Origin of the sequence: Perspicuibacillus lycopersici, assembly GCF_025660475.1 — a bacterium.
In the GTDB taxonomy this organism is placed as follows: domain Bacteria; phylum Bacillota; class Bacilli; order Bacillales; family Caldibacillaceae; genus Perspicuibacillus; species Perspicuibacillus lycopersici.
In genome coordinates this window covers 115,343-230,685 of the sequence record NZ_JAOUSF010000001.1, presented here as the reverse complement: position 1 = coordinate 230,685, position 115,343 = coordinate 115,343, and the positions used below count along the sequence as shown (strand labels likewise).

The following is a 115,343-nucleotide window of genomic DNA, read 5'->3' as shown; positions in this document are numbered from 1 at the left end:
ACGAACGACTTGCTATTGAAACAAGTCACCCACAATGGCTTGTCAATCGATGGGTGAAGCAGTTTGGGTTTGAACGGACGAAAGCGATGTGTATAGAAAACTTAGAAGCTCCACAGCAAACAGCCCGTATTAATGAGTGGCTAACTTCAAAGGATGAAGTAATGGCGATGCTAGCAGCGGAAGGATTTGCAGTAGAGGCTAGTGATTCAATACCGAATGCAATAAAGAGTGTAAAAGGCAATCTCGTTAAATCCAACGTATTTAAAAAAGGCTTTATTACTATCCAAGATGAAAGCTCTATGCTAGTAGGCTTTGCATTAGCACCAAAGGAAGGCGAAAAAATTCTTGATGCCTGTGCTGCTCCTGGTGGAAAAACGACACATATTGGCGAAAAAATGAAAAATACAGGCGAAATTATCGCACTTGATTTACATGAACATAAAATCAAGTTAATTCGTGAAAATGCGACGCGGCTGAAGCTAACGAATATTAAAGCCGAAAAAATGGATAGTAAACTGGTAGATACCCATTTTCCGAAAGAAAGCTTTGATAAAATTTTAGTAGATGCACCTTGTTCTGGACTTGGAGTAGTGAAACGAAAGCCTGATATTAAATATTCCAAGCGTGAAGCTGATATTGAACGATTAGCAAATATTCAATTAGAATTACTCTCCCATGCAGCAGATCTTGTAAAAAAAGGTGGAATATTAGTTTATAGTACTTGTACAGTAGACCGTCATGAGAATGCAGGTGTTGCCAAAAAATTTCTTGATAGCCATCCAGAATTTTTCGCAGATGATACACTTGTTGAGCGAATGCCTGTGTCCATTCGATCATTTGTCTCTGGAAATCAAGTCGAAATATTGCCACAAGATTTAAAAAGTGATGGATTTTTTATTGCATGCTTTCGGAAGAAAGTGTAATTTAAACATAAGACAACCTTTTATAGGTAAACAATAGAATGAAAGATTCTCTACAAACAAGAAAGTTTAAGCAACATGTCCAACAACACGTATGTAGGTGAACTGTTGAGAGGTGACAAATATATGAAATCAGTATTTCGAACAGACTGTGGGAGAATAAGAACCCATAACGAGGATTTTGTTAGTATTTTTTCCAACCAATCAGGTGAATTACTTGCAATGGTTGCAGATGGCATGGGAGGTCATTTAGCTGGTGATGTAGCTAGCCGAATGACTTCTGAGCTATTGCAAAAAAGATGGGAAGAAGCTAATCAAATTGACACGCCAGAGAAGGCAGAACAATGGTTTTTGAAACATGTAGTCGAAATAAATGATGAAGTACTCCAATATGCGAATGAGCATGAGGAATGTCGTGGAATGGGTACGACGATTGTAGCCGCTATTTGTAATGACAAATTTGCGACAGTTGCAAATGTAGGAGATAGTCGTTGCTATGTAATGAATGAGAATGGGTTTTATCAACTGACAGATGATCATTCATTAGTAAATGAGCTAGTGAAAAGTGGACAACTATCAAAAGAAGATGCGGAACATCATCCGCGAAAAAATGTTCTTTCCCGTGCATTGGGAACGGAGCCACAAGTGGAAGTAGATATAAAAACGATAACCTTTGAAGATGGGGACTTATTGTTATTATGCTCAGACGGTTTATCCAATCGAGTGACAGATACCGAGATGTCGGGAATTTTATTAACAGACGATTCGCTTGAAGAAAAAGCAACACATTTAATTGCCTTAGCAAATGATAATGGGGGAGAAGATAATATTTCATTAGCAATCGTTCATAACATCCTCGCAGAGAAAGCAGGTGACTAAATTGTTGATTGGTAAGAGAATTAATGATCGCTATAAGCTGATTGAAAAAATTGGTGGCGGTGGGATGGCTGACGTGTATTTAGCAAGGGACGTCATCCTTGAAAGATATGTAGCAGTGAAAATTCTACGATTAGATTTCGCAAATGATGAAGATTTTATTCGAAGATTTCACCGCGAAGCACAATCAGCAACTAGTCTTGTACATCCTAACATTGTAAATATTTATGATGTTGGCGAGGAAGATCCTGATATTTATTATATTGTAATGGAATATGTCAATGGAGAAACATTAAAGCAATTTATTCAAAATCATTCTCCGCTTGGAATAGATAAAGCAATCGACATTATGAAGCAACTTACTTCAGCCATTCAACATGCACATCAAAATAATATAATCCATCGAGACATAAAACCACAGAATGTTTTAATCGATAAAAAAGGGAATGTGAAAATTACAGATTTTGGAATTGCGATGGCGCTTACTTCGACGACGATAACACATACCAATACGATGCTAGGTTCTGTCCATTATATTTCCCCGGAACAGGCTCGTGGTGGAATTGCAACGAAAAAGTCTGATATTTATTCCTTGGGGATTGTGTTGTTTGAAATGCTTACTGGTCGCTTGCCTTTTTCCGGAGAATCTGCAGTATCAATAGCCTTAAAGCATTTACAGGATGAAACACCTTCTCCAAAAAAATGGAATCCATTGATTCCGCAAAGTGTAGAAAATATTATTTTGAAGGCAACTGCTAAAGATCCATTTTATCGTTATCAAGACGTGGGAGAACTAGAGGAAGATTTACGGACTTGTTTAGATGAAAACCGTATTAACGAACCTCGTTTTGAAATACCAGTTGATGAGGAAGCTACTAAGGCTATCCCAATCATTTCTGATGAGCGTGGGTTTAATCAATTACAGGATACGGTAATAAGAGATTCACAGCCTAATAAAATACAAGAGGGTTTGCCAAAGGAAGAGGAACCAAAGAAGAAAAAACGGAAAAAATGGCCAATTGTGCTTCTTTCCTTATCTGCACTTATTATCATACTCGGAATATTAACATTAACGGTGTTTCCTAGCCTTTTCGGTCCAGATGATATAAAAGTGCCGGATGTTACGAATTTAACACTTGACGAAGCAATTGATGAATTAGAAAGTGCTGGTTTTACTATTGGTAAGACTACAGAAATGGCCAGTGAGGAAATTGAAAAAGATCATATTATTCGAACGGATCCGAAAGCAGGGCGTTTAGCTGTTGAGGGAAGTGAGATTAATCTGTATGTCAGTACTGGGTTAGAAACAGAAGAATTACCTGACTTTAAGGATCGTGCCTATGAGGATGTACTAGCCATTTTACAATCACAATCCCGTCCATTTAAGGATATTAAAGTGGAAGAGGTATATGATGAAAGTGAAGCAGGTACGATTATCGAACAGGATCCTGAACCAGGGACAGCTGTAATTCCAGAGGAAACAGTCATTACCTTTACGGTAAGTAAAGGAAAAGAAACCTTTGCTTTAGCTAATTTAACAGAATATCCGCAAAATGCTTTAAAGGATTATGCATCTTCCAATGGAATAACGATTAATATTTCGGGTGAAGAATATCATGAAACAATTCCGAAAGGCTATGTAATTAGTCAAGATGTTGAGGCTGGTACACAAATTACAAAAGGTACAACAGTAAATGTCGTAATCTCGAAAGGGAAAGAGGAATTACCTCCGAAAAATGTAACAGTTGATATTGCGATTACGTATACAGGGAATTCGGAAGAAAATCAAGTTCAAAACGTGCAAATTTTTATCGAGGACATGAACCGGGAGATAACAGATCCATATGAAGTGTTTACTATCACGGAAGATACACGAAGACTTATTGATTTAGTGATAGCTCCAGGTACAAAAGGTAGATATAAAGTAGTAATTGATAATGAGGTTGTCCAAGATTATCAAGTAGATTACCCAGAATAAACGTACGAAAAAAATGCCACCAAAATGGGGCATTTTTTTCATATCGGTATGTTGAAATTTATTGTAGTGGAATAAGATTAAAACCAGATAGTAAGCATTTGTACAAAGAAACGATAATACGCATGTAATGTATTCTGTTAGCCACCAAAAAGTCAATAGTAGCAGCAAAATTTCGGTATTTTTTAAGATATACATGAAAAATGTTTGCTAATTGTTTACAATATAGTATGACGGTAAGCTGACATAGGAAATGATAGTAATATAAATTTTCCATGAAATCATGTGATAAATATAATTAGGAGTGATGCTATGCCTCAAGGCAAAATAATAAAAGCTTTAAGTGGTTTTTACTACGTAAAAAGTGATCAAAAAATTATCCAATGCCGCGGAAGAGGAGTTTTTCGAAAAAAAAATATTACCCCACTTGTTGGTGATAATGTAGAATTTTCAGCAGAAAACGACTTAGAAGGATATATTCTTGATATAAAAGAGCGGGAAAACGAACTCGTTCGACCGCCAATTGCCAATGTAAATCAAGTCATTTTAGTATTTTCAGCAAAAGATCCCGATTTTAACACAATATTGCTCGATCGCTTTCTAGTAATCATTGAATCAAAATATATTGAACCAATCATTATTATTACAAAGAAAGACTTATTAGACGAGGAAGAACTAGAAAAAATAGAAAAATTTGCCGAGGATTACCGAACAATTGGCTATCAGGTGATAATTACTTCTTCCGAAACATCCGATGGAATTAAGGCTATTTATCCATATTTAAACGATAAAATTTCTGTCTTTGCTGGTCAATCAGGAGTAGGTAAATCGACGCTATTAAATGCATTACGACCAGATCTTGATTTGGAAACAAATGCGATTTCTAAACACCTCGGTCGAGGAAAGCATACAACCCGCCATGTGGAATTACTAGATGTAGGCGAAGGGTTAGTAGCAGATACACCAGGATTTAGCTCGATGGATTTTACTGAGATTGAAATAGAGGAATTACCATTTTATTTTCCAGAAATGAAGGAAAGAATGAACGATTGTAAATTCCGTGGCTGTCTTCATGTGAAAGAACCGAAATGTGCGGTAAAACAGGCAGTGGAAACAGGAGAAGTAAAAACATATAGATATGAACATTATTTAACATTTTTAGAGGAAATTCGTGAAAGAAAGCCGAGGTATGACAAATGATTAAAATAGCACCTTCCATTTTATCAGCAGATTTTTCAAAATTAGCACAGGAAGTAAAAGATGTCGAAAAGGGTGGGGCAGATTATATTCATATTGATGTAATGGATGGCCATTTTGTTCCTAATATTACAATTGGTCCATTAATAGTAGAAGCGATTCGTCCGGTAACATCATTAACTTTCGATGTTCATTTAATGATTGATAATCCTGGCCAATATATTTCGAATTTCGCAAAAGCTGGTGCAGATATTATTTCTGTCCATGCGGAGGCATGTCCACATCTTCACCGGACGATTCACCAAATTAAGGAGCAAGGAATTAATGCTGGTGTCGTTATAAACCCCGCAACACCTGTAGCAATGATCTCGGAAATATTAAGTGAAGTAGATCTTGTACTTTTAATGACCGTAAATCCGGGTTTTGGAGGACAAAAGTTCATCCCCAATGTGCTGAAAAAAATTCAGCAAATTAAACAATTGAAGGATGAATTTGCATATACATACGATATAGAAGTAGATGGTGGCGTTAATGAAGAGACCGCTAGTCTGTGTATCGAAGCTGGCGCAAATGTATTAGTTGCAGGCTCGGCGATATTTAACGAAAAGGACCGTGCGAGCGCGATTGCTCAAATTCGCGGGAATGTGAATAAGTAAAGATGATTGTGTATATTGTTGGTGGAGGTCCTCCAGAATTTATTCCAGATTTGAAAACAGATAAAGCTAATCCCGATATTTTTTGGATTGGGGTCGATCGAGGAAATCGGTACTTACTGGATAAGGGTATCACGCCTGCTGTTGCAATAGGTGATTTTGATTCAGTAACAAAGGAAGAACTAGAAGTTTATCAGTCTAGTCTACCAAATGTATTGAAATATCAAACGGAAAAAGATGAAACAGATATGGAATTAGCATTGCAAGTGGCTAGTCAGCAAAACCCATCCCTCATCCGAATTTTTGGTGCAACTGGCGGAAGGCTAGATCATATGCTTGCCAATCTATTTTTACTTATGAAACCAATTGCTGCGATAAAAAATGCAAGCATCGAGATTATTGATAGACAAAATATTTTAGAAGTAAAACGTCCTGGCCAATATTTATTAGAGCAATTACCGGATAAACAATATATTTCCTTTATTCCATTCACTCAGACGGTCGAAAATTTATCATTGGTAGGTTTTAAATATCCACTAAAAGATAGGAATATTTTTATTGGTTCGACACTATGTATAAGTAATGAACTTATTCAGCGTCATGGTACTTATTCATTTTCTAAAGGCATATTATTAGTAGTAAGGAGCAATGATTAAAATTGCGGAGCAAAATTTTTTTGAGGTAAATGTACGTAATGTGGATACAACGAATATAATATGTTGATTGTCTTAGAGAATTATTTATGCCAGTTAGAGCCGAGGAGGGAATGGTAAGTGAAATTTTATACGATTAAATTGCCTAAATTTATTGGTGGGTTTGTCCGAGCGTTATTAGGAGCATTTAAGAAAAATTAGAAGGATGAAATTTGAGGATAATTATTCCACTTTCATAACAAAATTTGTGTATAATAGGATCCCTTTGTCTACAATAATGAGACAGGGGATTTCTTCTTTAGAAGGTAATAAAAAAGGACATCTAGTTAGATGCCCTTACAAAATTATACGCGTTCTACCTTACCAGATCTTAAAGCGCGTGCTGAAACATACACACGTTTTGGTTTTCCGTTAATTAAGATACGAACTTTTTGTAGGTTAGCTCCCCAAGTACGACGATTTGAGTTCATCGCATGAGAACGAGCATTCCCGTAAGTAGTTTTCTTGCCAGTGATTACGCATTTACGTGCCATTATGTTGTCCCTCCTTATTACCAATATGCTAAACATACAATGTCTATTTTAAAAGATACTAAAATAATGTACCATAGTAAATTAATAATTGCAATAGCAAGGGAATAAATAGAAATGTAAATAGGAGTTTTAAACAAAGAACAGGAAAATAGCATTATTTGGGACAAGTTTCCATAAAAAAGGGAAACGATGGAAAATTCCGTAATTAAAATAAATAATAGAAAAGTACTTGACATATTGTCTAATGTTTAGCTTTATAATATAGACAGACATTAGGACTTTTAAAATTATCTTTATTATAGTAAAATATGTTTAGTTTGTCTGAAAACCGTAAAGGGGGAACAAAGACATGTCCATCGAATTAAAAACAAAGTACGGACATATTGAAATTTCTAATGATACAATTGCTCAAGTTTGTGGTGGAGCAGCAGTAGATAGTTATGGTATTGTAGGTATGGCGTCTAAAAATCAAATTAAAGATGGTATATCTGAAATATTACGAAAAGAAAATTATGCTAAAGGTGTAATTGTCCGCCAAGCAGAAGATCGTATACATATCGATATGTATATTATTGTTAGCTACGGAACAAAAATTTCCGAAGTTGCTCATAATGTACAAACAAAAGTGAAATATGTATTAGAACAATCGATTGGAATTAAAGCAGATTCTGTTAATATTTTTGTGCAAGGTGTTCGGGTAACGAACTCATAAGTAAGGAGGAAAAATTGTGTCAATTACAGAAATAGATGGAAAACGTTTTGCTGAAATGATTTTCCACGGTGCAAATCATTTATCAGCAAATGCCAAATATGTGGATTCATTAAACGTTTTTCCGGTACCTGATGGTGATACTGGGACAAATATGAATTTGTCTATCACTTCAGGTGCAAAAGAGGTTAGAAATAATGTTGGACCTCATATTGGGAAAGTAGGACAAGCATTGTCAAAAGGCTTGTTAATGGGAGCTAGAGGGAACTCTGGAGTTATTTTATCTCAATTATTCCGTGGATTTTCCAAACATATTGAACCAAAAGTAACATTGGATGCAGAGGGCTTTGCTGCTGCACTTCAAGCTGGTGTAGAAACTGCATATAAAGCGGTAATGAAACCAGTAGAAGGAACGATTTTAACGGTAGCAAAAGATGCGGCAAAAAAAGCTGTAGAAGTCGCAAAAACAACTAATGATATTACTACCTTAATGGAAGAAGTGTTAAAAGAGGCGAAAGCTTCCTTAAATCGTACGCCAGACCTATTACCAGTATTAAAAGAAGTAGGGGTAGTAGATAGTGGTGGTCAAGGTTTAGTGTTCGTTTATGAAGGATTTTTAGCACAATTACAAGGTGTTGCATTAGAAACAATGGAAACAAAAAATGTGTCATTAGACCATTTAGTGCAACAAGAGCATCATAAAAGTGTACAAAGCTTCTTACATACAGAAGATATTGTATTCGGTTATTGTACAGAATTCATGGTTCGCCTACAAGATGAGAAGTTAAAGAACAACCCGTTCTCTGAAGAAAAATTCAGACAGGATTTAGACAAGTTTGGTGATTCGTTATTAGTTATTGCGGATGATGAAGTTGTTAAAGTTCATATTCATTCCGAGCAACCAGGAAATGTTTTAACATACGGTCAAAAATATGGTGAACTAGTTAATTTGAAAATAGAAAATATGCGTCAACAGCATACAACAATTTTAGAAACAGATAAAACGGTATCCCCAATTCCAAGTGTAGCTACAAAAGAACCATCTGAATATGGATTTGTAACAGTATCAATGGGTAGTGGTATTGGAGAATTATTCAGAAGCATTGGTGCCCAAGTAGTTATTGAGGGTGGCCAAACGATGAATCCAAGTACGGAAGATATTGTGAAAGCAGTAGAACAAGTTAATGCGAAAAAAGTGTTCGTCTTACCAAATAATAAAAATATTATTTTGGCAGCCGAGCAAGCACGCGATGTGATGGATCAAGAAGTAATCGTAATTCCTTCGAAAACCGTCCCACAAGGGCTAGCGGCTTTACTTGCGTTTAATCCAAGTGCAGACACTGCACAAAATGAAAAAACAATGGTTGCAGCAATGAGCAATATTAAAACAGGACAAATTACCTATGCGGTTAGAGATACAAACATTGAAGGTTTATCCATTAAAAAGGATGACTTTATGGGTATTAAAGATGGTGATATTGTCGTAGCGGAAAAAGAAATGCTTGCAGCAGCTAAATCACTTTTAACTCAAATGCTTGATGAAGATAGTGAAATTTTGACTATTCTTAAAGGGGAAGATGCGACCGAGGCACAAGTAAACGATCTTACAGCATTTGTTGAAGAACAATACCCTGATGTAGAAGTCGAAATTCATGATGGTAATCAACCGTTATATCATTTTATTTTTTCTGTAGAGTAAATAACAATAAATAAAATTTGGTTGTTTTCTAAAGTGTCCCAATCATTTGGGACACGATTTTTTTTGTAAAGATTTATCACCATAATCGACCAATAGAAATAATACTTAGTATTAGATAAGTACTTTTACAAGTGGTAAAAAGAAAGGTACGATTATGATAAACACTGTTTCAAAATCTATTTTTTCATAATATAATATATAAGGTTAATCATCATTTTCAGCGTCATAAAATATAGATAACAGCCTTACATTATTTTTTTGGAAATCGCAAATAGGAGGGATTTCAATGAAATTCCGTAGTGTATTTGATATTATTGGTCCAGTGATGATTGGACCATCTAGTTCGCATACGGCAGGAGCAGCACGTATCGGACGAGTCGCACGAAATGTGTTTGGACGTCAGCCAAAGTGGGCTCATGTTCATTTGTATGGTTCTTTTGCTGAGACTTATCGTGGTCATGGAACAGATGTTGCAATCGTTGGTGGATTATTGGATTATGATACATTTGATGAACGAATCATACAAGCAATGGAAATTGCTGCAGAACAAGGACTTGAAGTGAAATTTTTTGAAGAAAAAGAAGTACCAGAGCATCCGAATACTGCGCGGTTAGTTATCGGAGACGATGAAGGAGAGCTTGAATTAGTTGGACTTTCTATCGGTGGTGGGAAAATTGAAATAGATGAAATTAATGGATTTAAATTAAAGCTAACGGGAGAAAACCCGGCGATTATTGTAGTAAATAATGATCGATTTGGCTGTATTGCTTCAGTAGCAAATGTATTAGCAACATATGAGATTAATATTGGCCATATGGAGGTTTCTAGAAAAGAAAAAGGTAAGCTTGCATTAATGGTATTGGAAACCGATGAAACGGTAGACCAAGAAGTAATGGATGCTATATCTAAATTGCCAAATATTTTACAGGTTGCTAGAATTGTAGAATAGTTTGCTCCAACCAGGTGGAATTTATGAAGAAAAAAGGAGGACAGCTATGTTATTTCGTACTGTTCGTGAATTGATAGATCTCGCGGAATCACAAGGAAAAAAGATTAGCGAAATTATGATAGAGCAAGAAATGTTAGTGACCAAAAAGAGTCGTGAAGAAATCATTGGTCAAATGGAAAAAAATCTCCAAGTAATGGAAAGTGCTGTGGAAAAAGGTTTAAATGGTGTTACCTCTCACTCAGGATTAACAGGTGGCGACGCCGTTCTTTTGCAAAAATATATTGAAAAGGGTAATTTCTTATCCGGAGAATTTTTATTAGATGCAGTTAGTAAGGCTGTCGCCACAAATGAAGTCAATGCGGCAATGGGAATGATTTGTGCCACACCTACTGCAGGAAGTGCTGGAGTTGTTCCGGGTACACTATTTGCAGTAAAAAATAAATTGAACCCAACTAGAGAACAAATGATTAATTTTCTCTTTACATCAGGCGCATTTGGTTTTGTAGTAGCAAATAATGCGTTTATCTCTGGTGCCGCAGGTGGTTGCCAGGCAGAGGTAGGATCTGCTGCAGGGATGGCTGCTGCTGCAATTGTGGAAATGGCAGGCGGAACTCCTAGCCAATGTGCAGATGCAATGGCGATTACATTAAAAAATATGCTTGGTTTAGTATGTGATCCAGTTGCAGGTTTAGTGGAAGTTCCATGTGTAAAAAGGAATGCAATGGGTGCAGCTAATGCGATGGTTGCAGCGGATATGGCATTAGCAGGTATTGTAAGTAAAATTCCATGTGATGAAGTAATTGATGCGATGTATCGCGTCGGGCGTGCAATGCCACAAAGTTTAAGAGAAACAGCACAGGGAGGTTTAGCGGCGACGCCTACCGGTAAGCGTTTAGCGCAGGAAATATTCGGCACACCGCAAAAGAAATAGTGAGTGAAGAGATAAAACAACCTGTAACTGCTATTAAAGGAATCGGGGAAGAAACCGCTGCATTATTAGCTGAATTAAATATTTTCACCATTGAAGACTTACTTACTTATTTACCCTATCGATATAATGACAATCGGCTACGGGATTTGTCAGAGGTAGAGCACGATGAACGAGTGACGGTAGAAGGTGTAATTTCTAGTGAACCTTCTGTAGCCTTTTTTGGAAGGAAGAAATCTCGAATTACCGTTCGTGTCATGGTCGATAAATATTTAGTTTCAGCAGTAATATTCAACCAAGCTTATTTAAAGAATAAAATTACCCTCAATCAGCCAGTTACCATTACAGGAAAGTGGAATCGTCATCGCCAGCAAATAACGGTTAGCCAAATGCAATTTGGTAATCTCGTGGATAATGTCCAGAAAGCTCAGTTCGAACCGGTTTATTCTGTAAAAGGAGAACTGACTGTAAAAGGGTTGCGGAGATTTATTTATTTAGCATTTAATCAATACGGTCATCTGTTAGATGAAACGCTTCCTGATGACATAAGGAGAAAATATCGACTATATTCCAAGATGACCGCACTTGGTGCTCTTCATTTTCCAAAGGATGCCCAACAGTTAAAGCAAGCAAGAAGACGAATGGTATATGAAGAATTTTTATTATTCCAGCTAAAGATGCAGGCCTTAAGAAAATTCGAAAGGGAGCATTCCCAAGGTATTTCGATTCGATACGATAATGAGCAATTAAAAAGCTTTATCGCCTCCTTGCCATTTCCTTTAACAAATGCACAAAAACGGGTGTTAAGCGAAATTTTACATGATTTGAAATCCCCATTTCGAATGAATCGACTCCTTCAAGGAGATGTTGGTTCTGGAAAAACCGTTGTTGCAGCCATTGCTTTATATGCAGCGGTAACTTCAGGTTATCAAGGGGCACTTATGGTTCCAACGGAAATTCTCGCTGAGCAGCATACGGAAAGCTTAAAGAAAATGCTACAACCATTTGGAGTAAGAGTTGAGCTTTTGACTGGCTCAACGAAGAAAAAACAACGAAACATTATACTAGAAGGGCTAGCATCAGGAGAAATCCGTATAGTCATTGGAACACACGCACTAATACAAGATGATGTAAATTTCCATCAACTAGGTCTAGTAATTACTGATGAACAGCATCGTTTTGGCGTGGAGCAACGCAGGGTGTTAAGAGAAAAAGGAGAGAATCCAGATACATTATTTATGACTGCTACCCCGATTCCGAGAACGCTTGCAATAACCGTATTTGGAGAAATGGATGTTTCTATCATTGATGAAATGCCTGCTGGTAGAAAGAGCATTGAAACCTACTGGGCAAAGCCTGAAATGCTTGAACGTATTCTCCAAATGGTGGAAAAAGAATTACAAAAGGGTAGACAAGCATACATTATTTGCCCGTTAATTGAAGAGTCAGAAAAATTAGATGTTCAAAATGCGATTGATGTACACGCATCACTCGTGCATTATTTTCATAATCGATATTCGGTTGGCTTAATGCATGGTCGACTACCTTCCGAAGAAAAAGATCACGTGATGAAGCAATTTAGTGAAAATCAAATTCAAGTGCTCGTCTCTACCACAGTTGTAGAGGTAGGGGTAAATGTACCAAATGCAACAATGATGGTTATTTATGATGCCGAACGCTTTGGTTTATCTCAGCTCCACCAATTAAGAGGACGTGTTGGTCGAGGGGACCATCAGTCTTACTGTATTCTTTTAGCAGATCCGAAATCAGATGTCGGGAAAGAGCGTATGAAGATCATGACAGAGACGACGGATGGTTTCGTGTTAAGTGAAAAAGATTTGGAGCTTCGTGGACCTGGTGACTTCTTTGGGAAGAAACAAAGTGGCTTACCAGAATTTAAAGTAGCAGATATGGTGCATGACTATCGAGCACTGGAAACGGCTAGAGGTGATGCAGAGCGGCTTATCAATTCTGAAAAATTTTGGGAGGATGACCTTTATTTACCGTTAAGGGAAACAATAGAGGCATCAGGTATTTTAGATGGAGAAAAACTTGACTAACGTATTACTTGTTTAATATTTTAATATTCCGAATGCAAATAAATCCTTGCATTCTTTTTTTTGGTTATTTATACTACTATTAGTACCTAGTCATAAAAAATGATATTCTTTACATATATTAATACAAAATGAGTGGAGTAAGACAAATGAAACTTCATAAAAAGGATCGGCAGAAAATACTAAAAGAAACAATAAAAGAAAATCCGTTTATTACTGATGAAGAATTAGCGGAAAAATTCTCTGTAAGTATTCAAACGATACGTTTAGACCGGTTAGAGCTTTCAATACCAGAATTGCGAGAGCGCATTAAAAATGTCGCACAAAAGAATTTTTCTGAAGAGGTTCGTTCCTTACCAATTGAGGAAGTAATCGGAGAAATCATTGATATCTCCTTAGATGAACAAGCTATTTCTTTATTAGAAATAAAACCGGATCATGTGTTCAAGCGGAATAATATTGCAAGGGGGCATCATCTGTTTGCTCAAGCAAACTCTCTTGCTGTTGCACTGATGAACGATGAATTAGCATTAACGGCAAAAGCAAACATAAAGTTTGTCCGACAAGTATTGCTAGGAGAAAGAGTAATAGCAAAAGCAAAGGTAACTGGAATCGACCATGATAAGGGACGGACGATTGTTGAAGTGCAAAGCTTTGTAAATCAAGAAATCGTGTTTAAAGGTGAATTTTCTATGTACCGATCAAGAAAAAATGGATAAAGGTGGACAACATAAGATGAAAGTAGCAATTGACGCAATGGGCGGAGATAATGCACCAGAAGCAATTGTAAAAGGTGCAATGAAAGCAACGGAACAATTCCCAGATATTGAAATTACACTTATCGGGAATGAGGAAAAAATTAAACCTTATTTAACAAAGCATGACAATATATCGATCATTCATACAGAAGAAGTAATATTAGGAGAAGATGAACCTGTCCGGGCAGTAAGAAGAAAGAAAACGGCCTCTATGGTATTGATGGCAAAGGAGGTAGAAGAAGGACGTGCCCAAGCATGTATTTCTGCTGGAAATACAGGAGCACTTATGGCTGCCGGTTTATTTGTTGTTGGACGGATACCTGGAATTGATCGACCTGCGCTTGCTCCAACATTACCAACCATTGATGGAAAAGGCTTTTTACTATTAGATGTTGGTGCAAATGCAGATGCCAAACCAGAACATCTTCTCCAAAATGCCTATATGGGTTCTATTTATAGTGAAAAAGTAAGAGGGATAAAAAATCCACGGGTTGGCCTATTAAATATCGGTACAGAGGATAAAAAAGGAAATGAACTAACCCGTCAGGCATTTCTTTTACTCAAAGAAGCGAATCTTAATTTTGTTGGAAATGTAGAAGCACGTGACTTGCTATCTGGCGTTTGTGATGTAGCGGTTACCGATGGTTTCACTGGAAATATGGTATTAAAGACGATTGAAGGCACAGCATTATCGATGTTTAAAATGCTAAAAGCATCATTAATGAGTAGTGTTAAATCGAAATTAGCAGCTGCTGTATTGAAACCGGATTTGAAAGGTTTACAGAAGAAACTGGATTATTCAGAGTATGGTGGTGCCTGCTTACTTGGGTTAAAAGCACCGGTTGTTAAAGCACATGGTTCATCAGATGAACAAGCTGTTTTCCATGCGATTCGGCAAGCGAGAGAAATGGTAATGAATCACGTACCTGAGAAAATGGAAGAAGCAATTTTGAAAAATAACTAACGAATAAAGTTGAAATGGCAAATATGCTTATGTACAGTTTATGGACTATTTTATTTATGCCAATCTAGTTTTTTATTTTTAAACATATTTTAAGAACATAGCGAAAGTTAAATCCAGTACTTTTTATCCAATGAATTCGAAAGGGGTTTTGTGTGTGGGGAAAATTGCATTTGTTTTTCCGGGACAAGGTTCACAAATTGTCGGTATGGGACAAGAGCTAGCCGCTAGATTTGCTAAGGTAAAGGATATCTATAATCGTGCCGATCAAGCATTAGGAGAATCCTTATCCACCACTATTTTTGAAGGACCACAAGATATATTAACTCGAACAGCTAATGCACAGCCAAGCTTGTTAACTACAAGTATTGCGATTTTGGAGCTAGTGAAGGAACAAAATATTCAAGCGGATTATGTAGCTGGTCATAGCTTGGGAGAGTATACAGCATTAGTGGCGGCAGGAGCATTGTCCTTTGAGGATGCCGTTCAAATTGTGAGAAAGCGTGGGGAATTTATGGAAGCTGCTGTTCCTAATGGAAATGGAACAATGGCTGCAATTCTCGGCTTGGATCGCGATAGATTGCAACAAATTACAGATGAAATTACTAGCAATGGAGATTCTGTTCAATTAGCGAATATTAACTGTCCAGGTCAAATTGTTATTTCAGGTACAGTAACAGGTGTTCAAAAAGCATGTGAAAAAGCAAAGGAATCTGGAGCTAAGCGTGCGATTGGTTTAGAGGTAAGCGGACCATTCCATTCACGTTTAATGGAGCCTGCTTCCGATAATTTAGCAGAATTGCTTAATACGTATACGATAAATGAAGCAAACATTCCGGTTATTTCAAATGTTACCGCAGAACCAATAGTAGATAGTACTACGATTAAAAAACTCCTTATTGAGCAATTATATTCTCCTGTATTATGGGAAGATTGTGTACGTAAAATGATTGCCCTTGGAGTGGATACTTTTATTGAAATTGGTGCAGGGAAGGTATTAACTGGACTCGTGCGAAAAGTAGATAGAAATGTTACATGTCTACCAATTTTTGATGAGACTAGTTTGGTAACAGCACTAGAGCAATTAAAAGGGGTGAAGAAATGAATTTGCAAGGAAAAACAGCTCTTGTAACAGGAGCATCTAGAGGAATTGGTAGGGAAATAGCATTAGAGCTCGCAAGACTAGGAGCAAATGTTGTTGTCAACTATGCTGGAAATGAATCAATGGCAGCTGCAGTAGCGGAAGAAATAAAAGCACTTGGTGGGGAATGTTTTATCCATCGCGCAAATGTAGCAGATAGTGAGCAAGTTCAGCAAATGGTAAAAGAAACAATCGATCGTTTCGGCCAATTGCATATTTTAGTGAATAACGCTGGTATCACCCGAGATAATTTATTAATGCGCATGAAGGATTCCGAATGGGACGATGTTATGAACACCAATTTAAAAGGGGTATTTTTAACAACAAAAGCAGTTACTCGGCAAATGATGAAGCAACGGGACGGAAGAATCATTAATATTTCCTCTATTGTTGGTTTTAGTGGAAATGCAGGACAAGTTAACTATTCTGCGACAAAAGCAGGAATTATTGGGTTAACGAAATCCACTGCAAAAGAGCTTGCATCTCGTAATATTACGGTAAACGCTGTTGCGCCAGGATTTATTACAACAGATATGACGGATCAATTGTCCGAAGAAGTAAAACAAGAATTATATAAACAAATTCCACTTGGAAGACTTGGAGAGCCTAAGGATATTGCAAAAACCGTTGCCTTTTTAGCTTCTGATAATAGTAGCTATATAACTGGACAAACGATTCATGTTAACGGTGGAATGTATATGTAATACTTGCAGCCATGTGGATTATTCCTCTATGGAGTTACATTATATTTTGCCCTATTACATTTCGATTCGGATTAGTAAATTTTTACCAAGCGGGACTTTATTATTCCATAAGAATCGAATATAATACTTGAGGGGAGGTGATTATGTGAGCGAAGTATTAGAACGCGTAACAAAAATTATCGTTGACCGTTTAGGTGTAGATGAATCAAAGGTTACACTTGAAGCAACGTTTAAAGATGATTTAGGCGCCGATTCCCTAGATGTTGTTGAATTAGTAATGGAATTGGAAGACGAATTTGGATTACAATTTTCCGATGAAGATTCCGAGAAAATTCTAACAGTAGGAAACGCTGTAGATTACATAAATAGTAAACTGTAATCATTATAAGAATCGTAAGGAATCTTGTAGAAAATAATCATTTCTTATATGAATGATGTATTTCAATTTACAAGTAAAATTAAAAAAGATGATTTTTTACACTTCACTTGCAAAAGTGAGGTGTTTTCTTATGTATTCATTCGTTAATAATTAATGGTATAATAAAATGGCTGTTTTTAAACGGATAGTTGTTATTTAATAAGGTCTGTAATATAGCATTCTGTAGCTTATTAAAGAATAGCAAAAATCTATCCGAACAGATAATAAAATACACTTTGATATTCTTGCATTTATAAGCTAAACTGATTTGTATAAAACATGAGGTGTGTGTACGAAATGACTAAATATAATCGCTATAAAGAATCAAAAATGAAAGATAGAAGATATGAGCAATTCCAAGAACGAATCGGAGTAAAATTTTCTAATGAAGCACTTTTAAAACAAGCTTTTACACATTCATCCTATGTGAATGAGCATCGTAAAAAACGTCAGGAAGACAATGAACGTTTGGAATTTTTAGGGGATGCAGTATTAGAATTAACGGTTTCGAAATTTTTATATACAAATTTTCCGCTGATGGCAGAGGGAGAGTTAACGAAACTACGTGCAGCAATTGTATGTGAGCCTTCGTTAGTATCGTTCGCTCAATCTTTAGATTTTGGAGAGTTAATGCGTCTTGGTAAGGGAGAAGAAATAACTGGGGGTAGAAAGCGTCCGGCACTTTTAGCAGATGCGTTTGAAGCATTTATTGGTGCATTGTTTTTAGATCAAGGCATTGATACCGTTGTTTCGTTTTTAGAGAAAGTTGTATTCCCGAAAATTAAAGAAGGTGCTTTTTCTCATGTGATGGATTTTAAAAGTCAATTGCAGGAATTTATTCAGCATGATGGCTTAGGTGCAGTAGAATATGAAATTATCGAAGAAAGAGGGCCCGCACATAATCGGGAATTCTATTCTCAAGTAAAAATAAATGGTGTAGCTTATGGAACAGGACTCGGTAAATCAAAAAAAGAAGCAGAGCAAAAAGCTGCGCAAATTGCATTAAATACACTTTACAATAAAGAGAGTAATAATAAGTAATGGATTGGGGGAACGGGAATGTTTCTCAAACGGATAGATATCGTAGGCTTTAAATCATTTGCCGAGCGAATGACCATTGATTTTGTCCAAGGAGTAACAGCTGTTGTTGGACCAAATGGTAGTGGGAAAAGTAATATTATAGATGCGATTCGCTGGGTACTCGGCGAGCAATCTGCGAAGTCATTAAGAGGCGGCAAGATGGAAGATATCATCTTTGCTGGGAGTGATTCAAGAAAAGCCCTTAATTTTGCTGAGGTAGCGCTAACGCTAGATAATGAGGATCATTTTTTGCCGATTGATTACAATGAAGTATGTATCACACGGCGTGTATATCGATCAGGTGAAAGTGAATTTTTTATCAATAAGCAAACCTGTCGATTAAAGGATATTGTAGAACTATTAATGGATTCTGGTTTAGGCAGAGAGGCTTTTTCTATTATCAGTCAGGGGAAAGTCGAAGAAATCCTTAATAGTAAGGCGGAAGAACGTAGAACAATTTTTGAGGAAGCTGCTGGTGTCCTAAAATATAAAACAAGGAAAAAGAAGGCAGAAGGTAAATTAGAAGAGACAGAAGACAATTTAAATCGTGTTCGAGATATTTTACATGAATTAGAAGGCCAAATTGAGCCGTTAAAGCAACAAGCATCCATTGCAAAGGATTATATGCAGAAGAAAGAGGACTTAGAGCAATTTGAAGTCTCCTTACTTGTGTATGAAATCGAGCAATTACATGAAAAATGGGAGAAATTGAAAGCGGAGTTAGCTGCTCATAAAGATAAAGAAATTGAGCTGTCCAGTACTCTCCAATCAAAAGAAGCACAAATTCATGATATGAGAGATAAAATTGCTGCTTTGGATGATTCCATTGATCAGCTGCAGCATGTCCTACTCGTTACAAGTGAAGAATTGGAAAAGCTAGAGGGAAAAAAGGAATTATTAAAAGAGCGCAAAAAAAATGCCGCACAAAATCGTTTCCAGCTTGAAAAAGCGATTGAAGATGGGAAACAAAAGGTTTTTGTTTTAGAAAAAGAAATAGCTACGCTTACAAGTGATAAAATTGCTCTCGAAGAAAGTATTCAAAAGGAACGGACAAGCTTAAAGGAAAAGCAATCACAACTGGAATACTTTGCTGAAGATATTGAAGAAAAAATTGAATCATTGAAAAGTGATTACATTGAATTATTAAATGATCAAGCGGCAATAAAAAATGAAGAACAACATGTGAATAATCAATTAGAACAATTTTCGAATAAAAGAGAAAGACTTGTTGGCGAGAATGAAAAATACATTCATGAACGTGCAACTATTATAGATAATAAGAAAAAAATTGCGGAACAGTTAAAACAACAGCAAGAAAAAATTGATGAAAAAATTCATCAATATCGTGCACAACAACGAAACCTAGAGAATACACAAACTCAATTTGAAAAAATAGAGAAATCGTATTATCAAGCCCTCCAATTTATCCAACAAGCAAAATCCAGGAAAGATATTCTGGAAGAAATGGAAGATGATTATTCTGGATTTTACCAAGGTGTTAAAGAGGTATTAAAAGCGAAGGATCAATTAAAAGGTATTGAAGGTGCAGTTGCAGAATTAATTAATGTGGAGAAACGGTACGAAATAGCAATCGAAATAGCACTTGCTGCTAGTATGCAGCATGTGGTTGTCGAAAAGGAAGAGCACGCGAGAGCAGCGATTCAATATTTAAAGACAAAGCATTATGGACGTGCTACTTTCTTACCGTTATCCGTTATTAAACCGAAGGAAATTCCTAGTGCAACGAAACAGTTCCTTTCTGGACACTCGGCTTATGTTGGCATTGCAGCAGAATTGCTTTCCTTTGATAAAAAGTACAGCAATATTATGTATAATTTATTAGGAAATGTCATTATTACGAAGGATCTTCATGGTGCAAACGAATTAGCGAAGCAGCTACAATATCGTTTCCGAATTGTCACATTAGATGGTGATGTAGTAAATCCTGGAGGTTCCATGACTGGTGGTGCCGTAAAACAAAAATCTAGTTCCTTATTAAGTCGAAAGACGGAATTAGAAGCATTAAAAACAAAACTTGTGGAGATGGAAGAGAAATGCGCTAGCTTAGAGCATGAAGTGAAAACGAAAAAACAAGACATTAAAATGCTCGAGGAAAGACTACAACAGCTACGCGAGGAAGGGGATATTTTCCGTCAAGAGGAACAAGTATTAAAGGATCAACTAAAAGAAATTGAGTGGAATGAAAAGAACATTAATGATAAGTTAGCAATTTATGACGCAGAAGAAAAAGATTTCATACAAGAAGAACAAGCCTTACTAAATAAAAGAAATCGCAATGCAGCAAGAATACTTGAAATTCAATCGCAAATCCAGCAAATTGATCAAGAAATTAAAGAGCTATCCGAGAAACGGAATAGTGACCAAACATTGAAAGCAACATTAGTCGATGAAAGCAATGAACTTAAAATTGCCATTGCCAAAAAAGAAGAACAGCTACGGCATATTTCCAGCCAATTAGAAGAAGTGACAGCGAGATATGAAGATGTAACGAATCAGCTAGCAGATAATGAACAAGGGTTACAATTATTAGTCGTTGAAATGGATTCTAGTCATTCTGGAAAAGAATTGCTGGAGGAAGAAGCAAAACAAAAGCTAATAGATAAAAATAATACGATTCAATTAATTTCTGATCGCAGAAAACAGCGCTTAGAATTCCAGCAAAAGCTAGAAGATATTGAAAACGAAGGTAAAGAATTGAAGAGGCAGCATAAAGGCTTAACAGAGCTGTTAGTAGATGAAGAAGTTAAATTAAATCGTCTAGATGTTGACTTGGAAAATCGTTTAAATGTGTTACGAGAAGAGTATTTTCTTACGTATGAAGGGGCAAAGGAACAATATCCGTTAACACTTCCTTATGAAGAAGCACGAAAAAAGGTGAAGTTAATTAAGCTAGCAATCGATGAACTTGGAACTGTTAATATTGGAGCAATTGATGAGTATGAACGGGTATCAGAGCGCTACGAATTTTTATCCGTCCAAAAGGATGATTTGCAAAATGCGAAGGATACGTTATTCCAGGTTATCGAAGAAATGGATGAAGAAATGGTCAAACGCTTTGATGAAACCTTTACTTCGATTCGTGATCAGTTTGATTCTGTATTCCGTTCCTTATTTGGTGGAGGCCGTGCCGAGCTAAAATTAACGAATCCTGACGATTTATTAAATACTGGAGTGGAAATTATTGCTCAGCCACCAGGGAAAAAGCTACAAAACTTAGCGCTTCTTTCCGGTGGTGAGCGTGCACTTACTGCGATTGCTTTACTATTCTCGATATTACGCGTTCGACCAGTACCGTTTTGTGTATTGGATGAGGTTGAAGCAGCACTTGATGAAGCAAATGTTTATCGATTCAGTCAATATTTGAAGCAGTTCAGTCAGGAAACACAATTTATTGTAATTACACACCGAAAAGGAACAATGGAAGAAGCGGACGTATTATACGGGGTAACAATGCAGGAATCCGGAGTTTCGAAGCTTGTATCTGTACGGCTGGAAGAAACATTGGAAATGGTATAGGATTTCGAGCAATTATTTGGAAAAATGAAGGAAGTGATTAGGTAATGGGTTTTTTCGATAAGTTAAAAGAAAAATTGACAAAGCAAACGGATACGGTAACAGAAAAATTTAAAGATGGCTTAACGAAGACGAGACAAAGCTTTGCAGGAAAAGTTAATGATCTTGTCGCACGCTATCGAAAAGTGGATGAAGATTTCTTTGAAGAATTAGAAGAGATATTAATTCAAGCAGATGTTGGCTTTGATACCGTATTAGAGCTTGTGGATGAATTGAAAATGGAAGTGAAAAAGCGTAAAATCCAAGATTCATCAGAAGTAAAAGAAGTGATTATGGAAAAATTAGTGGATATTTATGAAGGTGAATCGGATGATCTTTCACAATTGAATGTCCAGGAAAATGATCTAACGGTTATTCTTTTTGTAGGGGTTAATGGTGTAGGAAAAACGACGACGATTGGCAAGCTTGCGTATAAGTTTAAGCAGGAAGGAAAAAAGGTAATGCTTGCTGCAGGAGATACATTCCGCGCAGGTGCGATTGAACAATTAGAAGTATGGGGCGATCGTGCAGGTGTTGAAGTCATTAAGCAAAGTGAGGGATCAGATCCTGCTGCCGTTATGTTTGATGCACTTCAAGCAGCTCGTTCCCGAAATGTGGATGTACTTTTATGTGACACAGCCGGACGCTTACAAAATAAAGTGAATTTAATGAAAGAATTAGAGAAAGTAAAAAGAGTAATTGAACGGGAAGTTCCTGGAGCACCGCATGAAGTTTTGCTTGTATTAGACGCAACAACAGGTCAAAATGCAATGATACAAGCAAAGCAGTTTAAAGAGGCAACGGATGTCACAGGTATTGTTTTAACTAAATTAGACGGAACAGCAAAAGGTGGTATCGTTATTGCCATCCGGAAGGAACTGAATATTCCTGTAAAATTTGTCGGACTCGGTGAAAAAATGGACGATTTACAAGAATTCAACCTTGAACAATACGTCTACGGTCTTTTTGCCGGACTAAATGAAGAAGCCGAGGGATAATGAATTTTTACGTTTCCAATGTTTGTTTGATTATTAACTATATTAACAATTTTTTAGCTGTTTTTTTAAAGGTTTATTCAAATTAATTAATTGAAGTAAGCAATACTATTAAGTCTGCGGATTATTGCTAAACACCAATATACGATATGAAAACAGCCTATTTTTGAAGGCAGGGATTTGTACGAAAAGTACGTCCCTTTTTTTATAGCTATTATGTTCAGAAATTTAACTATATAATTATTTTTAATAAAAAAAGAAAAATATGAAGTAATTTTTGATTTTATTTCGTCTATATTTATAAAATCAAAAGAAACGATACGTGTGATTGAGGGGGGATCGTGTGAGGAAGAAAGGTTTATTATTATTAGTACTAATAATCCTTTTTCTATTTTTTCCAATGAACGTAAATGCAAAATCTAGTAATTTATCGATTATGTTTATTGCTGGCTATTCAGCTATAGGTGCAAAGGGGATTCCAGACGCAATAGAGACCCAGCAAACAAAAAATCAGGATGTGTCCATGTCAGGGGTTTATGAAAAGGATGGTTATTTTGTGAGTTTCTGACATAACCAAATCACACTGTACCGGAGTAATCGCTTTTTCAATCGGGATTTTCGATTCCTTACCCTAATGAATATTTGTTACAAGGGAAAATAATGAACTATTGCAGGAAATAGTCACTATTACGAATGGAAAAGTATTGAATAATGAAAAAGAAGCATTTCGTGAAATGAATACTAGTGCTGTTACAAGAACAGATTTAAGCCATTGGGTACTTTTACTTGCGTTTTTCCTGTTATTTCTTGAATTCGTTATCCGGAGACTAGGCTTAGCGTATATACTATCTAAGATAACATCACTCTTTAATAGAAATAGAAAAATAAAAACGAAAGCAATAAATCAAACGACAAATGAGCTATTGAAAAAACAGAAACAAAAGTATAATATAACCAAGGAGCAAACAGGGAAATTTGTTATTGAAAATCCATCGGAGCAACAGGAAAATCAATTGAAATATCTTAAATATCTTATCTGGATAAGCAACAAGAAGGGAAGTGCATTAGATCCGAATTATCGTAAGCGAAAGGATTCAAAACAAGGGGAGAAGAATAGGGAGCAATCAACTGATGGACAACAAGAGAGGGAACTAAATCGTGAAGAAGAAATGAATCGATTGCTAAATGCCAAAAATAGAAGAAGATAGCTAGATTCACTTCACTAAGGAGTAGAAATAAATGATAAATCAACCAATATTAACTATAGTTGTTCCTTGTTATAACGAGGAAGAAGTATTTCAGGCTACCTATAAGCAGCTGCGAGAAGTAATGCTTCATTTAATAACAGAATGTCATATTCACCCGGAAAGTAAAATATTATTCGTAGATGATGGCAGTAAGGACTCCACTTGGCAACTGATTGAAACAGTTTACAAGCAGGATGATTTGATCAATGGTCTTAAATTATCACGGAATTTTGGTCATCAGCGAGCCTTGTTAGCAGGATTAGAAAAGGCAAATACTTATTCAGATTGCATCATTTCCATTGATGCGGACCTACAGGATGATATTGATGTTATTAAGGAGTTTGTACTGAAATATTTAGAAGGCTACGATATTGTTTATGGTGTAAGAGAAAGTAGAAAAACGGATAGTTTTTTTAAGCGGACAACTGCCATTGGATTTTATCGGATAATGGAAAAATTAGGCTTGCCATTAATATATAATCATGCGGATTACCGATTACTAAGTAAACGTGCAGTAGAAACACTTCTTCAATTTAAAGAAGTAAATTTATTTCTCAGAGGAATTGTCCCGTTAGTTGGCTTTAAATCTACTAAAGTATTTTATGATCGCAAGGAAAGACTTGCCGGAGAGTCAAAATATCCATTTAAAAAAATGATTTCCTTTGCATTTGACGGATTAACTTCTTTTAGTGTAAAACCAATCCGTTTTATTACAATTTTAGGCTTTTTATCAGCAGTTGTTAGTGTGATAGCAGGGATTTATGTATTTATCGAAAAATTATTATCACATCCTGTTAGCGGATGGGCATCAATTATGATTTCGTTATGGTTTATTGGTGGATTATTACTGATGAGTATTGGGCTGATAGGAGAATATATCGGAAAAATCTATGAAGAAGTTAAACAGCGGCCAAGATACATTATTGATCAATCACTATTGCATGAAATACATACACAACAGGATTTAGAGCAAAAGCAAAAGGTGTTAAATTAATGGTAAATCATTCATTTTTTAAATTTTTATTAGTAGGAGTATTAAATACGATTATTGGTCTTTCGTTTATGTATATTTCCTTAAATATATTCCATTTACACTATTGGATTTCTACTTTTATTGGAAATAGTATCGGAGCCGTCGTTAGTTACTTTTTAAATAAAATATTTACCTTTCAAAGCAAAAGTCCGTTTGGATCAAGTGTCATCCGATTTGTACTCGTAATCATTTGCTGTTATGTAGTAGCTTATCAATTAGGACTGAGCGTAACAGAAGGCTTGCTTGATGTAACCGGGATTTTACCAGCACAGTACATTGACGAGGTTGCTATATTAATCGGTAGTGGGTTATATACAATCATGAATTATTTTGGACAAAGATATTTTGTATTCCGAACAAACAACTAAAGGAGTTATCCATGATTAAAGCGAAACAAAACAAAAAATTACTATTTAGTATTGCAATCATTATTATTGGTATTTGGGTTGCCCCATATTTTCTATTTGGCGAAAATGCACATATGAGGGTGCATGATAATTTAGATTCAAATATCGGTTGGTATAAAGTATTGAAAGATAGTGGAGAACTATTTGCTCCAGGAGATGCATCGATAGATCAAATATTAAATGGAGAATTATCAAGGGACGCATTTTATTCCCAATTTTACGCAGATGTATTTTTGTTTATGCTATTTCCACCGATGATTGCCTATGGGGTAAGTCAATTGATCACGAGGGCACTCGCGTTTTTAGGGATGTACTTATTATTGAAAAAGTATGTAATTAAAGATGAACAGGCGTCTGTTATCCAAATTGGTGTTGCGCTTATTTTTTCCTTAACACCGTTTTGGCCATCTGGTATGCTTAGTTATTTAGGGATGCCATTAGCACTTTACGCGTTTTTAAATATTCGCAATGGCGAACGCTTATGGAAAAATTATTTAATATTAACCGTACTGCCGTTCTTGTCTAGCTTTGTTTTAGGATTTTTCTATTTTTTGACAATCATCGGTATATATTGGCTAATAGAAGTAATCCGGAAAAAGAAACTAAATTTACGATTCTTTTTTTCTATTCTCTATATGATCTTTCTGTATTTACTAATCGATTATCGGCTTGTGCTTTCTATGCTTATGCCGCACGAACCAACAAATCGGGATGTTTTCTATCAATCGAAAAATAGTTTACTAGATACAATCCAGCTTATTTTTAAAAACTATATTATCGGTCACAATCAAGACCGTTCCGTTCATGATTTGCTTATTTTACCGATTGTTTTGGTATGCTTCGTTGTTTTGCTCGTAACAAAGCAATGGAAACAAAATAAATTATTTATTTGGCTAAATATTTGGCTGTTTGTATTATCGGTTTGGTATGCTTTTTGGTTTTATGAGGGCTGGCAACCATTAAAAGAAAAAGTAAATATTTTAACAACCTTTAATTTTTCTCGTTTTCACTACTTTAGTTCACCGCTTATTTATATAATCTTTGGCATGGCATTGTATCTTATTTGGAAATTAGGAAAATGGGGTAGAGCACTTTCTGTTCTGTTAATAATCGCCCAATTTATTGTATTAATTCCGTATAATGAGCAGGTTGCCTACAAAAACCAACCAACCTATAAGGAGTTTTATGCAGTTGAACAATTTCAGGAAATTAAAGATTACATCGGTAAACCACAGGAAGATTATCGGGTAGTAAGTATTGGAATTCACCCTGTCATATCCCAATATAATGGCTTCTATACTTTAGATACTTATGCAAATATTTATCCACTTACCTATAAAGAGGATTTTCGCAAAATTATTGCACCGGAATTAGCGAAAAATAAAACATTAGCGGATTATTATGATGAGTGGGGCGGTAGAGTATATATATTTGTCGATGAATTAGGGAAAAAGTATATGTATTCCAAAGATGCAGATGTGACGATTGAGAATTTAAACTTAAACACGGATCAGTTGAAAAAAATGGGTGGGGAGTATATATTTTCTGCTGTTCCAATCGAAAATGCACTAGAGAATCAGTTAACCTTAGAAAAAGTATTTGAAAATGATAGCTCCAATTGGAAAATTTATTTGTATAAAGTGGAATGAAGGGAAATTCGCTAGTCCAGTCTGTTTAACCGCTTGACATCGTTTCACAATCTGTGTAACATAGGCGATGTAAAGGTTTTTTACTTAACATTGGAGGGAATGCAATGCTTGAAAAAACAACGAGAATGAATTATTTATTTGATTTTTATCAAGTTTTGCTCACTCCAAAACAACAAAGCTATATGTCTCTTTACTACTTGGATGATTTATCATTAGGAGAAATCGCTGAGGAGTATGAAGTGAGCCGACAGGCAGTATATGATAATATTAAACGTACGGAAATTATGTTAGAAGAGTATGAGAAAAAGCTTCATCTCTTTGAAAAATTCCAACAACGGAATCGTTTATTGGATGAATTGTCTGCTTTACTTCATGCAAAACTCGATAAAAATCAGGCGGAGCATATTTATCACATTTTAGAAGCGTTGAAAGAATTAGATTAGGAGGCGGCAATATGGCATTTGAGGGTTTAGCCGACCGACTGCAGAGCACAATGCAAAAGATTCGGGGCAAAGGGAAAGTAACTGAATCAGATGTAAAAGAAATGATGCGAGAGGTCCGACTCGCATTACTCTATGCAGACGTTAACTTAAAGGTTGTTAAAAGTTTCATTAAAAAAGTAAGTGAACGGGCTGTCGGACAAGAAGTCATGAAAAGCCTTACTCCCGGACAACAAGTAATTAAAGTAGTTAAAGAAGAGTTAACTGAATTAATGGGTGGCGAGCAAAGTAAAATTGCCGTTGCTTCGAAACCGCCAACCGTTATTATGATGGTTGGACTTCAAGGTGCAGGGAAAACGACGACGACAGGGAAGCTTGCCAACCTGTTAAGGAAAAAGTATAATCGGAAACCACTACTTGTTGCTGCCGATATTTACCGTCCTGCGGCAATTAATCAGTTACAAACATTAGGGAAACAAATCGATATGCCTGTCTTTTCCCTAGGGGATAAAGTCAGTCCAGTGGAAATCGCGACTAAAGCGATTGAACAAGCAAAAGCGGATCACCATGATTATGTTTTAATTGATACTGCAGGTCGTCTGCACATTGATGAAAACTTAATGGATGAACTAAAGAGCGTTAAAGAGAATGTAAAACCTGATGAAATCTTCTTAGTTGTCGATGCAATGACAGGTCAAGATGCAGTAAATGTAGCCGATAGCTTTAATGAACAGCTTGGAATAACAGGTGTTGTTCTTACGAAGTTAGATGGTGATACAAGAGGAGGAGCAGCTCTCTCCATTCGTGCGGTTACCAATCAACCAATTAAATTTATTGGTTTAGGAGAAAAGATGGATGCGCTAGAAACTTTCCATCCCGAAAGAATGGCGTCGAGAATTCTCGGAATGGGCGACGTTCTAACCTTAATCGAAAAGGCTCAAGCAAATGTAGATGAAGAAAAAGCACGCGAGCTTGAGAAGAAGATGCGAACAAGTTCGATTACATTGGATGACTTTCTTGAACAATTGTCCCAGGTGAAAAATATGGGGCCACTTGATGAATTGTTAAAAATGATGCCCGGCGCTAATAAAATGAAGGGCTTAAATAATTTGCAAATCGATGATAAACAAATTGCACATGTTGAAGCAATCATTAAGTCCATGACTAAAAAAGAAAAAGAAGATCCTGATATCATTAACGCTAGCAGAAGACGCCGTATCGCAAAAGGAAGCGGTCGCCCTGTTCAAGAAGTAAACCGGCTATTAAAGCAGTTTGAAGAAATGAAAAAAATGATGAAACAAATGACAAACATGCAGAAAAAAGGCAAGAAAAAAGGTGGCTTTAAATTACCGTTTATGTAAAGTAAATATTATAGGTGAGATTTTTTAATTATTTTTAGGATGTTTCTAAAATTTATTTTTGGTAGGTATTAAATTTTCTTTAATGATGCAAAGTGGAGTGTATACACTCTGTGGACAAATATTAAATTGACTTAGAAAAAGAGCTCCCTTTATAAACATTATTAAAGAAAAACGAAATAAAACAAAGAAATTTTTACCTGTTAAGAAAAAATACTTTACAAACTAATTATTTCTTGCTATCATACTATCTTGTGTGAAACTATTCGGAGGTGCAATAAATTATGGCAGTTAAAATTCGTTTAAAACGTATGGGAGCTAAAAAGTCTCCTTTCTATCGTATCGTAGTAGCAGATTCTCGTTCACCACGTGATGGACGTCAAATCGAAACAATTGGAACATACAATCCATTAACACAACCAGCAAGTGTAAAAATTGATGAAGAGCTTGCTTTAAAATGGTTGAAAAATGGAGCAAAACCTTCTGACACAGTTCGGAACTTGTTCTCTACTCAAGGTATTTTAGAAAAATTCCATAACGAGAAATACAGCAAATAAGGGAATTTATGATACAGCTTATTGAGGCGATTGTGAAACCCCTTGTAGATCATCCAGACGACGTTAACATCAAAGTTGTCGAAGATGATGCCCGTATCACTTATAAGCTAACATTGAACAAAAGTGATATTGGTAAAATCATTGGAAAACAAGGCCGAGTGGCAAAATCGATTCGAACGATTGTTTACGCACATGCGCAATCAACAGAGAATCGGAAGGTTTATTTAGATATTACAGAATAAGGAGGGGGAATCCCTCCTTTTTTCTTACATATATTATGATTTTTCCCCTACTTATTTTCCTCATGAAATGACAATGGCGTCTTTTTATTTTACAAAAGCAAGTTAGCAAACCTATATTTCCAGGAGCTTTATTTCATCGCGTATGGATAAAAAGGAGTTGGGCTAATGAGACTAATAACCAATATTACAGTAAAACAAATATTAACCGAAAATAGTAAAGAAGAGTTATCAAACTCGTTTACGAAAAGAAAATTACAGCTTCAAAAAGAAATGGACCAGCTACGGTTCGAGGTAAAACGGTTAGAGAAAACGAAGAAATACCAAATAACACATTTACAACAATACTTTGAAAAAGAGTTAGATGATCGAGCAGAAAAAATAAAATTACTTGATTTCCAGTTAGAGCAACTAGAGTTATTACCTATTGGAGCTGAACTGAAAGAAAGAGAAGTACAAGGAATGATAGATGTAAAAGTAGGGGATAACTGGAATGAATTAATGTTAGGAAAAACAATCGTTGTAAAAGATGGAATTATTGAAGATATACATTAGAGGTGAAAAAATTGAAGAGATATTTTAACGTAGGAAAAATTGTTAATACCCATGGAATAAAAGGAGAAGTTCGGGTAATCTCTTCGACTGATTTTCCAGATGAACGATACAAAAAAGGATCCGAGCTTACCTTGTTTTTTTTGAATGGAAAGCAACCTATTACGCTTAAGGTGAATAATTGGAGAAAACATAAAAATTTCGATCTGTTAACATTTGATGGATATGAATCGTTAAATGATGTAGAAGCTTTTAAAGGTGGGCTTTTGAAAGTATCGGAAGATCAGTTAGAAGAGCTGGATTCGGACGAATTTTATTTTCATGAAATAATTGGCTGCACCGTTAAAAATATGGACGGAGAGACGATAGGGGTTATTAAAGAGATTTTAACTCCAGGTGCCAATGATGTATGGGTAGTTAAAGGGACAGATAGAAAAGAATATTATATTCCTTATATAGATGAAATTGTAAAAGAAATTAATGTGAAAGATAAAATAGTATGGATTGAGCCAATGGAAGGACTGTTTTAATTAATGCAAATCGATATTTTGACACTATTCCCAAATATGTTTCATGGAATTTTTAATGAATCGATACTAAAGAAAGCGCAGGAACATGGTTCGGTTCAGTATAATGTAATAAATTTCCGTGAGTATTCTGGGAATAAACATCAAATGGTGGATGACTATCCGTATGGTGGCGGTGCTGGGATGGTATTAAAGCCAGAACCGATATTTAATGCCGTAGAGGATTTACAACAAAAATCCGGGGTAAAGCCGAAAGTCGTTTTATTATGTCCACAAGGGGAGTGCTACACACAGCAAAAGGCGGAACAATTAGCGAAAGAGGAGCATTTACTTTTCATTTGTGGTCATTATGAAGGATATGATGAACGAATACGAGAGCATTTGGTGACAGAAGAGATATCGATTGGAGATTTTGTTTTAACAGGTGGAGAATTGGCTGCAATGGTTGTAATTGATAGTGTTGTCCGCTTGTTACCTGGTGTTCTTGGCAATGAGGATTCCCATATAAAAGATTCGTTTTCCACAGGCTTACTTGAGCATCCACATTATACACGTCCCGCCGATTTTCGAGGTTGGAAAGTTCCGGAAGTATTATTATCCGGCAATCATAAAAAGATAGAAGAATGGCGGAAAAAAGAGTCATTAAAGCGGACGTTTGAACGGAGACCGGATTTACTAGAAACGTATCCATTCACAGAAGCTGAAAAGCAATGGCTAAATGAAATAAAAAAACAATAAAAAGATTAATATACTCTTGAAAAGGTACTAACAAATATGGTACTATATTTCTTGTGGCTTTGGTACATCCATTGCCGTTATAACGATGTTCCGCTGCAAAATCAGCATGGTAAATTGCCAAGCTGTTGAAATGTTTGCAAGAGCACCTGTTGGAAGGAGTTGAATCGAATGCATATAATCGATGAAATTACTAAAGAACAACTACGTACAGATCTTCCTGCATTCCGTCCTGGTGATACAGTTCGCGTGCACGTGAAAGTTGTTGAAGGTAACCGTGAGCGTATCCAATTATTTGAAGGCGTAGTTATTAAACGTCGCGGTGGCGGAATCAGTGAAACTTTCACTGTTCGTAAAATTTCTTACGGTGTTGGTGTAGAAAGAACATTCCCTGTTCATTCTCCAAAAATCGCTAAGTTAGAAGTTGTCCGTCGTGGTAAAGTACGTCGTGCAAAACTTTATTATTTACGTAATTTACGTGGTAAAGCAGCACGTATTAAAGAAATTCGATAATTTACTTAAAAAAAGAGCTTGTATTTCAAGCTCTTTTTTTCACTTTCCAAGCAGAATTTGAGTAGATTATTCCGTTCTGTATATAGTAAATATAGTATTGTTTGATTACAATGATAAACATACATAAATTATTTTAGAATATTAATCGATTCTATTGCTGGATTATTTGATTTTCATAATGATAATTTTGTAAAATAAATTAAATGGACTTGTTATCAATACAGTGTTCAAACAAAAAAATGATTAAATTTATGATGTAACTACAGAGAGAAATCTATTTTCTATAATGGAATAATTTGGGTAATGAATCATGAAGGAAAATATCGATTCGAAGCAAGATGGAGGGCTATTGATGGCAGAAAAAAAGAGTGAACTATGGGAGTGGGCGAAAATATTAGTAATTGCAGCTGTTTTAGCAGCTATTATTCGCTATTTCTTTTTTACACCAATTATTGTCGATGGTGAATCGATGATGCCGACATTAGAAAACAGGGATCGGATGATTGTTAACAAAATATCCTATGTAATCGGTGATCCAAAGCGTTTTGATATTATCGTTTTTCATGCTCCTGAAGAAAAAGATTATATTAAACGTGTCATCGGTTTACCAGGTGAACATATTGAATATAAAAACGATATTTTATATGTTAATGGAAAGGCATATGATGAGCCGTATCTAGATGAATATAAAAAGGGATTAGTAGGAGGTACTTTAACAGAGCCCTTCTCTGTTGATGTTCCAGACGGATATTTATTTGTAATGGGTGATAATCGTAGATACAGTAAAGATAGCCGTCATATCGGTCCCGTTCCAATGAATGATGTTTTAGGAAAGACAAGTCTTATTTATTGGCCATTAAATGAAATGCAATTCATAAAATAAACTTCCGATAAAGAGGAAGTTTTATTGTTGTAAAGGCTGATTTCATAATGATAGTTGAAACTTCTAATAAATTGATTCTCTTGGTTACTGACAAAAAGCAAAAATCGATACGAAGTAGCCTTGTAATATGATGTTAAAGCAGGTGAGAAAATGACAATTCAGTGGTTTCCAGGTCATATGGCGAAAGCTAGAAGACAAGTAACTGAAAAACTAAAATTTGTAGATATAATATTTGAATTAGTTGATGCAAGAATTCCATCTTCTTCAAGAAATCCGATGATTGATGAAATCATTCAACATAAACCAAGGATCGTACTATTGAATAAGGAGGATATGGCAGATCCAATAAGAACAAAGGAATGGATTCGCTATTTTCAAAGTATCAATATTCATACCATCCCGATTAATTCAAAATCAGGTGATGGCCTTGCCAAAATTTCCAAGCTGGCAAAGGAAATTTTGGCAGAAAAATTTGATAAAATGCGTGCAAAAGGTGTAAAACCACGAGCCATTCGAGCGATGGTTGTTGGAATCCCGAACTCAGGAAAATCAACACTAATAAATCGTTTAGCGAAGAAAAATATCGCAAAAACAGGTAATACTCCCGGAGTGACAAAGGCACAGCAATGGATTAAAGTTGGTAAAGAAATTGAATTACTAGATACACCTGGAATTCTTTGGCCGAAATTTGAAGATCAAGAGGTTGGGTATAAATTAGCACTAACTGGAGCAATTAAAGATACTATATTAAATTTACAAGATATTGCTGTATTTGCTTTACGTTTTCTTGAAAAGGAATATCCAGAGAGGCTGAAAGAGCAATATGGATTTGAGCAAATTCCCGAAGAAATCGTTGAAATCTTTGATGTGATTGGTGCGAAAAGAGGTTGTTTAATGGGAGGTGGAATAATAGATTACGATAAAACCGCCGAAGCTATTATTCGTGATATTCGTGGCGAAAAGTTAGGGAAGCTCACTTTTGAAAGACCACAAGTAGCTGAAAGTGAGTAAGTAAGGAGTAATTCGTTAGATGAACTATACAATTAAAGAAGTGGAAAATAGACTAGAACAGATTACAAATATGGACGACCCTTTTTTACTTGCTTGCATGGACGATGAACGCAAAGGGGTACAAAGCTTAATCTCTAGATGGAAAAAAAGGCAAGCGCAACAAAATTTGGAGCATATTCGTTTAGAAAAAATGAAACAGTATGAGAAAGAAGCGAGGCAGCAAGGCTTTCAGCTTATTGCTGGTATTGATGAAGTTGGAAGAGGTCCGCTAGCAGGTCCTGTTGTAGCTGCCGCGGTGATACTACCAGAGGATATTGATCTACCTGGAGTCAATGATTCAAAAAAACTTTCCGCCAGTAAGCGAGAATTATTGTACGAGCAAATTTTAGAAAAAGCAATCGCAGTTGGTATTGGTGTAGTCGATTCGAATGATATTGATCATTTGAATATTTACCAAGCAACAAAAAAAGCAATGCATCATGCAGTCAATGATCTATCGGTTTTTCCTGAATATCTGTTATTAGATGCGATGAAAATTGATGCACCACTTCCGCAGCTGAGTTTAATAAAAGGGGATGCATTGTCTATTTCGATTGCAAGTGCCTCTATTGTCGCAAAAGTATATCGGGATCGAATAATGGCCGAATACGGTATTCAATATCCGGCCTATCATTTGGAAAAAAATATGGGCTACGGCACAAAGGAACACTTACAAGCATTGGAGCAATATGGTCCAACGCCGATTCATCGGAAGAGCTTTTCTCCAATTAAAGAGATGGTCGAAATGAAAATAAAATAACGCTGTATTCTAAAGAATTTTTGTTATTTCATGAGATAGGTTTATTTAATGAAGCGACGAGCAAACTGAATGCATTTAGAGTCCAATAAAAGCGGAAGTTGCTAGTCCTAATGAGTGGAAGCTGAACACGTTGGAAAACGAAGTGTGTTCAGTCTGTCCTCTTGTTACAAAAAGTAACAAACTAAACAAAAACAGTGTAGAATAAATAAGAAGTTTAATACTATCACGCATCCCCTGAATTATTTTTTGGGGATTATTTTTTATCATGGGAGAATGAAATAAAATGAATATTTACTCCGTCCACCAATCGAAACAATCCGTTACCCAATTTGATAAACCACTAGACTACAAAACTGGACAAATTATCCGAGGCAAGCTCCAAAGCATTGATATGTTTGGAAATGCCGTTGTTCAATTAGGAAAGTATAAACGAATTGCAAAGATTGAAGCATCTTTAGACGTTGCGAAACAGTATTGGTTTCAAGTACAAAAACAAGACGGCAAACTACTATTAAAGGTACTAGAAAATGTCCATTCGGAGGAAACCTTATTAAAATACTTTGGATTAGCGACTTCGAAGACGAATAAAGAACTGATTAGGCAACTACAACAGTGGAATCTGCCATTGGATAAAGAAGTGGTTACGAAAGTAGAAAAATGGGTAAATAATAACAATACTGTGCAAACGGAGAAATTATTTCAAGCAATACGCTATATCATTCAAAATGAATTACCGCTAACTAATGATGTGTTTAAAGGCATATTTTCCGTATGGAACGGGGAAAAATTTACACAGTTATTAGAACGCTTGTCTCAGCAAGTAAATAGCGAGCAAATGAAAAATTACGAGCAATTAAAATTAGTATTACAGTCTTTCTTTGGAAACACAGAATCCGTTTCATTGGATGGCTATCAGTGGGCAGACTGGAGTAACGGGAAAGAAGTATATAAGAACTTTATACAAATCCTGCAAATGTTAGGATTAAACGAAAAAAGAATAGGTGACAAAGGAAATACTGACATTCAATCATTGAAGCAATTATTACAGGAGCTATTAAATGGACAATCGGAATTATCCGAAGGAGTAAAACAAGCAGCTGAACAAGTATATTATCGGATTTTAGGAAATCAACTGTTAATGAATGATCAACCACCATATTTTCAATGGACAGTCCAATTACCGTTACCAATGGAAAATGCTCCAATGGATATTACCCTTCAATGGTTTGGTAAAAAAAATACGAACGGAAAGCTTGATGCGGATTTTTGTCAAATAACATTTGATTTACAAATGCCAACACTTGGAAAAACATGGGTTATGATGAATGTACAAAATAAAATTATTAGTTTACATATACAAAGTGATTTCCATTCGTTAGAACATATCGGGAAACCAATGATTAATGTATTGAAAGAAAAGCTAGAGGAAAACCATTATCATTTAAGTACGGTGAAATTTGATAGATTAACAAAATCTACGAAACAGCAAAATAAAAGGGAAGACCTTGTCTCATTTTACCAAAGAGGAAGTATGGACGTGAAAATATGAATAAAGAAAATCGAAAAGCGGCAATAGCTTTAGCGTACAATGAAGCGATAAATCATGCTCCAGTCGTGAAAGCAACAGGAAAAGGAACGATAGCTGAAAATATTCTCCAACGTGCCAAAGAAAATAATATACCGATTTATGAAGATGCTGCTTTAGCAGAATTATTAAGTAAAATGAATGTGAAAGAGACAATACCGGAGGAGTTATTTCTTGCGGTAGCAGAGGTATTTGCATTTATTTATAAAATAGATAGACAAAGTAAGAATGAATAGAGCCAGTATATTCCGTGATTTTGTATAAGTTTACTTAATTTGAAATTAAATGTAATGGCTTTCAATAGAAATACATTTGTGAAATTTTTGCATTTTAGTAGACAAATATATCTACTATTTTATACAATGAATACGCAATCAAATTTTTTAACAGTACGTTAGGAGGATGGAAGATGAATATCCATGAGTACCAAGGGAAAGAACTCCTAAGAAAATATGGTGTTTCTGTTCCAAACGGAAAAGTTGCTTTTACTGTAGATGAAGCAGTAGAAGCTGCACAACAATTAGGTACCGATGTCGTAGTGGTTAAAGCACAAATTCATGCAGGTGGACGCGGAAAAGCTGGTGGGGTAAAAGTAGCAAAAAGCTTAGATGACGTACGTACATATGCAAATGAATTGTTAGGGAAAACATTAGTAACACATCAAACAGGTCCAGAAGGTAAGGAAGTAAAGCGTTTACTTATCGAAGCTGGATGCGATATAAAAAAAGAATACTATGTAGGTTTAGTAGTAGATCGTGCTACTTCTCATGTTGTTTTAATGGCATCTGAAGAAGGAGGTACAGAAATAGAAGAAGTTGCAGCAAAAACACCGGAAAAGATATTTAAAGAATATATTGATCCAGTGGTTGGATTAACACCATTTCAAGCAAGAAGAATTGCTTTTAATATTAATATTCCGAGTGAATTAGTAAACCAAGCTGTGAAATTTATGACAGGTTTATATACTGTGTTTATTGAAAAAGATTGTTCCATTGCAGAAATTAACCCATTAGTCGTTACCGGTGACGGTAAAGTAATGGCGTTAGATGCAAAATTAAACTTTGACAGTAATGCATTGTATCGCCATAAAGATATTGTAGAATACCGAGACTTAGAGGAAGAGGATGCTAAAGAAATTGAAGCATCTAAATATGACTTAAGCTATGTAGCATTAGATGGAAATATTGGATGTATGGTGAATGGTGCAGGACTTGCGATGTCTACAATGGATATTATCAAATTTTACGGTGGCGAACCGGCAAACTTTTTAGATGTTGGCGGCGGTGCTACTGCAGAGAAGGTAACAGAAGCATTTAAAATTATTTTATCCGATCCAAATGTAAAAGGGATATTTGTCAACATATTTGGCGGTATTATGAAATGTGATGTTATTGCAACTGGTGTTGTGGAAGCAGCAAAGCAAGTCGGATTAACGGTTCCGTTAGTGGTTCGTTTGGAAGGAACGAATGTTGAGTTAGGGAAGAAGATATTAAGAGAATCAGGCATTGATATTGTTGCAGCTGAATCAATGGCTGATGGTGCACAAAAAATTGTGGAATTAGTAAATTAATAGGTTTCATCCTTTCGTATTAGATTCTATTCTACTTATTAAGCATATTTTATTGAAGCGAGAAAGTGGGGGACAGAAGTGAGTGTATTTGTTAATAAAGATACAAAGGTAATCGTGCAAGGAATCACTGGAAAAACAGCGCTTTTTCATACAAAGCAAATGATTGAATACGGCACGAAAATTGTCGGTGGTACTTCTCCTGGTAAAGGTGGTACTGAAGTGGAAGGAGTGCCTGTATTTAATACTGTTTCAGAAGCAGTGAAGGCAACTGGTGCAACTGCTTCTGTTATCTATGTACCAGCTCCATTTGCAGCAGATGCAATATTAGAAGCAGTGGATGCAGAATTAGATCTTGCTATTTGTATAACAGAACATATCCCTGTATTGGATATGGTGAAAGTAAAACGTTATATGGAAGGCAAAAAAACTCGTTTAGTAGGTCCGAATTGTCCGGGAGTTATTACAGCAGATGAATGTAAAATTGGTATAATGCCAGGCTATATTCATAAAAAAGGTCATGTAGGGGTAGTTAGTCGTTCTGGTACGTTAACATATGAAGCGGTTCATCAATTAACACAAGCGGGTATTGGCCAATCCACTGCGGTTGGTATTGGTGGAGACCCTGTAAATGGAACGAATTTCATTGATGTATTAACAGCATTTAATGAAGATCCAGACACTTATGCTGTTATCATGATTGGAGAAATTGGTGGTACTGCAGAAGAGGAAGCTGCTGTTTGGGTGAAGGAAAATATGACCAAACCAGTCGTAGGCTTTATTGGCGGAAGAACAGCACCTCCAGGAAAACGAATGGGTCATGCTGGTGCCATTATTTCTGGTGGTAAAGGAACTGCAGATGAAAAAATTCGCGTCATGAATGAATGTGGCATTAAAGTAGCAAACACACCTTCTGTTATTGGTGACACCTTAGTAGAAGTATTAAAAGAAAAAGGTCTTTATGACGTGTGTAAAAACCTATAAAATAGTGGGTTAAGCACCTTTGTTGATAATAGCCCCGATCCAATGAGGGGCTATTTTTTCAAAAGGAAATTTTAAATGTGATACAAAAGGAGGTATGCTTTTGAACAATGAATCGGTCCGGGAGAGATTAATTCATCTCCTACATTGTCAAGGAATTGGTTGGAAAACTTTATATAAAATGATGAAGAAGGATCCTACATTGCTTTCTGTTTATTCTTATTCACTACAGGAGCTACAGCACTATTTTCAAATTCCCTCGAACAAGATTCATTCTTTTTTTCAAGATCTTCACTATTTAAATCCCGCGACAATATTAGCAGCATATAAGAAGCAAAATATCGAGATTGTTACTATTATTGATGATACCTATCCATTATTATTAAAAAATACTTTTCAGCCTCCATGGGTTTTATATTGTAAAGGTAATCGTTCACTATTAGCAGAAAAGGAAAAATTAGCTGTCGTCGGCACAAGGAACCCTACACCATATGGAATAAAAGTTACAAGAGAAATAGTTGCAGAGTTAGCAAAAAAACAAATTGTCATTGTTAGTGGACTTGCGAAGGGGATTGATTTTGAGGCACATGTTCAAGCGATGCAATCGCAAGGAAAAACAATTGCGGTTTTAGGGGGAGGTTTTTTTCATATTTATCCGAAAGAACATGAGCCACTAGCTCGGAAGTTGGAACAAAACCATTTAATTATTTCGGAATATCCACCACATATTTACCCACAAAGACATCATTTTCCGGAAAGAAATCGAATTATTAGTGGGTTAAGTTTCGGAACATTGGTTATTGAAGCAAAGCATCGGAGTGGTTCTTTAATTACTGCTGATTTTGCTTTAAATGAAGGAAGAGAGGTATTTGCAATACCAGGTCCAATAACAAGTAGTACATCGAATGGGACAAATGAGCTAATAAAGGCAGGAGCAAAATTAGTTACCTGTGGAGAAGATATAATAACAGAAATTCCCAGTTACTTATAAAAAGGAAGGATATGTTTTAATTAGGAAAAGTCAGATAATAATTAAAATATGAAAACAAAGCAGGATTTTTATTTGAATTTAGAGAATTACTCTAAATAAAGTGCATAAATAAGGATTGCTTATTGACAAATAGTTATAAAACCTTTAATAATTAGTGGGAGATTTACTTTAAAAGGAAATTATTGTCTATTATTTTCAAAAATTGGTAAAAACGAATATTACAAATGAAAATAAATATACATAAGCAATTATTTGTACATTATAAATAGAGACCTCTAAGGAGGATAATACATGTCAGATTATTTAGTGATTGTTGAATCACCTGCAAAAGCAAAAACAATTGAAAGATATTTAGGAAAAAAATATAAAGTAAAAGCATCGATGGGACATGTTCGGGATTTACCGAAAAGTCAAACTGGAGTAGATGTTGACAATAATTTTGAACCGAAATATATAACGATTCGCGGGAAAGGTCCTGTAATTAAGGATTTGAAAACTGCTGCCAAAAAAGCAAAAAAAGTTTATTTAGCGGCTGACCCTGATCGCGAAGGGGAAGCAATTGCATGGCATTTGGCCCATATATTAGATGTCGATATTAGCTCCGATTGTCGAGTCGTATTTAATGAAATCACAAAGGACGCGATTAAAGAATCATTTAAGCATCCAAGACCAATTAATATGGATTTGGTAGATGCCCAACAAGCAAGACGAATTTTAGATCGACTTGTAGGGTATAAAATTAGTCCAATATTATGGAAAAAGATTAAAAAAGGCTTGAGTGCTGGTCGCGTACAATCGGTAGCAGTAAAACTAATCATTGATAGAGAAAATGAGATAAAGAATTTTGAACCGGAAGAATACTGGAGTATTACAGGCAAATTTCAAATTAATAAAGAACAATTTTCCGCCCAATTTTATGGTAAGAATAAAGAGAAAATCGAGTTAAAATCGGAGCAGGATGTACAAAACGTTCTTAACCAATTAAAGAAAAAGCCTTTTACCGTTCAATCTGTTCAAAAAAGGGAACGGAAAAGAAATCCTGCGCCTGCGTTCATTACTTCCTCACTCCAACAAGAAGCAGCTAGAAAATTGAATTTCCGTGCCCGGAAAACAATGATGCTAGCGCAACAGCTTTATGAAGGTGTAGAACTTGGGAAAGAGGGAACCGTTGGTTTAATTACTTACATGCGTACGGATTCTATACGTATTTCTGATTTAGCCCAAAGTGAAGCAAAATCGTTTATCGAGCAAGAATTTGGTCAAGAGTTTACGAATAAAGCGGATAGAAAAGAGAAAAAACAAGCAAATATTCAAGATGCCCATGAGGCCATTCGTCCGACAAGTGTATTACGGACACCGAATTCGGTAAAAGATTTTCTTTCACGTGATCAATTTCGTCTTTATAAATTGATTTGGGAACGATTTATTGCGAGTCAAATGGCATCTGCTGTTATGGATACAATGACTGTAGACTTAGTCAATAACGATATTTTATTTAGAGCAAATGGATCAAAAATAAAATTTCCTGGCTTTATGAAAGTGTATGTAGAGAGCACGGATGATGAAAAGGAAGAAAAAAATAACCTTTTACCTGATTTACATGAAGGGGACGAAGTAACGAGCACCGATATTGATCCGAAACAGCATTTTACCCAGCCGCCACCACGTTATACAGAGGCAAGACTAGTGAGGGTTCTAGAAGAGTTAGGCATTGGGAGACCGTCAACATACGCCCCAACCTTAGACACTATTCAGAAAAGGGGATATGTGGCATTAGATAATAAACGCTTTGTTCCAACAGAATTAGGAGAAATCGTCATTGAATTGATATCCGAGTTTTTCCCTGAAATAACAAATGTTGAATTTACTGCGATAATGGAAAAAGGGCTGGATGAAGTCGAAGATGGCAAAGTTAACTGGGTAAAAATTATCGATGATTTTTATAAAGATTTCCGTGTCCGTTTAGAAATTGCAGAAAAGGAAATGGAAGAAGTTGAAATCGAGGATGAATATGCAGGAGTGGATTGTGAAAACTGTGGTCATCCAATGGTAATTAAAATGGGGCGTTATGGAAAATTCATGGCTTGTAGTAATTTTCCTGATTGCCGAAACACGAAACCGATTGTTAAAGAAATCGGAGTAACTTGTCCGCATTGTAAGGAAGGGCAAGTAGTAGAGAGAAGGAGTAAAAAACGGAGAATTTTTTATGGGTGTAGTCGCTATCCAGAATGTGAGTTCTTATCTTGGGATAAACCGGTAGCAAGGCCATGTCCGAAATGTGATGGATTATTAGTTGAGAAAAAATTGAAAAAAGGAATACAAATTCAATGCACCAATTGTGATTATAAAGAACAACAACAAGAGTGAGTTAGCTGCTCACTCTTCTTCTTGTCCCTCGTTTTATGTTTAACGAAGTAAATAAAAATTTATTGTAAAAATGATTAATAATTATCAAAAAAACTTTTCGAAATCTTTATTTTATTGTAGAATGTTTAATGGCTTATTTTTCGTAACAAATGAATATAATAGGAATGGCTAATAAATTTTAGGATTCCTAATCAATTCAGAACTTTGTGAAAAAAAATAAAATTCTATTGCTTTTTCAAGTGTTGTATGATACTATTTAGTAGCCATTGTGAGGTGAGTAGGATGGCGAATTTGAATATTTTGTTACAGAATTTCATTGAATATTTACAACTAGAGAAAAATTGTTCACAATATACAATTGTCAATTATGAGCATGATATTTGTGAATTTTTTATGTTCATGAATGAACAAAGTATTGATAGTTTAAACAATGTATCCTATCAGGATGCTCGTTTATATTTAACAAAACTCTATGAAAAACGATACGCTAAAAAATCGGTAGCTAGAAAAATATCGAGTTTACGGTCCTTTTTCAAGTTTTTGTTGCGTGAAACTCATGTTCAATCTAATCCTTTTAGCCAAGTATCCCTACCGAAATTAGAAAAGCGACTTCCAGAGTTTTTCTATGAAGAGGAAATGGAAATACTATTCCAATCAATTGACACTTCAACTCCTGCTGGTCTACGAGATCTTGCAATTCTTGAATTGATGTATGCAACAGGAATACGTGTAAGTGAATGTTCTGGGATAGAGCTCACTGACTTGGACGAGTATAATTCTGTCTTATTAGTTAGAGGTAAAGGAAATAAAGAACGGTATGTTCCGTTCGGTCATTTTGCTATGCAATCATTGCAAAATTACATAAATAATGGTCGAAATCAATTGATGAAAAATCAAAAACATACCTATCTTTTTGTTAATCAAAAGGGGACACCTCTAACAGCTAGAGGTATTCGATATATTTTTAATAAGTTAATCGAAAAAGCTGGTAATAGCCAGCATATTCATCCACATATGATTAGACATTCTTTTGCTACTCATTTATTAAATAATGGGGCAGACTTAAGAGCGGTACAAGAACTACTAGGGCATTCCCAATTATCTTCTACACAAGTATATACACATGTTACAAAAGAACAATTACAAAAAGTTTATCTGGCACATCATCCACGTGCCTAAATAAAAGGAGGATTTTTGTGGAACAATTTCATGCAACAACCATATTTGCTATTCACCATAATGGCAAGGGAGCAATGTCGGGCGATGGGCAAGTAACGCTAGGAAATGCGGTTGTAATGAAACATACTGCAAGAAAAGTAAGGAGACTTTTTAACGGGAAAGTACTTGCTGGATTTGCAGGATCTGTTGCCGATGCCTTTACTTTATTTGAATTGTTTGAAGCAAGACTGGAAGAATATAATGGCAATCTTCAAAGAGCATCTGTAGAATTAGCAAAGCTTTGGCGCAGTGATAAAGTATTACGAAAGCTTGAAGCCATGTTAATTGTTATGAACGAAACAGATCTATTATTAGTATCTGGTACAGGTGAAGTAATTGAACCGGATGATGGTATTTTAGCAATTGGTTCCGGTGGAAATTACGCACTGTCTGCTGGAAGAGCATTAAAACAATATGCGGGTGAACATTTATCTGCAAAGGATATTGCAAAAGCATCACTTGAAATTGCCGCTAATATTTGTGTATATACAAACGAGAATATCGTTGTAGAAGAAATATAGGTGTGAAAATTCTTCATCACTTTTCAAAGGGAGTGTTCATATGGAGCAAAAACAATTAGGGGCGGAATTAACGCCACGTCAAATTGTGGAAAAGCTTGACCAGTTTATTGTTGGTCAAACGGAAGCAAAGCGAGCTGTAGCGATTGCACTTAGAAATCGATATCGGAGAAGTTTATTATCCGATAAACTGCGCGATGAAGTAATTCCGAAAAATATCCTGATGATCGGACCAACTGGTGTTGGTAAAACAGAAATTGCACGTCGTATTGCAAAGCTTGTTCATGCTCCTTTCGTAAAAGTGGAAGCTACTAAATTTACTGAAGTGGGTTATGTCGGTCGTGATGTAGAATCCATGATCCGTGACTTGGTAGAAACTAGTGTGCGAATTGTAAAACAAGAAAAAATGGTAAGCGTGAAAGAAAAGGCATTACATAATGCTAACCGCCGACTTGTTGATTTATTAGTTCCTTCTGCTCAAAAATCTACACAATTTAAAAATCCATTTGAAATGCTGTTTGGTGGGGGAAATCAAGAAGAACAATCACCAAAAAGCGAAGCGGAAGATGTAAATCGTGCGGAAAAACGTCGCGTCATACGTGAGAAGCTTGCAAATGGTGAATTAGAGAATGAAATTGTGACAATTGAAGTGGAAGAACAAACCCCATCTATGTTTGATATGCTTCAAGGCTCAGGTATCGAACAGATGGGAATGAATATGCAAGATGCGCTTGGTAGCTTTTTACCGAAAAAACGAAAGAAACGAAAGCTTCCAGTGAAGGATGCTCGCAAAATTTTAACAAATGAAGAAGCATCTAAACTTATTGATATGGATGAAGTTACAGAACAAGCCATTTTCCGTGCCGAACAAACAGGGATTATCTTCATTGATGAAATTGACAAAATTGCTAGTAAAAGCTCAGGTGGATCTTCCGCGGATGTTTCTCGAGAAGGTGTTCAACGAGATATTTTACCAGTAGTAGAAGGTTCCACTGTAGTGACAAAATACGGTTCTGTAAATACTGATCATATTTTATTCATTGCAGCAGGGGCATTCCATATGGCAAAACCATCGGATTTAATTCCAGAATTGCAAGGACGTTTTCCTATTCGTGTAGAATTGAAGAAGTTATCTGTTGAGGACTTTATGAGTATTCTAATTGAACCAGACAATGCGATCTTAAAACAATATATTGCATTGTTAGAAACGGAAGGTATAAAAATAGAATTTTCAGACGATGCTATTCGTAGAATTGCAGAAGTTGCACATGAAGTAAATCAAAATACAGATAATATAGGGGCAAGGAGATTACATACAATTATGGAGAAACTATTGGAAGACTTATCGTTCGAGGCTCCTGAAATTACAATGGAAAAAATAACGATAACTCCACAATATGTTGAAGAAAAATTAGGTGTAATTTCGAAAAATAAAGATTTAAGTCAATTTATTTTATAAGACTGCCCATCTTTAAACTTTTGCAATGAACATAGAAACAATAAAGATAAAAACAAACAAAAAATCAAACAATGAATGAACTAGGAGGAAGTACTAATGGATTTACTTACAAGAACAAGAAAAATTAACGCTATGCTTCAAAATGCAGGGGGAAAACCTGTAAACTTTAAAGAAATGTCTGAAACATTATGTGATGTAATTGATGCGAATGTTTTCGTAGTGAGCAGAAGAGGTAAATTACTTGGATTTTCCATTACTCAACAAATTGAAAACGATCGTATGATTAAAATGCTTGAAGATCGTCAATTCCCTGAAGAATATACAAATAGCTTATTTAACGTAAAAGAAACTACTGCAAATCTTGATGTAGAAAGTGAATATACTGCCTTCCCTGTGGAAAATAGAGACTTATTCAAAACAGGACTTACTACTATTGTTCCAATCGTAGGTGGTGGTGAAAGACTAGGTACATTAATTTTATCTCGCCTAGATCAAGCATTTAATGATGATGATTTAGTATTAGCTGAATATGGTGCAACAGTTGTTGGTATGGAAATTTTACGTGAAAAATCAGAACAAATTGAAGAAGAAGCTCGTAGTAAAGCAGTTGTTCAAATGGCAATTAGTTCTCTATCTTACAGTGAATTAGAAGCAATTGAACACATTTTTGAAGAACTAAACGGAAAAGAAGGCTTACTTGTTGCTTCTAAAATTGCTGACCGTGTAGGAATTACTCGTTCTGTAATTGTAAATGCATTAAGAAAATTAGAAAGTGCTGGTGTCATTGAATCTCGCTCACTAGGAATGAAAGGAACATTCATTAAAATCCTTAACGATAAATTCTTAGTAGAACTTGAAAAAGTGAAAAACTAATAAAGCGAAAAATACAAGGTGGATTTTTCTACCTTATATAGACTGTAGACAATCTCAAAAATATTTGAGCTGCCTACAGTCTTTTTTATTGGCTCTTTTCTAAATATTGTTGTTTTTTCATGATATTGGTTTATTAATTGAAACGCTGAGCGGAGTGAAAGCGCGAAAAATTCCAAAATGAATGCCTAAAGTGTATTCAGTCTGCGGTCTTTTTATAAATAGTAAAACAGCCTGTTTATATTAGCCTGTTTTGCTATTAAATTTTTTGCAGATAGATTTGGGTGAAAAAAGGTGTAATTTATCAAATTTTAGCGCCGATACGAAAAATGGGTAAAAAGAACTAATGACTTAGAAGGAATTTCTTTGGATAATGTCGAATGTTATATTATTATGTATTTTTATATCGAAAACATGTTTTTTTATAGTAAAAAAGTTGCATAAAGACAATTGATAGGTTATGTCAGTCATAGGAAAAATCTAATGTATTCCTATTTTTTCATAGACAATACAACCTTTGAGCATTATCATTAGATTAGCATGCAAATTTTGTCGGTTATTTGGATAATTTGCAGGTTCCATTCTAAGGGGGGACAAATATGGCTTTATTTTCGAATACGATTTCCTTATTGGAAAGGTCATTAGATTATTCATCATTAAAACAACAAGTAATTTCGCAAAATATCGCGAATGCAGATACTCCAAACTATAAAGCAAAAGACGTTAACTTCAAATCTGTACTTAATAGTGAAATGGAAAAAACGTTACCAACATATATGACCAATAGTAAACATATACCATTTCAAACAAGCTCAGAATCATTTACAATTACTAAGAAAAATGTCCAATACAACAACAATGGTAATAGTGTGGATATTGATCAAGAAATGTCGGATTTGGCAGATAATCAAATCTACTATAATGCTTTAATTGAAAGACTCAATGGAAAGTTTCAGACGTTACAAACAGTAATAAAGGGAGGTAGTCAATAATGTTCTCAAATTTAAATATTACGGCATCTGCTTTAACTGCGCAGCGTTTGAGAATGGATGTAATTTCTTCCAATATGGCGAACGTCGATACGACAAGAGGAGAATATGTGGATGGCCAATGGATTCCTTACACGAGAAAATCTGTTGTTCTACAATCTAAAGAAAATAGCTTTTCTTCCTTTCTTAACAAGGCAATGGATAGTAATACATTAAATGCAGGAGGAGTCCAAGTATCGAAAATTGTCGAGGACGAAACTCCGTTTGAGATGGTGTATAATCCAGAGCATCCTGATGCAAACGAAGACGGTTATGTTCAAATGCCAAATGTTGATCCATTAAGGGAAATGGTCGATTTAATGAGTGCCACTCGTTCCTATGAAGCGAATGTTACAGTATTTAATGCTTCTAAAGGGATGTTAATGAAGGCTTTAGAAATCGGCAAATAATGAATCATACCATTTATTAGCTTAAGATATATTGATTTCGTATTTCATTTGGTATTCTCAAGCTATATTTAAATTTGGAAATATTAAGGAGAACAATATGGCAATCAATCCAATTACTTTTAATAACGCAATAGCTTCTACTAATAAAATACAAACAGTTGGAAGTAATTCTATTACACCGTCTGAAGCACAGCAAAATTTCTCGAGTTTTTTAAAAAATGCGATTGAGGATGTCAATAAAGCACAAGTAAACTCCGATGTTATGACGGAGAAACTGGCAAAAGGTGAAAATGTTGAATTACATGATGTAATGATCGCTAGCCAGAAAGCTAGTATTACGTTACAAGCTACATTAGAAGTACGTAATAAAGTTGTAGAAGCTTATCAAGAAGTAATGAGAATGCAAGTATAGTTCAATCACAATTTTTATAGTTAAATAGTTACAAAGTATACAGCCAAATCATGTGTTTCATTTTAATTAATACTGTTCGGAGCGATAGAAATGAAAGTTCAGCAATTATTACAGAAAATAAATACATCTTGGAGAGAGAAAAATAGGCGCCAAAAGGGATTATTAATTGGCTCCATACTTTTTTTTATCGTTTTCCTTATAGTGTTAGTATTTTTAACAACAAGATCGACGATGGTTCCTCTTTATAGTAATCTAACACCTTCAGAAACAGGAAGTATAAAGGAAGCGTTAGACACTCGTGGGGTTAAATCAGAAATAGTCGACGGAGGAACAACGATAAAAGTTCCAAAAGAGATGGTCGATACATTATTAGTCGAGCTTGCAGCAGAAGGTATTCCAGAATCGGGAAGTATTGATTATTCATTTTTTAGCCAAAATGCTGGATTAGGTACTACCGATAATGAATTTAATGTCATGAAATTGGATGCTATGCAAACAGAGCTTAGCAATTTAATAAAGAGTATTGATGGTATTCAAGATGCAAATGTGATGATTAACCTTCCAGAAAAGGGGATATTTGTACAAGACTCTACGGAGGAAGCTACTGCATCAATTGTATTGACTACCGAACCAGCTTATCAATTCAATGAAGGACAAATTAAGTCTTTATATACGTTAGTTTCAAAATCAATTCCAAATCTCCCTACTGATAATATCGTCATCATGAATCAAAATTTTGAGTACTTTGATTTAGAAAATGGTGAAAATTTTTCCAGTGGGTCTCAATTTGAAAGTCAATATGCGATAAAGAAAGAAGTAGAGAAGGATCTCCAGCGTCAAGTACAAAATATGCTTGGAACATTAATGGGACAAGATAAAGTACTAGTTTCCGTAACAGCAGATATTGATTTTACTCAAGAAACAAGAGAAGAAAATTTAGTGGAACCAGTAGATGAAGAAAATATGGAAGGTCTTACGATTAGTGCGCAAAGGCTGACAGAATCCTATACCGGGACAGATGCAGCAGGAGGAGTTCCAGAGGCAGAGGATGGAAATGATTCACTTGGAACATCCTATGTCGAAGGAACTGATGGAAATGGCAATTATAATAAAACGGAAGAAACAATTAATAACGAAGTAAATCGCATTCGTAAGGAAATTGTCGAAAGTCCATATAAAATTCGCGATATCGGAATACAAGTTGTTGCTGAACCACCAGATCCAGAAAACCCTAATTCAGTTTCACCGGAAATTGAAGAAGGCATCCAACAAATATTAAATACGATTATTCGTACGTCTATTGATAAGGATGAAAATGCCGAAGCTTTAACTGATGAGGAAATAAATAATAAAATTGCAGTTACCTTCCAGCCATTACTTGGAAAAGTACAAACAACAAATCCATCAACAATTATGGAAAATGGAATACCGCTTTGGGTGTATTTTGTAGGTGGAGGACTAGTAGTACTTATTTTCATTCTTCTTGCATTACTATTTAAGCGGAAGAAAAATAATCGTGAATTGGAAGAAATCGTAGTAGATGAAAAAATTGAAGAGGTTTCAGTGCCTGATTTAAATGATGAACAGGAGACAGAAGAATCTATTCGTAAGAAGCAAGTTGAGAGAATGGCGAAAGAACAGCCAGAAGAATTTGCAAAATTAATTCGCACATGGTTATCACAAGAATAGGAGGCTACGTATGTCTTTAGTAAAAAAAGAATTAACAGGTAAACAAAAAGCAGCTATCCTCCTAATTTCTCTTGGTCCAGATGCATCTGCCTCCGTATATAAGCATCTAAGTGAGGAAGAAATTGAAAGATTGACATTGGCAATTACTACCATTAAAAATGTTGACTCTGTCCAGAAAGATGAAGTATTACAGGAGTTTCATAACCTTGCAATGGCAAAAGATTACATTTCACAAGGTGGTATAAATTATGCCAAGATGATTTTGGATAAAGCTTTAGGGCCAAATGAAGCAGCAAATATTTTTAATCGCTTGACGTCATCACTTCAAGTAAGGCCATTTGACTTTGCTAGAAAAGCGGATCCAAATCAAATATTAAACTTTATTCAAAACGAACATCCGCAAACTATTGCATTAATACTATCATACTTAGATGCAGCACAAGCAGCACAGATTTTATCGAATTTACCACAAGAAATGCAAGCAGATGTTGCCAGGAGAATTGCACAAATGGATAGTACAGCTCCAGAAATCATTTCAGAGGTTGAGCAAATATTAGAGCAGAAGCTTTCATCAACTTTTGTTCATGATTACACACAAACTGGCGGTGTAGAATCGATTGTAGAAGTATTGAATGGCGTTGATCGCTCAACTGAGCGTTCCATCCTCGAATCATTAGCTATTCAAGATCCTGAACTGGCAGAGGAAATCAAAAAACGGATGTTTGTCTTCGAAGATATTGTTACATTGGATAATCGAGCAATTCAAATTGTGATTCGTGATTGTGATAATGAGGATCTCATTTTAGCAATGAAGGCAGCAAGTGAAGAAGTGAAAAATATTATTTTAAATAATATGTCTTCCCGAATGAGAGAAACGATTAAAGAAGAAATGGAAGTTATGGGACCTGTACGTCTTCGAGATGTAGAAGAAGCCCAAACGAAAATTGTTTCTATTATTCGTCGTTTAGAAGATGCCGGAGAAATTGTTATTGCTCGAGGCGGAGGAGATGACCTCATTGTCTAAAGTAATAAAACGAGATTTCACTGGAGAAGCTGCAGAGAAAATATTAATTAATATTTATCAGCCGATAAAAAAGGAAAAAGAGGATAATCTAGATACTGTTGTTTATGACCAGCATTTAATACAGGCTGAGGAAGAAGCGAAAGCAATTATCGATAAAGCTGTACAAGAAAGTGAAGCAATTCGGAACAATATAAAGAATGAGTTAGATAGTTTAGAAGAGCAAAAAAAGCTTTGGTATGAGCAAGCTACAAAGGAAGGCTATCATGAGGGCTTCCAAAAGGGGAAGGAAAAAGGATATCTCGAAACTAGTGAGAAAATACAATTTGCGAACCAAATTGTTCAAAAAGCAAAACAAGAATACAATGTATATTTAGAGAAATCGGAACAAACGATATTATCGATTGCCTTAAAAGTAGCTGAAAAAGTGGTGAATCAGACAATTGCAGAGAACAAGGAGGCATTTTTGCCAATAGTTAAAAAAGCCATTAAAGAAGCAATTGAATATAAAGAGATTCAAATCTTTATTCATCCAAATTTTTATACATTACTTGTTAATCAACAGGAAGAATTATTTGCACCGTACTTTCAGGACAAACAGATTTATATCTATCCAGATGAGGAGCTAACGGAAACTAGCTGTATTATTGAATCTGGTGGAGGAAGAATCGATGCTAGTGTTGATAGCCAATTTCAAGAGCTAAAAACGAAATTATTCGAACTTATTTTAGGTGATCATACATGAAGGCTATTGATTTGCTAAAGGAAATAAAAGAGATAGACACATATAAGCGCCTTGGACGTGTGAAACAAGTAGTTGGTATTTTAATAGAATCATTGGGGCCAGCAAGTTCGATTGGAGATATTTGTTATATTTATCCGAAAAAAAATGCAAATAAAAATCCAATTATCGGGGAAGTTGTAGGCTTTCGTGAAGATATTATCATTATTATGCCATATACAACTGTTAATGATATTGCGCCAGGATGGTTAGTAGAGAGCACACGTAATTCCTTACAAATCAAAGTTGGATCTGCTCTTATTGGGAAAGTACTTGATTCTCTTGGAAGACCATTGGATGGTTCCGCCTTACCCAATCATTTAGGGACATGGTCGACCGAAAATGAACCACCCAATCCATTGAATCGTCCACCTATTTCTGAGCCACTTGAAGTAGGTGTTCGTTCTATTGATAGTTTACTAACAATAGGTAAAGGTCAGCGTATTGGGATTTTTGCTGGTAGTGGTGTCGGTAAAAGTACTTTGCTCGGAATGATTGCAAGAAACACAGAGGCAGATTTAAATGTTATTGCACTTATTGGTGAGCGTGGCCGAGAAGTTCGAGAATTTATTGAACGGGATTTAGGGGAGGAAGGTTTGGCTCGCTCCATCGTAGTGGTAGCAACTAGTGATCAACCCGCATTAATGAGAATAAAAGGTGCCTATACAGCAACAGCTATTGCAGAATATTTCCGTAATAAGGGTCTAAATTGCTTATTGATGATGGACTCTGTAACACGGTTTGCAATGGCCCAACGGGAGGTTGGGTTGGCTGTTGGAGAGCCTCCTGCAACAAAAGGATACACACCGTCCGTTTTCTCGATGCTACCAAAGCTGCTAGAAAGAACCGGGACAAATGAGCTAGGCTCGATCACAGCCATTTATACGGTATTGGTTGACGGTGATGATTTCAATGAGCCGATAGCTGATACGGTACGGGGAATATTAGATGGTCATATCGTATTGGATCGTCAGCTTGCAAATAAAGGTCAATATCCAGCCATTAATATACTAAAAAGTATAAGCAGGGTAATGAATGCTTTAACAAACGATCAGCATCAACAAGCTGCAGAGCATTTAAGGGAATTATTAAATACGTATTTACAATCAGAGGATTTAATAAATATTGGTGCATATAAACGCGGATCATCAAAGGAAATTGATAACGCAATCCAATTTTATCCAAAAATTATTTCCTTTTTAAAACAAAGGACAAATGAAAAAATCACAATGGAAAATAGTGTACAATCACTATTACAACTAATCGCAGGTGAGTAATCTTGAAGTTCACATATAAATTCGACAAAATTTTAGCTTTACGAGAACGCGAAAAAGAAGAAGCTGTTTTTACTTATGAAGCAGCTGTTCGTAAATTCGAAGAAGTAGGGGAAAAGCTCTACCAGTTATTAAAAAAGAAAGAAGAACTAGAGCTGGATCAACAAAATAAAATAGTAGCTGGATTATCGATTCAAGAGCTGAGAATTCAACAAAATTATTTAATCAACCTGCAGAAAGAAATCCATTATTATCAACAAATGGTTAGTCGCGCGAGACAAAACATGTTATATGAGGAACAACGACTACAAGAAAGAAATATTGAAGTGAAGAAGCTGGAGAAGCTGAAGATAAAAGATTATGAAAAATATCTTCAATTGGAAAACCAAGAAGAAGGTAAAGTGATGGATGAATTGGCAATGCAATCAGTGGCAAGGAGGAACTAGATGTCACGATGGACAACGAAGCGAAAGAGACGGTTGAAAATAAACTAGGTATTTTTCAGTGGATATTATTTGCTGGAATTATCCCGCTTATGATAGGAATCACACTTTTCTTATTGGTCTTGGAAATTTCTGGTTACAATGTCGTCGAACATGCTAAAAAGCTACCAATTGTCGCAAGCTTCTATTCTAAGGAAGAAGAAAAATCACCTGAAGCAAAGTTAGAAAAAGAGCTAAAAGAAACGAAGGCAAAATTGGAAGATTCAAAGGCGAATGAAAAAAAGAAGACAGCGGAATTAGAGGCAAAGGACAAAGAACTTCAAGCAGCCTTGCAGGATAATAAAAAATTAACAGAGGAACTACAGCAAATAAAAGACTCCAACGCGATAAATGATGCATTATTGAAAACATATGAAATGATGACACCAGATAGAGCAGCAGAAATTTTAATAGAAATTGATCAAGAAACTGCAGTAAAAATTTTAAGCAATTTAAAAGAAGCAACGCTTGTTGAAATATTAGAGAATATGCCGGTAAATAAGGCGGCAGTATTTACTGCAAAATTAGCAAAATAGCACTTGAAAGGAGGTGAAAAAGTGAATATATCGTCCCTATTAAATTTTTCAACAGTAGGAAATGTCAATCAACCTTCTGTAGAATATGAAAAAGAAGTAGATGAGAAATTCAAACAATTATTTTTGTTTCTTTCTAATAATGGTGAAAATACGTTAGCAACTGGATCCTCTTCATCGATACAACAAAATCAGCTGTTTCCACCAAATGAAAGTAAGAAAGAAAGTAATTTCAAACAAATAGCTGCTACTAATGAATCGGAAAATGAAATTGGTGATTCAGAGCAAGCAACGCTCTCCCGTACAGTGACTAGTGAAGAGCTACTAACAATCTTTAATAAGATTAAAACTAAAATGAAAGAAAAGTTGTCCAGCATTGAAGGGGCTCCACTATTAGACGGTAATCTTAAAAATCCGAATCAGCTTGAAGACACTATTAATGACGTAACAGAGCTAGCATTTGAAAATAGTGCTTTAGAGATGCAAGAATCTATTCCATTGGTGTCCAATATTCCTTATGATTCGCTTAGTAAAGAAAAACAACCGTTTATTGCCAATCCATTAGCGACAATGAATAATAGTGATTCCTTCATGCAAATGGACGTAGAGGCATTGGAGCAAGTTCCTAAATCGGAACTATTAACGAACAAAACGAATATCGGACAATTAGCATCCGCAGGAAAACAAGACAGAAATATAATCCAACTAGAAAGTGATGATTTACTTATTTCAGAGGTCGATCAATTGATTGCAATTCTTGAACAACTGCAAGCTGCTAGTAAACATATTTCATCGACAAACCCGACTCAACTTGTTAATGAAAGTACACATAATGTGCAACTTTTATTTAATCAACTGCAAGACATTGTAAATGAACTCAATCAGCTGTTAAAAATCCCATCAGGGAGTAATATTACAACCATTCCTACCTTAAGTAATATACGTAATGGTAAATGGAGTACGGATATTCTGAAGGATAATGACCAATTGTCAGGTGCAATCAATACACTTAAAGTGCTTCGTTCCAATTTGCAAATGACATCTAACTTACATACAACATTTGTGAATTTGACAGAGTCAGAGGGGATAGCAAAGCCGTTATTTCCTTTTCAATTTCAAAAGATAATGCTACCGATTCGAGCGGCTAATGAACAATTAAGCCAGCTGACGGAGAAGCAAAGTAATGTAGTTTCACCGATAAAAGAACAAATAAGTGGAGTTATTGCAGAATCGATGGATGATCCAGTACAAATGGATACTGCAAATATAGAGAACCAAGAAAATGTCATACTAAATCCAATAAATAATCTAGATACTTTGAAGCTATTGGATGATTCCGGAAAGCCTTTGACATTTGAACGATTCGTTAAAGATTTTGAAGCAGTACTAGCAAAAGGTAACTTTACCAATACAGGTAATGTCCAGAAGCTAACAATTAATTTAAATCCGGAAAATTTAGGACAACTGAAAATCGAATTAGTACAACAACAAAATGAAATCGTTGCGAAAATTATTACTTCCTCACATCATGCAAAGGAATTAATGGAATCGCAAGTTCAAGCTTTAAAACAAGCATTTGTTAATCAAAATATTAATGTTGTCCGAATTGATTTAGAGAATCCTACTACATCGAATGACAACCGAAATCAACAACATCAACAGGATGAACAACAATATCGGGATGCACAGGAAGAAGATAATCAGCAACAAGAACAAGATCCGCTTGCAATATCTTTTCAAGAAGCATTAGTAAACTATGAAATTTAGGTGATAACTTTGACTAACACCATTGATTCTAATTTATTTATATCGTCTTTGCAAAATAAGTCGAAAACCGAATCGTCCAATACATTAGGACAGGATGCATTTTTAAAATTGTTAATTACTCAATTGCAATATCAGGACCCATTGAACCCGATGGAAGATACCCAATTTATTTCTCAAATGGCTACCTTTACCTCATTAGAACAAATGATGGGAATAAAGGATTCGCTTGATTCGGTTGTATCATTACAAAAAGAAAATCAGCTTGTAGCATATAATCAGTTTGTCGGAAAAGAAGTAACATGGCATCAAATGGAAAATAGTGGTGATGAAGATATTCTTGTTAAAGAAGGAACAGGGAAGATTGTTTCCATTAAATTTGGCGAATCAGGACCATTGTTTTATTTAGAAGATGGAACAGAATTAAAGCCAGAAAATATTTCTTTCCTCAATGAAGAAACAAATGATTCATCAATCGTTCAAGCTAGCAATTTAATAGGCAAAAGTGTGAGTTGGGAAAATACGGAAGGAATAATGGAAACGGCTATCGTGACATCTGTTATTCAAAAAAATGGTCAAATTACGTATCAATTAAACGATTCGAACAATACAAAATTAACAGCAGAGCAAATTGTCCGTGTGGAATCTATAGAAGCATAAGGTTGTATTTCAAAGAAGTACTTGTAAATAGAAAAAAATATGAAAAGGCTAATTTTATAAAGGAATGGTTTTGTGAATATTCATAAATCATATATTCCTCCGATTGGAATTCAAAAAACAAATAGGGCTATGAATCGGCAGGATAAAAACGTAGAAACAGCCTCTTTTGCTACTCATTTACAGGATGCATTAACAGATTCTTGTTTAACGATTAGCAAGCACGCCAAATCACGATTAGATGACCGAAATATTGAAATTAGTTCGACTGAATGGAAGGAAATCAGTGAAAGGGTTTCCGAGGCTAAAAAGATGGGTGTCAATGAATCACTTGTTTTAGTCAATGATGCGGCATTAATCGTTAGTGCAAAAAACCAAACCGTTATAACTGCAATGAATCGGAAAGAGGCAGCATCACAAATATTTACTAATATTAATGGCACCATTATTATGGATTAATTAGCTGGACCTTACAGGGGAGCTATTGACTGCTGACTGACAGATGCAGTCCTAAACGAAAGGAAGGAAAACGATGTTAAGATCAATGTATTCAGGAATTAGTGGGATGAAGAATTTCCAAACAAAACTAGATGTAATTGGTAATAATATTGCGAACGTAAATACGGCAGGTTTCAAAAAAAGCCGTGTGACTTTTCAAGATGCAATGAATCAAACAATCTCGAACGCTGTTGCTTCAGAAGGTGATTTAGGCGGATTAAATGCAAAGCAAGTAGGATTAGGAGCAAATATTGCAGCGATTGATATCATTAATTCGGAATCAAGTGTACAAACTACAGGTAGAGCACTTGACTTAGCTATTAATGGAGATGGCTACTTTATTTTAAAAAATGGCGATCAAACCTTCTATTCAAGAGCTGGTAATTTATATATTGATGGAAATGGTAGTCTAGTAAATGCTGAGGGTTATAAAGTCCAAGCATTTGATACAGAAGGAAATTTAGCGGATATTAATATTAATGTGAATTCTGTAATGCCATATGTCCCTACAAAAAACATAACCATACCTGGGAATTTATCTAGTGTTGCCGGAACAAACTTTGTTTATTCCCAACAATTTGAGGTTGTGAATGAGGAAGGAACGACAGACCAAATCAATATGTATTTCAAAAAATCTAGCGATGATACATGGGATGTATATACGAATAATCCGGAAACTGCAGACCAAGATCCTATTATGTCGTTAACATTTGATGAAAAAGGAAATGTTGCAAGCTATCAAAATAGTACAATAACAACAACACAAAATGAGGATGGAGAAAATGTTTTCGAAATCACATTAAATGCTGCTGACCCAATTGAAGAAGGGGAAACGCCTGAATTTGACCAAGATATTATTGTAGATGGACAAGTTGTGAATTTCCATTTAAATCTTAACAATTTAAAAAGTACTGTTGGTACAACTGATGCTTATGTAGTTACAGATGGTAACTTAGAAGGTCGTTTAGACAGTTTTTATATTGGCTCACATGGGGAAGTTAATGAAGTATATTCTAATGGACAAGTTTTACAAGTTGGTACACTTGGTATAGCAACCTTTAGTAATTCAGCAGGTTTATCTAGTGCTGGAGGTACTCTTTTCCAAGAAACGGTAAACTCAGGAGCTGCAAATGTTAATGTTGCAGGTGTTGGTCGTGGAATTATTGCAACTGAACAGCTAGAAATGTCCAATGTAGATTTATCAGAGGAATTTACTGATATGATTATTGCACAAAGAGGTTTCCAAGCAAACACGAAGATTATCACCACTTCGGATGAAATTCTACAAGAATTAGTAAACTTAAAAAGGTAATATTAACTAGTTTACTATTTTCTATTAATATAAGATATTAGAGATAGTAGTATGAAAATCTTTGGGGAGAGTTTGTTTGCCCCAAAGATTTTCAATCCATAGATCTTCTATACACTTGTTTTACACATTTGCATGTATAAGGGGGAACAAGGCGTTTATTGGCCTTGGAACAAATTGATTAAATTAACGAAATTAAATGGAAAAACATTTTATATTAACGCCATTTATATTGAATCAGTAGAATCTTTTCCAGATACAACGATAATTTTAACCAATGGGAAAAAGTATGTAGTAAAGGAAGAGGAAAAAGCTGTAATTGAGTTAACAAAATCGTTTTATAGAGATGTACAAATCATTAGTAATCCTGGCCTAAAGGAGGATGATTTAAATGAATAAACGTATTCAAATTATGATTATTTCTACACTTGTCCTCCTTTTAATCGGTGCTGGTGTTTATATTTATATACTTAATGCGAAAACACAGGAAGAAAAAGAACCGACACTTGATGAATTACTAGAAGCATCGGTTGATATTCCAGAAATTACAACAAATCTATTAACAGATGATTTTATTCGGATTAGTTTTAAATTACAATCTGATAGTGAAGATGCAAAAGTAGAAGTAGAAAAACGTATGTTTCAAATAAATAATATGATTATTAAGCAGTTATCTGGAATGAAAGCGGAAGATTTATCTGGCACTGATGGAAAGCTTAAATTAGAAGAAGAACTGAAGAATCAATTTAATTCGATTTTAAAGGATGGGAAAATTTTGCAAGTATATATAACTTCTATTATCATTCAATAATCAATAATTGATCTTTAGCAAATTGATGCTGATAGCACTAGGATTCGTTATGAACTTTATAAAATACTAGTCATTCTTTTTAGTAGTTCATAGGTTCTCCATCCTATTAGAAAAACATATATGAAAAAATGGAGGTTGGAGGTGACTGATCATGCCATCTGGAGAAATATTATCACAGAGTGAAATAGATGCTCTATTATCTGCGCTTTCAACTGGAGAAGTAAGTGCGGAGGAAATAAAAAAAGAAGAAGCACAACAAAAAGTAAAAATTTACGATTTTAAGCGTGCACTCCGTTTCTCAAAAGAACAAATTCGTAGTTTAACGAGAATTCATGAAAATTTTGCTCGATTATTAACCACCTATTTTTCTGGAAAACTGCGAACGTATGTACAAATAAGTGTAGCAAGTGCCGATCAAATCCCTTACGAGGAATTCATACGATCGATACCTAAAATGACGATATTGTATTTATATGAGGTTGAGCCATTAACCGGGCGAATGATTATTGAAATTAATCCAAATATTGGTTATGCAATGCTTGATCGTGTATTAGGTGGCAGGGGTGCAAGTGTAAATAAAATTGATCATTTAACTGATATTGAGTCAAAAATAATGATGAATTTATTCGAAAACGCGTTCCAACATTTAAAGGAAGCTTGGGGTGCGGTAACAGAAGTTGAACCGAGTATGATTAGTTTTGAAGTTAATCCACACTTTTTACAGATGGTATCTCCGAATGAAACAGTTGTGGTAATTTCATTAAATATTACGATCGGTGAAACGAGTGGGATGATAAATATTTGTATTCCCCATATGCTATTAGAACCAATCATGCCAAAACTTGCTGTCAGTTATTGGATGCAGACGGAAATTAAAGAGCGAGAACCAGAAAAAGTGGTTGCTCTAGAGGATAATGTAAAGCATACAGGACTCCCGATAGTTGCAGAATTGGGTCATTCAGTAATTACCGTTGAAGAATTTTTAAATTTATCAGTTGGTGATTGTATCGAGCTAGATAATCGAATGGATCAACCAATGATATTAAAAATTGCGGAAAGCCCAAAATTTATTGTTCAGCCAGGTAAATTAAATAATAAGATGGCTGTACAAATTCTTGACAGAATTAAGGAGGGAGATAGTGATGAGTAAAGGAATGCTTTCTCAAGAAGAAATCGATGCGTTATTAAATGGAGCAAGCTTAAGTGATTTAGAAGATAATTCACAAATTGCAAATTCTCCCACACAAGGAACAGAAGTTTTATCGACAATTGAACAGGATACATTAGGCGAAATCGGGAATATTTCTTTTGGCAATTCAGCAACAGCTCTGTCTGGACTATTAAATCAGCCGGTTAAAATTACGACACCGAATGTATCGGTAATTAGTAGAAGTCAATTGGATAAAGAGTTTACAAAGCCATATGTAGCGGTAATCGTTAATTATACAACTGGTTTTATTGGTTCTAATATTTTTATCATTAATCAAGCGGATGCTAGTGTAATTGCTGATTTAATGCTAGGTGGGGATGGATTAAATCCTAGTCCGGATTTTACCGAATTACAATTAAGTGCTGTTCAAGAGGCAATGAACCAAATGATGGGCTCTGCTGCAACAAGCATGTCTACTATCTTTAATGAGCGAGTAGAAATCTCTCCGCCAAATATTGATTTTATCAATTTACCTGAGGGAGAAGGAGAAGACATTATCCCTTCGGAGGAACAATTAGTTAAAGTATCTTTCCGTTTAATTGTCGGGGAATTAATTAATTCTACGCTTATGCAAATCTTACCGTTTTCTTTTGCAAAAAGCTTAGTTAGTGCTTTAACAGATCAAGCGGAAAAAGAGTCAATGCAAAGCAATTCGGCTTCTGCTTACGCAAATGCGATGCAAAGTCAAAATGGACAAAGCTTCCATTCTGGAGATAGTTTTATACAGGAACAAAATCAATTCCCTCCTACAAATGGGCGGACAAATAGCCCAAATGTTGCGGATATAGCTATGAATAATACTGTGGACATGAAAACAAAAAATGTACAGCCGGTATTATTTAACAGTTTCTCGCAGAATAGCTCCAATAAGGAAGAACCGAGAAATTTACAAATGCTCTTTGATATTCCATTACAAGTAACAGTTGAATTAGGGAGAACAAAGAAATTAGTGAAAGATATTCTTGAGTTATCACCGGGCTCTATCATTGAATTAGATAAATTGGCTGGGGAACCAGTAGATATACTGGTTAATAATCGGTTAATTGCTAAAGGTGAAGTAGTTGTAATTGAGGAAAATTTTGGTGTTCGGGTGACAGATATTGTAAGTCAAACGGAGCGTATTAATAAGATTCGATAATAATGGAGGGGAAATTATGTCAAATAGAATTTTAGTTGTAGATGATGCTGCTTTTATGAGAATGATGATTAAAGATATATTAGTGAAAAATGGTTTTCAAGTGATCGGAGAAGCAACCGATGGTAGACAAGCAGTAGAAAGATATTTAGAGCTAAGTCCAGATTTAGTGACGATGGATATTACGATGCCGGATATGGATGGAATTGATGCACTAAGAGCAATTCGTAAAATTGATCCACAAGCGAAAATTATTATGTGCTCTGCTATGGGACAACAAGCAATGGTTATCGATGCTATTCAAGCAGGAGCAAAAGATTTCATCGTAAAACCATTCCAAGCAGACAGGGTTATTGAAGCAATTCATAAAACTTTAGGATATAAATAATACATCCTTACGTTACTCCTTCGTAAAACATAAATTGAAAGAAGGTAGCAGCTAAAATTATGCAGCAAAAAAAATTATATTTAATTCTGCCGATACTAATTTTGATTTTTTGCTATTTTACACCTGTAGACGATTATGCATTGGCAGATGATATGAATGATAGTGTTGCAGACTATTTTGATTCAATGGGTGACGCTGAAAAACCGGATCAAACCGATAAAAATTCGCAATCATCTGCTGATGAAGCTTCTGATACTAATAGTTCGGTAGGTATTACAGCATGGGATGTAATTAAAACTATTTTTGCCTTATTATTTGTTGTCGCATTATTATATATTGTACTGAAATGGCTACAAAAGAAAAATGACCGTTATCCATCCTCTCAAGTATTAAAAAATTTAGGAGGAACCAATTTAGGTCCAAATCGTTCTGTTCAGCTAGTTAAAGTAGGCGATTCTATTTTAGTTATAGGTGTAGGGGAAGATGTACAATTACTAAAGGAAATTAGCGATGATGAAGAAGTGAAAAATATAATCGAGCAATATAATGAAAAAATGGATCATATGTTGCAGCCAAAGGATATTGTGTCAAAAGTATTGGAGAGAAGAAAGAAAACCGATAAACAAGAGTCAGAGTCCGCCCCATTGCAGCAGCAATTTAAGCAGCAATTGGATATGGCAGTAAAACAGAGAAGAGAAGTATTTAATCATGAGCTGGAGAAAGGATTTACAGAGGAATGAATGATTTTATTTCGTACTTTAGCACAAGTGATCCGGACACAGTCTCAACATCTGTTAAACTACTACTTCTCTTAACAGTATTATCTATTGCACCAAGTATTTTAATTTTGCTTACATCTTTTACTAGAATTGTTGTTGTTTTATCATTTGTTCGATCCGGACTTGCGACACAGCAAATTCCACCGAACCAGGTCATTATTGGACTTGCCTTATTTATGACATTTTTTGTTATGGCACCAACCTTTCAGCAAGTAAATGATACAGCACTGCAGCCATTATTTAATAATGAAATTGAATTAGAAGAAGCATATGATAATGCAACTATTCCTTTTAAACAATTTATGAGTAAACATACAAGACAAAAGGATTTGGCGCTATTTTTAGAATACTCAAAAGCAGAAACTCCTGAGTCCGTTGAAGATATCCCAATGACGGTTCTTGTACCAGCATTTGTCATTAGTGAGTTAAAAACATCATTTCAGATTGGCTTTATGATCTTTATTCCATTTCTTGTAATTGATATGGTAATTGCAAGTGTGTTAATGTCGATGGGGATGATGATGCTTCCTCCGGTAATGATTTCATTACCATTTAAAATTTTATTATTTGTTTTAGTGGATGGCTGGTATTTAGTAGTCAAGTCATTACTTCAAAGTTTTTAGGACAGGTGATTATGAATGAACTCTGAATCGGTAGTGCAGCTTGCAGAGCAAGGAATCTATGCGATATTAATCATAAGTGGTCCATTACTACTAATTGCATTAATAGTCGGTTTAATAGTTAGTATTTTTCAAGCTACTACACAAATTCAAGAACAAACATTGGCTTTTATCCCAAAAATCGTGGCAGTTTTAATCGGGATTATTGTTTTTGGACCATGGATGATTAGTCATATGATCCAATATGCTAATAATATATTTTCTAATTTAACGAGATTTGTAGGTTGATGGAATGGATTTCATAACCCAATTTCCAACATTATTATTAATTTTTATGCGAGTAGTATCCTTTTTTGTAGTCGTCCCGATTTTTTCCCATCGATCGGTTCCGGCAATGTTCAAGATTGGTCTTGCTTTTTTCCTATCCTTAACAATACTCTACACTATTGATGTGGAGCCATTAGAAATTGACAGTACGTATTTTTTATTACTTTTTAAAGAAATAATTACCGGTCTTGCGATTGGTTTGATTGCTTATATAATTTTATCTGCAATTCAAATGGCGGGTGGCTTTATCGATTTTCAAATGGGATTTTCGATGGCAAATATTATTGATCCTCAAACGGGGGCACAATCCCCAATTATGGGGCAATATTTATATTTATTTTCGCTTTTATTTTTATTATCTGTTAATGGTCATCATCTCATTATTGATGGAATATTTCATAGTTATCAATTTATACCAATGGACAAGCAACTACTGGCATTTGGCCATGAGAATACAATGGAGATGATTCTCAAGTCTTTTGGGGCGATGTTTGCTATTGCCTTTCAGATGTCGATTCCTGTCGTAGGGAGTCTATTTTTAATTGATGTGGCACTTGGAATTGTCGCTCGAACAGTACCGCAAATGAATATTTTTGTAGTTGGCTTCCCAGTGAAAATTTTAGTAAGTTTTCTGATGCTAGTCATAGTAATCGGACCAATGATTTTTGCGGTAAAAAATTTATTTGAGCTTTTACTATATTCCATGAGGGATTTAATGACAGTGCTTGGGCAATCTTAATAATTTTATTTCCATTCATGTGCATTAGGAGGGGAAAGCAATGCAATTTCACTATTCATTAGATTTACAGTTTTTTGCTGGTGAAAAAACAGAGAAAGCTACCCCGAAAAAACGGCAGGACGTTAGGAAAAAAGGTCAAACGGCAAAAAGTCAGGATTTAATAACTGCCTTTATTTTGTTGGCTGTTTTCTTTGTCCTTTTGTTTACTGGACCTAAAATGTTGGACCAATTTTTCACGATATTTCATCAAACCTTTGAAGTATACATGCATCAGGACGTTACGGTAAATTCGATTTCTCAAATTGCCTTGGAATTATTTCAAGAACTACTTATGCTTCTAGCACCAGTTATGATAGCTGCACTTGTTGGTGCAGTTCTTGCAAATTATTTACAGGTAGGTTTTATGTTTACTCCTGAGTCGCTAAAGGTAAAGCTCGAAAAATTAGATCCAATCAAAGGTGCAAAGCGAATATTTTCTATTCGGGCAATTGTCGAGCTATTAAAATCATTGTTAAAGGTTTCCATTATAGGGGGCATTGTTTTTGCCATCCTATGGTTTAATATGAATGACTTACTTGGATTAATGAATATCGCAATAGGGAGCAGTTTTGCATTAATTGCTTCCATTACGGTGAAGCTTGGCTTATTTGCTTCTGGGGGATTATTATTTTTATCCCTTTTTGATTATCTTTATCAAAAATATGATTTTGAGAAAAGTATTCGAATGTCCAAGCAGGATATTAAGGAAGAAAATAAGAGTATGGAAGGGGATCCGTTAATTCGTTCGAGAATTAGACAGCGTCAGCGGGAAATGGCAATGAGAAGAATGATGCAAGAGGTGCCAAATGCAGATGTTGTTATTACAAACCCTACCCATTATGCAATTGCCTTAAAATATGATGAGAACAAAATGGATGCACCATACGTACTAGCTAAAGGCGTAGATTTTATCGCACAAAAGATAAAATTAATAGCTAAAGAACATGATGTCATAATGGTAGAAAATCGGCCATTAGCAAGAGGTCTTTATGATCAAGCGGAAATTGGCGATGCGATCCCAGAAGAATTTTTTAAAGCAGTCGCCGAAATATTAGCATATGTGTACAGGGTGCAGAAGAAAATTTAATTTTTTCTACTTCATCGGGTATTGTTTATTATACTTTTATTCTATTGAATCGAGAAATATAGGGATAGATGTATTTCTCGTAAAAGCACGTTAGGAGAGAATGGATTATGTCAGCAAGAGATTTATCGGTAATTTTTGGCGTAGTGTTAATTATTGTTATGCTAATTATTCCCTTACCATCCTGGATGTTAAGTATTTTTATCATTACGAATATTACACTTGCGTTGTTAGTGTTATTGACGACAATGAATATGCGTGAACCATTGGAGTTCTCCATTTTCCCATCTCTCTTACTGTTATTAACTTTATTTCGGCTAGGTTTGAATGTTTCCACAACACGTTCCATATTATCTGAAGGCGATGCTGGAGGTGTTGTGGAAACATTTGGAACATTCGTTGTTGGCGGTGAAGTAATCGTTGGGCTAGTTGTATTCTTTATTCTTGTTATCATTCAATTCGTTGTTATAACAAAGGGTGCGGAACGTGTAGCTGAGGTTGCAGCCCGTTTTACATTAGATGCGATGCCAGGGAAGCAAATGAGCATCGATGCAGATTTAAATGCAGGGATGATTTCCGAACAAGAGGCACGTACACGAAGACAAAAAGTAAGCCGTGAAGCAGACTTTTATGGAGCAATGGATGGAGCTAGTAAGTTTGTTAAAGGTGATGCTATTGCTGGTATTATCATTGTATTTATTAACTTGATATTTGGAATCGTTATTGGAATGGTTCAGCAAGGCATGCCGTTTGCAGAGGCAGCAAGTCATTATTCTTTATTAACAGTAGGGGATGGAATTGTCAGTCAGCTACCGGCATTACTAATTTCAACAGCAACTGCGATAATTGTTACAAGGGCAGCATCGGAAGGAAATATGGGCCATGATGTTACTTCACAATTATTTGCTTTTCCAAAAATGTTGTATGTAACGGGGGGAACAATTTTTCTACTTGGTTTATTTACACCTATCAACGATATATTAACGATTCCAATTGCTGGGTTACTAATATTTGGTGGGTACACGTTATCCAATCAGAAAAAGCTCGAGGAAACTATCTCGCCAGATGTAGAAGAAGAAATAGCGAGTGATGAATTACGGAAGCCGGAAAATGTTGTGAACTTATTAAATATCGATCCGATTGAATTTGAATTTGGTTATGGATTAATACCGTTAGCAGATTCTAGTCAAGGAGGAGACTTATTAGATCGCGTTGTTATGATTCGAAGGCAGCTGGCGCTAGAGCTTGGACTCGTTATTCCGGTTGTCCGGATTCGAGACAATATTCAGCTTGCTCCAAATGAATACCGAATGAAAATAAAAGGTCATGAGGTGGGAAAAGGAGAAATACTGTTGGATCATTATTTAGCCATGAGTCCTGGAGTGGATGATCCTTCTATTACCGGGATTGATACAGTAGAACCAGCATTTGGAATTCCTGCGATTTGGATTACGGAGGATCAAAAAACAAATGCGGAAATTTCCGGTTATACAGTAGTTGATCCGCCTTCGGTTGTAAGTACTCATTTAACAGAGGTATTAAAAAATTCAGCACATGAACTACTTGGTCGTCAGGAAACGAAACAATTAATCGACCATTTAAAAGAAACCTATCCTATATTGGTAGAAGAAGTAACACCAAATCCATTATCTACAGGGGATATTCAAAAGGTATTGGCAAAACTATTAAAGGAAAGAGTTTCGATACGGAATTTGCCAGTTATATTTGAGACATTAGCAGATTTTTGTAAAATGACGACAGATCCTGATATATTAACGGAATATGTTCGACAAAGCCTTGCGAAACAAATTACCAATCAATATAAACAAGACGACGATACATTAAAAGTATTGACGTTATCTGGAAGAGTAGAAAAATTAGTTGCAGATCATATTCAACAGACTGAGCATGGAAATTACTTAGCATTAGATCCTAATCAATCGCAAGCAATTTTAGAAAGCATCGCTAAGCAAATGGAACATATGACGATGCTAAACCAAACAGCAATTATTCTTTGTTCTCCAGCGATTCGGATGTATGTTCGTGAATTAACCGAGCGATATTTCCCGCAAGTTCCAATTCTGTCTTATAATGAATTAGATGCAAATATGGAAGTACAAAGTGTTGGGGTGGTGAATGTTGAATGAAGGTAAAAAAATATGTTGCGCCGACAATGCCTGAAGCGATGAAAAAGATTCGCGCAGAACTGGGTAGAGATGCCGTAATATTAAATTCGAAAATTGTATACAAAGGTGGATTTTTCGGTCTCTTTCGAAAAAAAAATATCGAAGTAATTGCTGCAGTTGATCAAACGGTTCAATTACACGAAAAGAAACCATTAGATTTTCGTGATTATCCAATGATTGATAAAGAAATGCGAGAAAAAGAAACAATTATAAAGGAAACTCCAACACCTGAGGCTGCAATCGAACAAAAAGTAGAGAAAAAGATAGAAAACGAGAAACCTAATGATGAAATACGGCTACTTCAAGAAATTCAAGAACTGAAAAAAATGATAACGTCTATTTCAAAAAATGAACATGCGAAACCAACCATGCATGCAATACCGAAACCGTATACTGCTATTTATGAACGTTTGATTCATCAGGAAATTTCACAAGAAATATTAGATGGCTTAGTTGAAGCGATTTTGGAAAACTATTATGGAAATAAGGGGAATGTATCTGATGAGGAAGCGGAAAACTTTGTCTATCAGCACTTATATCGGTTATTAAGTGTATATCCACTTGGCGGAATTACTTTACAAAAGAAATTCATCAATGTTATCGGGCCAACAGGGGTCGGTAAAACGACGACACTTGCAAAAATGGCGGCACATAGTGCAATTAATTTGCATAAAAGAATAGCTTTCATTACAACCGATACATTTCGAATCGGTGCAGTAGAGCAACTAAAAACATATGCGAAAATATTAAATGCTCCAGTAGAGGTTTGTTATAATAAAACCGATTTTAGACGGGCAGTTCATTTATTTTCTCACTATGATTTAGTATTTATTGATACTGCAGGCCGGAATTTCTTAAATGAACAATATGTGAAGGAGTTACAAAATACGATTGATTATGAAGATAATATGGAAACATATTTGGTCTTTTCGTTAACTGGGAAAGAAACGGACATGGATGATATTTATTCACAATTTTCTTCCATACCAATTGATAAATTTATTTTCACTAAGCTTGACGAAACCTCTTATTTTGGCTCCATATTAAATTTATCGCTTAAATATAATAAAGGCATTGCCTATATTACGAATGGACAAGACGTACCTGATGATATTGTGGAAGCATCACCAAAATGGATTATTGAAAAAATTATTGGGGTAGAAGTCAATGAATGATCAAGCAGAAAAATTACGTTATCGCATTAAGAGACAATTAAATGGTAAAAATGCCAAAACAATTGCTTTTATAAGTGGTAAAGGGGGAGTTGGAAAATCCAATGTTTCCTTAAACTTTTCGATTGCTTTGGCACAGCAGGGAAAAAGAGTATTGATCTTTGATTTAGATATAGGGATGGGAAATATTGATTTACTAGCTGGTATTACCCCTAACAAAACAATTGCCCATTATTTTATGGAGGATTGCCCTTTAGATCGTATTATTGAAGAAGGGCCAGAAGGTATTCATTTTATTGCTGGTGGCTCGGGTTTAGATCAGTTTGTTAAATTAGATAAAAGTAGAATTGAATACTTAATAAAAGAATTGCACTGGCTTTTATACGAATATGATTATTTAGTTTTTGATATTGGTGCTGGTATGGATGAAGGACTTGTTCAGTTTCTTGCATTTGTCGAGCATATTTTCGTTGTCGTTACACCAGAGCCAACATCGATAATGGATGCTTATTCCGCAATTAAATATCTATATTTACAATCCCCGAATATAAACATACACTTAATGGGGAATCGAATGAAAAATGATCGTGAGAACATGGAAACATTTGAACGATTACTTCAGGCAATGGATCATTTTTTACAGAAGGATGCAGAAGTAATTGGGTTTATTCCAGAAGATTCACAGGTTGTCCATGCAGTAAAAATGCAAATACCGTTTATTATTTTCAAACCAAACGCTCAGGCATCAAAAAAAATGAAATGGCTAGCATATCAATTTTTACTGAATTATGAAGATGATGAAAGAGCAAAAAAAGAACCGAATCAATTTATCGATAAATTACGTTCTATATTAATTGGAAGATAGAACTCTTTATTAATTGCGGGGTGGAAGAAGTGGGAATGGACCATTATTTAGAAGTTTTTATTGCAGAAAGTAGAGAACATATCCAAACATGTAATGAAAATCTTCTTCAATTAGAGATGAACCCTGAAAATATGGAAATAGTTAACGAAATATTTCGCTCTGCACATACATTAAAAGGTATGTCAGCTACAATGGGTTTCGATGATATGACTAAATTAACACATCAAATGGAGAATGTACTGGACGGAATTAAAAATAAAAAATATCCGTTCTCCTCAAATTTATTAGATATTATTTTTGATGCGATTGATTTAATAGAGAAGATGGTAGATTCGATTGCTACTGGAAACGATGGTAAAATAGATGTTTCTGCAATTGTTGAGAAATTACGGGGAGTCGAAAATCAAGGTAGTATTACTGGTAGTAATAACGAAATTGCCGCAACACGAACAATGGCAATAGAAAATGAAACATTACTTGGAAACTTTAATGAATTTGAATTAAATATGATCGAGGAATCGATAAATCAAGGCTTTCAAGTGTATAGCATTACTGTTCAGTTAAGTGATGAATGTATGCTTAAATATGCAAGAAGCTATATGGTATTTCAAGAGGTTCAACAATTGGGTGAAATCATTAAAAGTGATCCATCGGTAACAGAATTGGAAAAGGAACAATTTGATAATCAATTTATTATCACTTGTGTGTCACTTGAATCCGCAGAACTACTTGAACAGAAAATTATGGACGTTTCAGAAGTAATGAATGTAACGATTATTCCTATTAATCTTGGGGACCTGAAAGGAAATACCAATAATAATGCAGCACAAGAGCAGCTAACTATCGATGAAGAAGAACCCATATTTAAAAATCCGGAAGCAAGTAAAGCTATTGCAAAGATCCCAATGAATAAAACGATTCGTGTTAACTTGGAAAAGCTAGATGTGTTAATGAATTTATTTGAAGAGCTGATTATTGACAGAGGTAGACTAGAGCAAATTTCACAAGAATTAAATCAACCGGTATTAAGTGAAACCGTTGAAAAAATAACCCGTGTTTCCAGTGATTTGCAATCGATAATATTAAATATTCGAATGGTAGCAATTGAAACCGTGTTTCAAAGATTTCCAAAAATGGTCCGTCAACTATCTCGTGAGCTACATAAAAAAATTCATTTAGAACTACTTGGAGAGGATACTGAGTTAGATCGGACGGTTATCGATGAGATAGGGGATCCGTTAGTACATTTAATAAGAAACTCTATCGACCATGGAATTGAATTACCGGAAGAACGCATAAAAAATGGCAAGCCAGAAATGGGAACAATACAATTAAAAGCTTATCATCGCGGTAATCATGTCATTATTGAGATAAGTGACGATGGCAGTGGAATAAATAGTGAAAAAGTTTTAGCAAAAGCAATAGCAAAAGGTATTATAGATTCACAACAAAGTAAGCAATTAACCGAACGGGAAATTTACGATTTAATATTTACGCCTGGTTTTTCAACTGCTGACACTGTTTCTGATATTTCCGGAAGAGGTGTAGGATTGGATGTCGTGAAAAATACAATCCAATCATTAGGTGGATCAATAACTGTACAATCGAAAGAAATGGTGGGCACTCAATTCCTAATTGAACTTCCACTCACGTTAACAATTATTTCTGTGTTACTTGTAGATGTGAATCAAGAAACCTATTCGATCCCGTTATCTAATATTGTGGAAAATATTATGTTAGATAAGCGCGCTATCGAATATGTGCAAACACAACCTGTATTTCGATTCCGAAATCGCGTCCTACCACTTATCTATTTACAGGAAGTTTTTCAAGTTTCCGATGCTCCTAATCAGGACAGCGAACTATCTATAGTCATTATTCAAAAAGGTGAAAAACTTGCAGGACTTGTCGTATCTTCCTTTATAGGTCAAAAGGAAGTCGTTATTAAGTCTCTAGGAAATTACTTATCCAATGTTTATGGTATTTCCGGTGCCACTATTTTAGGAGATGGACAAGTATCGTTAATTATTGACTGTAATGTTTTATTAGATTAATTGATTTGTAGGAAATGGAGGTTCACAGATGACTGTTCAAGCACTAGACCAGGAGCGAAAAATAATTACGTTTGTACTAGATCAAAAATTATATGCTTTGGATGTAAAATATGTTAAGTCCATTGAAAGAATGCTGCCAATGACACGAGTCCCTCATGTTCCAGCTTATATTAAAGGTGTGATTAATTTACGTGGGGTCATTATTCCAATTGCGGATTTACGCACACAGCTACATTTAGATGAAATTTCATATTCTGAGACTACGCGGGTAATTATTATATCGACAAACGACAAAGAAGTTGGCTTTATTGTTGATGAAGCAATGGATATTATCGATATTGCACCACAAGATATTGAAAGCAATACATCTACCTACAATACAGAACAGCATAATTTCTTTGAAGGTGTAATTAAAAAAAATGATCAGCTAATGGTTTTGCTTGATATTGAAAAACTATTAACTTATTAAATAGAAAGGTACTAACTATGGATCCAATTCAATCAATCAGTAGTTTACAGATGGATGTTTTAAAAGAAGCGAGTAATATCGGTGCAGGAAATGCGGCTACGGCATTATCTAAGCTTTTAAATAAAAAAATTGAAATGAATGTTCCTGTCGTACGAATCCTTTCGTTTGCAGAAATTATGGAGCTTATTGGTGGATCAGAGCAAATGGTTGCTTCTGTATTTTTGCAAATTGAAGGTGATTTTACAGGGTATATGTTTTATATCCTTCCAGTAGATGAAGCAGATTCCTTTGTTCGGCAATTAACTGGAATGTCCAATTTTTCCCTTAAAAATGAAAATGTGCCGGAAATAGTTCTATCTGCATTTCAAGAAATGGGCAATATTTTAACAGGCTCTTATTTAGCAGCAGTATCTGATTTTACACAGCTACAATTAAAACCATCTGTTCCTGCTGTTGGAATTGATATGTTCGGCGCAATAATCAGCTATGGATTGTTAGAAATTTCCCAAATAAGTGATTTTGCTATTGTAATTGATACTGAGGTTAGTGATTCAAACGCAGCACGGGATGGAGATTTAATTAAAGGGCATTTCTTCTTACTTCCTGATCCAGATTCCTTTACAAAGGTATTTGAATCACTAGGTGTTTACGAATGATGAATGAAGATGGAATTGTTATTAAAGTAGGTATAGCAGATATGAATATTGTACATGCGCCAAATACTATTCGTACATCTGGACTAGGATCATGTGTAGGAGTAATCCTTTATGATTTAGGACAGCAAGTTGCTGGATTGGCACATATTATGCTCCCAGATTCCACTTTATCTAGGGGGAAAAATGTGAATGCTGCAAAATTTGCCGATACTGCTGTGGAAGCATTAGTAAAAGTTTTACAAGAAAATGGGGCACGGACTACGTATTTGAAAGCAAAAATCGCTGGTGGAGCGCAAATGTTTCAATTCGCTACCCAAAATGACATGATGAAAATTGGGGAGAGGAATAGTATTGCGGTGAAAAGGGAACTAGCAAGATTGCAGATTCCATTAGTAGCAGAGGACATTGGTGGGTCGAACGGTCGGACCATTGAATTTAACCCGAAAACGGGTAGATTATTCATTAAGACTGTCAACAAGGGAAGCGATGAAATTTAACGATTCCTTTTACCATAAATTGATTTTCGGTTTCTAATACATTCTATGGCAAAGGAGGGGGAACCCTATGCCTTATATAACTAGTGATGAAAAAACAAGACGAAAAAATGATTTGACAAAAGCAGAAGAACTCTCCCTTTTTGAACAATGGAAAAACGAACGCAACGATGATGCAGCAAATATGTTAGTAGAAAAATATATGTCACTCGTTCATATCATAACCGAAAAAATATATAAAACATTACCTAATTCAATTGCAAAAGAAGAGCTAAAAAGCTTAGCCTTAGTGGGGCTTTATGAATCAATTGACAAGTTTGATCCTAGTCGCGATTTGAAGTTCGAAACATATGCATCCTTCCGAATTCGTGGGGCAATATTAGATGGTCTACGTAAAGAGGATTGGATGCCAAGGAAAACAAGAGAGAAAGCAAAGAAACTAGAAGGAACCATTTCCCGTTTGGAACAAAAATATTTGCGTAATGTTACCCCTGCTGAAATTGCTGCAGAAATGGGTATTAGTGAGGAAGAAGTGTATGCACTTTTAGACGAAACCTTTTATTCAAATATCCTTTCGATGGATGAAACATTGGATCAAGGAGAAAGTGATTCACAATCTTTTGTTATTAAAGACGAAAAAATTAGAAATCCAGAAGAGGAATTGATTCATTCCGAAAAAATTCAAGAACTAGCAGAAGTCATAAGCAATTTATCGAAAAATGAACAATTAGTATTAAGCTTATTTTACAAAGAAGAATTGACATTTACCGAAATTGGTCAAATAATGGAACGCTCCACCTCAAGAATTTCCCAAATCCATTCCAAAGCGTTAGCAACATTAAGAAGCTTATTAAAAGAATGAGGAAATAGAAATCATTCTCTTTACCAAGGAGCAGACCGAATTCCCGTAAGTTTGCTACTCTCATCAGCCTACACTCGACAAGTAGGGTAGTATCAGCCATTAAATATGTATAAAAATTGAAGAATTCATGAATAGGAAAATGATTTCTTTACAAAGAAGGAAGAGTATTATGCTATTTCTTGTAATCATTAATATACTGTTAACCGTAATTGCACTACTTGCAATTATTACGTTATTCATGAGACAAAACCGTCTAATGAAAATGGAGAAAAAATATAAAAGAATAACAAAAGCGTTAGAGGATTCTATCGAAGCATTTTTGTTTCAAATGAAAGAAGAAAATGAACAGTTCATTGCTAATTTCCAAAAAATGCAGCATGAACCACATGATGCAATGGAACTAAACAAAGAATTTAAAAGTCTAGCCACTTCAGAAGCACCAGAATTGAAGGACAATGAGGTAAAATTAAAAGATCTAAAGGATATTTTAGACGACCATTATCCTCAAGAGGAATCCTCACCATATAAAGGAGAGCAAACAGAGAGTAATATGACTTTGGAAAACCCTTTTCCGTATGAAAAAGCACTTAATCATTATCAACCGGAATTTGAAGTGGCAAAAAATAATGCAACAACACTGGAGTATCCTGCTATCGAAAAAAATACACAGGAGATAACCAATCCTATTGTTAATGACGATAATAGCTTTAATAAACATGATAAAGATGTAAATCAAATAAAAAATATGTTAATGGACGGATTAACAATTGAAGAAATTGCAAAAGCTGTAAATAAAGGAAAGACAGAAATCGAGCTATTGATTAGATTTACTCCCGCTCTTTCGACACTCGCGAAAAACAGTATGAATCAAAATCATTAGGTTAATACAAAGAAAAGAAATATTTAAAATATTATTTTCTCTAAATCTAATCTTGATTGTCGTAAATTATTATGCTATATTATTTGATGGTGTTAATACACACGCTTATGGATTTGAGTAGTGGTGCTGTAAAAGAAATAAGCAATTATACTTATAACTTTAACAGTCCTATTTAAAGATGAAGTGAGCGGAGGATAAATAAAACCATAACAGGAGGAAACAAAAAATGACAGTACTTTCTATGAAGCAATTGCTTGAAGCTGGTGTACACTTTGGACACCAAACACGCCGTTGGAATCCTAAAATGAAAAAATATATTTTCCAAGAAAGAAACGGCATTTACATTATTGACCTACAAAAAACAGTGAAAAAAGTTGAGGAAGCTTACAACTTTATGAAAGAAATCGCTGCAGAAGGCGGTAATGTTTTATTTGTTGGTACGAAAAAACAAGCACAAGAATCTGTGAAATCAGAAGCAGAACGTGTTGGTATGTACTATGTAAACCATCGTTGGTTAGGTGGAACATTAACAAACTTTGAAACAATTCAAAAACGTATTCAACGCTTGAAAGCTATTGAAAAAATGGCTGAAGACGGTACATTTGAAGTACTTCCTAAAAAAGAAGTAGTTGGATTGAAAAAAGAACAAGAACGTTTAGAAAAATTCCTAGGCGGAATTAAAGATATGAAGGGTCTTCCAGATTGCTTATTTGTAATCGATCCTCGTAAAGAACGTATCGCAGTTCAAGAAGCACGTAAATTAAATATTCCTATCGTAGGTATTGTAGATACAAACTGTGATCCGGATGAAATTGATTACGTAATTCCAGCAAATGATGATGCAATTCGTGCTGTTAAACTATTAACTGGTAAAATGGCTGATGCAATCTTAGAAGCAAAACAAGGTGAAGAAGTAGAAGTTGCTGCAACATCTGCTGAATAAGGGATTTTAACAATAAAGGTGATAAGAGGAAACCCTTATCACCTTTTTTTAAGAAAAGCAAACCACCCGTTGTATCTTATGTAAAGCACAAGCACACATTCGGGAAACAATAGAGTAATTTAGTACATAAAGTGCAAAATATAAAAAATTGAAGGAGGAAACAATCATGGCTATTACAGCGCAAATGGTTAAAGAATTACGTGAAAAAACTGGTGCAGGAATGATGGACTGCAAAAAAGCATTAACAGAAACTGACGGTGATATGGATAAAGCAATTGATTACCTTCGTGAAAAAGGTATTGCAAAGGCTGCGAAAAAAGCGGATCGTATTGCTGCAGAAGGTATTACTTACATTTTAACTGAAGGTAATGATGCAGTTATCCTTGAAGTTAACTCTGAAACTGACTTCGTAGCGAAAAACGAAGGATTTACAACACTAGTTTCTGAATTAGCTAAACATTTACTTAAAAACAAACCAGCAACAGTAGAAGAAGCTACAGAACAAACAATGGATAATGGTGTGAAAGTATCTGAGCATATTAACTCTGCTATCGCAAAAATTGGTGAAAAACTTACACTTCGTCGTTTTACTGTTGTAACAAAAGGTGATAACGATGCATTTGGTGCTTACAAGCATTTAGGTGGACGTATCTCTGTATTAACACTTCTTGAAGGGACAACTGATGAAAGTGTTGCGAAAGATGTTGCAATGCATATTGCTGCATTAAATCCTAAATATGTATCTCGTGACCAAGTTTCACAAGATGAAGTAGAACGTGAAAAAGAAGTATTAAAACAACAAGCATTAAACGAAGGTAAACCAGAAGCAATCGTAGAAAAAATGGTAGTTGGCCGTCTTGGCAAATTCTACGAAGAAATTTGCCTACTAGATCAAAGCTTTGTAAAAAATCCAGATCAAAAAGTAGGTCAATTTGTAAAATCTCATAATGCAACAGTAAAAAGCTTCGTACGTTATGAAGTTGGTGAAGGCTTAGAAAAACGCCAAGAAAACTTTGCTGAAGAAGTTATGAGCCAAGTGAAAAAATAATCTAATTACGTTTGAAGGTTGACTTGTCAAATGTATGATGTCCAATTAGTAAATTCTTGACATCATACATTAGTGTCAACCTTTTTTACAAAGGCTATATTGAGTGGATGTATTTTATTGATGAGCGTATGCAGCGTGCATTGACACGATTTGCTATTTACGAATAAAAATTTATACGTAATAAGACGATATTGCCGACAAAAATAACAAATGAATTCTAATTATTATTATTGCAATAGTCCTAATGGGGGTACATATGACTAATCCTAAATATAAACGCATTGTTTTAAAATTAAGTGGTGAAGCTCTAGCTGGTGAGCATGGATTTGGAATAAATCCGTCAGTCATTAAATCAATCGCGGAACAAGTAAAGGAAGTTGCTGAACTAGATGTAGAAGTAGCTGTAGTTGTTGGCGGTGGAAATATCTGGCGTGGAAAAATTGGTAGTGAAATGGGAATGGATCGTGCAACTGCTGATTATATGGGGATGCTAGCTACTGTAATGAACTCATTAGCACTTCAAGATAGCTTAGAACAGCTTGGCATTGAAACGCGAGTACAAACCTCTATTGAAATGCGCCAAGTAGCAGAACCGTATATTCGTCGTCGTGCTATCCGTCATCTTGAAAAGAAACGTGTCGTTATTTTTGCAGCAGGTACAGGAAATCCATACTTCTCTACAGATACAACAGCTGCATTAAGAGCTGCTGAAATTGAAGCAGAAGTTATTTTAATGGCGAAAAATAATGTTGATGGGGTATATACCGCAGATCCAATGAAGGATAAAAATGCGAAAAAATATACAGAACTATCTTATTTGGATGTTATTAAAAATGGCTTACAAGTAATGGATTCTACCGCTTCTTCATTATGTATGGACAATGATATTCCTCTTATAGTATTCTCGATTATGGAAGAAGGAAATATTAAAAAAGTTGTACTCGGTGATAATATCGGTACGATCGTAAGGGGGAAATAAGAATGTCAAAACAAGTATTAACAAATGCGAAAGATAGAATGTCTAAAGCAATCTCTGCTTATACTCGAGAACTAGCTTCTATTCGTGCAGGTCGGGCAAATGCATCGCTATTAGATAGAATTGTTGTTGATTATTATGGTGCGCCAACACCAGTCAACCAATTAGCTTCCATCTCTGTTCCGGAAGCACGGATGCTAGTTATTCAACCGTATGATAAAACAATTTTAGGCGACATCGAAAAAGCAATTATGAAGTCTGACCTTGGTATTAATCCAACTAGTGATGGCTCTATCATTCGTATGGTGATTCCTGCGCTAACAGAAGAACGTCGTCGTGAGCTAGCAAAATTAGTGAAAAAAGAAGCAGAAGAAGCAAAAATTGCAATTCGAAATGTTCGTCGTGATGCAAATGATGAATTGAAGAAGCTTGAAAAAAATGGCGAAATTACGGAAGATGAATTGCGTAGACTTTCTGATGACGTACAAAAAGTAACGGATGACAGTATTTCGAAGGTAGAACAATTGACTAAGGATAAAGAAAAAGAAATTCTAGAAGTATAATCTATTTATTTGTCTATACTAAGAAATAATAAATTATTTGATAAGACCCCTCGAAAATAGGGGTCATTTCTTTTATATTTAGTAAACGATCTATGGGAATTCATACTCCATTTTATTTTGTATATGAAATAATTTTTAATCTACCTTGAAAATAGCAAGCGAAATGATAAAAATTTTGGTATGATAAGTAAAGTCAGGAAAATTGCTTTCCTTTTTTTGGCTAGCTCTAATATTACATTATAAGTTTGTATAATAATAAACTGTTAGGAAAAACAAAATAGACTAGCATTCCGCTTATTATATGTGATTGGTGAATACTGGAGGATGGACCATGTTTTATAATAGATTTTTTCGAAAGAACAAAAAAAATACAGAGAATACGAAACAACGAATAAATAATGTGAAAAAGCATCAAGTGCCTGCACATGTTGCAATCATTATGGATGGGAATGGCCGCTGGGCAAAAAAAAGATCACTACCTCGTGTTGCTGGACATCATGAAGGAATGAAGGTTGTTAGAAAAATTACTGTATTAGCAAATGAAATTGGTTTAAAAACGTTAACATTATATGCTTTTTCAACGGAGAATTGGAAACGACCGAAATCTGAAGTTGATTTTATTATGAAATTACCAGAAGAATTCTTAAATATTTATCTTCCTGAATTAAAGGAAAAAAACGTTCGTGTGCAGATGATTGGGGATAAAACTAATATCCCAAAACATACATTGCAAGCAGTTGAAAAGGCTATGAATGATACTAAGGATAACGACGGACTTATTTTAAATTTTGCGCTTAATTATGGTAGCCGCGCTGAAATCATCTCTGCGGTGAAAAATGTCGTAAAAGATGTGAAAGATGGTATAATAAGTGAAAATGACATTAATGATGAATTGTTTTCTCAATATTTAATGACAAAGCACTTAACAGAACCAGATTTATTGATTCGAACAAGTGGTGAAATACGATTAAGTAACTTTATGCTATGGCAATTGGCCTATACTGAATTTTGGTTTACAAAAGAATTATGGCCAGATTTTAACGAAGAACATTTCCTCCAAGCAATCGAACAATATCAAAACCGTTCGCGTCGTTATGGTGGAATATAAAGGTGAGGTTTTGAATGATACAAAGAATCATCACAGCAGTTATCGCAGCTTTGATTTTTTTACCATTAGTAATTATTGGCGGTATTCCATTTATAGTATTAATTTATTTAATGGCATCTGTCGCACTTTATGAAGTATTACGGATGAAACAAATAAAGATTTTATCCATACCAGGAATTCTTTCTGTAATGTTATTATGGATTTTCTTATTACCTACAGAATATATAAACGTTTTTGGACATATAGATGATGGAAAGACAGAGATTATCCTTTTCGGTGTGTTAATTTTTCTTTCCTACTCTGTTCTATCGAAAAATCGTTTCTCCTTTGAATCAGTAGGCTTTTGTATGTTAGCTGTTCTATACCTCGGCATTGGTTTTTACTATTTGATGGCGACAAGAGCAGAAAGTATCCTTTTTGTGTTTTTTGCCTTAATTTTAATTTGGGCAACAGATTCAGGTGCATATTTTATCGGAAAATCCTTTGGTAAGCGGAAATTATGGCCAGAAATTAGTCCAAATAAAACAGTAGAGGGGTCTGTAGGTGGAATTATTTGTGCTATTGTTGTTGCACTTTTATTCTTCTATTTAACCGATTTGAATAACAGTTTTTCTTTAGTAAAACTACTGGTCATGTCTGTTTTATTATCTGTATTTGGACAACTTGGAGATCTTGTAGAATCGGCTTTAAAGAGATTTTACAATGTGAAGGACTCTGGGACATTATTACCTGGTCATGGCGGGATTTTGGACAGGGTAGATAGTTGGCTGTTTGTAATGCCATTATTTATTTTTCTACATAATTTATAAACGGGTGTGTGAGGGTATTGAAAGGAATTAGTTTATTGGGTGCTACAGGCTCTATCGGGAAACAAACATTAGATATTTTACGAATTCACCCAAAAAAATTTAAGCTTATTGCCATATCGGTTGGTAAAAATATCGAGCTAGCGAGAAAAATCATTGCACAATTTCAACCGAAACTTGTATCTGTACAAGAAAAGCAGGATTATGAAATATTATTGAAGGAATTTCCTAGCTCTATTAAATTCACCTATGGGTTAGAAGGGATAATAGAAGTTGCAACCCATCCACAAGCAGAAGTATTGGTTAACGCAATTTTAGGTAGTGTTGGACTTTTACCAACTTTACAAGCGATCGATGCAGGAAAAACAATAGCTTTAGCGAATAAAGAGACATTAGTAACGGCAGGACATCTTGTAATGGAAAAAGCAAAAAGTAAAAATGTACCAATTTTACCGGTGGATAGTGAACATTCTGCCATTTTCCAAAGTTTAAATGGGGAGAATCCGAAGAATATTGAAAGACTAATTATAACTGCTTCAGGTGGGAGCTTTCGAGATAAAACACGTGATCAGTTAGAATCGGTTACAGTGCAGGATGCATTAAATCATCCGAACTGGTCGATGGGAGCAAAAATTACGATTGATTCTGCCACGATGATGAACAAAGGATTAGAAGTAATTGAAGCCCATTGGCTGTTTAATATTCCTTATGAAAAAATAGATGTAGTATTACATCGAGAAAGCACCATTCACTCGCTTGTTGAATTTCATGATAGTAGTATTATTGCACAATTAGGAACACCGGATATGAGACTTCCTATTCAATATGCTCTATCTTACCCAGAACGGCTACCTTTACCTGCTGAACGGTTAAATTTGGCAAAAATTGGCTCTCTACATTTCCAGGAAATGGACATGGATCGTTTTCGCTGTTTACGTTTTGCCTATGAAGCTGGGAAAATTGGCGGCACGATGCCTGTAGTATTAAATGCAGCAAATGAAGTTGCTGTAGCTGCATTTTTAGCTGGTAAAATACCGTTTTTAGCAATAGAAGATTGGATTGAACAAGCATTAGAAAATCATTCGAGTATTGAGAATCCGTCGCTAGAAACGATTCTAGCGGTAGATATGGAAACACGGACGATTGCACAGCAATTTCATAAATTGTAAAGCATCTTTTGTTCATACATAAATGATCATCATTGGTCAAAACTTAATCACAAAGGTGGTATGTTAAGTGAGTACTCTTACAACCGTTTTAGCTTTTATCATATTATTTGGCGCACTCGTTTTTTTCCATGAGTTAGGACATTTTATATTTGCCAAAAGGGCTGGAATCCTTTGTCGGGAATTTGCCATTGGTTTTGGACCAAAAATCTTTTCTTATAAGAGAAACGAAACATTATACACGATCCGGTTGTTACCAATTGGTGGATATGTTCGAATGGCAGGCGAAGATCCTGAACTGATTGATTTACGTCCTGGCCTTCGAGTAGGGTTAGTTTTTGATGAGCAGGAGAATGTAAAAAAAATTATATTAAATCGAAAAGAAAAATATCCTGATGCTCGTGTCATTGAAGTTGAAAAAGCAGACATTGAACATCAATTAATCATTAGTGGATATGAAGAAGATGATGAGTACTCATTAAAAACGTATCATATCAATCGGAATGCTGTGATAGTAGAAAATGGTGTAGAAATTCATATTGCTCCATATGATCGTCAATTTTCTTCGAAATCATTAGGTGCCCGAAGTTTAACAATGTTTGCAGGTCCGTTTTTCAACTTTATTTTGGCGTTTTTAATCTTTATTATTATTGGTCTTTTTCAAGGAGTTCCTTCTACTGAACCAATATTGGGGGAAATTACCGACGATGGTTCAGCAAATGAAGCAGGGTTAATGGAAGGAGACGTAGTCTATTCTATTGATGGTGCACAAGTTACAAGCTGGATGGATATAGTTGAAATCATTCAAAAAAATCCAGATAAGACAATTACCTTTACTGTGGAAAGAAATGGCGATATGGTCGATATTCCCGTCGTTCCACAAAATATTGACGGGGAAGGAAAAATTGGCGTTTATCAACCAATGGTACAATCTCCATTACAGGCGTTTAAATATGGTGTAACGGAAACATGGTTTTGGATTAAACAAATCTTCATTATTCTTGGTGATTTGGTGACTGGCGGCTTTACGATTGATGCATTTTCTGGTCCAGTTGGAATCTATGCTTCCACAGAAGCGGTTGCACAATCTGGTATTTTTAACTTGATGCGATGGGGCGCATTACTAAGTATTAATTTAGGAATTATGAACCTCCTACCAATTCCTGCCCTAGATGGCGGAAGATTGCTATTCTTTGGAATTGAAGCATTAAGAGGTAAACCAATCGATAAAAATAAAGAAGGATTTGTTCATTTTATTGGCTTTGCATTATTGATGTTATTAATGCTAGTCGTAACCTGGAACGACATTCAACGATTTTTCCTATAAGCTGTATTTTTCTATCGTTATTTAAAATTTACGTCTGTTTTCTCATAGAGATTTATCCTTGGAAATAGTCCAGCAGACTGAATTCACTCCGCTTTTCTGCTGGATTCTCCCCTATTCAGATTGCTTTGCTTTTCTGAAATAAACATTATGGAATACAGTTTCCAAAACGAAAATAGTGATGCTTATTTGCATCACTTCTTTTATGATTTTAGCTATTAGACATACATAAACCAATTTGAATTTATTTATTAAAAAAATTAGAGGTGCACGATATGAAGCAAAGTTCAACATTAATACCAACACTACGAGAAGTTCCAGCAGATGCTGAAATAAAAAGTCATCAACTGCTTTTACGAGCAGGATTTATTCGCCAAATTGCTAGTGGCGTCTATTCTTACCTACCATTAGGAAATCGCGTGTTGAAAAAAGTAGAAGCAATTGTACGTGAAGAGATGGATAATATAGGTGCGGTTGAATTATTAATGCCAACGTTGCAACCAGCTGAGCTTTGGCAGGAAACAGGAAGATGGTATTCTTATGGAGCAGAATTAATGCGGATGAACGATAGACATGAGCGTCGATTTGCACTTGGACCTACCCATGAGGAGGTCATTACAAGTCTTGTACGGGATGAAATTAAATCCTATAAACGTTTGCCTCTTGCGCTATATCAAATTCAAACAAAATTCCGTGACGAGAAGAGACCGAGATTTGGATTATTACGTGGTCGTGAATTTGTAATGAAAGATGCATATTCTTTCCATACATCACAAGAAAGTTTAGACGAAATGTATCAAAAAATGGTACAGGCATATACGAATATATTCTCTCGCCTTGGATTGAATTTCCGTGCAGTAATAGCAGATTCTGGAGCCATTGGCGGTAAAGACACACATGAATTTATGGTGTTATCCGAAATTGGTGAGGATACAATTGCCTACTCTGATACGTCTGATTATGCAGCGAATATTGAAATGGCAGAAGTAGTTACTACCTATGAAAAAAGTAATGAAGCGCTACAAGAATTAACGAAAATAAATACTGGCAACCATAAAACCATTGAAGAGGTTGCTACATTTTTACAAGTTACACGAGAAAAATTAATTAAATCATTATTATTTGTAGTAGATGAAGAATATGTTCTTGTACTTGTTCGTGGCGATCATGAAGTAAATGATATTAAAGTCAAAAACCTATTAAATGCCACTTCCGTTGAACTAGCCAGTCCTGAGCAAACGAATGAAGTAATGGGATGTCCGGTTGGCAATGTTGGACCAATTGGAGCTAAAGTGAAAATTATTGCAGATTATGGAGTTCAATCGATCGTTAACGGTATTTGTGGTGCGAATGCGTTAGAAATCCATTATACTGGTGTCAATCCTACGAGGGATTTTTCTGTTGATCAATATGGGGATATTCGTTTTATTCAAGAAGGTGATCCATCTCCAGATGGAAAAGGAAGAATTTTGTTTGCAAAAGGTATTGAAGTAGGACATGTATTCAAATTAGGCACACGTTATAGTGAAGCAATGAATGCAGTGTATTTAGATGAAAATGGTCGATCCCAGACAATGATCATGGGTTGTTATGGAATTGGTATTTCTCGTGTGCTAACAGCAGTTGCTGAACAATTAGCAGATGATAAAGGGCTTATTTGGCCATCATCGATTACTCCATATGATGTCCATGTAATTGTTGTAAATATGAAAGATGAAGCACAAAAAAATGCTGGCTTGAATTTATATGATAAATTGAAACAAGAACGATATGATATTCTTTTAGACGATAGACAAGAAAGAGCGGGGGTAAAATTTGCTGATTCGGATTTAATTGGTATCCCAGTTCGAGTAGTTGTCGGGAAACGTGTTAGTGAAGGTATTGTAGAAGTGAAAATTAGAAAAACAGGCGAAACAATCGAACTTCCGATAGAACAATTATTATCTGAACTACCAAACGTAATCAAATAGTTTTTTATTAAGCGGCTTATCTACTGATCAGTGGCTTCAGACTGTCGACAAAAGGTATTGAGAGACATCCTCTCGGTGCCTTTTGTCATTTTTTGATGGAATTGCGGTTATAATCCGTTGATTTTCGCTCCGGGCACTTGCTTTCCGGGGGGCGGGCGGTGAGCTTCCTCGTCGCTTTCGCTCCTGCGGGATCTCACCTGTCCGCACATCCCCCAGGAGTCAAGCACCCTCCGCTCCAATCAATCAGTTTGGTCCACTCCAGCAGGTTGCCAAGTCCAAGTGGCCATTTTCTTCCATTTCATGGCAGCAAACGTAAGCGTCGCCTGCATGGACAATTTTTTAAGACCTCGTAAGCTTGTCCATCGCATACCATACTTTTCCTTCGCATCTACAAAAACACCTTCTACCGTCTCTTTGCGTTTTGTATAAATCTCTTTGATTTCATCGTTGTGACGTAAGTGTTCTGCCTCTTCTAAAAAAGCTTCCCAAATATGCCGTTGTATAAGCTTTTGATGGTTTTTACTATCCCTACACTGGGGTAAAAACGGATATTTTACACAAATCGATGAATTTGGTTGGTTTCTCCTCATCATGGAACGTCACCTCGAAAATCTTCGAGTTTGTCTACACTCTGAAGCGGCTTATCCACTGATAAGTCGCTTTTTACGTAAAGGAAAAATTTCGAGCCTCGTTCAAGCTGTCACTTTATGTTATAATACTGATGGAATGAAAATTGCCCTTTAAATAATTGGGCAATTTGTTGTTTTTACTAATAAAGATGAAATGACAATAGCACATTCAAATAGATGAATTAGTTATACCTTTTGATGTGGGGGGATATGATGAACGATGTAAGTGCAGGGAATAAGGAACGATTCCAGCTATTATTACAACAAATAGATATGGCAAATGATCGTTATTTTCCCTATTTAAAAAATGGGCAAATTGAAAAATTAGTGATAGAAAAAAAACTTAGGAAATGGGAGTTTCATTTTTTCATAGAAGCAGTACTACCATTTGAAGTGTTTCAAGAACTTTACACAAGGTTGAAAACAGCATTCCAGCATATTGCGGATGTTTCTTTTGTTTTAAATACCGAAAACAAACAAATTAATGAAAAGTTAATCGGTGATTATTGGCGCTTTGCCATTCAACAATTAGATGGTATGTCACCAGCATTATTATCTTTATTAAATGAACAGCTGCCGAAAATTGTTGGTAATAAAATCGTCGTTAATAGTAGAAATGAAGCAGAAGCTCTAACCCTTAAAAAGAAATATGCGCAATTAATTCTTGATACGTATATTACTTCCGGCTTCCCAACATTACAATTTGATGTTGAGACAGATTATCAAGGAAATAGTAAAGAGTTTGAGCAATTTCTTGCAGAGAAACAGCGGGAAGATGAAGAGCGGGCAAAACAGGCTGTTACAGAGATTCAAAGAAAGCAAGAACAGGCAACACAAAGCGTCGATGAGGAATCTGGTCCGTTAGTAATTGGTTATCAAATTCAAGGTGGACAAGATTTTAAAACACTTGATGAAATAACGGATGAGGAACGCCGAATTGTCGTGGAAGGCTATGTATTTGCATGTGAAACGAAAGTATTGCGAAGCGGACGAACATTATTAGAATTTAAAATTACAGACTATACGAACTCCATATTAGTGAAAATGTTCTCTAAAGATAATAAGGAGGATGCTGCTAAACTAAACCGTATGAAAAAGGGTATGTGGGTTCGCGTACGAGGAAATATTCAAAATGATACATTTGTCCGTGATTTAGTGATGATGGCAAATGATATAAATGAAATTAGTGGAAAGCAACGTGTTGATACAGCACCAGAAGGGGAAAAGCGCGTCGAGCTCCATTTGCACACACCAATGAGTCAAATGGACGCAGTTTCATCCGTTAGTGCATTAGTTGCCCAAGCGAGTAAATGGGGACATAAAGCTATTGCGATTACTGACCATGGGGTTGCACAATCCTTCCCTGAAGCTTTCAATGCCTCGAAAAAGCATGGAATTAAGGTTCTCTATGGAATGGAAGCAAATATTGTGGATGATGGGGTTCCGATGGCGTATAATCCAAAACACGAATTATTAAGTGATGCAACTTATGTTGTATTTGACGTGGAAACGACAGGATTATCTGCTGTTTACAACAAAATCATTGAGCTTGCAGCAGTAAAAATTCGAAATGGAGAAATTATCGACCGTTTTGAATCATTTGCAAATCCGAATCATTTACTTTCTGCATTTACAATCGAGCTAACTGGAATTACGGATGAAATGGTGAAAAATGCACCAGAGCCAGAAGAAGTGTTACGTAATTTTTATCAATGGTCTGGTGACGCGATTTTAGTGGCCCATAACGCATCCTTTGATACCGGCTTTTTAAATGCAGGATATCAAAAAATCGGCTATGGTAAATTTACTAATCCGGTAATTGATACATTGGAGCTATCGAGATTTATTTTTCCAGATATGAAAAATCATCGGTTAAATACGTTAGCGAAAAAATTAAACGTAGAGCTAACACAGCATCACCGTGCCATATATGATGCGGAAGCAACAGGATATATATTAATTAAATTGTTAAAGTTAGCGGAAGAAAAAGGTGCTATTTATCATGATGAATTAAATGCGTATGGGAAAAATGATACAAGTTATAAGCGTAGTAGACCATTTCATAGTGTATTACTAGCGCAAAATGCAGTTGGATTAAAGAACCTGTTTAAATTAATTTCTTTTTCCAATGTTAATTATTTCTATCGTGTACCTCGTATTCCACGTTCGTTATTAATAGAATATCGAGAAGGGATTATTGTTGGTTCCGGCTGTGACAAAGGCGAAGTATTTGAGGCAGCACAGCAAAAATCAATAGAAGAGGTAGAGGAAGTAGCGAAGTTTTACGATTACTTGGAAATTCATCCGAAAGAAGTATATGCTCCATTATTAGAAATGGATATTATCCAAGGGGAGCAACAATTAGAAGACATCATGAAAAAGATTGTAAAAGTCGGTGAAAACTTAAATATACCGGTAGTTGCGACAGGGAATGTTCATTATTTAAATCCTGAGGATAAAATTTATCGAAAAATATTAATTAACTCTCAAGGTGGCGCAAATCCGTTAAATCGACATCAGCACCCAGATGTACATTTTCGGACAACGGATGAAATGCTACAAGCATTTTCATTTTTAGGCGCGGAAAAAGCGAAAGAAATTGTAGTTGAAAACTCCAATAAGATCGCGGACATGATTGAGGAAGTAAAACCGATTCGAGATGAGTTGTATACTCCGAAAATTGAAGGAGCAGAGGATGAGGTTCGTTCGAAGAGCTATGAAATGGCAAGAAATATATACGGTGATCCACTTCCTGAAATTGTGGAAGCAAGGCTAGAAAAGGAATTAAAAAGTATTATTGGCCATGGATTTGCGGTTATCTATTTAATTGCACATAAATTAGTGAAAAAATCCTTAGATGATGGCTATCTAGTAGGATCTCGGGGTTCTGTTGGATCCTCATTAGTTGCAACGATGACAGAAATTACGGAAGTAAATCCGCTTCCACCTCATTATGTATGTCCAAACTGTAAGCAATCGGAATTCTTTAATGATGGTAGTGTAGGTAGTGGTTTTGATTTACCAGATAAAGATTGTCCAAATTGTGGTACAAAATATAAAAAAGATGGGCATGACATACCTTTCGAAACGTTCTTAGGATTCAAAGGAGATAAAGTACCCGATATCGATTTAAACTTCTCTGGGGATTATCAACCGAGAGCCCATAATTACACAAAAGTATTGTTTGGTGAGGATTATGTGTATCGTGCAGGTACAATTGGTACGGTTGCTGATAAAACAGCGTACGGCTATGTAAGAGGGTATGCAGAAGACAATCAAGTGGTTTATCGTGGGGCAGAAATGGAACGATTATCCCAAGGATTAACCGGTGTAAAGCGAACTACTGGTCAGCATCCAGGAGGTATTATTGTTGTTCCTGATTATATGGATGTATTTGATTTTACGCCAATTCAATTCCCAGCAGATGCTCAAGATTCCGAATGGAAAACAACCCATTTTGATTTCCATTCCATCCATGATAATGTGCTGAAATTAGATATTCTAGGGCACGATGATCCGACTGTCATTCGGATGCTCCAAGATTTAAGTGGAATTGACCCGAAAACGATTCCGACAGACGACCCAGAAGTAATGAAAATATTTAGTAGTACAGAATCGCTAGGTGTATCGGAAGAACAAATATTGAGTAAAACGGGTACTCTTGGAATACCTGAGTTTGGAACTCGATTTGTTCGACAAATGCTTGAGGAAACGAAACCAACTACTTTTTCAGAGCTTGTTCAAATTTCCGGTCTATCACATGGAACCGATGTTTGGCTAGGAAATGCACAAGAGCTTATTCAAAATAAAACATGTACCCTTAGTGAAGTAATTGGCTGTCGGGATGATATTATGGTGTATTTAATCTATCAAGGATTGGAACCTTCTCTTGCATTTAAAATTATGGAATCTGTTCGTAAAGGGAAAGGATTAACAGAGGACATGGAAGCAGAAATGCGAAAGGAAAAAGTACCAGAATGGTATATCGATTCTTGTAAAAAGATTAAATACATGTTCCCTAAAGCCCATGCTGCAGCATATGTATTAATGGCCGTTCGGATTGCCTATTTTAAAGTCCATCATCCATTACTATATTATGCAACCTACTTTACGGTTCGTGCGGAAGATTTTGATTTAGATGCAATGATCAATGGTTCAAATGCCATTAAGAAAAAGATGAAAGAGATCAATGATAAAGGATTAGATGCTTCTACTAAAGAGAAGAGTTTACTAACGGTTCTAGAATTAGCATTGGAAATGTGTGAGCGGGGATACTCGTTTCAAAAAGTAGATTTATATCGTTCTAGTGCTTCTGAATTCATTATTGATGGAAATACATTAATACCACCATTCAATGCAATTCCAGGATTAGGTACAAATGCCGCAATGAATATTGTAAACGCAAGAAAAGCAGGAGAGTTTTTATCAAAAGAGGACTTACAGCAACGAGGGAAGGTTTCTAAAACGATTATGGAGTATTTAGATAACCATGGTTGTTTAGAATCGTTACCAGAGCAAAATCAGCTCTCGCTTTTCTAATTTTTCCTCATTTGGAGAAAATGCTATAAAAGCTTTTAAACACCTATACTTTTACGGAATAGTAAGTATTAATTCATTTGCATAAAAAGTATGGTTATGGTATATTCGTATTGGAAATACTATCGTTAATCTCTTAAAGTCAAAGAGTGGGGTTTAATCCCACTCTTTCGTATTTGTCTACACATTTATTCGTTACAAGGGAACTCGGACAGGGAGGGTATGTATGAGTAAAGTAACGGAAACCATTGAACAACTTGCTTTACCAATAGTTGAAGAACTAGGACTGGAAATTGTCGATATTGAATATGTAAAAGAAGGTAAAAATTGGTTTTTACGTCTATATATTGATAAAGATACAGGCGTAGATATAGAGGAATGCGGAATTGTTAGTGAGCGATTAAGTGAAAAATTAGATGAAATAGATCCGATTCCTCATAATTATTACTTAGAAGTTTCCTCTCCTGGTGCAGAGAGACCGTTAAAGAAAGCAAAAGATTATGAAAAGGCAATCGGGAAAAATGTACATATTAAAACATATGAGCCGATTGATGGCGAAAAAGTATTTGAAGGTACTTTGACGGAATTTGATGGGGAGTTTGTCACAGTTGAAATCCGAATAAAAACAAGGAAAAAATCAGTGAAAATTCCTTATCAAAAAATTGCTTCAGGGCGACTCGCTGTTAGTTTTTAAGGCTGTAAAAAATCGAAAGCACAAATATAGCTTCGTTTCGCAAAGCCTACATGACGCTCACTTGTTCTTGCCTGTGTCGTTAGGCTTTTCGGATACATAGCAACTGTTAAGGAAAACAGCCTAGTATAAAAGTATTATATATAAGGGGGATGCCACCAAAATGAAGAATGAACTTTTAGATGCCTTGGATATTCTTGAAAGAGAAAAAGGAATATCAAGAGACATTTTAGTAGAAGCAATCGAAGCAGCACTAGTTTCTGCGTATAAACGAAATTTTAACCAAGCGCAAAATGTAAGAACAGATTTTAATTTAATGACAGGTTCCATGCGTGTATTTGCTAGAAAAGATGTTGTAGACGAAGTATTTGATTCACGTTTAGAAATTTCTTTAGAGGAAGCAAGAGCAATTAATCCTGGTTATGATATTGGAGATGTAGTTGAAATTGAAGTAACTCCAAGAGATTTCGGAAGAATTGCTGCTCAAACTGCTAAACAGGTTGTAACGCAAAGAGTTCGTGAAGCAGAGCGCGGAATCATTTTTGAGGAGTTTGTAGATCGTCAAGACGACATTATGACAGGTATTGTTCAGCGTAAGGATAACCGCTTTGCATATGTAAGTTTGGGAAAGGCGGAAGCATTATTGCCAGTAAACGAACAAATGCCAAACGAAAAATACAATCACAATGATCGAATGAAAGTATATCTTACAAAGGTAGAGAAGACAACTAAAGGTCCACAAATTTTCATTTCTAGAACTCATCCAAATTTATTAAAACGGCTATTCGAGTTAGAAGTGCCTGAAATTTACGAAGGAATTGTTGAGATTAAATCCGTTGCAAGAGAAGCAGGAGACCGTTCGAAAATCTCTGTTTACTCCGAAAATCCGGAAGTTGATCCAGTTGGTGCTTGTGTAGGTCCAAAAGGCGCCAGAGTTCAAGCAGTAGTTGATGAGCTTCACGGAGAAAAAATTGATATTGTAAAGTACTCTCAAGATCCAGTGGAATTTGTGGCGAATGCTTTGAGTCCTTCTAAAGTTTTAGATGTTATCGTAAATGAAGAAGAAAAATCTACTATAGTGGTAGTACCTGATTATCAATTATCTTTAGCAATTGGTAAACGAGGTCAAAATGCTCGTTTAGCTGCTAAATTAACGAATTGGAAAATTGATATTAAAGCAGAATCTGATGCGAGAAGTGCTGGGATTTATCCAAGAGAAGAACCTTTATTTTCTCCAGATATTACTATAGATGAGGATATTGATTCCGTTCATGAAACGAAAACCGGAGATTATGAAGAGTAAGAGGTGATTGGTCATGAACAAACCGAGAAAAATTCCAATGCGCAAATGTGTAGCAACTGGCGAAATGATGCCAAAGAAAGAATTAATTCGAATTGTCCGATCGAGCGATGGTGATGTTTCTATCGATCCAACAGGTAAAAAATCGGGTCGTGGTGCATATTTATCGAAAAATAGTGAGGCAATCATGTTGGCAAAGAAAAAAAACGTGTTAAAACATCATCTGGAAACGGAAGTTCCAGAAAGCCTATATGATGAAATTCTATCGCTCATTGAAAAGGAGAAGCCACAATCATAATGAAAAAAGCAGAAAAATGGTTGTCGTTTCTTGGTCTTGCAAATCGAGCGGGGAAGATTGTTACAGGGGAAGAACTTGTCGTTAAAGAAATTCAGAAACAACGTGTGAAACTTGTTCTAATAGCAAATGATGCATCGGAAAATACTATGAAAAAAATACAAGATAAGTGTAATTATTATCATGTTCCTGTTAAAGTAGTTTCCGATCGTTATACCCTTGGGGAATCCATTGGCAAACATGCTCGTGTTGTCATTGCTATTATGGATGATGGTTTTTCCAAAAAATTATTAACCATGCTCGATTAACTTTATGGGGGTGAACAAATGACAAAAATGCGAGTATACGAGTACGCAAAGAAAAATAATATAAGCAGTAAAGATGTCATTGACAAATTAAAAGGATTAAATATTGAAGTATCTAATCACATGACTACAATTGAGCAAAATGCGATACGTCAGCTAGATGAAATATTCAACAAACAAAATACAAATGAGAAATTAGGTAATTCAATGACAGAAAAACGATCTCAAAATCAACAGAGCAGCCAAGAAAATAAAGCAAACCATCAGCATAAAAACGATTCAAATGGTTCGAATAATCGTTCCAACGGTAGTACCAATCCGAATCCTTCTAAAAATGTACGTCCAGCAAGCAGTAACACAGCTAAAGTAAAACCTTTACCAAAAAATGCGAAGCCAACCGAAATCATTGATGAAGAGTTGGATACTGCTGTTTCGCCATCAAAAGTAAAAGTGAAAGTGGCACCGAAAACGAAAGAAGGCAAAAAATATGATCAGGAACATCGATCAAAAGAAAATAAAGCCTTTAATAGAGGAAATAATAAAAATAAACCAAAATCAAACAATAACAATAAGAAGCGTCAAGAGCCTGTCGTTCAAAGCCCTGTCGTAAAGAAAGAAAAAGAACTACCGAAAAAAATTACATTTACTGAGTCTTTAACGGTTGCAGAACTTGCAAAAAAATTACATCGTGAACCTTCAGAAATTATTAAAAAGCTATTTTTACTAGGTGTAATGGCAACCATTAACCAAGAGTTAGATAAAGATGCAATTGAATTAATTGCTGGTGAATATGGCGTGGAAGTCGAGGAAAAAGTAAGTATCGATGTTGCTAATTTGGATGCATATATTACAGAGGATATTGAAGAAAACTTAACAGAACGTCCACCTGTTGTAACCATTATGGGACACGTTGACCATGGGAAAACAACATTACTTGACTCCATCCGGAATTCGAAAGTTACATCTGGAGAAGCTGGTGGAATTACGCAACATATTGGTGCATACCAAGTTGTAACGAATGATAAAAAAATTACTTTCTTAGATACTCCAGGACATGCTGCATTTACAACAATGCGCGCACGTGGAGCACAAGTAACAGATATCACCATTTTAGTCGTAGCTGCTGATGACGGTGTAATGCCACAGACGGTAGAAGCAATTAACCATGCAAAGGCAGCTAATGTACCAATCATTGTCGCAGTAAATAAAATGGATAAACCAGCTGCCAATCCAGATCGCGTTATGCAAGAATTAACCGAGCATGGACTTATTGCGGAAGCTTGGGGTGGAGACACTATTTTTGTTCCAATTTCTGCATTAACTGGCGAGGGAATTGATCAATTACTGGAAATGATTCTTCTTGTCAGTGAAGTAGAAGAGTTGAAAGCAGATCCAAAACGACGTGCTTATGGAACAGTCGTTGAGGCACGGCTTGATAAAGGTCGCGGCTCTGTTGCTACATTGCTAGTACAAAATGGTACACTTCGAGTAGGTGATCCAATTGTTATCGGAACTACGTTTGGACGTGTTCGGGCAATGGTTAATGATTTAGGGCGTCGTGTAAAAGAAGCTGGTCCATCAACACCTGTTGAAATAACTGGATTAAATGAAGTACCTCAAGCTGGCGATCGGTTTGTTGTATTTGAGGATGAGAAAACAGCTCGTCAAGTTGGGGAAGCTCGTGCACAAAAAGCATTACAAGAAACGAGAAATGAAAGTGCACGTGTAAGCTTAGATACATTGTTCGAACAAATGAAACAAGGCGATGTGAAAGAACTAAATATTATCTTGAAAGCTGATGTGCAAGGTTCTGTTGAAGCAGTAAGTGCCTCCCTTTTAAAGATTGATGTAGAAGGTGCGAAAGTAAATATAATTCATACCGGTGTTGGTGCTATTACAGAATCAGATATTATTTTAGCAACAGCTTCAAATGCAATTATTATTGGATTTAATGTTCGTCCAAATGTAAATGCAAAAAGGATGGCAGAAGCGGAAAAAGTTGATATTCGTCTACATCGAATTATATATAAAGTAATAGAAGAAATTGAATCCGCAATGAAAGGTCTACTTGACCCAGAATATCAAGAAAAAGTAATTGGCCAAGTAGAAGTAAGAACAACCTTTAAAGTATCTAAAGTTGGTACAATTGCAGGTTCATACGTAATTGATGGTAAAATTTCAAGAGATAGTGGCATCCGCCTTATTCGTGATGGTATCGTAATTTTTGAAGGTGAAATCGATACATTAAAACGTTATAAAGATGACGTCAAAGAAGTAAGTCAAGGGTATGAATGTGGTATCACTATCAAAAACTTTAATGATGTAAAAGAAGGCGACATTATTGAAGCCTATATCATGGAGGAAATCGCTCGGAAATGATTTTGTCTGCCGAAGTGGAATGTATAATTTATGATGCACATTCCTTAAAACAGAAACGTTCTGTACTGAAAAGAATCATTACAAGAATACAACAGCGATTCAATTTGGCAATTGCAGAAATCGATCATCAAGATGTATGGCAGCGAACGAAGCTGGCAATCGTGACCGTATCTTCCTCTAAAATTATTGCGGAAAAAGAACTTCAACAAGCATTTGAGCTCATTGATTCTTTTCCAGAAATTGAAAGAGGCATAACACAAATTGAGTGGCTGTGATTGAGGTGATAGTGTTGAACATTCGTGCGAAGCAAGTCGGCGAACAAATGAAAAAAGAATTAAGTGAAATAATAAGTAGAAAAATTAAAGATCCTCGGATTGGTTTTGTTACTGTGACAGATGTTGAGGTTACCGGAGATCTTCAACAAGCAAAAGTGTTTATTTCTGTTTTAGGTGATGAAAAGCAGAAAGAGGATACATTAATTGGTTTAGCTAAAGCAAAAGGCTTTATTCGATCCGAAATTGGTCGTCGAATTCGTTTAAGAAAAACGCCCGAAATTATTTTTGAATTTGATGAATCTATCGATTATGGTAATCGTATTGAAACATTACTAAATCAGATTCAAAAAGACGGTAAAACAGAAGAGCAATAAAAATAAGATTAAAAAGGGCTGACTATTGTAAAAGTCGGTCCTTTTCCAATTGTAGGTGATAGGGAATGAATGGTATTTTACCATTATGGAAGCCGGCTGGTTTTACTTCACATGATTGTGTGATGAAGGTAAGAAAGTTGTTAAAAACAAAAAAAGTAGGGCACACTGGTACGCTCGATCCTAGTGTAACTGGCGTTTTACCAATTGCCATCGGTAATGCAACAAAAGTAGTTCAGTATATAATCGAAGCTGGCAAAAGCTATGAGGGAGTTGTAACACTAGGAAAATCCACTACTACGGAAGATCAAGATGGAGAAGTGGTGGCTGCTAAACCAATAGAAAAACCGATTACGCGAGAAGAAATTTTGGCTGTATTAAAGCAATTAACAGGAGAAATCGTACAAGTTCCCCCTATGTTTTCTGCTGTGAAAGTAAATGGGAAAAGATTATATGAATATGCACGGGAAGGAAAGACGGTAGAGCGGCCAGAACGAAGAGTGACGATTTATGAGCTAGAGTTATTAGATAATCAGGAATCGTATGCTGGAGATACCGTCAGCTTTCCGATTCGGGTAAAATGCAGTAAAGGTACATACATACGGACGTTAGCAGTAACAATCGGAGAAATGCTCGGCTATCCTACACATATGTCTAAGCTCGTACGAACTTCAGCGGCAGGGATAGTAGAGGAGCAGTGTATAACTTTAGAGGATGTAGCGGAAGCAATGGAGCGTGGGACGATTCAAGAGAAGCTTTTACCGATTGAACTCACGCTAGAACAATTGCCGAAATATGAAATTCATGATACATTAGCAGTTGGAGTGAAGAATGGATCCGTTCTGCCAATCCCAGATTTTTTGGAAAATGTGGAACAACCGATCGCAATATATTATGAACAAAAGATAATCGCAATATATAAAAAACATCCAACAAAAACAGGGCTAATGAAGCCGGATAGAGTATTGCTGGTGAACTAAATGAAAGGTGCGTTCGAGTGTGGAAGTGCTAACTCTAAAAAATACGACAGATATTTTAAATGAAAATTTGGAACCTATAGCGCTTGCTATCGGTTATTTTGATGGAGTACATATTGGACATCAAAAAGTAATATTAACAGCAAAAGAAATTGCCAAACAAAACGGTTGGAAAAGTGCGGTAATGACCTTTGATCCGTCTCCAAAAGCAGTGCTCGGAAAAAATCCTGAGGAAGTAAAATATATTACCCTATTAGAAGATAAAACAAAGCTTATTGCTGCATTAGGTATTGATTATTTATTTGTTGTACCGTTTACAAAGGAATTTGCCGGACTGATGCCACAATCCTTTATTAATGATTATATTATTCAATTAAATGTAAGGCATCTAGTAGCAGGCTTTGACTTTTCCTATGGTAAATTTGGCAGCGGTAATATGGAAACGATTAAAGAGCATAGTAAAGGAAAGTTCGCTATCACAACCATTGAAAAAATTACAGTAGAAAATGAAAAAATTAGTTCTACTACGATTAAATCATTAATTGAAACTGGTCTTGTTCAGGAAGTTCCAAAATATTTAGGTCGGAATTATTCCATTAATGGTACAGTGATTCATGGGGAAAAACGTGGGCGGCAGATTGGTTTTCCGACTGCGAATCTAGCGTCAAATAATAAATACGTCTACCCTGCAAACGGCATTTATGTGGTTAAAATGTACGTTGCTGGAAGATGGGTAAATGGCGTATGCAGTATCGGCTATAATCCGACGTTTAATGAAGAAAAGAATAAGCGTTTTGTTGAAACACATTTAATTGATTTTGATCAAAATATTTACGGGGAACATGTGGTATTAGAATGGCATAGTCGATTACGTGATGAAGAGAAGTTTGCTAATATTGATGCATTAATTGCACAAATAGCAAAAGACAAACAAAATGCAATCGAATACTTTCAGCTAAAGGATTAGTTCGTGTTTGCAATTTGAAAATTTTGTCTATACTATGACAATCGGTAAATAATTACAGGAAAATTATGTAGCAGTAAAATGCTACTTGCAATTATGGCCAAAAAGTAGTATTCTAATAACCGTACTATGAACCATTGCTTGGCAAGTCGATTACTCCGACGCTTGCTCAGTAATAGGGGATTTGAATAATTAATAGGAGGTGAAACAGGATGGCAATTTCTCAAGAACGTAAAAATGAAATCATTGCGCAGTTCAAAACTCATGAGAGTGATACTGGTTCTCCAGAAGTGCAAATCGCAATTCTTACTGAACAAATCAATACACTTAATGGGCATTTACAAACGCATAAAAAAGACCACCATTCTCGTCGCGGTTTAATGAAAATGGTAGGGAAACGCCGTAACCTGTTAGCATACTTACGTAATAAAGATGTTCAACGTTACCGTGAGTTAATTAACAAATTAGGTTTGCGCCGATAAGAACAAAAGCGGGAGTTTTCCCGCTTTTTTATTAGCGAAATTTATTCAGAACTCATTAAAATTTCTTATATGCTGTTTTATAAGATTGTTGTTGAGATAAGTATTCCGACTCCGGACTATTAACAATTAAAGAATCTATAAGCAACCTTCTATATTGCATTGACAGATTGGTTTAATTCCAAAATCTGCTCATAATGAGTGGCAAATACATTGTGAACAATACATAATAAGAGGATATTTATATAGAACCCTTAACAATAGACTGCGTTTATAAATTTGGCCAACTATAAGAATATTATCCCAAAATAAAAAGGGACAAGTAAGTGCCAATAAGGGATAAACACTATAATAAATAACAGATTTAAATGATAAAGAAAAGAGAGGAGCACATTTATGGAGAGTGAAAAAAAAGTTTTTTCCATAGATTGGGCTGGCCGAAAGCTTACTGCTGAAATAGGTCAGCTTGCCAAACAGGCAAATGGAGCTGTAATGATTCGCTACGGTGACAGTGCTGTTTTAAGTACTGCTACAGCTTCAAAAGATCCAAAAACGGTTGATTTCTTCCCGCTAACTGTTAATTATGAAGAACGTTTATATGCTGTAGGGAAAATACCTGGAGGATTCATTAAAAGGGAAGGAAGACCAAGTGAAAAGGCAATTTTAGCAAGCCGTTTAATTGACCGCCCAATTCGCCCGTTATTCCCTGATGGATTTCGTAATGAAGTACAAGTAGTTAGTACCGTAATGAGTGTTGATCAAGATTGTTCCACTGAAATGGCAGCAATGTTTGGTTCTTCATTAGCACTATCTATCTCAGATATCCCATTTGATGGCCCGATTGCAGGTGTAGTGGTTGGACGTGTCGATGGAGAATTTGTCATCAATCCTACAGTAGAGCAAGCAGAAAAAAGTGATATGCATTTAAGTGTTGCTGGAACAAAAGATGCAATTAACATGGTTGAGGCTGGTGCGAAAGAGGTACCAGAAGAAATAATGTTAGAAGCAATTATGTTTGGTCACGAAGAAATTAAACGTTTAATTGCATTCCAGGAAGAAGTAGTAGCAGCTGTCGGTAAAGAAAAAATGGAAATCGTATTATTTGAAATTGACAAAGATATCGAAGAACAAGTTCGTGCAATTTGTGAAAAAGATATGGTTGCTGCAATTCAAGTATATGAAAAACATGCACGTGAAGATGCAATTGCAGAAGTTAAAAATGCTGTGATAGAAAAGTATACAGAACAAGAAGCAGATGAAGAAACACTTAAACAAGTGAAAAAAGTATTGGACAAGCTTGTAAAAGAAGAAGTTCGTCGACTGATCACAGTGGAAAAAGTTCGTCCGGATGGAAGAGGTGTGGATGAAATTCGTCCGTTATCCTCTAGCACGGGTATTTTACCAAGAGCACACGGTTCAGGTTTATTTACAAGAGGACAAACACAAGCATTGAGCGTTTGTACGCTTGGAGCATTAGGTGATGTGCAAATATTGGATGGTTTAGGATTAGAAGAAGAGAAACGATATATGCACCACTATAACTTCCCACCATTTTCTGTTGGTGAAACTGGAAGAATGGGTTCTCCAGGTCGAAGAGAAATTGGTCATGGTGCGTTAGGTGAAAGAGCACTTGAGCCGGTTATACCTCCTGAAAGTGAATTCCCTTATACTATTCGGGTTGTTTCTGAAGTATTAGAATCAAATGGTTCTACTTCGCAAGCTAGTATTTGTGGTAGTACATTAGCATTAATGGATGCAGGGGTTCCAATCAAAGCACCAGTTGCTGGTATTGCAATGGGACTTGTTAAATCTGGTGAACATTATACTATTTTAACCGATATTCAAGGAATGGAAGACCATCTAGGAGATATGGACTTCAAAGTAGCAGGTACATCAAAAGGTGTAACCGCGTTGCAAATGGATATTAAAATCGACGGATTATCTCGGGAGATTTTAGAAGAGGCATTGCAGCAAGCGAAAAAAGGTCGTATGCAAATATTAGAGCATATGCTCCAAACAATTAGTGAGCCAAGAAATACGTTATCTGCATTTGCTCCGAAAATATTCTCCATGCATATCAACCCTGATAAAATTGGCGATGTAATTGGACCAAGCGGAAAACAAGTGAAAAAGATTATTGAAGAAACTGGCGTAAAAATTGATATTGAACAAGATGGTACAGTTTATATTTCTTCAAGCGATCAAGAAATGAATGATAAAGCGAAGAAAATTATTGAAAATATCGTTCGTGAAGTTGAAGTTGGACAAATCTATTTAGGAAAAGTGAAACGCATTGAAAAATTTGGCGCTTTTGTAGAAATTTTCAATGGAAGAGATGGATTAGTTCATATTTCTGAATTAGCGGAAGAACGTGTTGGCAAAGTAGAAGACGTTGTTAAAATAGGCGATGAACTGCTAGTGAAGGTTACAGAAATTGATAAGCAAGGAAGAATCAACCTATCCCGCAAAGCAGTATTACGGGAACAAAAACAACAAGAAAACAAATAAGAATAAATTAATTCCATTAGTGTATGTAGGACTTTCTCATTATCGAGTTGGTCCCTTTTTAATTTACTAAGAGTTTTTCATACTCGTTCTACCTTGTCCTATTTCATCATACTTTGTTATAGGGGGGAATGAGGTTCATGAGAAAATACTCTTATCAAAGGATATCCACATTACTAATGATCGCTCTTTTTGCATTTTTACTTGTAGAAAATCCATTCTCAGATGCATATGTAGGGAAATTAAAATCCGATGCAATGGAGGTTTCTTCGAGTAAGGATTCCTTATATGTAGAGATCGAGCAAAAAGCAAAGGATTATGAAAAAGCGGCATCAGATGCCAAAATTGATAAAGTTTGGAAGAAAATGCCAGGATATAATGGGTTACAAGTTGATATAGATGCATCCTACGAAAAAATGAAAGAAACTGGCGTCTTCGATGAGGAGCTATTTGTATATAAACAAATACCACCAAAGGTACATCTGGAAGATTTAGAAGCTGCTCCTATATACCGAGGACATCCTGAAAAGCCAATGGTGTCGTTAACGATAAATGTAGCGTGGGGGAATGAGTATTTATCTGCCATGCTAGCGACATTGAAGGAACAACATGTATATGCTACTTTTTTTATTGAAGGTAGATGGGCAAAGCAGAATCCTGATTTAGTGAAAATGATTTATGAGGGTGGCCATGAAATTGGGAATCATTCTTTTTCCCATCCAAACATGCAAAAGTTAAATACTGCCCAAGTGAAAAAGGAACTAGCAGATACAAATGACATTTTACAAGCGACAACTGGTAAAATACCAACACTATTTGCTCCTCCAAGTGGAAGCTTTCGTGATGAAGTTGTACAAATTGCAGATAATATGAATATGGAAACAATTCTTTGGTCTGTTGATACAATAGATTGGCAAAAACCTTCTTCCTCTGTCATAATAAATCGTGTACTAAAACAAGTACATAACGGTGCAATTATTCTTATGCATCCAACGGAATCAACAGCGAATGCTTTGGAAAAATTAATAACAGATATTAAAAATAAAGGCTATCAATTAGGAACAGTATCTGACTTATTGGATGAAAAAAGAATAAAAAATGATGAACCGTTTTAAGATAAGTGCAAGGTGGTTTTTAAGAATAGGAGGAGTATTATTTGTTAAATAAATATACATGCCGAAATGGTGTGCGCATCGTATTAGAAGAAATTCCAACCGTCCGTTCCGTTGCCATTGGACTATGGATAAAAACTGGATCTCGGAAAGAAACACCTGAGTTAAATGGGATTTCCCACTTTTTAGAGCATATGTTTTTTAAAGGAACGAAAACAAAATCGGCAAGAGAAATAGCAGAGTCCTTTGATAGTATCGGTGGACAGGTGAATGCTTTTACCTCGAAGGAATACACTTGCTACTATGCGAAAGTTTTAGATAATCATGCAAGCTATGCATTAAATACTTTAGCGGACATGTTTTTCCACTCCACTTTTGATGAAGGGGAGCTTGCGAAAGAAAAAAATGTTGTCTTCGAGGAAATTAAAATGTATGAGGATACTCCAGATGATATTGTCCATGATTTATTGAGCAAGGCTGTTTATGAAAATCATCCATTAGGGTATCCAATATTAGGAACAGAAGAAACATTAGAAACGTTTTCACAAAAAACATTGAAAACGTATATGGAAAATACATATACACCGGAAAATGTCGTAATATCCATTGCAGGAAATGTGAAAGAATCCTTTATAAAAGATGTGGAAAGCTTGTTTGGTGACTATACAGGCGGAAGTAATTTATCTTCATTTGCAGAACCTACATTCCATCGTAATAATATTGTTCGAAAGAAAGAAACGGAGCAAGCACATTTATGTATCGGCTTTGAAGGCTTGCCGGTTGGACATAAACAAATCTATCCGCTAATTGTTGCCAACAATATTTTAGGTGGAAGTATGAGTAGTCGATTATTCCAGGAGGTTCGTGAGCAAAGAGGACTTGCCTATTCCGTTTACTCCTATCATACCTCTTATGAGGATTCAGGTATGGTGACGATTTACGGTGGTACGGGTGCTAACCAAATGAACACTTTATTTGAAACGATAATCGATACATTAGATCAGTTAAAAGCAACTGGTATAACAGATAGAGAATTAGCAAATAGCAAGGAACAATTAAAAGGTAATCTTATGTTAAGCTTAGAAAGTACGAATAGCCGTATGAGCCGAAATGGGAAAAATGAGCTTATTTTAGGAGAACATCGTTCAATGGATGAAATGATTCAAATCATTGATGCGGTAACGAAGGAAGAAGTAAATCAAATTTACAAGCAATTGTTTACCGATAATTATTCCTTATCACTAATTAGCCCAGATGGAGAATTACCAAAGACGATTCAATAATAAACGTGCGAATAGATTGATTATAGTCTATTCGCACTTTTTTATTTAGGCAAACTCTATAAGAACCAAAACATCCTACAAAATCATTCATTCTAAATATGTCCATAACGTAATACATTAGTAAAAGAAAGGACAGGAAAGGGTGAGGGTGATGCGATTAAGTGAATTAGGCGGTAAAGAAATTGTTGATGTAAAAAAAGCGGAGCGATTAGGTGTGCTTGGGCAAACAGATTTAGAAATCAATGAACAGACGGGTCAAATTATGGCACTCATCATTCCAACCGGAAAATGGTTCCAATTTAAAAAGGCTGGTGGAGAAATTCGAGTACCTTGGAAATATATAAAAAAAATTGGAACGGATATGATTATTATAGATTTTCCTGAAGATGAGTATGAAGATTAAATAGTTAAGTTTTTTTATTGATGCAACCGATTATAATTCGGTTGTTTTTTTGTCCCAAAAATGTGAAACAAATATTCATTCACAAAAAAATGGGGTAATACATAAGATATTTAGAACTGTTTGACAATCGATTGATGAATGAATCAAAAAGAAGGTGAAATTGATTTATGCTTACTGGATTGCAAATTGCTGTCATTGGCGGTGATGCAAGACAAATTGAGATCATTCGGAAACTAATTGAACTTGATGCAAAAATATCTTTAATCGGCTTTGAACAATTAGAGCATGCTTTTGCAGGAGCGGTAAAAGAAAAAATAGATGAAATTAATCTACAGGAAATCGATGGTATTATTCTTCCTGTTGCTGGTACAAATTTAACAGGGGAAGTAGATACAATATTTTCTAATGAAAAAATTCAATTAACAGAAGAATTACTTAAGCAAACACCTCCGCATTGTACGATTTATTCTGGTATAACCAATGATTATTTAACATCCATTACGAAAAAAGCGGATCGGAAATTGGTGCTTTTATTTGAAAGAAACGATGTTGCTATTTATAATTCGATTCCGACAGTAGAAGGGACCATTATGATGGTCATTCAGCATACTGATTTTACAATTCATGGGTCAAAAACAGTAGTGCTTGGCCTTGGAAGAGTAGGGATGACAGTTGCAAGAATATTTTCAGCACTTGGTGCAAAGGTTGCGGTAGGTGCCAGAAAAAGAGAACATATTGCGAGAATTGAAGAAATGGGTTTAGAACCCTTTTATTTAAAGGATATTGAAACTGTTGTAAAAGATGCAGATATATGTATTAATACGATTCCACACTTGGTCGTTACGGCAAGTGTCATTTCGAAAATGCCTGCCCATACTCTTATTATCGATTTAGCATCAAAACCAGGGGGAACAGATTTCCGGTATGCAGAAAAACGTGGAATTAAGGCGCTGTTAGCCCCAAGCTTACCAGGGATTGTTGCTCCAAAATCAGCTGGGCAAATATTAGCAAATGTACTTGCTGAACTAATGAAAGAAGATTTACAAAGAAGGAAGGAGAATCATTAATGGAATTAAAAGGTAAACGAATTGGCTATGGAATTACAGGATCACATTGTACGTATGATGAAGTTTTTCCTGAAATTGTTCACTTAATGGAAGAGGGGGCAGAGGTTGTACCAATTGTAACGTGGACGGTAAAAAATACGGATACAAGATTTTATAAAGCGGATGATTGGATTGAAAAAATAGAAGATGCCACAGGAAAAAAAGTAATTGACAATATCGTTGATGCAGAGCCATTAGGACCGCAAAATCCACTCGATTGTATGGTAATTGCTCCACTAACAGGAAACTCCATGAGTAAAATGGCTAATGCATTAACGGATTCTCCAGTGTTGATGGCAGCGAAAGCTACGATGCGAAATCATCGACCAGTTGTATTAGGTATATCAACAAATGATGCACTCGGTTTAAATGGAGTTAACTTAATGCGTCTAATTGCTGCAAAAGATATTTATTTTATTCCATTTGGTCAAGATGATCCAATTAATAAACCGAAATCAATGGTTTCGGATATGACAATGCTTGTTGAAACGGTAAAAGCAGCATTAGAGCATAAACAAATACAGCCAATGATTGTGGAAAGAAGCAAAAGATAAAGAAAAAATTGTGCCAATAGAAGTGTTTTATACAAAGAAACGATAGATAATGGAAAAATTATATTTATAATCTCAGAGATTGTGATAAAATAAAGTTTAACATATGACTTAAAAGTGAAGAAGTGGGAGGTCGGCATTCATTTGTTCATGCGATTTCCCTTTTTCTAATGAGTTTACTTACTTATATGTTTTAAATTGTTACTATTGTAGCGGAAGGAGTTTTACTTCATGGCAAAAATTGGATATAATGTCGCAGTTGTAGGAGCAACAGGTGCAGTTGGGGAACAAATGATTCAAACATTAATAGAACGCGATTTTCCAATAAACAAACTTACATTATTATCATCTGCACGTTCAGCAGGTACTGTAATCAAATTTAAGGATGAAGAAATTATTGTTGAAGAAGCTAAACCTGAAAGTTTTGAGGGTATTGATATAGCATTATTTTCTGCTGGTGGGAGCGTGTCGAAGTTACTTGCACCGGAAGCAGTAAAACGTGGAGCAGTTGTCGTAGATAATACTAGTGCGTTTCGTATGGATCCAAATACTCCATTAGTTGTTCCAGAAGTGAATGAAGAAGATTTAAAAAACCATAAAGGTATTATTGCAAACCCAAATTGTTCTACAATACAAATGGTTGTTGCATTAGAGCCCATCCGTAAAAAATATGGTTTGAAAAAAGTAATTGTTTCCACGTACCAAGCAGTTAGTGGTGCAGGTAGTCAAGCTGTTGAGGAAATGTACAACCAAACGAAAGAAATTTTAGATGGTAAAGAGCCAACTGTTGCTATTTTGCCAGTAAAAGGTGATAAGAAGCATTATCAAATTGCCTTTAATGCAATTCCACAAATTGATGTTTTTCAAGATAATGGTTTCACCTATGAAGAAATGAAAATGGTTAATGAAACGAAAAAAATAATGCATATGCCAGAGCTGAAAGTAGCGGCTACATGTGTTCGAATTCCTATTTCAAGAGGACATTCTGAATCGGTATACTTTGAAATAGATGAAAATGGAGTAGAAGCGGGAGATCTGAAGAATTTATTATCTGCTTCTCCAGGAATCGTTTTAGAAGATAATCCAAACGAACAAGTATACCCAATGCCAAATAATGCAGCTGGATTACGTGATACATTCGTTGGACGAATTCGAAAAGATTTAGATGAAGAAAACGGCTTCCATATGTGGGTCGTATCGGATAATTTATTAAAGGGTGCAGCTTGGAACTCTGTACAAATAGCGGAAAGTTTAATAAAACTCGATTTACTTTCAAAATAATTAGACTAAATGAAAATCGAGGACGAGGTGTAAAATGAAAATTATTGTTCAAAAATTTGGTGGTACTTCTGTCCGTACAGAAGAAAATCGAATGGCAGCCTTAGTCCATATTAAAAGAGTAATTGAAGAAGGATATAAGCCTGTTATTGTCGTATCAGCAATGGGAAGAAAAGGTGACCCATATGCAACAGATACGTTATTATCACTAATTGGTGGAAATCATACAAAAGTATCAAAAAGAGAACAAGATTTATTGGCAGCTTGCGGAGAAATTATTTCTTCCGTAGTTTTTAGTGAAATGTTAATCGAAAATGGAATAAATGCCACGGCTTTAACAGGAGCACAAGCAGGTTTCCGAACGAATGATGATTTTACGAATGCAAAAATATTAGAAATGGATACAGACAGGCTTCTAGATGAACTAAAACAGCATGATGCAGTTGTTGTAACAGGTTTTCAAGGAGCAGCTGAAAACGGAGATATTACTACAATTGGTCGTGGAGGTAGCGACACTTCCGCAGTTGCACTAGGTGCAGCATTACAAGCAGAGTGGGTGGATATTTTTACCGATGTTGAGGGAGTTATGACCGCTGATCCAAAACTAACGGAAAAAGCTCGACCTTTGAAGATAGTAACCTATAATGAAATTAGTAATCTTGCCTATCAAGGTGCTAAGGTTATTCATCCAAGAGCGGTTGAAATTGCTATGCAAGCAGATATACCAATTCGTGTACGCTCCACTTATTCTGATGGGGTAGGAACACTTGTTACAAAATTATCGCGAAAAAATAAAGGTGCCGATATTCGAGAGCGATTAGTGACGGGTATTGCCCATGTCTCTAATGTGACGCAAATTAAAGTATTGGCTAAAAAAAATCAGTATAATTTGCAAGTGGAAGTTTTTAAAGCTATGGCAAACGAACAAATTTCTGTTGATTTCATCAACATTTCGCCCAATGCGGTTGTTTATACTGTAAATGATCATGTTGCAGATAAAGCAAAAGAGGTTCTAGAAGCGTTAGGGCATGATCCAATATTAGAAAAAAATTGTGCAAAAGTATCCGTTGTTGGTGCAGGAATTACTGGAGTACCAGGTGTTGCATCGAAAATTGTTACAGCACTTTCAGAACAAGGAATTCGAATCCTCCAATCAGCAGATAGCTACACTACCATCTGGGTATTAGTAAAGCAAAATGATCTAGTAAAATCAGTAAATGCACTACATGACGCGTTTCAACTGGACCAAGAAGAAAATGAAATTGGTGCAATTGATGAAATTAGTTCATTTGTTCCAAAGATCAAGGAGTGATTGTATGTCTATTTTTGGTAGAATTGCAACTGCCATGGTGACACCTTTCGATGCAAAAGGAAATGTGGACTTTTCCAAGACAACACAACTTATCGAATATTTAATTAAGCATGGTAGTGATTCATTAGTAATCGCTGGAACTACTGGAGAATCTCCCACGTTAACCACTGAAGAAAAGTTAGCATTATTTAAACATGTTGTAAAAGTAGTAAACAAAAGAATACCGGTTATTGCAGGAACAGGTAGTAATAATACGAAAGCATCCATCGAATTAACGAAAAAAGCGGAAGAAATTGGTGTTGATGCGGTTATGGCTGTTGCTCCTTATTACAATAAGCCTAATCAAGAAGGGATGTATCAGCATTTTCGTTCGATCGCGGAAAGTACTGCACTTCCAGTGATGATCTACAATATTCCGAGTCGTTCAGGTGTTAATATCGAAGCTGCAACGATTGTTCGCTTAAGTCAAATTAAAAATATTAAGGCAGTGAAAGAAGCTAGTGGAAATCTAAACCAAATGACCGAAATTATTGCGAATACTGCAGATGATTTCTTCCTATACAGTGGTGATGATGGATTAACGATACCTGTACTAGCTATAGGTGGTGCAGGTGTCATTTCGGTAGCATCCCATATTATTGGAAATGAAATGCAAGAAATGGTGGAAGCATTTCATAATGGTGACTTTAAGACTGCTGCTAAGTGGCATCAAAAACTATTGCCAATTATGAGAGGACTTTTTGCGGCACCTAACCCTACACCCGTGAAGACCGCATTACAATTAAAAGGATTAAATGTAGGATCGGTTCGCCTGCCACTTATACCTTTAACAGAAAATGAAAGAAATACATTATTTCAGTTGCTTAAACAGATTGATGTAGTTCAACAATAAAATCAAATATGATTAGCAAAACGGCATTTCGGAATTATCCGGAGTGCCGTTTTTGCTAATATGTTCATGTTGTTTTCAAAGTTTTATTGCCGTCACATGAAATATGTTTAGTAAGGAAGTGCCGCTTTGTAGTTATTTAATATGAAAGGAAGATTACCAATAAATTTAATCTGTTAATCGGAATGATTCAATCTATATAAACAATGGAAATTATGTTAAAATAAAAAAAACACCGATTTTTTAGGATACGGGATGTATAATTAGTTACTGATTATGACTGTTATTTACGGATTGAGTTGGAAATATTACTTCATAGCGAAATGATCGGCTCGGAGTAGTTTACATACTAAGCTACAAAATCACTCTGGAATAGCGGTGTCTTTTTAAAATGGATCTATGTCGTGAACCGTTTATTATATAAAGAAAAACTATGGTTAATATATAGGTGAATTTTTCCATTTACAATGGCTTGATTTGTTGAGCCTTTTTCTACTATGACTTTGATACATACTAATTCATTTGCATGAAATAATTAAGTTGCAGTGATGACATACAGGAGGATTGTTACATTTGATTAAGAACAGTAAATCAATAAAGGTTATTCCATTAGGTGGAGTAGGAGAAATCGGGAAAAATATGTACGTTGTCGAGGTGGAAGAAGACTTATTTATCCTTGATGCTGGATTAATGTTCCCTGAAGATGAAATGTTTGGAATTGACATTGTTATACCAGATATTTCTTATTTAATGGACAAGCAGGATCGTATCCGCGGGCTTTTTCTATCCCATGGACATGAAGACCATACTGGTGCATTAGCATATATTTTAAGTAAATTACCAGTACCAGTATTTGGAACAAAGCTTACAATTGCCTTAACAAAAGCAAAAATGAAAGAACAAGACGTTAAATTAACGGTAGACTTTCGTACAGTAAACGAAAATACAATTCTTACTTTTCCGTATTCAGAAGTATCCTTTTTCCAAGTGAATCATAGTATTCCAGATGCTGTAGGAATTAGCATTTTATCTAGTGAAGGGTCTATTGTATACACTGGCGATTTTAAATTTGACCAAAGTGCGGATGAGCTTTACCGAGCAAATATTAGTAAAATGGCTCGTATTGGTAACGAGGGAGTTCTTTGTTTATTGTCAGATAGTACAGAGGCAGAGAAACCGGGTTATACACCGTCAGAAGTAGCGGTAGCAAAAGAATTAGAGGATTTATTTGAAAATGCAGACGGAAGAATCATTTATACTTGCTATGCATCAGGTATGAATGCGATCCAGCGATTATTTGACGTAACGGCAAAGACCGGTAGGAAGATTTCCATCATCGGAAAGACATTGCAGGACGTTTATCAAATTTCCATGAAGCTAGGATATTTAAAAGTACATGATAATGTCTTTATCCAAAATAATGAAATTGATAAATACAACGATAATGAAATTGTCATTATTATGACTGGTAATCAAGGGGAGCCGTTAGAAGCATTACAAAAAATGGCGAGAAAATCACATAAATTACTCCATATAAAAAAAGGTGACACTGTCATGATCGCAGCCTCGCCACATCGAGGGGGAGAATTGTTTTTAAGTAAAACAGTAGATCTTTTATATCGAGCTGGTGCTAATGTATTCTACCGTAATATTCATGTTAGTGGACATGGTCGTGAGGAAGAATTAAAGCTTATGCTGAATTTAATGCAGCCGAAGTTTTTTGTACCAGTTCATGGAGAATTTCGAATGTTAATTGCACACGAACAGATTGCTTGGAATATGGGTGTGTCTCCTGAGAATAGTATCATACCAGAAAAAGGCGATATCATTGAAATCAAAGGGGAAAAAATTCGTGTCGCAGGGAAAGCTCCTGCAGGCAATGTACTAATTGACGGCAGTGGTATTGGAGATGTTGGCAATATCGTTCTTCGCGACCGTAAAATGCTCTCCCAGGATGGGATTTTAATTGTCGTTGTGTCTATTAAGCGCTCCGAAAAGAAAATAATATCAGGCCCAGAAATCATTTCTCGAGGTTTTGTGTATGTTAGGGAATCGGAGGAATTAATGGGTAATGCAACGAAATTAGTAAAGGAGATTGTTGAAAAAAATATTAAAAGTCATAGCTTTGAATGGTCAACGATTAAACAAGAAATGCGTGATCAATTAAATTATTATTTGTATAATAAAACGAAACGTCGTCCGATGATTATTCCGATTATTATGGAGGTATAGGCAATAATACAATACGTTTAAAGAATAGAACGATTATTACAACTTAATTAGTGGAAAAATCAAAACTCCTTTCGCATTAAATTCGTGAACAAGTCTATACTAAACGTATCATGAGCGAAAAGGAGTTTTACTGTTTATGAATCCAAATGTAAATCAAGAACAAACACCTGAAAAGGAAGAACAAAAGCCTAATGTTTCTCCACTCATTGAAAAAATTCAACAGCTGGGACAAACCAATGTTCCACAAATGCAGGATTCCAATATTCATTGCTTAACGATTGTTGGGCAAATTGAAGGGCATTTACAATTACCACCTCAAAACAAAACAACAAAATATGAGCATGTGATACCACAAATCGTAGCAATTGAACAAAATCCAAAAATAGAAGGTTTATTAATAGTTTTAAATACTGTAGGTGGAGATGTAGAGGCAGGCTTGGCAATTGCGGAGATGTTAGCATCGTTATCGAAGCCAACTGTTTCCATCGTTCTCGGTGGTGGTCATTCAATAGGAGTACCAATAGCGGTAAGTACCGATTATTCTTTTATTGCTGGAACTGCAACAATGACGATTCATCCGATTCGATTAACTGGGTTAGTGATTGGTGTCCCACAAACATTTGAATATTTAGATAAGATGCAGGATCGTGTAATTAATTTTGTAACAAAACATTCCCGAGTAAAAGAAGAAACATTTAAAGATTTAATGTTTGCCAAAGGGAACTTAACAAGAGATATAGGTACGAATGTTGTTGGCTCAGATGCTGTAAAATATGGATTAATTAATGAAGTTGGTGGTATCGGCCAAGCAATGAAAAAGTTATATGAATTAATTGATATGCGACGAAAGGAGAAAGAAGGTGAAGGATTAATACAATGATATTGTATACGATCATACCTCAGGAGCTTATTTTTGAAACAGAGCAGAAAGCATTAGAAAATAAAGAACGTTTTGTTCATTATCAAGGTATCCCTGTTGCTATTGAACCAGTCAATGGGAATGAAGTGCGGGTCACGAAAATATTAAGCACTGATCCTACACATTATTTAAATAGCAATTGTTTCCCTGGCGCCGTTTTATCCATTTGGGATGGCCATTTTTCCTAAAGAGTACAATGTTATTTAAGTGTGAATATGTTTAGATAGTTAATTATCTATAAGAAAAATGAAACTTTTACTCCTACATACGATGGGAATGTTCATGTATTCTTCCAGCAAACCATTCATGAAGTTCTATTTTAAGAGTAACAACTTTTGAAAACAGGCTTAGTAATAGTCGTAATTATGCTATAATAGATAATAGTTTCAGGCAGCCTTGTGAAGTAGGCTGCTTTCTTCATCATTATCATTGTTAGAACGAAAATGAAAGTGGACAATCTTTCTTCCGCTTAATCGATACATAATTTTAGGAAGATGTTATAGAGAAAATAGTATAGTTAGTTAGGTGATTCCAATGGCAAAAAGGAAAAAAAGAAAAACAAAAAAACAACAAAAAATTGTACATACAATAAAATTTGAGATTGGTGCTTTAACAATGCTCGCACTTTCGGTTATTACATTAGCAGATCTAGGAGTTGTTGGACGTGGCTTCGTGCACTTCTTTCGCTTTCTAACAGGAGAGTGGTACATCGTTCTTCCGTTAGCACTAATAATATTAAGTGGTGTGCTTATTTGGATGAGGGAATGGCCGAATCTACGAAATCGCCGATTGATTGGAATATACACCATTTTTTCCTCTATTCTTTTATTAAGCCATGTTACGTTATTCGATTTATTATCTAGTCAAGGTCCATTTGAAAAGCCTAGTGTTATTGCAAATACGTGGGATTTGTTTTGGATGGATTTAAGAGGAGAATCGAGCACGATGGATCTTGGTGGGGGAATGGTTGGAGCCGTTCTCTTTGCCCTCTTTTACATGCTCTTCGATGCAAAAGGAACAGAATTATTCGCGTGGTTATTCATCATTATCGGGTTTCTTTTACTTACCGGAAAATCATTTGGTGATATCGTCCGGAATATTAGCGGTTATATTAAACGCTATTTCGTAAAAACGTGGAATAGTATCCGCACCGATTGGCAAGCATGGAAAGCCAATCGAAAGAAGCGACCTGCAAACCAAAGAAGCAAAGTTACGAATAAGTCTGCTGCTAAGGAAGCAGAGATTGAGATGCAACCAATGGAAGTGGACGTGCCAATGGAGCCGATTATTTCTAATTTTGCAGAAAAGGCAGTCTATCGCGAAGAAATTATGCAAGATAATCATGGAGAAGTTGAAATAATGGAAAATGATTCAGATGAAACTGCAAATGTTCCGATGCAATTTTCAGAGGTGGAAAATGTTGATTATCAATTACCGCCATTATCCTTATTAAAGCTCCCTCGGCAAACAGATCAAAGTAATGAATACGAGCTTATTCATGCAAATGCTGCGAAATTAGAACGGACGTTTCAAAGCTTTGGTGTAAAGGCACGGGTAACCCAAGTACATATTGGACCAGCTGTTACAAAGTATGAAGTCCATCCCGATGTTGGAGTTAAAGTAAGTAAAATTGTTAGTTTAACTGATGATCTAGCGCTTGCCTTGGCTGCAAAGGATATTCGTATGGAAGCACCAATTCCAGGTAAATCAGCAATTGGTATTGAGGTCCCTAATTCAGAGGTTGCTATTGTTTCATTAAGAGAAGTACTAGAGGATAGTATCGATAAGCTAGAGTCAAAATTATTAATTGGCTTAGGTCGAGATATAACAGGCGATGCCGTATTAGCGCAATTAAATAAAATGCCACATTTATTAGTAGCAGGGGCCACTGGCTCAGGGAAGAGTGTTTGTATAAATGGAATTATTACAAGTATTTTAATGCGAACAAAGCCACATGAAGTGAAAATGATGCTTATTGATCCAAAAATGGTAGAATTGACAATGTACAATGGAGTGCCACATTTGTTAGCCCCAGTAGTTACGAATCCGAAAAAGGCATCACAAGCATTGAAAAAAGTTGTAAATGAAATGGAACGTCGCTATGAGTTATTTTCCCATACTGGTACAAGAAATATTGAAGGGTATAATGAACATGTGCGCAAAGCGAATGTAGAAACCGGAGAAAAACAACCATTACTACCATTCATAGTCGTCATTGTTGATGAGTTAGCTGATTTAATGATGGTTGCCTCATCCGATGTGGAAGATTCGATTACAAGATTGGCACAAATGGCGCGAGCGGCAGGTATCCACTTAATTATTGCAACTCAAAGACCATCAGTGGACGTTATTACAGGGGTAATCAAGGCTAATATCCCATCAAGAATAGCTTTTGCTGTCTCTTCCCAAACGGATTCGAGAACAATATTAGATATGGGTGGAGCAGAAAAACTATTAGGCAGAGGGGATATGTTATTTCTACCAGCAGGTGCATCAAAGCCAGTCCGAGTACAAGGTGCATTTTTATCGGATGAAGAGGTAGGAGAGGTAGTAGATTTTGTTATTTCACAACAAAAAGCACAATATCAGGAAGAAATGATTCCAGATGAATCGGTTGAAACAACAGAAGAAGTAGAAGATGAACTATATGGAGATGCTGTGCAATTAATTGCAGAAATGCAAACTGCATCGGTATCTATGCTTCAACGCCGATTCCGTATTGGTTATACACGTGCTGCGCGGCTAATTGATGAAATGGAAAAACGTGGGGTAGTAGGACCTTATGAAGGTAGTAAGCCAAGGGTAGTGCTTATTCCGAAACCAGAAAATGACGAAATTAAATCATCTTAATAATGTTCGACAAAAACCTCTATCGCTCAAAAGATAGAGGTTTTATTATTATTATTTTAGTATAGATATTTCAAAGGAATACGAAAAAACCAAAATATCCAAACTAAAATAAAAAAATAGTTAAAATTATACGGTTTTTATGAATAGATGAACTTTTTACTAGTTTTAAAGAAAGATTAGAAATACTGATAAATTAGCAATTCACAAGTAAATAAATAAATTATAATATTTTTCGACAAAATTAAAAGTTCGTATTCCTTATTTGAGTATTTCATGGTATATTTGTCAATGGTAGTAGAAATGATACAAATATATCCGTATATCCAATTCAATTAGCTTTAATTTTTTCACTATTCTACATAATGGATTATTAGGATATACAAGAAAAATAAAACATTTCTACAAATAATTATAAGGGGGTTCTTCTTTTGAAGAAAAGTATTCTTTCCATTTTATCACTTCTTCTAGTTTTAGGATTTGTATTAGTTGGATGTGGTAAAAAAGAGGACGATAAGCAAGGTGCTAGCAATAATGAAGGTGCAAATAATGATGCTATTTCCATCGCAATGGTTACAGATACTGGTGGTGTAGATGATAAGTCATTTAACCAACTAGCTTGGGAAGGTCTTAAAGCATATGGTGAAGAAAATGGCTTAGAAAAAGGCGATGGTGGTTATGACTACCTTCAATCGAATACTGATGCTGACTATGTACCAAACTTAAATAGTCTAGTACGTCGTGATTTTGATTTGATCGTTGCAACTGGATTTATGTTAGCTGAACCAATTGCAGAAATTGCGGATCAGAAAAAAGATGCGAAATTTGTAATCATTGACTCTGAAGTTCAAAAAGATAATGTGGCAAGCGTTATGTTTAAAGAACAAG

General features: G+C 35.5%; 113 protein-coding genes and 1 pseudogene (2 of these 114 running past the window's edge). 112 read left to right on the top strand and 2 right to left on the bottom strand.

Annotation, left to right across the window (positions count from 1 at the left end):
• The 7 genes from rsmB to spoVM form a co-directional block, all read left to right on the top strand.
• Window positions 1-923 carry the 3' portion of a 16S rRNA (cytosine(967)-C(5))-methyltransferase RsmB gene (rsmB, locus tag OEV98_RS01110; protein WP_263071293.1) on the top strand. It extends 424 nt beyond the left edge of the window, so 923 of the gene's 1,347 nt are visible here — the last part of the coding sequence; its start codon lies beyond the left edge, outside the window; it ends in the stop codon at window positions 921-923.
• A gap of 123 nt (window positions 924-1,046) precedes the next feature.
• Complete coding sequence (locus tag OEV98_RS01105; protein ID WP_263071292.1) at window positions 1,047-1,799, top strand: Stp1/IreP family PP2C-type Ser/Thr phosphatase; 753 nt, start codon at window positions 1,047-1,049, stop codon at window positions 1,797-1,799.
• Complete coding sequence (gene pknB / locus OEV98_RS01100; RefSeq protein WP_317633773.1) at window positions 1,792-3,774, top strand: Stk1 family PASTA domain-containing Ser/Thr kinase; 1,983 nt, start codon at window positions 1,792-1,794, stop codon at window positions 3,772-3,774. The genes OEV98_RS01105 and pknB overlap by 8 nt, the downstream gene beginning before the upstream one ends.
• Before the next feature lie 309 nt (window positions 3,775-4,083).
• Window positions 4,084-4,971 carry a ribosome small subunit-dependent GTPase A gene (rsgA, locus tag OEV98_RS01095; protein WP_263071291.1) on the top strand — a complete coding sequence of 296 codons (888 nt, stop codon included), beginning with the start codon at window positions 4,084-4,086 and terminating at the stop codon, window positions 4,969-4,971.
• Window positions 4,968-5,624, top strand: a complete 657-nt coding sequence (gene rpe, locus OEV98_RS01090; protein ID WP_263071290.1) for a ribulose-phosphate 3-epimerase — start codon at window positions 4,968-4,970, stop codon at window positions 5,622-5,624. The genes rsgA and rpe overlap by 4 nt, the downstream gene beginning before the upstream one ends.
• Window positions 5,625-5,626: 2 nt before the next feature.
• Window positions 5,627-6,277: a thiamine diphosphokinase gene (locus tag OEV98_RS01085; protein WP_263071289.1), complete on the top strand. Its 651-nt coding sequence runs from the start codon at window positions 5,627-5,629 to the stop codon at window positions 6,275-6,277.
• 117 nt (window positions 6,278-6,394) lie between these two features.
• Window positions 6,395-6,475 (top strand): stage V sporulation protein SpoVM, encoded by an 81-nt coding sequence (gene spoVM, locus OEV98_RS01080; RefSeq protein WP_263071932.1) that lies wholly within the window; start codon window positions 6,395-6,397, stop codon window positions 6,473-6,475.
• 143 nt (window positions 6,476-6,618) lie between these two features.
• On the opposite strand, the gene rpmB is transcribed toward spoVM, so the two are convergent.
• Complete coding sequence (rpmB, locus tag OEV98_RS01075) at window positions 6,619-6,807, bottom strand: 50S ribosomal protein L28 (RefSeq protein WP_263071288.1); 189 nt, start codon at window positions 6,805-6,807, stop codon at window positions 6,619-6,621.
• Between the two features lie 349 nt (window positions 6,808-7,156).
• Here rpmB and OEV98_RS01070 point away from each other — a divergent pair, with 349 nt between their 5' ends.
• From OEV98_RS01070 to OEV98_RS00675, 80 genes are all read left to right on the top strand, one after another.
• Window positions 7,157-7,519 carry an Asp23/Gls24 family envelope stress response protein gene (locus OEV98_RS01070; protein ID WP_263071286.1) on the top strand — a complete coding sequence of 121 codons (363 nt, stop codon included), beginning with the start codon at window positions 7,157-7,159 and terminating at the stop codon, window positions 7,517-7,519.
• A 16-nt stretch (window positions 7,520-7,535) separates the two neighbouring features.
• On the top strand, window positions 7,536-9,215 hold the full coding sequence (locus OEV98_RS01065; RefSeq protein ID WP_263071283.1) for a DAK2 domain-containing protein: 1,680 nt from the start codon (window positions 7,536-7,538) through the stop codon (window positions 9,213-9,215).
• Window positions 9,216-9,501: 286 nt separating this feature from the next.
• Window positions 9,502-10,164, top strand: a complete 663-nt coding sequence (gene sdaAB, locus OEV98_RS01060; RefSeq protein WP_263071281.1) for an L-serine ammonia-lyase, iron-sulfur-dependent subunit beta — start codon at window positions 9,502-9,504, stop codon at window positions 10,162-10,164.
• A 46-nt stretch (window positions 10,165-10,210) separates the two neighbouring features.
• On the top strand, window positions 10,211-11,095 hold the full coding sequence (gene sdaAA / locus OEV98_RS01055) for an L-serine ammonia-lyase, iron-sulfur-dependent, subunit alpha (RefSeq protein ID WP_263071279.1): 885 nt from the start codon (window positions 10,211-10,213) through the stop codon (window positions 11,093-11,095).
• Window positions 11,095-13,152, top strand: a complete 2,058-nt coding sequence (gene recG / locus OEV98_RS01050; protein ID WP_263071278.1) for an ATP-dependent DNA helicase RecG — start codon at window positions 11,095-11,097, stop codon at window positions 13,150-13,152. The genes sdaAA and recG overlap by 1 nt, the downstream gene beginning before the upstream one ends.
• Window positions 13,153-13,298: 146 nt before the next feature.
• Window positions 13,299-13,868: a transcription factor FapR gene (gene fapR, locus OEV98_RS01045; RefSeq protein WP_263071277.1), complete on the top strand. Its 570-nt coding sequence runs from the start codon at window positions 13,299-13,301 to the stop codon at window positions 13,866-13,868.
• Window positions 13,869-13,884: 16 nt separating this feature from the next.
• Window positions 13,885-14,871, top strand: a complete 987-nt coding sequence (plsX, locus tag OEV98_RS01040) for a phosphate acyltransferase PlsX (RefSeq protein WP_263071276.1) — start codon at window positions 13,885-13,887, stop codon at window positions 14,869-14,871.
• Between the two features lie 154 nt (window positions 14,872-15,025).
• The gene (gene fabD / locus OEV98_RS01035) at window positions 15,026-15,973 is read left to right on the top strand and encodes an ACP S-malonyltransferase (protein ID WP_263071275.1); all 948 of its coding nucleotides are present in this window, start codon (window positions 15,026-15,028) and stop codon (window positions 15,971-15,973) included.
• Window positions 15,970-16,713, top strand: a complete 744-nt coding sequence (gene fabG, locus OEV98_RS01030) for a 3-oxoacyl-ACP reductase FabG (protein ID WP_263071274.1) — start codon at window positions 15,970-15,972, stop codon at window positions 16,711-16,713. The genes fabD and fabG overlap by 4 nt, the downstream gene beginning before the upstream one ends.
• A gap of 145 nt (window positions 16,714-16,858) precedes the next feature.
• The gene (locus OEV98_RS01025) at window positions 16,859-17,092 is read left to right on the top strand and encodes an acyl carrier protein (protein WP_263071273.1); all 234 of its coding nucleotides are present in this window, start codon (window positions 16,859-16,861) and stop codon (window positions 17,090-17,092) included.
• Window positions 17,093-17,428: 336 nt separating this feature from the next.
• Window positions 17,429-18,172: a ribonuclease III gene (gene rnc / locus OEV98_RS01020; protein ID WP_263071272.1), complete on the top strand. Its 744-nt coding sequence runs from the start codon at window positions 17,429-17,431 to the stop codon at window positions 18,170-18,172.
• Window positions 18,173-18,190: 18 nt separating this feature from the next.
• The gene (smc, locus tag OEV98_RS01015) at window positions 18,191-21,748 is read left to right on the top strand and encodes a chromosome segregation protein SMC (protein ID WP_263071271.1); all 3,558 of its coding nucleotides are present in this window, start codon (window positions 18,191-18,193) and stop codon (window positions 21,746-21,748) included.
• Window positions 21,749-21,792: 44 nt separating this feature from the next.
• A complete protein-coding gene (ftsY, locus tag OEV98_RS01010; RefSeq protein WP_263071270.1) occupies window positions 21,793-22,782 on the top strand; it encodes a signal recognition particle-docking protein FtsY in 990 nt (329 codons plus the stop codon).
• A gap of 340 nt (window positions 22,783-23,122) precedes the next feature.
• The gene (locus tag OEV98_RS01005; RefSeq protein WP_263071269.1) at window positions 23,123-23,347 is read left to right on the top strand and encodes a hypothetical protein; all 225 of its coding nucleotides are present in this window, start codon (window positions 23,123-23,125) and stop codon (window positions 23,345-23,347) included.
• Between the two features lie 100 nt (window positions 23,348-23,447).
• A complete protein-coding gene (locus OEV98_RS01000) occupies window positions 23,448-23,987 on the top strand; it encodes a hypothetical protein (RefSeq protein WP_263071268.1) in 540 nt (179 codons plus the stop codon).
• 31 nt (window positions 23,988-24,018) lie between these two features.
• Window positions 24,019-25,020 (top strand): glycosyltransferase family 2 protein, encoded by a 1,002-nt coding sequence (locus tag OEV98_RS00995; protein WP_263071267.1) that lies wholly within the window; start codon window positions 24,019-24,021, stop codon window positions 25,018-25,020.
• Complete coding sequence (locus OEV98_RS00990; protein ID WP_263071266.1) at window positions 25,020-25,427, top strand: GtrA family protein; 408 nt, start codon at window positions 25,020-25,022, stop codon at window positions 25,425-25,427. Before OEV98_RS00995 ends, OEV98_RS00990 begins: the two co-directional genes overlap by 1 nt.
• An 11-nt stretch (window positions 25,428-25,438) precedes the next feature.
• Window positions 25,439-27,115, top strand: a complete 1,677-nt coding sequence (locus OEV98_RS00985; RefSeq protein ID WP_263071265.1) for a DUF6044 family protein — start codon at window positions 25,439-25,441, stop codon at window positions 27,113-27,115.
• A 104-nt stretch (window positions 27,116-27,219) separates the two neighbouring features.
• A complete protein-coding gene (locus tag OEV98_RS00980) occupies window positions 27,220-27,558 on the top strand; it encodes a putative DNA-binding protein (protein ID WP_263071264.1) in 339 nt (112 codons plus the stop codon).
• Window positions 27,559-27,569: 11 nt separating this feature from the next.
• The gene (ffh, locus tag OEV98_RS00975) at window positions 27,570-28,916 is read left to right on the top strand and encodes a signal recognition particle protein (protein WP_263071263.1); all 1,347 of its coding nucleotides are present in this window, start codon (window positions 27,570-27,572) and stop codon (window positions 28,914-28,916) included.
• A gap of 281 nt (window positions 28,917-29,197) precedes the next feature.
• On the top strand, window positions 29,198-29,470 hold the full coding sequence (gene rpsP / locus OEV98_RS00970) for a 30S ribosomal protein S16 (protein WP_263071262.1): 273 nt from the start codon (window positions 29,198-29,200) through the stop codon (window positions 29,468-29,470).
• An 8-nt stretch (window positions 29,471-29,478) separates the two neighbouring features.
• Window positions 29,479-29,712 (top strand): KH domain-containing protein, encoded by a 234-nt coding sequence (locus tag OEV98_RS00965; RefSeq protein WP_263071261.1) that lies wholly within the window; start codon window positions 29,479-29,481, stop codon window positions 29,710-29,712.
• A 165-nt stretch (window positions 29,713-29,877) separates the two neighbouring features.
• Window positions 29,878-30,264 carry a YlqD family protein gene (locus OEV98_RS00960; protein WP_263071260.1) on the top strand — a complete coding sequence of 129 codons (387 nt, stop codon included), beginning with the start codon at window positions 29,878-29,880 and terminating at the stop codon, window positions 30,262-30,264.
• Window positions 30,265-30,275: 11 nt separating this feature from the next.
• Window positions 30,276-30,791 (top strand): ribosome maturation factor RimM, encoded by a 516-nt coding sequence (gene rimM / locus OEV98_RS00955; protein ID WP_263071259.1) that lies wholly within the window; start codon window positions 30,276-30,278, stop codon window positions 30,789-30,791.
• 3 nt (window positions 30,792-30,794) lie between these two features.
• Window positions 30,795-31,526, top strand: coding sequence for a tRNA (guanosine(37)-N1)-methyltransferase TrmD (trmD, locus tag OEV98_RS00950; protein ID WP_263071258.1), 732 nt, complete (start codon window positions 30,795-30,797; stop codon window positions 31,524-31,526).
• Window positions 31,527-31,694: 168 nt separating this feature from the next.
• On the top strand, window positions 31,695-32,036 hold the full coding sequence (rplS, locus tag OEV98_RS00945) for a 50S ribosomal protein L19 (RefSeq protein ID WP_263071257.1): 342 nt from the start codon (window positions 31,695-31,697) through the stop codon (window positions 32,034-32,036).
• Between the two features lie 352 nt (window positions 32,037-32,388).
• The gene (lepB, locus tag OEV98_RS00940) at window positions 32,389-32,919 is read left to right on the top strand and encodes a signal peptidase I (RefSeq protein WP_263071256.1); all 531 of its coding nucleotides are present in this window, start codon (window positions 32,389-32,391) and stop codon (window positions 32,917-32,919) included.
• A gap of 150 nt (window positions 32,920-33,069) precedes the next feature.
• Window positions 33,070-33,930, top strand: coding sequence for a ribosome biogenesis GTPase YlqF (gene ylqF / locus OEV98_RS00935; protein ID WP_263071255.1), 861 nt, complete (start codon window positions 33,070-33,072; stop codon window positions 33,928-33,930).
• Between the two features lie 19 nt (window positions 33,931-33,949).
• Window positions 33,950-34,729, top strand: coding sequence for a ribonuclease HII (locus tag OEV98_RS00930; protein ID WP_263071254.1), 780 nt, complete (start codon window positions 33,950-33,952; stop codon window positions 34,727-34,729).
• Window positions 34,730-35,012: 283 nt separating this feature from the next.
• The gene (locus OEV98_RS00925; RefSeq protein ID WP_263071253.1) at window positions 35,013-36,278 is read left to right on the top strand and encodes a hypothetical protein; all 1,266 of its coding nucleotides are present in this window, start codon (window positions 35,013-35,015) and stop codon (window positions 36,276-36,278) included.
• A complete protein-coding gene (locus OEV98_RS00920; protein ID WP_263071252.1) occupies window positions 36,275-36,550 on the top strand; it encodes an EscU/YscU/HrcU family type III secretion system export apparatus switch protein in 276 nt (91 codons plus the stop codon). The genes OEV98_RS00925 and OEV98_RS00920 overlap by 4 nt, the downstream gene beginning before the upstream one ends.
• Window positions 36,551-36,723: 173 nt before the next feature.
• Complete coding sequence (gene sucC, locus OEV98_RS00915; protein ID WP_263071251.1) at window positions 36,724-37,884, top strand: ADP-forming succinate--CoA ligase subunit beta; 1,161 nt, start codon at window positions 36,724-36,726, stop codon at window positions 37,882-37,884.
• A gap of 78 nt (window positions 37,885-37,962) precedes the next feature.
• Window positions 37,963-38,865 (top strand): succinate--CoA ligase subunit alpha, encoded by a 903-nt coding sequence (gene sucD, locus OEV98_RS00910; protein WP_263071250.1) that lies wholly within the window; start codon window positions 37,963-37,965, stop codon window positions 38,863-38,865.
• Window positions 38,866-38,965: 100 nt separating this feature from the next.
• Window positions 38,966-39,853 (top strand): DNA-processing protein DprA, encoded by an 888-nt coding sequence (dprA, locus tag OEV98_RS00905; protein WP_263071249.1) that lies wholly within the window; start codon window positions 38,966-38,968, stop codon window positions 39,851-39,853.
• A 291-nt stretch (window positions 39,854-40,144) separates the two neighbouring features.
• Complete coding sequence (topA, locus tag OEV98_RS00900; RefSeq protein ID WP_263071248.1) at window positions 40,145-42,220, top strand: type I DNA topoisomerase; 2,076 nt, start codon at window positions 40,145-40,147, stop codon at window positions 42,218-42,220.
• A 282-nt stretch (window positions 42,221-42,502) separates the two neighbouring features.
• The gene (gene xerC, locus OEV98_RS00895; RefSeq protein ID WP_263071247.1) at window positions 42,503-43,399 is read left to right on the top strand and encodes a tyrosine recombinase XerC; all 897 of its coding nucleotides are present in this window, start codon (window positions 42,503-42,505) and stop codon (window positions 43,397-43,399) included.
• Between the two features lie 17 nt (window positions 43,400-43,416).
• Window positions 43,417-43,959: an ATP-dependent protease subunit HslV gene (gene hslV, locus OEV98_RS00890; protein ID WP_263071246.1), complete on the top strand. Its 543-nt coding sequence runs from the start codon at window positions 43,417-43,419 to the stop codon at window positions 43,957-43,959.
• A 40-nt stretch (window positions 43,960-43,999) separates the two neighbouring features.
• A complete protein-coding gene (gene hslU / locus OEV98_RS00885) occupies window positions 44,000-45,415 on the top strand; it encodes an HslU--HslV peptidase ATPase subunit (RefSeq protein ID WP_263071245.1) in 1,416 nt (471 codons plus the stop codon).
• 96 nt (window positions 45,416-45,511) lie between these two features.
• On the top strand, window positions 45,512-46,288 hold the full coding sequence (gene codY, locus OEV98_RS00880; protein ID WP_263071244.1) for a GTP-sensing pleiotropic transcriptional regulator CodY: 777 nt from the start codon (window positions 45,512-45,514) through the stop codon (window positions 46,286-46,288).
• A gap of 596 nt (window positions 46,289-46,884) precedes the next feature.
• Window positions 46,885-47,277 (top strand): flagellar basal body rod protein FlgB, encoded by a 393-nt coding sequence (flgB, locus tag OEV98_RS00875; protein WP_263071243.1) that lies wholly within the window; start codon window positions 46,885-46,887, stop codon window positions 47,275-47,277.
• The gene (gene flgC / locus OEV98_RS00870) at window positions 47,277-47,723 is read left to right on the top strand and encodes a flagellar basal body rod protein FlgC (RefSeq protein WP_263071242.1); all 447 of its coding nucleotides are present in this window, start codon (window positions 47,277-47,279) and stop codon (window positions 47,721-47,723) included. The genes flgB and flgC overlap by 1 nt, the downstream gene beginning before the upstream one ends.
• 97 nt (window positions 47,724-47,820) lie before the next feature.
• Window positions 47,821-48,135: a flagellar hook-basal body complex protein FliE gene (gene fliE / locus OEV98_RS00865; protein ID WP_263071241.1), complete on the top strand. Its 315-nt coding sequence runs from the start codon at window positions 47,821-47,823 to the stop codon at window positions 48,133-48,135.
• A gap of 84 nt (window positions 48,136-48,219) precedes the next feature.
• Window positions 48,220-49,824 carry a flagellar basal-body MS-ring/collar protein FliF gene (fliF, locus tag OEV98_RS00860; protein ID WP_407676481.1) on the top strand — a complete coding sequence of 535 codons (1,605 nt, stop codon included), beginning with the start codon at window positions 48,220-48,222 and terminating at the stop codon, window positions 49,822-49,824.
• Between the two features lie 10 nt (window positions 49,825-49,834).
• Window positions 49,835-50,848, top strand: a complete 1,014-nt coding sequence (gene fliG, locus OEV98_RS00855; protein ID WP_263071239.1) for a flagellar motor switch protein FliG — start codon at window positions 49,835-49,837, stop codon at window positions 50,846-50,848.
• Window positions 50,841-51,590: a flagellar assembly protein FliH gene (fliH, locus tag OEV98_RS00850; RefSeq protein ID WP_263071238.1), complete on the top strand. Its 750-nt coding sequence runs from the start codon at window positions 50,841-50,843 to the stop codon at window positions 51,588-51,590. The genes fliG and fliH overlap by 8 nt, the downstream gene beginning before the upstream one ends.
• Window positions 51,587-52,903 carry a flagellar protein export ATPase FliI gene (gene fliI, locus OEV98_RS00845; protein ID WP_263071237.1) on the top strand — a complete coding sequence of 439 codons (1,317 nt, stop codon included), beginning with the start codon at window positions 51,587-51,589 and terminating at the stop codon, window positions 52,901-52,903. The genes fliH and fliI overlap by 4 nt, the downstream gene beginning before the upstream one ends.
• 2 nt (window positions 52,904-52,905) lie before the next feature.
• Window positions 52,906-53,346 (top strand): flagellar export protein FliJ, encoded by a 441-nt coding sequence (fliJ, locus tag OEV98_RS00840; RefSeq protein ID WP_263071236.1) that lies wholly within the window; start codon window positions 52,906-52,908, stop codon window positions 53,344-53,346.
• Window positions 53,347-53,354: 8 nt separating this feature from the next.
• Window positions 53,355-53,918: a MotE family protein gene (locus tag OEV98_RS00835; RefSeq protein ID WP_263071235.1), complete on the top strand. Its 564-nt coding sequence runs from the start codon at window positions 53,355-53,357 to the stop codon at window positions 53,916-53,918.
• Between the two features lie 21 nt (window positions 53,919-53,939).
• Window positions 53,940-55,682 carry a flagellar hook-length control protein FliK gene (locus OEV98_RS00830; protein ID WP_263071234.1) on the top strand — a complete coding sequence of 581 codons (1,743 nt, stop codon included), beginning with the start codon at window positions 53,940-53,942 and terminating at the stop codon, window positions 55,680-55,682.
• Between the two features lie 9 nt (window positions 55,683-55,691).
• Window positions 55,692-56,339: a flagellar hook assembly protein FlgD gene (flgD, locus tag OEV98_RS00825; protein ID WP_263071233.1), complete on the top strand. Its 648-nt coding sequence runs from the start codon at window positions 55,692-55,694 to the stop codon at window positions 56,337-56,339.
• A gap of 129 nt (window positions 56,340-56,468) precedes the next feature.
• Entirely contained in the window at window positions 56,469-56,795 is a 327-nt protein-coding gene (locus OEV98_RS00820) for a TIGR02530 family flagellar biosynthesis protein (RefSeq protein WP_407676480.1), read from the top strand.
• A 73-nt stretch (window positions 56,796-56,868) separates the two neighbouring features.
• Window positions 56,869-58,146 carry a flagellar hook protein FlgE gene (locus OEV98_RS00815; protein WP_263071232.1) on the top strand — a complete coding sequence of 426 codons (1,278 nt, stop codon included), beginning with the start codon at window positions 56,869-56,871 and terminating at the stop codon, window positions 58,144-58,146.
• Window positions 58,147-58,320: 174 nt separating this feature from the next.
• Window positions 58,321-58,542 carry a flagellar FlbD family protein gene (locus OEV98_RS00810; protein WP_263071231.1) on the top strand — a complete coding sequence of 74 codons (222 nt, stop codon included), beginning with the start codon at window positions 58,321-58,323 and terminating at the stop codon, window positions 58,540-58,542.
• Window positions 58,535-58,954, top strand: a complete 420-nt coding sequence (gene fliL / locus OEV98_RS00805) for a flagellar basal body-associated protein FliL (RefSeq protein ID WP_263071230.1) — start codon at window positions 58,535-58,537, stop codon at window positions 58,952-58,954. Before OEV98_RS00810 ends, fliL begins: the two co-directional genes overlap by 8 nt.
• Window positions 58,955-59,105: 151 nt before the next feature.
• Window positions 59,106-60,104, top strand: coding sequence for a flagellar motor switch protein FliM (fliM, locus tag OEV98_RS00800; protein ID WP_263071229.1), 999 nt, complete (start codon window positions 59,106-59,108; stop codon window positions 60,102-60,104).
• Window positions 60,097-61,302 carry a flagellar motor switch phosphatase FliY gene (gene fliY, locus OEV98_RS00795; protein ID WP_263071228.1) on the top strand — a complete coding sequence of 402 codons (1,206 nt, stop codon included), beginning with the start codon at window positions 60,097-60,099 and terminating at the stop codon, window positions 61,300-61,302. Before fliM ends, fliY begins: the two co-directional genes overlap by 8 nt.
• A 16-nt stretch (window positions 61,303-61,318) precedes the next feature.
• Window positions 61,319-61,687, top strand: a complete 369-nt coding sequence (locus OEV98_RS00790) for a response regulator (RefSeq protein WP_263071227.1) — start codon at window positions 61,319-61,321, stop codon at window positions 61,685-61,687.
• Window positions 61,688-61,746: 59 nt separating this feature from the next.
• Window positions 61,747-62,427: a flagellar biosynthetic protein FliO gene (locus tag OEV98_RS00785; RefSeq protein ID WP_263071226.1), complete on the top strand. Its 681-nt coding sequence runs from the start codon at window positions 61,747-61,749 to the stop codon at window positions 62,425-62,427.
• Complete coding sequence (gene fliP, locus OEV98_RS00780; protein WP_263071225.1) at window positions 62,424-63,089, top strand: flagellar type III secretion system pore protein FliP; 666 nt, start codon at window positions 62,424-62,426, stop codon at window positions 63,087-63,089. The genes OEV98_RS00785 and fliP overlap by 4 nt, the downstream gene beginning before the upstream one ends.
• A gap of 15 nt (window positions 63,090-63,104) precedes the next feature.
• Entirely contained in the window at window positions 63,105-63,374 is a 270-nt protein-coding gene (gene fliQ, locus OEV98_RS00775; RefSeq protein WP_263071224.1) for a flagellar biosynthesis protein FliQ, read from the top strand.
• A 4-nt stretch (window positions 63,375-63,378) separates the two neighbouring features.
• A complete protein-coding gene (fliR, locus tag OEV98_RS00770) occupies window positions 63,379-64,152 on the top strand; it encodes a flagellar biosynthetic protein FliR (RefSeq protein WP_263071223.1) in 774 nt (257 codons plus the stop codon).
• A gap of 40 nt (window positions 64,153-64,192) precedes the next feature.
• Window positions 64,193-65,278: a flagellar biosynthesis protein FlhB gene (gene flhB / locus OEV98_RS00765; protein ID WP_263071222.1), complete on the top strand. Its 1,086-nt coding sequence runs from the start codon at window positions 64,193-64,195 to the stop codon at window positions 65,276-65,278.
• Between the two features lie 107 nt (window positions 65,279-65,385).
• The gene (flhA, locus tag OEV98_RS00760; RefSeq protein ID WP_263071221.1) at window positions 65,386-67,422 is read left to right on the top strand and encodes a flagellar biosynthesis protein FlhA; all 2,037 of its coding nucleotides are present in this window, start codon (window positions 65,386-65,388) and stop codon (window positions 67,420-67,422) included.
• Window positions 67,419-68,636 (top strand): flagellar biosynthesis protein FlhF, encoded by a 1,218-nt coding sequence (gene flhF, locus OEV98_RS00755; protein ID WP_263071220.1) that lies wholly within the window; start codon window positions 67,419-67,421, stop codon window positions 68,634-68,636. Before flhA ends, flhF begins: the two co-directional genes overlap by 4 nt.
• Window positions 68,629-69,498, top strand: coding sequence for a MinD/ParA family protein (locus tag OEV98_RS00750; protein WP_263071219.1), 870 nt, complete (start codon window positions 68,629-68,631; stop codon window positions 69,496-69,498). The genes flhF and OEV98_RS00750 overlap by 8 nt, the downstream gene beginning before the upstream one ends.
• A 29-nt stretch (window positions 69,499-69,527) precedes the next feature.
• Window positions 69,528-71,552 (top strand): chemotaxis protein CheA, encoded by a 2,025-nt coding sequence (locus OEV98_RS00745; protein ID WP_263071218.1) that lies wholly within the window; start codon window positions 69,528-69,530, stop codon window positions 71,550-71,552.
• Window positions 71,553-71,580: 28 nt separating this feature from the next.
• A complete protein-coding gene (locus OEV98_RS00740) occupies window positions 71,581-72,021 on the top strand; it encodes a chemotaxis protein CheW (RefSeq protein WP_263071217.1) in 441 nt (146 codons plus the stop codon).
• 17 nt (window positions 72,022-72,038) lie between these two features.
• A complete protein-coding gene (locus OEV98_RS00735) occupies window positions 72,039-72,677 on the top strand; it encodes a chemotaxis protein CheC (RefSeq protein WP_263071216.1) in 639 nt (212 codons plus the stop codon).
• Window positions 72,677-73,174 carry a chemotaxis protein CheD gene (locus OEV98_RS00730; protein WP_317633778.1) on the top strand — a complete coding sequence of 166 codons (498 nt, stop codon included), beginning with the start codon at window positions 72,677-72,679 and terminating at the stop codon, window positions 73,172-73,174. Before OEV98_RS00735 ends, OEV98_RS00730 begins: the two co-directional genes overlap by 1 nt.
• A gap of 67 nt (window positions 73,175-73,241) precedes the next feature.
• A complete protein-coding gene (locus OEV98_RS00725) occupies window positions 73,242-74,033 on the top strand; it encodes a FliA/WhiG family RNA polymerase sigma factor (RefSeq protein WP_263071214.1) in 792 nt (263 codons plus the stop codon).
• A 169-nt stretch (window positions 74,034-74,202) separates the two neighbouring features.
• Window positions 74,203-74,913 (top strand): hypothetical protein, encoded by a 711-nt coding sequence (locus OEV98_RS00720; protein ID WP_263071213.1) that lies wholly within the window; start codon window positions 74,203-74,205, stop codon window positions 74,911-74,913.
• A gap of 226 nt (window positions 74,914-75,139) precedes the next feature.
• Window positions 75,140-75,856, top strand: a complete 717-nt coding sequence (rpsB, locus tag OEV98_RS00715; protein ID WP_263071212.1) for a 30S ribosomal protein S2 — start codon at window positions 75,140-75,142, stop codon at window positions 75,854-75,856.
• 166 nt (window positions 75,857-76,022) lie between these two features.
• Complete coding sequence (tsf, locus tag OEV98_RS00710) at window positions 76,023-76,904, top strand: translation elongation factor Ts (protein WP_263071211.1); 882 nt, start codon at window positions 76,023-76,025, stop codon at window positions 76,902-76,904.
• Window positions 76,905-77,160: 256 nt separating this feature from the next.
• Window positions 77,161-77,883 carry a UMP kinase gene (gene pyrH, locus OEV98_RS00705; protein ID WP_263071210.1) on the top strand — a complete coding sequence of 241 codons (723 nt, stop codon included), beginning with the start codon at window positions 77,161-77,163 and terminating at the stop codon, window positions 77,881-77,883.
• 2 nt (window positions 77,884-77,885) lie between these two features.
• Window positions 77,886-78,443: a ribosome recycling factor gene (gene frr, locus OEV98_RS00700; protein ID WP_263071209.1), complete on the top strand. Its 558-nt coding sequence runs from the start codon at window positions 77,886-77,888 to the stop codon at window positions 78,441-78,443.
• A gap of 331 nt (window positions 78,444-78,774) precedes the next feature.
• A complete protein-coding gene (locus OEV98_RS00695; protein ID WP_263071208.1) occupies window positions 78,775-79,551 on the top strand; it encodes an isoprenyl transferase in 777 nt (258 codons plus the stop codon).
• 14 nt (window positions 79,552-79,565) lie between these two features.
• Window positions 79,566-80,360, top strand: coding sequence for a phosphatidate cytidylyltransferase (locus OEV98_RS00690; protein WP_263071207.1), 795 nt, complete (start codon window positions 79,566-79,568; stop codon window positions 80,358-80,360).
• Between the two features lie 17 nt (window positions 80,361-80,377).
• A complete protein-coding gene (gene dxr / locus OEV98_RS00685) occupies window positions 80,378-81,526 on the top strand; it encodes a 1-deoxy-D-xylulose-5-phosphate reductoisomerase (protein WP_263071206.1) in 1,149 nt (382 codons plus the stop codon).
• 67 nt (window positions 81,527-81,593) lie between these two features.
• On the top strand, window positions 81,594-82,850 hold the full coding sequence (gene rseP, locus OEV98_RS00680; RefSeq protein ID WP_263071205.1) for an RIP metalloprotease RseP: 1,257 nt from the start codon (window positions 81,594-81,596) through the stop codon (window positions 82,848-82,850).
• A 272-nt stretch (window positions 82,851-83,122) separates the two neighbouring features.
• Entirely contained in the window at window positions 83,123-84,817 is a 1,695-nt protein-coding gene (locus tag OEV98_RS00675; RefSeq protein ID WP_263071204.1) for a proline--tRNA ligase, read from the top strand.
• A gap of 239 nt (window positions 84,818-85,056) precedes the next feature.
• On the opposite strand, the pseudogene OEV98_RS00670 reads toward OEV98_RS00675, so the two are convergent.
• Window positions 85,057-85,389: pseudogene (locus tag OEV98_RS00670) on the bottom strand (transposase); the annotation flags it as partial.
• Window positions 85,390-85,659: 270 nt separating this feature from the next.
• On the opposite strand from OEV98_RS00670, the gene OEV98_RS00665 reads away from it, so the two are divergent.
• The 25 genes from OEV98_RS00665 to OEV98_RS00545 form a co-directional block, all read left to right on the top strand.
• A complete protein-coding gene (locus OEV98_RS00665; RefSeq protein WP_263071203.1) occupies window positions 85,660-89,985 on the top strand; it encodes a PolC-type DNA polymerase III in 4,326 nt (1,441 codons plus the stop codon).
• 223 nt (window positions 89,986-90,208) lie between these two features.
• Window positions 90,209-90,676, top strand: a complete 468-nt coding sequence (rimP, locus tag OEV98_RS00660; protein ID WP_263071202.1) for a ribosome maturation factor RimP — start codon at window positions 90,209-90,211, stop codon at window positions 90,674-90,676.
• A 160-nt stretch (window positions 90,677-90,836) separates the two neighbouring features.
• On the top strand, window positions 90,837-91,976 hold the full coding sequence (gene nusA / locus OEV98_RS00655; RefSeq protein ID WP_263071201.1) for a transcription termination factor NusA: 1,140 nt from the start codon (window positions 90,837-90,839) through the stop codon (window positions 91,974-91,976).
• A gap of 13 nt (window positions 91,977-91,989) precedes the next feature.
• Window positions 91,990-92,271, top strand: coding sequence for an RNase P modulator RnpM (gene rnpM / locus OEV98_RS00650; RefSeq protein WP_263071200.1), 282 nt, complete (start codon window positions 91,990-91,992; stop codon window positions 92,269-92,271).
• Window positions 92,271-92,576, top strand: coding sequence for a YlxQ family RNA-binding protein (locus tag OEV98_RS00645; RefSeq protein ID WP_263071199.1), 306 nt, complete (start codon window positions 92,271-92,273; stop codon window positions 92,574-92,576). The genes rnpM and OEV98_RS00645 overlap by 1 nt, the downstream gene beginning before the upstream one ends.
• 18 nt (window positions 92,577-92,594) lie before the next feature.
• Window positions 92,595-94,952 (top strand): translation initiation factor IF-2, encoded by a 2,358-nt coding sequence (gene infB / locus OEV98_RS00640; protein WP_263071198.1) that lies wholly within the window; start codon window positions 92,595-92,597, stop codon window positions 94,950-94,952.
• A complete protein-coding gene (locus OEV98_RS00635; RefSeq protein ID WP_263071197.1) occupies window positions 94,949-95,227 on the top strand; it encodes a DUF503 domain-containing protein in 279 nt (92 codons plus the stop codon). Before infB ends, OEV98_RS00635 begins: the two co-directional genes overlap by 4 nt.
• Before the next feature lie 14 nt (window positions 95,228-95,241).
• Entirely contained in the window at window positions 95,242-95,601 is a 360-nt protein-coding gene (gene rbfA / locus OEV98_RS00630) for a 30S ribosome-binding factor RbfA (protein WP_263071196.1), read from the top strand.
• Window positions 95,602-95,666: 65 nt separating this feature from the next.
• Window positions 95,667-96,578, top strand: a complete 912-nt coding sequence (gene truB / locus OEV98_RS00625) for a tRNA pseudouridine(55) synthase TruB (protein ID WP_263071195.1) — start codon at window positions 95,667-95,669, stop codon at window positions 96,576-96,578.
• Between the two features lie 19 nt (window positions 96,579-96,597).
• Window positions 96,598-97,542, top strand: coding sequence for a riboflavin biosynthesis protein RibF (ribF, locus tag OEV98_RS00620; protein WP_263071194.1), 945 nt, complete (start codon window positions 96,598-96,600; stop codon window positions 97,540-97,542).
• 209 nt (window positions 97,543-97,751) lie between these two features.
• Window positions 97,752-98,021: a 30S ribosomal protein S15 gene (gene rpsO / locus OEV98_RS00615; RefSeq protein WP_263071193.1), complete on the top strand. Its 270-nt coding sequence runs from the start codon at window positions 97,752-97,754 to the stop codon at window positions 98,019-98,021.
• A 393-nt stretch (window positions 98,022-98,414) separates the two neighbouring features.
• Entirely contained in the window at window positions 98,415-100,526 is a 2,112-nt protein-coding gene (gene pnp, locus OEV98_RS00610) for a polyribonucleotide nucleotidyltransferase (RefSeq protein ID WP_263071192.1), read from the top strand.
• Between the two features lie 137 nt (window positions 100,527-100,663).
• The gene (locus tag OEV98_RS00605; protein WP_263071191.1) at window positions 100,664-101,638 is read left to right on the top strand and encodes a polysaccharide deacetylase family protein; all 975 of its coding nucleotides are present in this window, start codon (window positions 100,664-100,666) and stop codon (window positions 101,636-101,638) included.
• 41 nt (window positions 101,639-101,679) lie between these two features.
• Window positions 101,680-102,918: a M16 family metallopeptidase gene (locus tag OEV98_RS00600; RefSeq protein WP_263071190.1), complete on the top strand. Its 1,239-nt coding sequence runs from the start codon at window positions 101,680-101,682 to the stop codon at window positions 102,916-102,918.
• Between the two features lie 151 nt (window positions 102,919-103,069).
• Window positions 103,070-103,321, top strand: a complete 252-nt coding sequence (locus tag OEV98_RS00595) for a YlmC/YmxH family sporulation protein (RefSeq protein WP_263071189.1) — start codon at window positions 103,070-103,072, stop codon at window positions 103,319-103,321.
• A gap of 167 nt (window positions 103,322-103,488) precedes the next feature.
• Window positions 103,489-104,388 carry a dipicolinic acid synthetase subunit A gene (gene dpaA / locus OEV98_RS00590; protein WP_263071188.1) on the top strand — a complete coding sequence of 300 codons (900 nt, stop codon included), beginning with the start codon at window positions 103,489-103,491 and terminating at the stop codon, window positions 104,386-104,388.
• Window positions 104,388-104,981 carry a dipicolinate synthase subunit B gene (locus OEV98_RS00585; RefSeq protein WP_263071187.1) on the top strand — a complete coding sequence of 198 codons (594 nt, stop codon included), beginning with the start codon at window positions 104,388-104,390 and terminating at the stop codon, window positions 104,979-104,981. Before dpaA ends, OEV98_RS00585 begins: the two co-directional genes overlap by 1 nt.
• A 228-nt stretch (window positions 104,982-105,209) precedes the next feature.
• Window positions 105,210-106,259, top strand: a complete 1,050-nt coding sequence (gene asd / locus OEV98_RS00580; RefSeq protein ID WP_263071186.1) for an aspartate-semialdehyde dehydrogenase — start codon at window positions 105,210-105,212, stop codon at window positions 106,257-106,259.
• Between the two features lie 34 nt (window positions 106,260-106,293).
• Window positions 106,294-107,568, top strand: a complete 1,275-nt coding sequence (dapG, locus tag OEV98_RS00575) for an aspartate kinase (protein ID WP_263071185.1) — start codon at window positions 106,294-106,296, stop codon at window positions 107,566-107,568.
• 4 nt (window positions 107,569-107,572) lie between these two features.
• Window positions 107,573-108,460 carry a 4-hydroxy-tetrahydrodipicolinate synthase gene (gene dapA, locus OEV98_RS00570; RefSeq protein WP_263071184.1) on the top strand — a complete coding sequence of 296 codons (888 nt, stop codon included), beginning with the start codon at window positions 107,573-107,575 and terminating at the stop codon, window positions 108,458-108,460.
• Window positions 108,461-109,021: 561 nt separating this feature from the next.
• Window positions 109,022-110,689 (top strand): ribonuclease J, encoded by a 1,668-nt coding sequence (locus OEV98_RS00565; RefSeq protein WP_317633772.1) that lies wholly within the window; start codon window positions 109,022-109,024, stop codon window positions 110,687-110,689.
• Window positions 110,690-110,825: 136 nt separating this feature from the next.
• Window positions 110,826-111,569, top strand: a complete 744-nt coding sequence (locus tag OEV98_RS00560) for a ClpP family protease (RefSeq protein WP_263071182.1) — start codon at window positions 110,826-110,828, stop codon at window positions 111,567-111,569.
• Complete coding sequence (locus OEV98_RS00555; protein WP_263071181.1) at window positions 111,566-111,796, top strand: YlzJ-like family protein; 231 nt, start codon at window positions 111,566-111,568, stop codon at window positions 111,794-111,796. Before OEV98_RS00560 ends, OEV98_RS00555 begins: the two co-directional genes overlap by 4 nt.
• A 346-nt stretch (window positions 111,797-112,142) precedes the next feature.
• Window positions 112,143-114,458, top strand: coding sequence for a DNA translocase FtsK (locus tag OEV98_RS00550; protein WP_263071180.1), 2,316 nt, complete (start codon window positions 112,143-112,145; stop codon window positions 114,456-114,458).
• A gap of 428 nt (window positions 114,459-114,886) precedes the next feature.
• Window positions 114,887-115,343 carry the start of a BMP family lipoprotein gene (locus OEV98_RS00545; RefSeq protein WP_263071179.1) on the top strand. Its footprint extends 635 nt past the window's final position, so 457 of the gene's 1,092 nt are visible here — the first part of the coding sequence; it begins with the start codon at window positions 114,887-114,889; its stop codon lies beyond the right edge, outside the window.

What these genes read in the sequence shown, in the direction of transcription:
- OEV98_RS01105 (WP_263071292.1), top strand. Translation starts at nt 1,047, where the DNA reads ATGAAATCAGTATTTCGAACAGACTGTGGGAGAATAAGAACCCATAAC.
- rsgA (WP_263071291.1), top strand. Translation starts at nt 4,084, where the DNA reads ATGCCTCAAGGCAAAATAATAAAAGCTTTAAGTGGTTTTTACTACGTA.
- rpe (WP_263071290.1), top strand. Translation starts at nt 4,968, where the DNA reads ATGATTAAAATAGCACCTTCCATTTTATCAGCAGATTTTTCAAAATTA.
- OEV98_RS01085 (WP_263071289.1), top strand. Translation starts at nt 5,627, where the DNA reads ATGATTGTGTATATTGTTGGTGGAGGTCCTCCAGAATTTATTCCAGAT.
- rpmB (WP_263071288.1), bottom strand. Translation starts at nt 6,807, where the DNA reads ATGGCACGTAAATGCGTAATCACTGGCAAGAAAACTACTTACGGGAAT.
- OEV98_RS01070 (WP_263071286.1), top strand. Translation starts at nt 7,157, where the DNA reads ATGTCCATCGAATTAAAAACAAAGTACGGACATATTGAAATTTCTAAT.
- sdaAB (WP_263071281.1), top strand. Translation starts at nt 9,502, where the DNA reads ATGAAATTCCGTAGTGTATTTGATATTATTGGTCCAGTGATGATTGGA.
- sdaAA (WP_263071279.1), top strand. Translation starts at nt 10,211, where the DNA reads ATGTTATTTCGTACTGTTCGTGAATTGATAGATCTCGCGGAATCACAA.
- fapR (WP_263071277.1), top strand. Translation starts at nt 13,299, where the DNA reads ATGAAACTTCATAAAAAGGATCGGCAGAAAATACTAAAAGAAACAATA.
- plsX (WP_263071276.1), top strand. Translation starts at nt 13,885, where the DNA reads ATGAAAGTAGCAATTGACGCAATGGGCGGAGATAATGCACCAGAAGCA.
- fabG (WP_263071274.1), top strand. Translation starts at nt 15,970, where the DNA reads ATGAATTTGCAAGGAAAAACAGCTCTTGTAACAGGAGCATCTAGAGGA.
- rnc (WP_263071272.1), top strand. Translation starts at nt 17,429, where the DNA reads ATGACTAAATATAATCGCTATAAAGAATCAAAAATGAAAGATAGAAGA.
- smc (WP_263071271.1), top strand. Translation starts at nt 18,191, where the DNA reads ATGTTTCTCAAACGGATAGATATCGTAGGCTTTAAATCATTTGCCGAG.
- ftsY (WP_263071270.1), top strand. Translation starts at nt 21,793, where the DNA reads ATGGGTTTTTTCGATAAGTTAAAAGAAAAATTGACAAAGCAAACGGAT.
- OEV98_RS00995 (WP_263071267.1), top strand. Translation starts at nt 24,019, where the DNA reads ATGATAAATCAACCAATATTAACTATAGTTGTTCCTTGTTATAACGAG.
- OEV98_RS00990 (WP_263071266.1), top strand. Translation starts at nt 25,020, where the DNA reads ATGGTAAATCATTCATTTTTTAAATTTTTATTAGTAGGAGTATTAAAT.
- OEV98_RS00985 (WP_263071265.1), top strand. Translation starts at nt 25,439, where the DNA reads ATGATTAAAGCGAAACAAAACAAAAAATTACTATTTAGTATTGCAATC.
- OEV98_RS00980 (WP_263071264.1), top strand. Translation starts at nt 27,220, where the DNA reads ATGCTTGAAAAAACAACGAGAATGAATTATTTATTTGATTTTTATCAA.
- ffh (WP_263071263.1), top strand. Translation starts at nt 27,570, where the DNA reads ATGGCATTTGAGGGTTTAGCCGACCGACTGCAGAGCACAATGCAAAAG.
- rpsP (WP_263071262.1), top strand. Translation starts at nt 29,198, where the DNA reads ATGGCAGTTAAAATTCGTTTAAAACGTATGGGAGCTAAAAAGTCTCCT.
- OEV98_RS00965 (WP_263071261.1), top strand. Translation starts at nt 29,479, where the DNA reads ATGATACAGCTTATTGAGGCGATTGTGAAACCCCTTGTAGATCATCCA.
- OEV98_RS00960 (WP_263071260.1), top strand. Translation starts at nt 29,878, where the DNA reads ATGAGACTAATAACCAATATTACAGTAAAACAAATATTAACCGAAAAT.
- trmD (WP_263071258.1), top strand. Translation starts at nt 30,795, where the DNA reads ATGCAAATCGATATTTTGACACTATTCCCAAATATGTTTCATGGAATT.
- rplS (WP_263071257.1), top strand. Translation starts at nt 31,695, where the DNA reads ATGCATATAATCGATGAAATTACTAAAGAACAACTACGTACAGATCTT.
- lepB (WP_263071256.1), top strand. Translation starts at nt 32,389, where the DNA reads ATGGCAGAAAAAAAGAGTGAACTATGGGAGTGGGCGAAAATATTAGTA.
- ylqF (WP_263071255.1), top strand. Translation starts at nt 33,070, where the DNA reads ATGACAATTCAGTGGTTTCCAGGTCATATGGCGAAAGCTAGAAGACAA.
- OEV98_RS00930 (WP_263071254.1), top strand. Translation starts at nt 33,950, where the DNA reads ATGAACTATACAATTAAAGAAGTGGAAAATAGACTAGAACAGATTACA.
- OEV98_RS00925 (WP_263071253.1), top strand. Translation starts at nt 35,013, where the DNA reads ATGAATATTTACTCCGTCCACCAATCGAAACAATCCGTTACCCAATTT.
- OEV98_RS00920 (WP_263071252.1), top strand. Translation starts at nt 36,275, where the DNA reads ATGAATAAAGAAAATCGAAAAGCGGCAATAGCTTTAGCGTACAATGAA.
- sucC (WP_263071251.1), top strand. Translation starts at nt 36,724, where the DNA reads ATGAATATCCATGAGTACCAAGGGAAAGAACTCCTAAGAAAATATGGT.
- topA (WP_263071248.1), top strand. Translation starts at nt 40,145, where the DNA reads ATGTCAGATTATTTAGTGATTGTTGAATCACCTGCAAAAGCAAAAACA.
- xerC (WP_263071247.1), top strand. Translation starts at nt 42,503, where the DNA reads ATGGCGAATTTGAATATTTTGTTACAGAATTTCATTGAATATTTACAA.
- hslU (WP_263071245.1), top strand. Translation starts at nt 44,000, where the DNA reads ATGGAGCAAAAACAATTAGGGGCGGAATTAACGCCACGTCAAATTGTG.
- codY (WP_263071244.1), top strand. Translation starts at nt 45,512, where the DNA reads ATGGATTTACTTACAAGAACAAGAAAAATTAACGCTATGCTTCAAAAT.
- flgB (WP_263071243.1), top strand. Translation starts at nt 46,885, where the DNA reads ATGGCTTTATTTTCGAATACGATTTCCTTATTGGAAAGGTCATTAGAT.
- flgC (WP_263071242.1), top strand. Translation starts at nt 47,277, where the DNA reads ATGTTCTCAAATTTAAATATTACGGCATCTGCTTTAACTGCGCAGCGT.
- fliE (WP_263071241.1), top strand. Translation starts at nt 47,821, where the DNA reads ATGGCAATCAATCCAATTACTTTTAATAACGCAATAGCTTCTACTAAT.
- fliG (WP_263071239.1), top strand. Translation starts at nt 49,835, where the DNA reads ATGTCTTTAGTAAAAAAAGAATTAACAGGTAAACAAAAAGCAGCTATC.
- fliI (WP_263071237.1), top strand. Translation starts at nt 51,587, where the DNA reads ATGAAGGCTATTGATTTGCTAAAGGAAATAAAAGAGATAGACACATAT.
- OEV98_RS00835 (WP_263071235.1), top strand. Translation starts at nt 53,355, where the DNA reads ATGGACAACGAAGCGAAAGAGACGGTTGAAAATAAACTAGGTATTTTT.
- OEV98_RS00820 (WP_407676480.1), top strand. Translation starts at nt 56,469, where the DNA reads ATGAATCGGCAGGATAAAAACGTAGAAACAGCCTCTTTTGCTACTCAT.
- OEV98_RS00815 (WP_263071232.1), top strand. Translation starts at nt 56,869, where the DNA reads ATGTTAAGATCAATGTATTCAGGAATTAGTGGGATGAAGAATTTCCAA.
- fliL (WP_263071230.1), top strand. Translation starts at nt 58,535, where the DNA reads ATGAATAAACGTATTCAAATTATGATTATTTCTACACTTGTCCTCCTT.
- fliM (WP_263071229.1), top strand. Translation starts at nt 59,106, where the DNA reads ATGCCATCTGGAGAAATATTATCACAGAGTGAAATAGATGCTCTATTA.
- fliY (WP_263071228.1), top strand. Translation starts at nt 60,097, where the DNA reads ATGAGTAAAGGAATGCTTTCTCAAGAAGAAATCGATGCGTTATTAAAT.
- OEV98_RS00790 (WP_263071227.1), top strand. Translation starts at nt 61,319, where the DNA reads ATGTCAAATAGAATTTTAGTTGTAGATGATGCTGCTTTTATGAGAATG.
- OEV98_RS00785 (WP_263071226.1), top strand. Translation starts at nt 61,747, where the DNA reads ATGCAGCAAAAAAAATTATATTTAATTCTGCCGATACTAATTTTGATT.
- fliP (WP_263071225.1), top strand. Translation starts at nt 62,424, where the DNA reads ATGAATGATTTTATTTCGTACTTTAGCACAAGTGATCCGGACACAGTC.
- fliQ (WP_263071224.1), top strand. Translation starts at nt 63,105, where the DNA reads ATGAACTCTGAATCGGTAGTGCAGCTTGCAGAGCAAGGAATCTATGCG.
- fliR (WP_263071223.1), top strand. Translation starts at nt 63,379, where the DNA reads ATGGATTTCATAACCCAATTTCCAACATTATTATTAATTTTTATGCGA.
- flhB (WP_263071222.1), top strand. Translation starts at nt 64,193, where the DNA reads ATGCAATTTCACTATTCATTAGATTTACAGTTTTTTGCTGGTGAAAAA.
- flhA (WP_263071221.1), top strand. Translation starts at nt 65,386, where the DNA reads ATGTCAGCAAGAGATTTATCGGTAATTTTTGGCGTAGTGTTAATTATT.
- flhF (WP_263071220.1), top strand. Translation starts at nt 67,419, where the DNA reads ATGAAGGTAAAAAAATATGTTGCGCCGACAATGCCTGAAGCGATGAAA.
- OEV98_RS00750 (WP_263071219.1), top strand. Translation starts at nt 68,629, where the DNA reads ATGAATGATCAAGCAGAAAAATTACGTTATCGCATTAAGAGACAATTA.
- OEV98_RS00740 (WP_263071217.1), top strand. Translation starts at nt 71,581, where the DNA reads ATGACTGTTCAAGCACTAGACCAGGAGCGAAAAATAATTACGTTTGTA.
- OEV98_RS00735 (WP_263071216.1), top strand. Translation starts at nt 72,039, where the DNA reads ATGGATCCAATTCAATCAATCAGTAGTTTACAGATGGATGTTTTAAAA.
- OEV98_RS00730 (WP_317633778.1), top strand. Translation starts at nt 72,677, where the DNA reads ATGAATGAAGATGGAATTGTTATTAAAGTAGGTATAGCAGATATGAAT.
- OEV98_RS00725 (WP_263071214.1), top strand. Translation starts at nt 73,242, where the DNA reads ATGCCTTATATAACTAGTGATGAAAAAACAAGACGAAAAAATGATTTG.
- OEV98_RS00720 (WP_263071213.1), top strand. Translation starts at nt 74,203, where the DNA reads ATGCTATTTCTTGTAATCATTAATATACTGTTAACCGTAATTGCACTA.
- rpsB (WP_263071212.1), top strand. Translation starts at nt 75,140, where the DNA reads ATGACAGTACTTTCTATGAAGCAATTGCTTGAAGCTGGTGTACACTTT.
- tsf (WP_263071211.1), top strand. Translation starts at nt 76,023, where the DNA reads ATGGCTATTACAGCGCAAATGGTTAAAGAATTACGTGAAAAAACTGGT.
- pyrH (WP_263071210.1), top strand. Translation starts at nt 77,161, where the DNA reads ATGACTAATCCTAAATATAAACGCATTGTTTTAAAATTAAGTGGTGAA.
- frr (WP_263071209.1), top strand. Translation starts at nt 77,886, where the DNA reads ATGTCAAAACAAGTATTAACAAATGCGAAAGATAGAATGTCTAAAGCA.
- OEV98_RS00695 (WP_263071208.1), top strand. Translation starts at nt 78,775, where the DNA reads ATGTTTTATAATAGATTTTTTCGAAAGAACAAAAAAAATACAGAGAAT.
- OEV98_RS00690 (WP_263071207.1), top strand. Translation starts at nt 79,566, where the DNA reads ATGATACAAAGAATCATCACAGCAGTTATCGCAGCTTTGATTTTTTTA.
- OEV98_RS00675 (WP_263071204.1), top strand. Translation starts at nt 83,123, where the DNA reads ATGAAGCAAAGTTCAACATTAATACCAACACTACGAGAAGTTCCAGCA.
- OEV98_RS00665 (WP_263071203.1), top strand. Translation starts at nt 85,660, where the DNA reads ATGAACGATGTAAGTGCAGGGAATAAGGAACGATTCCAGCTATTATTA.
- rimP (WP_263071202.1), top strand. Translation starts at nt 90,209, where the DNA reads ATGAGTAAAGTAACGGAAACCATTGAACAACTTGCTTTACCAATAGTT.
- nusA (WP_263071201.1), top strand. Translation starts at nt 90,837, where the DNA reads ATGAAGAATGAACTTTTAGATGCCTTGGATATTCTTGAAAGAGAAAAA.
- rnpM (WP_263071200.1), top strand. Translation starts at nt 91,990, where the DNA reads ATGAACAAACCGAGAAAAATTCCAATGCGCAAATGTGTAGCAACTGGC.
- OEV98_RS00645 (WP_263071199.1), top strand. Translation starts at nt 92,271, where the DNA reads ATGAAAAAAGCAGAAAAATGGTTGTCGTTTCTTGGTCTTGCAAATCGA.
- infB (WP_263071198.1), top strand. Translation starts at nt 92,595, where the DNA reads ATGACAAAAATGCGAGTATACGAGTACGCAAAGAAAAATAATATAAGC.
- OEV98_RS00635 (WP_263071197.1), top strand. Translation starts at nt 94,949, where the DNA reads ATGATTTTGTCTGCCGAAGTGGAATGTATAATTTATGATGCACATTCC.
- truB (WP_263071195.1), top strand. Translation starts at nt 95,667, where the DNA reads ATGAATGGTATTTTACCATTATGGAAGCCGGCTGGTTTTACTTCACAT.
- rpsO (WP_263071193.1), top strand. Translation starts at nt 97,752, where the DNA reads ATGGCAATTTCTCAAGAACGTAAAAATGAAATCATTGCGCAGTTCAAA.
- pnp (WP_263071192.1), top strand. Translation starts at nt 98,415, where the DNA reads ATGGAGAGTGAAAAAAAAGTTTTTTCCATAGATTGGGCTGGCCGAAAG.
- OEV98_RS00605 (WP_263071191.1), top strand. Translation starts at nt 100,664, where the DNA reads ATGAGAAAATACTCTTATCAAAGGATATCCACATTACTAATGATCGCT.
- OEV98_RS00595 (WP_263071189.1), top strand. Translation starts at nt 103,070, where the DNA reads ATGCGATTAAGTGAATTAGGCGGTAAAGAAATTGTTGATGTAAAAAAA.
- dpaA (WP_263071188.1), top strand. Translation starts at nt 103,489, where the DNA reads ATGCTTACTGGATTGCAAATTGCTGTCATTGGCGGTGATGCAAGACAA.
- OEV98_RS00585 (WP_263071187.1), top strand. Translation starts at nt 104,388, where the DNA reads ATGGAATTAAAAGGTAAACGAATTGGCTATGGAATTACAGGATCACAT.
- asd (WP_263071186.1), top strand. Translation starts at nt 105,210, where the DNA reads ATGGCAAAAATTGGATATAATGTCGCAGTTGTAGGAGCAACAGGTGCA.
- dapG (WP_263071185.1), top strand. Translation starts at nt 106,294, where the DNA reads ATGAAAATTATTGTTCAAAAATTTGGTGGTACTTCTGTCCGTACAGAA.
- dapA (WP_263071184.1), top strand. Translation starts at nt 107,573, where the DNA reads ATGTCTATTTTTGGTAGAATTGCAACTGCCATGGTGACACCTTTCGAT.
- OEV98_RS00560 (WP_263071182.1), top strand. Translation starts at nt 110,826, where the DNA reads ATGAATCCAAATGTAAATCAAGAACAAACACCTGAAAAGGAAGAACAA.
- OEV98_RS00555 (WP_263071181.1), top strand. Translation starts at nt 111,566, where the DNA reads ATGATATTGTATACGATCATACCTCAGGAGCTTATTTTTGAAACAGAG.
- OEV98_RS00550 (WP_263071180.1), top strand. Translation starts at nt 112,143, where the DNA reads ATGGCAAAAAGGAAAAAAAGAAAAACAAAAAAACAACAAAAAATTGTA.